This window comes from Candidatus Salinivivens marinus (assembly GCF_965655845.1).
Classification (GTDB): domain Bacteria; phylum Pseudomonadota; class Alphaproteobacteria; order Rhodobacterales; family Rhodobacteraceae; genus Salinivivens; species Salinivivens marinus.
Genome location: NZ_CBFHHX010000002.1, coordinates 57,672 through 173,014, shown reverse-complemented (window position 1 = coordinate 173,014; position 115,343 = coordinate 57,672). Strand labels below are relative to the sequence as shown.

110 protein-coding genes and 1 other RNA gene (2 of these 111 cut by a window edge) are annotated in these 115,343 nt (G+C 40.2%); 44 read left to right on the top strand and 67 right to left on the bottom strand.

Annotated features, from left to right (window positions below):
* Positions 1-350, bottom strand: the start of a protein-coding gene (locus ACTF5Q_RS03080; protein WP_438953232.1) for an electron transfer flavoprotein-ubiquinone oxidoreductase. Its footprint begins 1,300 nt before the window's first position; the window shows 350 of its 1,650 coding nt (coding positions 1-350); its start codon is at positions 348-350; its stop codon lies off the left edge, out of view.
* A gap of 262 nt (positions 351-612) precedes the next feature.
* On the opposite strand from ACTF5Q_RS03080, the gene greA reads away from it, so the two are divergent.
* Positions 613-1,083, top strand: a complete 471-nt coding sequence (gene greA, locus ACTF5Q_RS03075; RefSeq protein WP_438953231.1) for a transcription elongation factor GreA — start codon at positions 613-615, stop codon at positions 1,081-1,083.
* Positions 1,084-1,097: 14 nt separating this feature from the next.
* On the opposite strand, the gene ACTF5Q_RS03070 is transcribed toward greA, so the two are convergent.
* Positions 1,098-2,069, bottom strand: coding sequence for an NAD(P)H-quinone oxidoreductase (locus tag ACTF5Q_RS03070; protein WP_438953230.1), 972 nt, complete (start codon positions 2,067-2,069; stop codon positions 1,098-1,100).
* A gap of 35 nt (positions 2,070-2,104) precedes the next feature.
* Complete coding sequence (locus tag ACTF5Q_RS03065; RefSeq protein WP_438953229.1) at positions 2,105-2,785, bottom strand: COQ9 family protein; 681 nt, start codon at positions 2,783-2,785, stop codon at positions 2,105-2,107.
* A gap of 111 nt (positions 2,786-2,896) precedes the next feature.
* Between ACTF5Q_RS03065 and rpsU the strand changes: the two genes are divergently transcribed.
* On the top strand, positions 2,897-3,103 hold the full coding sequence (gene rpsU / locus ACTF5Q_RS03060) for a 30S ribosomal protein S21 (RefSeq protein WP_008207378.1): 207 nt from the start codon (positions 2,897-2,899) through the stop codon (positions 3,101-3,103).
* 55 nt (positions 3,104-3,158) lie between these two features.
* Here the strand turns inward: rpsU and ppk2 are convergent, their stop codons facing one another.
* Both ppk2 and ACTF5Q_RS03050 read right to left on the bottom strand, forming a co-directional pair.
* Positions 3,159-4,073: a polyphosphate kinase 2 gene (ppk2, locus tag ACTF5Q_RS03055; protein WP_438953228.1), complete on the bottom strand. Its 915-nt coding sequence runs from the start codon at positions 4,071-4,073 to the stop codon at positions 3,159-3,161.
* A gap of 168 nt (positions 4,074-4,241) precedes the next feature.
* Positions 4,242-4,715, bottom strand: a complete 474-nt coding sequence (locus ACTF5Q_RS03050) for an Lrp/AsnC family transcriptional regulator (protein ID WP_438953227.1) — start codon at positions 4,713-4,715, stop codon at positions 4,242-4,244.
* A gap of 123 nt (positions 4,716-4,838) precedes the next feature.
* Between ACTF5Q_RS03050 and ald the strand changes: the two genes are divergently transcribed.
* Positions 4,839-5,966 carry an alanine dehydrogenase gene (gene ald / locus ACTF5Q_RS03045; RefSeq protein ID WP_438953226.1) on the top strand — a complete coding sequence of 376 codons (1,128 nt, stop codon included), beginning with the start codon at positions 4,839-4,841 and terminating at the stop codon, positions 5,964-5,966.
* Between the two features lie 39 nt (positions 5,967-6,005).
* Here ald and ACTF5Q_RS03040 read toward each other — a convergent pair whose 3' ends face one another.
* The 6 genes from ACTF5Q_RS03040 to pyk all read right to left on the bottom strand — a co-directional run bounded on the left by ACTF5Q_RS03040 (position 6,006) and on the right by pyk (position 12,414).
* Positions 6,006-6,452 (bottom strand): YtoQ family protein, encoded by a 447-nt coding sequence (locus ACTF5Q_RS03040; RefSeq protein WP_438953225.1) that lies wholly within the window; start codon positions 6,450-6,452, stop codon positions 6,006-6,008.
* An 80-nt stretch (positions 6,453-6,532) separates the two neighbouring features.
* On the bottom strand, positions 6,533-8,932 hold the full coding sequence (gene pheT / locus ACTF5Q_RS03035) for a phenylalanine--tRNA ligase subunit beta (RefSeq protein ID WP_438953224.1): 2,400 nt from the start codon (positions 8,930-8,932) through the stop codon (positions 6,533-6,535).
* Positions 8,933-9,032: 100 nt separating this feature from the next.
* Positions 9,033-10,106, bottom strand: coding sequence for a phenylalanine--tRNA ligase subunit alpha (gene pheS, locus ACTF5Q_RS03030; RefSeq protein WP_438953223.1), 1,074 nt, complete (start codon positions 10,104-10,106; stop codon positions 9,033-9,035).
* Between the two features lie 124 nt (positions 10,107-10,230).
* Complete coding sequence (rplT, locus tag ACTF5Q_RS03025; RefSeq protein WP_438953222.1) at positions 10,231-10,596, bottom strand: 50S ribosomal protein L20; 366 nt, start codon at positions 10,594-10,596, stop codon at positions 10,231-10,233.
* An 11-nt stretch (positions 10,597-10,607) separates the two neighbouring features.
* Complete coding sequence (rpmI, locus tag ACTF5Q_RS03020) at positions 10,608-10,808, bottom strand: 50S ribosomal protein L35 (RefSeq protein WP_153902924.1); 201 nt, start codon at positions 10,806-10,808, stop codon at positions 10,608-10,610.
* A 160-nt stretch (positions 10,809-10,968) separates the two neighbouring features.
* Positions 10,969-12,414, bottom strand: a complete 1,446-nt coding sequence (pyk, locus tag ACTF5Q_RS03015; protein ID WP_438953221.1) for a pyruvate kinase — start codon at positions 12,412-12,414, stop codon at positions 10,969-10,971.
* A 286-nt stretch (positions 12,415-12,700) separates the two neighbouring features.
* Between pyk and ACTF5Q_RS03010 the strand changes: the two genes are divergently transcribed.
* Positions 12,701-12,967: a DUF1244 domain-containing protein gene (locus ACTF5Q_RS03010; protein ID WP_438953220.1), complete on the top strand. Its 267-nt coding sequence runs from the start codon at positions 12,701-12,703 to the stop codon at positions 12,965-12,967.
* Between the two features lie 56 nt (positions 12,968-13,023).
* On the opposite strand, the gene gltX is transcribed toward ACTF5Q_RS03010, so the two are convergent.
* From gltX to ACTF5Q_RS02965, 9 genes are all read right to left on the bottom strand, one after another.
* A complete protein-coding gene (gene gltX, locus ACTF5Q_RS03005; RefSeq protein ID WP_438953219.1) occupies positions 13,024-14,349 on the bottom strand; it encodes a glutamate--tRNA ligase in 1,326 nt (441 codons plus the stop codon).
* A 109-nt stretch (positions 14,350-14,458) separates the two neighbouring features.
* Entirely contained in the window at positions 14,459-15,718 is a 1,260-nt protein-coding gene (locus tag ACTF5Q_RS03000) for a molybdopterin-binding protein (RefSeq protein ID WP_438953218.1), read from the bottom strand.
* Positions 15,715-16,602, bottom strand: a complete 888-nt coding sequence (locus ACTF5Q_RS02995) for a hypothetical protein (RefSeq protein WP_438953217.1) — start codon at positions 16,600-16,602, stop codon at positions 15,715-15,717. Before ACTF5Q_RS02995 ends, ACTF5Q_RS03000 begins: the two co-directional genes overlap by 4 nt.
* Positions 16,595-17,095 carry a molybdopterin-guanine dinucleotide biosynthesis protein B gene (mobB, locus tag ACTF5Q_RS02990; RefSeq protein WP_438953216.1) on the bottom strand — a complete coding sequence of 167 codons (501 nt, stop codon included), beginning with the start codon at positions 17,093-17,095 and terminating at the stop codon, positions 16,595-16,597. The genes ACTF5Q_RS02995 and mobB overlap by 8 nt, the downstream gene beginning before the upstream one ends.
* Positions 17,092-17,715 (bottom strand): molybdenum cofactor guanylyltransferase MobA, encoded by a 624-nt coding sequence (gene mobA / locus ACTF5Q_RS02985; protein WP_438953215.1) that lies wholly within the window; start codon positions 17,713-17,715, stop codon positions 17,092-17,094. Before mobA ends, mobB begins: the two co-directional genes overlap by 4 nt.
* Positions 17,705-18,556, bottom strand: a complete 852-nt coding sequence (gene fdhD / locus ACTF5Q_RS02980) for a formate dehydrogenase accessory sulfurtransferase FdhD (protein ID WP_438953214.1) — start codon at positions 18,554-18,556, stop codon at positions 17,705-17,707. The genes mobA and fdhD overlap by 11 nt, the downstream gene beginning before the upstream one ends.
* 195 nt (positions 18,557-18,751) lie before the next feature.
* On the bottom strand, positions 18,752-18,889 hold the full coding sequence (locus tag ACTF5Q_RS02975) for an aa3-type cytochrome c oxidase subunit IV (RefSeq protein WP_438953213.1): 138 nt from the start codon (positions 18,887-18,889) through the stop codon (positions 18,752-18,754).
* An 86-nt stretch (positions 18,890-18,975) separates the two neighbouring features.
* The gene (locus ACTF5Q_RS02970) at positions 18,976-20,001 is read right to left on the bottom strand and encodes an MBL fold metallo-hydrolase (RefSeq protein WP_438953212.1); all 1,026 of its coding nucleotides are present in this window, start codon (positions 19,999-20,001) and stop codon (positions 18,976-18,978) included.
* Position 20,002: 1 nt separating this feature from the next.
* Positions 20,003-21,724, bottom strand: coding sequence for an acyl-CoA dehydrogenase (locus ACTF5Q_RS02965; RefSeq protein ID WP_438953211.1), 1,722 nt, complete (start codon positions 21,722-21,724; stop codon positions 20,003-20,005).
* Positions 21,725-21,834: 110 nt separating this feature from the next.
* On the opposite strand from ACTF5Q_RS02965, the gene ACTF5Q_RS02960 reads away from it, so the two are divergent.
* Positions 21,835-22,773, top strand: a complete 939-nt coding sequence (locus ACTF5Q_RS02960) for an L-threonylcarbamoyladenylate synthase (RefSeq protein ID WP_438953210.1) — start codon at positions 21,835-21,837, stop codon at positions 22,771-22,773.
* 81 nt (positions 22,774-22,854) lie between these two features.
* Positions 22,855-23,655, top strand: coding sequence for a protein-disulfide reductase DsbD domain-containing protein (locus tag ACTF5Q_RS02955; RefSeq protein ID WP_438953209.1), 801 nt, complete (start codon positions 22,855-22,857; stop codon positions 23,653-23,655).
* On the opposite strand, the gene ACTF5Q_RS02950 is transcribed toward ACTF5Q_RS02955, so the two are convergent.
* Genes ACTF5Q_RS02950 through ACTF5Q_RS02935 form a run of 4 tightly spaced genes read right to left on the bottom strand, consistent with a single transcriptional unit; the run spans position 23,652 to position 29,889 of the window.
* Positions 23,652-27,047: an efflux RND transporter permease subunit gene (locus ACTF5Q_RS02950; RefSeq protein ID WP_438953208.1), complete on the bottom strand. Its 3,396-nt coding sequence runs from the start codon at positions 27,045-27,047 to the stop codon at positions 23,652-23,654. The two genes, ACTF5Q_RS02955 and ACTF5Q_RS02950, sit on opposite strands and share 4 nt — an antisense overlap.
* Before the next feature lie 9 nt (positions 27,048-27,056).
* Positions 27,057-28,514: an efflux RND transporter periplasmic adaptor subunit gene (locus tag ACTF5Q_RS02945; RefSeq protein ID WP_438953207.1), complete on the bottom strand. Its 1,458-nt coding sequence runs from the start codon at positions 28,512-28,514 to the stop codon at positions 27,057-27,059.
* A 56-nt stretch (positions 28,515-28,570) separates the two neighbouring features.
* On the bottom strand, positions 28,571-29,113 hold the full coding sequence (locus tag ACTF5Q_RS02940) for a molybdenum cofactor synthesis domain-containing protein (RefSeq protein ID WP_438953206.1): 543 nt from the start codon (positions 29,111-29,113) through the stop codon (positions 28,571-28,573).
* Positions 29,113-29,889, bottom strand: a complete 777-nt coding sequence (locus tag ACTF5Q_RS02935) for a uracil-DNA glycosylase (RefSeq protein ID WP_438953205.1) — start codon at positions 29,887-29,889, stop codon at positions 29,113-29,115. The genes ACTF5Q_RS02940 and ACTF5Q_RS02935 overlap by 1 nt, the downstream gene beginning before the upstream one ends.
* A gap of 122 nt (positions 29,890-30,011) precedes the next feature.
* Between ACTF5Q_RS02935 and ACTF5Q_RS02930 the strand changes: the two genes are divergently transcribed.
* From ACTF5Q_RS02930 to ACTF5Q_RS02915, 4 genes are all read left to right on the top strand, one after another.
* Positions 30,012-30,962: an aspartate carbamoyltransferase catalytic subunit gene (locus ACTF5Q_RS02930; RefSeq protein ID WP_438953204.1), complete on the top strand. Its 951-nt coding sequence runs from the start codon at positions 30,012-30,014 to the stop codon at positions 30,960-30,962.
* Positions 30,959-32,218: a dihydroorotase gene (gene pyrC / locus ACTF5Q_RS02925; protein WP_438953203.1), complete on the top strand. Its 1,260-nt coding sequence runs from the start codon at positions 30,959-30,961 to the stop codon at positions 32,216-32,218. The genes ACTF5Q_RS02930 and pyrC overlap by 4 nt, the downstream gene beginning before the upstream one ends.
* Positions 32,215-32,829, top strand: a complete 615-nt coding sequence (gene plsY, locus ACTF5Q_RS02920; RefSeq protein WP_438953202.1) for a glycerol-3-phosphate 1-O-acyltransferase PlsY — start codon at positions 32,215-32,217, stop codon at positions 32,827-32,829. Before pyrC ends, plsY begins: the two co-directional genes overlap by 4 nt.
* A 121-nt stretch (positions 32,830-32,950) precedes the next feature.
* Positions 32,951-33,973 carry a ribose-phosphate pyrophosphokinase gene (locus tag ACTF5Q_RS02915; RefSeq protein WP_438953201.1) on the top strand — a complete coding sequence of 341 codons (1,023 nt, stop codon included), beginning with the start codon at positions 32,951-32,953 and terminating at the stop codon, positions 33,971-33,973.
* A gap of 88 nt (positions 33,974-34,061) precedes the next feature.
* On the opposite strand, the gene ACTF5Q_RS02910 is transcribed toward ACTF5Q_RS02915, so the two are convergent.
* Positions 34,062-35,396 (bottom strand): ammonium transporter, encoded by a 1,335-nt coding sequence (locus ACTF5Q_RS02910; RefSeq protein WP_438953200.1) that lies wholly within the window; start codon positions 35,394-35,396, stop codon positions 34,062-34,064.
* 12 nt (positions 35,397-35,408) lie between these two features.
* The gene (locus ACTF5Q_RS02905) at positions 35,409-35,747 is read right to left on the bottom strand and encodes a P-II family nitrogen regulator (protein WP_153967026.1); all 339 of its coding nucleotides are present in this window, start codon (positions 35,745-35,747) and stop codon (positions 35,409-35,411) included.
* Between the two features lie 401 nt (positions 35,748-36,148).
* Between ACTF5Q_RS02905 and ACTF5Q_RS02900 the strand changes: the two genes are divergently transcribed.
* A complete protein-coding gene (locus ACTF5Q_RS02900; protein ID WP_438953199.1) occupies positions 36,149-38,131 on the top strand; it encodes a transglycosylase domain-containing protein in 1,983 nt (660 codons plus the stop codon).
* A 3-nt stretch (positions 38,132-38,134) separates the two neighbouring features.
* Here ACTF5Q_RS02900 and ACTF5Q_RS02895 read toward each other — a convergent pair whose 3' ends face one another.
* On the bottom strand, positions 38,135-38,728 hold the full coding sequence (locus tag ACTF5Q_RS02895; RefSeq protein ID WP_438953198.1) for an MlaC/ttg2D family ABC transporter substrate-binding protein: 594 nt from the start codon (positions 38,726-38,728) through the stop codon (positions 38,135-38,137).
* Between the two features lie 16 nt (positions 38,729-38,744).
* Positions 38,745-39,449 carry an MlaA family lipoprotein gene (locus tag ACTF5Q_RS02890; RefSeq protein ID WP_438953197.1) on the bottom strand — a complete coding sequence of 235 codons (705 nt, stop codon included), beginning with the start codon at positions 39,447-39,449 and terminating at the stop codon, positions 38,745-38,747.
* 237 nt (positions 39,450-39,686) lie between these two features.
* Here ACTF5Q_RS02890 and ACTF5Q_RS02885 point away from each other — a divergent pair, with 237 nt between their 5' ends.
* The 3 genes from ACTF5Q_RS02885 to ACTF5Q_RS02875 all read left to right on the top strand — a co-directional run bounded on the left by ACTF5Q_RS02885 (position 39,687) and on the right by ACTF5Q_RS02875 (position 41,724).
* Positions 39,687-40,148 (top strand): RidA family protein, encoded by a 462-nt coding sequence (locus ACTF5Q_RS02885; protein WP_438953196.1) that lies wholly within the window; start codon positions 39,687-39,689, stop codon positions 40,146-40,148.
* A 98-nt stretch (positions 40,149-40,246) separates the two neighbouring features.
* Positions 40,247-41,434, top strand: a complete 1,188-nt coding sequence (locus ACTF5Q_RS02880; protein ID WP_438953195.1) for a GNAT family N-acetyltransferase — start codon at positions 40,247-40,249, stop codon at positions 41,432-41,434.
* A complete protein-coding gene (locus ACTF5Q_RS02875; RefSeq protein ID WP_154033290.1) occupies positions 41,431-41,724 on the top strand; it encodes a 4a-hydroxytetrahydrobiopterin dehydratase in 294 nt (97 codons plus the stop codon). The genes ACTF5Q_RS02880 and ACTF5Q_RS02875 overlap by 4 nt, the downstream gene beginning before the upstream one ends.
* On the opposite strand, the gene ACTF5Q_RS02870 is transcribed toward ACTF5Q_RS02875, so the two are convergent.
* Positions 41,721-42,209, bottom strand: coding sequence for a peroxiredoxin (locus ACTF5Q_RS02870; RefSeq protein ID WP_438953194.1), 489 nt, complete (start codon positions 42,207-42,209; stop codon positions 41,721-41,723). The two genes, ACTF5Q_RS02875 and ACTF5Q_RS02870, sit on opposite strands and share 4 nt — an antisense overlap.
* A gap of 77 nt (positions 42,210-42,286) precedes the next feature.
* On the opposite strand from ACTF5Q_RS02870, the gene ACTF5Q_RS02865 reads away from it, so the two are divergent.
* Together ACTF5Q_RS02865 and rsmD are read left to right on the top strand one after the other, a co-directional pair.
* Entirely contained in the window at positions 42,287-43,501 is a 1,215-nt protein-coding gene (locus ACTF5Q_RS02865) for an NAD(P)/FAD-dependent oxidoreductase (RefSeq protein ID WP_438953193.1), read from the top strand.
* A gap of 32 nt (positions 43,502-43,533) precedes the next feature.
* Complete coding sequence (gene rsmD / locus ACTF5Q_RS02860; protein ID WP_438953192.1) at positions 43,534-44,064, top strand: 16S rRNA (guanine(966)-N(2))-methyltransferase RsmD; 531 nt, start codon at positions 43,534-43,536, stop codon at positions 44,062-44,064.
* On the opposite strand, the gene map is transcribed toward rsmD, so the two are convergent.
* The gene (map, locus tag ACTF5Q_RS02855) at positions 44,061-44,873 is read right to left on the bottom strand and encodes a type I methionyl aminopeptidase (RefSeq protein WP_438953191.1); all 813 of its coding nucleotides are present in this window, start codon (positions 44,871-44,873) and stop codon (positions 44,061-44,063) included. The genes rsmD and map overlap by 4 nt on opposite strands.
* A gap of 34 nt (positions 44,874-44,907) precedes the next feature.
* Positions 44,908-45,621, bottom strand: coding sequence for a DNA/RNA nuclease SfsA (sfsA, locus tag ACTF5Q_RS02850; RefSeq protein WP_438953190.1), 714 nt, complete (start codon positions 45,619-45,621; stop codon positions 44,908-44,910).
* A 40-nt stretch (positions 45,622-45,661) separates the two neighbouring features.
* Between sfsA and ACTF5Q_RS02845 the strand changes: the two genes are divergently transcribed.
* Positions 45,662-46,381 (top strand): competence/damage-inducible protein A, encoded by a 720-nt coding sequence (locus tag ACTF5Q_RS02845; RefSeq protein WP_438953189.1) that lies wholly within the window; start codon positions 45,662-45,664, stop codon positions 46,379-46,381.
* Positions 46,378-47,103 carry a GNAT family N-acetyltransferase gene (locus tag ACTF5Q_RS02840; RefSeq protein ID WP_438953188.1) on the top strand — a complete coding sequence of 242 codons (726 nt, stop codon included), beginning with the start codon at positions 46,378-46,380 and terminating at the stop codon, positions 47,101-47,103. The genes ACTF5Q_RS02845 and ACTF5Q_RS02840 overlap by 4 nt, the downstream gene beginning before the upstream one ends.
* A gap of 11 nt (positions 47,104-47,114) precedes the next feature.
* Here ACTF5Q_RS02840 and ACTF5Q_RS02835 read toward each other — a convergent pair whose 3' ends face one another.
* Positions 47,115-49,154 carry an FAD-dependent oxidoreductase gene (locus tag ACTF5Q_RS02835; RefSeq protein WP_438953187.1) on the bottom strand — a complete coding sequence of 680 codons (2,040 nt, stop codon included), beginning with the start codon at positions 49,152-49,154 and terminating at the stop codon, positions 47,115-47,117.
* A gap of 74 nt (positions 49,155-49,228) precedes the next feature.
* On the bottom strand, positions 49,229-49,912 hold the full coding sequence (locus tag ACTF5Q_RS02830; RefSeq protein ID WP_438953186.1) for a hypothetical protein: 684 nt from the start codon (positions 49,910-49,912) through the stop codon (positions 49,229-49,231).
* A 226-nt stretch (positions 49,913-50,138) separates the two neighbouring features.
* On the opposite strand from ACTF5Q_RS02830, the gene accD reads away from it, so the two are divergent.
* Together accD and ACTF5Q_RS02820 are read left to right on the top strand one after the other, a co-directional pair.
* Positions 50,139-51,062, top strand: a complete 924-nt coding sequence (gene accD, locus ACTF5Q_RS02825) for an acetyl-CoA carboxylase, carboxyltransferase subunit beta (RefSeq protein WP_438953185.1) — start codon at positions 50,139-50,141, stop codon at positions 51,060-51,062.
* On the top strand, positions 51,059-52,348 hold the full coding sequence (locus ACTF5Q_RS02820; RefSeq protein WP_438953184.1) for a bifunctional folylpolyglutamate synthase/dihydrofolate synthase: 1,290 nt from the start codon (positions 51,059-51,061) through the stop codon (positions 52,346-52,348). The genes accD and ACTF5Q_RS02820 overlap by 4 nt, the downstream gene beginning before the upstream one ends.
* 175 nt (positions 52,349-52,523) lie before the next feature.
* Here ACTF5Q_RS02820 and zapE read toward each other — a convergent pair whose 3' ends face one another.
* Positions 52,524-53,585 carry a cell division protein ZapE gene (gene zapE / locus ACTF5Q_RS02815; protein ID WP_438953183.1) on the bottom strand — a complete coding sequence of 354 codons (1,062 nt, stop codon included), beginning with the start codon at positions 53,583-53,585 and terminating at the stop codon, positions 52,524-52,526.
* 91 nt (positions 53,586-53,676) lie between these two features.
* Between zapE and ACTF5Q_RS02810 the strand changes: the two genes are divergently transcribed.
* Positions 53,677-54,909: an MFS transporter gene (locus tag ACTF5Q_RS02810; protein WP_438953182.1), complete on the top strand. Its 1,233-nt coding sequence runs from the start codon at positions 53,677-53,679 to the stop codon at positions 54,907-54,909.
* Positions 54,910-54,939: 30 nt separating this feature from the next.
* On the opposite strand, the gene ACTF5Q_RS02805 is transcribed toward ACTF5Q_RS02810, so the two are convergent.
* The 3 genes from ACTF5Q_RS02805 to ACTF5Q_RS02795 form a co-directional block, all read right to left on the bottom strand.
* Positions 54,940-55,869: an ornithine cyclodeaminase family protein gene (locus ACTF5Q_RS02805; RefSeq protein WP_438953181.1), complete on the bottom strand. Its 930-nt coding sequence runs from the start codon at positions 55,867-55,869 to the stop codon at positions 54,940-54,942.
* Positions 55,870-55,893: 24 nt separating this feature from the next.
* The gene (gene fghA, locus ACTF5Q_RS02800) at positions 55,894-56,727 is read right to left on the bottom strand and encodes an S-formylglutathione hydrolase (protein ID WP_438953180.1); all 834 of its coding nucleotides are present in this window, start codon (positions 56,725-56,727) and stop codon (positions 55,894-55,896) included.
* A 72-nt stretch (positions 56,728-56,799) separates the two neighbouring features.
* Positions 56,800-57,723, bottom strand: a complete 924-nt coding sequence (locus ACTF5Q_RS02795) for an AEC family transporter (protein WP_438953179.1) — start codon at positions 57,721-57,723, stop codon at positions 56,800-56,802.
* Positions 57,724-57,887: 164 nt separating this feature from the next.
* On the opposite strand from ACTF5Q_RS02795, the gene ACTF5Q_RS02790 reads away from it, so the two are divergent.
* Positions 57,888-58,502 carry a TetR/AcrR family transcriptional regulator gene (locus ACTF5Q_RS02790; RefSeq protein ID WP_153692514.1) on the top strand — a complete coding sequence of 205 codons (615 nt, stop codon included), beginning with the start codon at positions 57,888-57,890 and terminating at the stop codon, positions 58,500-58,502.
* Between the two features lie 7 nt (positions 58,503-58,509).
* Here the strand turns inward: ACTF5Q_RS02790 and ACTF5Q_RS02785 are convergent, their stop codons facing one another.
* Positions 58,510-59,622 (bottom strand): S-(hydroxymethyl)glutathione dehydrogenase/class III alcohol dehydrogenase, encoded by a 1,113-nt coding sequence (locus ACTF5Q_RS02785; protein ID WP_438953178.1) that lies wholly within the window; start codon positions 59,620-59,622, stop codon positions 58,510-58,512.
* 143 nt (positions 59,623-59,765) lie between these two features.
* Entirely contained in the window at positions 59,766-60,203 is a 438-nt protein-coding gene (locus ACTF5Q_RS02780; protein WP_438953177.1) for a c-type cytochrome, read from the bottom strand.
* A 124-nt stretch (positions 60,204-60,327) separates the two neighbouring features.
* Between ACTF5Q_RS02780 and ACTF5Q_RS02775 the strand changes: the two genes are divergently transcribed.
* Positions 60,328-61,977: a DinB/UmuC family translesion DNA polymerase gene (locus ACTF5Q_RS02775; RefSeq protein ID WP_438953176.1), complete on the top strand. Its 1,650-nt coding sequence runs from the start codon at positions 60,328-60,330 to the stop codon at positions 61,975-61,977.
* Between the two features lie 54 nt (positions 61,978-62,031).
* Here the strand turns inward: ACTF5Q_RS02775 and ACTF5Q_RS02770 are convergent, their stop codons facing one another.
* From ACTF5Q_RS02770 to ACTF5Q_RS02745, 6 genes are all read right to left on the bottom strand, one after another.
* Complete coding sequence (locus ACTF5Q_RS02770) at positions 62,032-62,853, bottom strand: bifunctional allantoicase/(S)-ureidoglycine aminohydrolase (RefSeq protein WP_438953175.1); 822 nt, start codon at positions 62,851-62,853, stop codon at positions 62,032-62,034.
* 141 nt (positions 62,854-62,994) lie between these two features.
* Entirely contained in the window at positions 62,995-63,459 is a 465-nt protein-coding gene (locus ACTF5Q_RS02765; protein ID WP_438953174.1) for a DUF3035 domain-containing protein, read from the bottom strand.
* 89 nt (positions 63,460-63,548) lie between these two features.
* On the bottom strand, positions 63,549-64,022 hold the full coding sequence (gene lspA / locus ACTF5Q_RS02760) for a signal peptidase II (protein WP_438953173.1): 474 nt from the start codon (positions 64,020-64,022) through the stop codon (positions 63,549-63,551).
* Between the two features lie 7 nt (positions 64,023-64,029).
* Positions 64,030-65,619: a bifunctional phosphoribosylaminoimidazolecarboxamide formyltransferase/IMP cyclohydrolase gene (gene purH / locus ACTF5Q_RS02755; RefSeq protein ID WP_438953172.1), complete on the bottom strand. Its 1,590-nt coding sequence runs from the start codon at positions 65,617-65,619 to the stop codon at positions 64,030-64,032.
* Positions 65,620-65,670: 51 nt separating this feature from the next.
* Positions 65,671-67,353 carry a heparinase II/III family protein gene (locus ACTF5Q_RS02750; protein WP_438953171.1) on the bottom strand — a complete coding sequence of 561 codons (1,683 nt, stop codon included), beginning with the start codon at positions 67,351-67,353 and terminating at the stop codon, positions 65,671-65,673.
* Between the two features lie 98 nt (positions 67,354-67,451).
* Entirely contained in the window at positions 67,452-68,729 is a 1,278-nt protein-coding gene (locus ACTF5Q_RS02745; protein WP_438953170.1) for an RsmB/NOP family class I SAM-dependent RNA methyltransferase, read from the bottom strand.
* A 64-nt stretch (positions 68,730-68,793) separates the two neighbouring features.
* Between ACTF5Q_RS02745 and ACTF5Q_RS02740 the strand changes: the two genes are divergently transcribed.
* On the top strand, positions 68,794-68,970 hold the full coding sequence (locus ACTF5Q_RS02740) for a DUF1674 domain-containing protein (RefSeq protein WP_438953169.1): 177 nt from the start codon (positions 68,794-68,796) through the stop codon (positions 68,968-68,970).
* Here ACTF5Q_RS02740 and hemF read toward each other — a convergent pair.
* From hemF to clpS, 4 genes are read right to left on the bottom strand one after another with little or no spacing between them, the layout of a single operon-like run.
* Entirely contained in the window at positions 68,967-69,860 is an 894-nt protein-coding gene (hemF, locus tag ACTF5Q_RS02735) for an oxygen-dependent coproporphyrinogen oxidase (protein ID WP_438953168.1), read from the bottom strand. The two genes, ACTF5Q_RS02740 and hemF, sit on opposite strands and share 4 nt — an antisense overlap.
* 28 nt (positions 69,861-69,888) lie before the next feature.
* Positions 69,889-70,695: an SDR family NAD(P)-dependent oxidoreductase gene (locus ACTF5Q_RS02730; RefSeq protein ID WP_438953167.1), complete on the bottom strand. Its 807-nt coding sequence runs from the start codon at positions 70,693-70,695 to the stop codon at positions 69,889-69,891.
* A 27-nt stretch (positions 70,696-70,722) separates the two neighbouring features.
* Complete coding sequence (locus ACTF5Q_RS02725; RefSeq protein ID WP_438953166.1) at positions 70,723-71,730, bottom strand: class I SAM-dependent methyltransferase; 1,008 nt, start codon at positions 71,728-71,730, stop codon at positions 70,723-70,725.
* 31 nt (positions 71,731-71,761) lie between these two features.
* The gene (clpS, locus tag ACTF5Q_RS02720) at positions 71,762-72,079 is read right to left on the bottom strand and encodes an ATP-dependent Clp protease adapter ClpS (protein ID WP_438953317.1); all 318 of its coding nucleotides are present in this window, start codon (positions 72,077-72,079) and stop codon (positions 71,762-71,764) included.
* A 400-nt stretch (positions 72,080-72,479) separates the two neighbouring features.
* Here clpS and ACTF5Q_RS02715 point away from each other — a divergent pair, with 400 nt between their 5' ends.
* Positions 72,480-73,826 (top strand): D-alanyl-D-alanine carboxypeptidase family protein, encoded by a 1,347-nt coding sequence (locus ACTF5Q_RS02715; protein WP_438953316.1) that lies wholly within the window; start codon positions 72,480-72,482, stop codon positions 73,824-73,826.
* A gap of 46 nt (positions 73,827-73,872) precedes the next feature.
* Here the strand turns inward: ACTF5Q_RS02715 and ACTF5Q_RS02710 are convergent, their stop codons facing one another.
* From ACTF5Q_RS02710 to ACTF5Q_RS02690, 5 genes are all read right to left on the bottom strand, one after another.
* The gene (locus ACTF5Q_RS02710; RefSeq protein ID WP_438953165.1) at positions 73,873-75,453 is read right to left on the bottom strand and encodes an ABC transporter ATP-binding protein; all 1,581 of its coding nucleotides are present in this window, start codon (positions 75,451-75,453) and stop codon (positions 73,873-73,875) included.
* Positions 75,450-76,556: an ABC transporter permease gene (locus tag ACTF5Q_RS02705; protein ID WP_438953164.1), complete on the bottom strand. Its 1,107-nt coding sequence runs from the start codon at positions 76,554-76,556 to the stop codon at positions 75,450-75,452. The genes ACTF5Q_RS02710 and ACTF5Q_RS02705 overlap by 4 nt, the downstream gene beginning before the upstream one ends.
* Before the next feature lie 3 nt (positions 76,557-76,559).
* Positions 76,560-77,642 (bottom strand): microcin C ABC transporter permease YejB, encoded by a 1,083-nt coding sequence (locus tag ACTF5Q_RS02700; protein ID WP_438953163.1) that lies wholly within the window; start codon positions 77,640-77,642, stop codon positions 76,560-76,562.
* Positions 77,643-77,648: 6 nt separating this feature from the next.
* Positions 77,649-79,547: an extracellular solute-binding protein gene (locus ACTF5Q_RS02695; protein ID WP_438953162.1), complete on the bottom strand. Its 1,899-nt coding sequence runs from the start codon at positions 79,545-79,547 to the stop codon at positions 77,649-77,651.
* A 120-nt stretch (positions 79,548-79,667) separates the two neighbouring features.
* Positions 79,668-80,189: a c-type cytochrome gene (locus ACTF5Q_RS02690; RefSeq protein WP_438953161.1), complete on the bottom strand. Its 522-nt coding sequence runs from the start codon at positions 80,187-80,189 to the stop codon at positions 79,668-79,670.
* 112 nt (positions 80,190-80,301) lie between these two features.
* On the opposite strand from ACTF5Q_RS02690, the gene ACTF5Q_RS02685 reads away from it, so the two are divergent.
* A complete protein-coding gene (locus ACTF5Q_RS02685) occupies positions 80,302-81,132 on the top strand; it encodes a prephenate dehydratase (RefSeq protein WP_438953160.1) in 831 nt (276 codons plus the stop codon).
* A 57-nt stretch (positions 81,133-81,189) separates the two neighbouring features.
* On the opposite strand, the gene nudC is transcribed toward ACTF5Q_RS02685, so the two are convergent.
* The gene (nudC, locus tag ACTF5Q_RS02680; protein ID WP_438953159.1) at positions 81,190-82,137 is read right to left on the bottom strand and encodes an NAD(+) diphosphatase; all 948 of its coding nucleotides are present in this window, start codon (positions 82,135-82,137) and stop codon (positions 81,190-81,192) included.
* Between the two features lie 97 nt (positions 82,138-82,234).
* On the opposite strand from nudC, the gene ffs reads away from it, so the two are divergent.
* Positions 82,235-82,331, top strand: an RNA gene (gene ffs / locus ACTF5Q_RS02675) — signal recognition particle sRNA small type.
* Positions 82,332-82,389: 58 nt separating this feature from the next.
* Here the strand turns inward: ffs and ACTF5Q_RS02670 are convergent.
* The gene (locus ACTF5Q_RS02670) at positions 82,390-82,863 is read right to left on the bottom strand and encodes a protein-tyrosine phosphatase family protein (RefSeq protein WP_438953158.1); all 474 of its coding nucleotides are present in this window, start codon (positions 82,861-82,863) and stop codon (positions 82,390-82,392) included.
* A 99-nt stretch (positions 82,864-82,962) separates the two neighbouring features.
* Between ACTF5Q_RS02670 and ACTF5Q_RS02665 the strand changes: the two genes are divergently transcribed.
* From ACTF5Q_RS02665 to recR, 3 genes are read left to right on the top strand one after another with little or no spacing between them, the layout of a single operon-like run.
* Entirely contained in the window at positions 82,963-84,711 is a 1,749-nt protein-coding gene (locus ACTF5Q_RS02665) for a DNA polymerase III subunit gamma/tau (protein ID WP_438953157.1), read from the top strand.
* A gap of 26 nt (positions 84,712-84,737) precedes the next feature.
* Positions 84,738-85,082, top strand: coding sequence for a YbaB/EbfC family nucleoid-associated protein (locus tag ACTF5Q_RS02660; protein ID WP_438953156.1), 345 nt, complete (start codon positions 84,738-84,740; stop codon positions 85,080-85,082).
* 37 nt (positions 85,083-85,119) lie between these two features.
* Positions 85,120-85,719: a recombination mediator RecR gene (recR, locus tag ACTF5Q_RS02655; RefSeq protein WP_438953155.1), complete on the top strand. Its 600-nt coding sequence runs from the start codon at positions 85,120-85,122 to the stop codon at positions 85,717-85,719.
* 22 nt (positions 85,720-85,741) lie between these two features.
* Here the strand turns inward: recR and ACTF5Q_RS02650 are convergent, their stop codons facing one another.
* A complete protein-coding gene (locus ACTF5Q_RS02650; RefSeq protein ID WP_438953154.1) occupies positions 85,742-86,497 on the bottom strand; it encodes a DUF1013 domain-containing protein in 756 nt (251 codons plus the stop codon).
* Positions 86,498-86,652: 155 nt separating this feature from the next.
* The gene (locus ACTF5Q_RS02645; protein ID WP_438953153.1) at positions 86,653-87,423 is read right to left on the bottom strand and encodes a TSUP family transporter; all 771 of its coding nucleotides are present in this window, start codon (positions 87,421-87,423) and stop codon (positions 86,653-86,655) included.
* Positions 87,424-87,566: 143 nt separating this feature from the next.
* On the opposite strand from ACTF5Q_RS02645, the gene ACTF5Q_RS02640 reads away from it, so the two are divergent.
* Positions 87,567-89,261, top strand: coding sequence for an acyl-CoA dehydrogenase family protein (locus ACTF5Q_RS02640; RefSeq protein WP_438953152.1), 1,695 nt, complete (start codon positions 87,567-87,569; stop codon positions 89,259-89,261).
* A gap of 42 nt (positions 89,262-89,303) precedes the next feature.
* On the opposite strand, the gene ACTF5Q_RS02635 is transcribed toward ACTF5Q_RS02640, so the two are convergent.
* Positions 89,304-90,338 (bottom strand): NAD(P)/FAD-dependent oxidoreductase, encoded by a 1,035-nt coding sequence (locus tag ACTF5Q_RS02635; RefSeq protein WP_438953151.1) that lies wholly within the window; start codon positions 90,336-90,338, stop codon positions 89,304-89,306.
* Between the two features lie 64 nt (positions 90,339-90,402).
* Here ACTF5Q_RS02635 and mnmD point away from each other — a divergent pair, with 64 nt between their 5' ends.
* Positions 90,403-91,089, top strand: a complete 687-nt coding sequence (mnmD, locus tag ACTF5Q_RS02630) for a tRNA (5-methylaminomethyl-2-thiouridine)(34)-methyltransferase MnmD (protein WP_438953150.1) — start codon at positions 90,403-90,405, stop codon at positions 91,087-91,089.
* The gene (locus ACTF5Q_RS02625; protein ID WP_438953149.1) at positions 91,082-91,948 is read left to right on the top strand and encodes a DMT family transporter; all 867 of its coding nucleotides are present in this window, start codon (positions 91,082-91,084) and stop codon (positions 91,946-91,948) included. Before mnmD ends, ACTF5Q_RS02625 begins: the two co-directional genes overlap by 8 nt.
* Here the strand turns inward: ACTF5Q_RS02625 and ACTF5Q_RS02620 are convergent.
* Positions 91,913-93,901 (bottom strand): transglycosylase SLT domain-containing protein, encoded by a 1,989-nt coding sequence (locus tag ACTF5Q_RS02620; RefSeq protein WP_438953148.1) that lies wholly within the window; start codon positions 93,899-93,901, stop codon positions 91,913-91,915. The two genes, ACTF5Q_RS02625 and ACTF5Q_RS02620, sit on opposite strands and share 36 nt — an antisense overlap.
* Positions 93,902-94,025: 124 nt before the next feature.
* On the opposite strand from ACTF5Q_RS02620, the gene dapA reads away from it, so the two are divergent.
* On the top strand, positions 94,026-94,898 hold the full coding sequence (gene dapA / locus ACTF5Q_RS02615; protein WP_438953147.1) for a 4-hydroxy-tetrahydrodipicolinate synthase: 873 nt from the start codon (positions 94,026-94,028) through the stop codon (positions 94,896-94,898).
* Positions 94,899-94,946: 48 nt separating this feature from the next.
* Here dapA and ACTF5Q_RS02610 read toward each other — a convergent pair whose 3' ends face one another.
* Together ACTF5Q_RS02610 and uraH are read right to left on the bottom strand one after the other, a co-directional pair.
* On the bottom strand, positions 94,947-96,197 hold the full coding sequence (locus tag ACTF5Q_RS02610) for a urate hydroxylase PuuD (RefSeq protein ID WP_438953146.1): 1,251 nt from the start codon (positions 96,195-96,197) through the stop codon (positions 94,947-94,949).
* Between the two features lie 45 nt (positions 96,198-96,242).
* Positions 96,243-96,596: a hydroxyisourate hydrolase gene (uraH, locus tag ACTF5Q_RS02605; protein WP_438953145.1), complete on the bottom strand. Its 354-nt coding sequence runs from the start codon at positions 96,594-96,596 to the stop codon at positions 96,243-96,245.
* A gap of 135 nt (positions 96,597-96,731) precedes the next feature.
* On the opposite strand from uraH, the gene puuE reads away from it, so the two are divergent.
* The 5 genes from puuE (at position 96,732) to ACTF5Q_RS02580 (ending at position 103,407) form a co-directional block, all read left to right on the top strand.
* On the top strand, positions 96,732-98,144 hold the full coding sequence (gene puuE / locus ACTF5Q_RS02600; RefSeq protein WP_438953144.1) for an allantoinase PuuE: 1,413 nt from the start codon (positions 96,732-96,734) through the stop codon (positions 98,142-98,144).
* The gene (locus tag ACTF5Q_RS02595; protein WP_438953143.1) at positions 98,144-98,635 is read left to right on the top strand and encodes an ureidoglycolate lyase; all 492 of its coding nucleotides are present in this window, start codon (positions 98,144-98,146) and stop codon (positions 98,633-98,635) included. Before puuE ends, ACTF5Q_RS02595 begins: the two co-directional genes overlap by 1 nt.
* Before the next feature lie 59 nt (positions 98,636-98,694).
* A complete protein-coding gene (locus ACTF5Q_RS02590) occupies positions 98,695-100,011 on the top strand; it encodes a uracil-xanthine permease family protein (protein ID WP_438953142.1) in 1,317 nt (438 codons plus the stop codon).
* An 89-nt stretch (positions 100,012-100,100) separates the two neighbouring features.
* Entirely contained in the window at positions 100,101-100,436 is a 336-nt protein-coding gene (locus ACTF5Q_RS02585; protein WP_438953141.1) for a DUF2794 domain-containing protein, read from the top strand.
* Between the two features lie 76 nt (positions 100,437-100,512).
* The gene (locus tag ACTF5Q_RS02580) at positions 100,513-103,407 is read left to right on the top strand and encodes an error-prone DNA polymerase (protein WP_438953140.1); all 2,895 of its coding nucleotides are present in this window, start codon (positions 100,513-100,515) and stop codon (positions 103,405-103,407) included.
* On the opposite strand, the gene ACTF5Q_RS02575 is transcribed toward ACTF5Q_RS02580, so the two are convergent.
* On the bottom strand, positions 103,404-104,039 hold the full coding sequence (locus ACTF5Q_RS02575; RefSeq protein WP_438953139.1) for an RluA family pseudouridine synthase: 636 nt from the start codon (positions 104,037-104,039) through the stop codon (positions 103,404-103,406). The genes ACTF5Q_RS02580 and ACTF5Q_RS02575 overlap by 4 nt on opposite strands.
* Positions 104,040-104,149: 110 nt before the next feature.
* Between ACTF5Q_RS02575 and ACTF5Q_RS02570 the strand changes: the two genes are divergently transcribed.
* The 4 genes from ACTF5Q_RS02570 to ACTF5Q_RS02555 are packed head-to-tail and all read left to right on the top strand — an operon-like array spanning position 104,150 to position 110,564.
* A complete protein-coding gene (locus tag ACTF5Q_RS02570; RefSeq protein ID WP_438953138.1) occupies positions 104,150-104,722 on the top strand; it encodes a cupin domain-containing protein in 573 nt (190 codons plus the stop codon).
* Between the two features lie 41 nt (positions 104,723-104,763).
* The gene (locus ACTF5Q_RS02565) at positions 104,764-107,211 is read left to right on the top strand and encodes a GcvT family protein (protein WP_438953137.1); all 2,448 of its coding nucleotides are present in this window, start codon (positions 104,764-104,766) and stop codon (positions 107,209-107,211) included.
* On the top strand, positions 107,208-108,107 hold the full coding sequence (locus ACTF5Q_RS02560; RefSeq protein ID WP_438953136.1) for a homocysteine S-methyltransferase family protein: 900 nt from the start codon (positions 107,208-107,210) through the stop codon (positions 108,105-108,107). The genes ACTF5Q_RS02565 and ACTF5Q_RS02560 overlap by 4 nt, the downstream gene beginning before the upstream one ends.
* Positions 108,108-108,122: 15 nt before the next feature.
* Positions 108,123-110,564: a GcvT family protein gene (locus ACTF5Q_RS02555; RefSeq protein WP_438953135.1), complete on the top strand. Its 2,442-nt coding sequence runs from the start codon at positions 108,123-108,125 to the stop codon at positions 110,562-110,564.
* A 26-nt stretch (positions 110,565-110,590) separates the two neighbouring features.
* On the opposite strand, the gene ACTF5Q_RS02550 is transcribed toward ACTF5Q_RS02555, so the two are convergent.
* On the bottom strand, positions 110,591-111,391 hold the full coding sequence (locus ACTF5Q_RS02550) for a hypothetical protein (RefSeq protein ID WP_438953134.1): 801 nt from the start codon (positions 111,389-111,391) through the stop codon (positions 110,591-110,593).
* Between the two features lie 29 nt (positions 111,392-111,420).
* The gene (locus tag ACTF5Q_RS02545; RefSeq protein ID WP_438953133.1) at positions 111,421-113,688 is read right to left on the bottom strand and encodes an adenosylcobalamin-dependent ribonucleoside-diphosphate reductase; all 2,268 of its coding nucleotides are present in this window, start codon (positions 113,686-113,688) and stop codon (positions 111,421-111,423) included.
* Between the two features lie 126 nt (positions 113,689-113,814).
* Between ACTF5Q_RS02545 and ACTF5Q_RS02540 the strand changes: the two genes are divergently transcribed.
* Complete coding sequence (locus ACTF5Q_RS02540; RefSeq protein WP_438953132.1) at positions 113,815-114,246, top strand: DUF1489 family protein; 432 nt, start codon at positions 113,815-113,817, stop codon at positions 114,244-114,246.
* Here the strand turns inward: ACTF5Q_RS02540 and hisG are convergent.
* Both hisG and ACTF5Q_RS02530 read right to left on the bottom strand, forming a co-directional pair.
* A complete protein-coding gene (gene hisG, locus ACTF5Q_RS02535) occupies positions 114,243-114,899 on the bottom strand; it encodes an ATP phosphoribosyltransferase (RefSeq protein ID WP_438953131.1) in 657 nt (218 codons plus the stop codon). The genes ACTF5Q_RS02540 and hisG overlap by 4 nt on opposite strands.
* Positions 114,900-114,927: 28 nt before the next feature.
* Positions 114,928-115,343: the final stretch of an ATP phosphoribosyltransferase regulatory subunit gene (locus ACTF5Q_RS02530; protein ID WP_438953130.1), read on the bottom strand. The gene runs 769 nt beyond the window's last position; 416 of the gene's 1,185 nt are visible here — the last part of the coding sequence; its start codon lies beyond the right edge, outside the window; the stop codon is at positions 114,928-114,930.

The following is a 115,343-nucleotide window of genomic DNA, read 5'->3' as shown; positions in this document are numbered from 1 at the left end:
TTACCCATCGAGACAATGTAATTACCATGATTATTCATTAACGGCGGCATCAGGAAATTTGGAAGTCTGATTTGTCCAGCTTCACCCAGGATATAAAAATTATCTTTATTTACTGACACAGTTATTGGAGCATTTCGCTCCCGCCAATCAGGCATAAGTCTGTCTAAACCAGATGGATCAAGGACTGCCCCTGATAATATATGGGCACCTACTTCCGAACCCTTTTCGAGGACAATCACATTTAAATTTTCATCCAGATGCTTTAACCTAATTGCGGCAGAAAGGCCCGCTGGCCCTGCTCCAACGATAACAACATCACATTCCATCATTTCACGTTCTATGGCCGCCATTTTTAGGTCTCCACTTTAGATTAGACTTCCTACCATTATTTATGGTGCTTATTTATTGGGCGTCAATTGTTGTTATATTTAAAAATAGCTTTTGCGGCATTGTATCTCAAAATATAAGGAAATTATTATTAATTTGGATAATAATATGAAATTTCTTGCCCAGTTACACCATTTGAAGAAGAATTCACATATTATACATTGAGCAAACATGGTTTAGTAAAGTAAGATGTATGAAAACTAATGATTATGAAAGAAAATGTGAATGGAAAAAATACCCATTACACCCAAAGGACATTCAGCCCTAGAGGCTGAGCTTAAACTTTTAAAATCCGAGGAACGTCCTGCCATCATTAGAGCCATTGCGGAAGCAAGGGAACACGGTGATTTATCTGAAAATGCAGAATATCATTCAGCAAGAGAAAAACAGAGCTTTATTGAAGGGCGAATTAAAGAACTCGAAGCTATCCTATCTCTTGTGGACGTGATTGACCCACAATCTTTATCAGGATCAATAAAATTTGGAGCAACCGTTACTGTTGTTGATGAAGATACGGATGAAGAAAAAACTTGGCAAATTGTTGGCGAGCATGAAGCAAACATTGAAAAAGGTCTGTTAAATGTAAAATCACCAATAGCGAGGGCATTGATAGGTAAAGATGCGGGCGATAGCGTAGAAGTTAGAACACCAGGTGGTGAGAAAGCCTATGAAGTTTTAAGTGTCAATTACACTTAACCAAAAAGTTTCTATTATCCAACTTTGAGCACTATCTTTCCAATGTGTGCCGAACTCTCCATTCGTCGATGCGCTTCTGTTGCTTCCTTCAGAGAAAACTCACTATCTATCTCCGGCTCAATATTTCCCGTGCGCAGTAATGGCCAAACCTTCTCTTTTAATTCACTTGCAATCTGTGCTTTTTGGAGATTGGACTGCGGTCTGAGAGTGCTTCCAGTAAATGTAAGTCTTCGCATCATTAACTGGGCAAAATTTACTTCTGCTTTAGCCCCTTGGAGAAATGCTATTTGAACTAATCTTCCATCCTCGTTCAGGCACTTCAAATTTTTAGCAATATATTCACCACCTACCATATCTAAGATTACATCCACTCCACCTATTTTTTTAATTTCCTCAACAAAATCTTTTTCATTATAATTTATCCCAATTTCAGCACCTAATCTTAAACAGGCTGCTAGTTTCTTATCACTTCCAGCAGTAGTAAAAACCCTAGAACCCATCTTATTTGCAAGTTGTATTGCGGTAGTCCCAATACCTGACGACCCTCCGTGAACTAAGAAACGCTCTCCTGCTTTCAATTTTCCACGTAGAAATACGTTTGACCAAACCGTAAAAAAAGTCTCAGGAAGACAAGCAGCTTGTTTCAATGAAAAGCCATCTGGAATTGGTAAACAATGAGCTGCTTGTGTTGTGACATATTCAGCATATCCACCGCCGGGAAGTAGGGCACAAACTGGTTCACCAATACTAAGGCCACTAACAGCATTACCTATCTTAACAATTTCGCCAGCCGCCTCAAGCCCAGGTAAATCTGAAGCATCGCTCGGAGGCTTGTAGAGACCCGCCCGCTGTAACGCATCCGGTCTGTTTACACCTGCATAGCAAACCTTAATTAAAACTTGCCCAGTTGAAGGTTCTGGACAGGTTCTTGATGATAATTTTAATACCTCTGGACCACCCGGCTTCGTTATTTCAATTACTTTCATTGATACCCTGACAAATTATCATTTATTGCATAAGCTTAGTGAAAATTACCTGGCTTAGGTGTTTTAGACTCGACAGGAGCCTTGATATTAGAAGCTGTTTTAATAATAAAATCACTAAATGGCTTAAGCGTTGGATTGGCTTTGAGCGTACTCTTTAATTTCTCGAACCTCATTACATCTGCCAAACGTCTATCTAAAAATTCCCAGGTTTTCTCACTTTCAGAAGAATTGTCACCAAGCCAAAATAATACTACTGCGCCATACACAGCGGAGAGTGTAGTTCTTTTGGTGTACCAGTTAATGTCATTAGAGGTATCATCTGCTAGCTTCCATATGATGTCTGCCGTTTCCCAGATTAATTTTAAGCCAGTAATATTATTGGGAGGTAACGCAAACAAAGTGGTGGCACGCCGGACAAGTTCTTTTTCATCAACAAGTTCAAGTCGATTTTTTATTAAACTACCTACTTTATCTCGCAGCCTTGCTTCATCCCACTGTCGCGACCTGTTTTCCTCAAATAGCTTTTGATCACATAACCGGTGGTAATAAATAGCAAGGTCCAGTCCACCACGTGGACAATAAAGACGAGCAATTTGGGGATCCAAACCTGCATCTTCACAACTTGCATTGAAGGTAACATCTCCCCAACCATCAAAGGGAACGTGAAGTTTTGCAGCAGATAAAAGCTTTTCTAATGTTTCTTTCTGTTCTGTCATAACTATCTTTTGTTCTCAATTTTATACTATGGACAAAATTTCAATTTCTTGGTAACCAAACATTTCCTGCGATAAAGCGCAACTCAAAATTGGAAAGGTGGTGACTACCACATGCAGGTAAGTGTAAGAGATAACAACGTAGACCAGGCTCTTCGTGCTTTGAAGAAGAAATTACAGCGAGAAGGTGTATTTCGCGAAATGAAGTTAAAACAACATTTTGAAAAGCCCTCGGAGAAAAAAGCCCGTGAAAAGGCTGAAGCGATAAGACGAGCTCGAAAGCTGGCGCGTAAAAAAGCACAACGTGAAGGAATGCTTTAAATTATTTCACTCAAACCCCCACCACTGATGGGGGTTTTTATTTATCTTAACAACCTCAATATATTTTAGGAACATAGAGTTTGTCGGGCAGCACTCGTCTTTCGTAGTCAGGATTAAAAACCCTATCTGGTAGCTCTATTTTTTCGTGATCAACTTCTGAGTATGGAATTTGACTCAAAATATGCTCAATACAATTTAACCGTTCTCTCTTTTTGTCATTCCCCTCGACTATGTACCAAGGTGCCTCAGGTATATTTGTCCTGGAAAACATTTCTTCTTTGGCTTTTGTGTAATCCTCCCATCTGACCCTACTTTCAAGGTCCATGGGTGAAAGTTTCCACTGTCGCATTGGATCGTGAATTCTCATCATAAAACGTAACTGTTGCTCTTCATCTGAAATTGAAAACCAATATTTAAGGACGATTATTCCAGATCTTACCAACATCCGCTCAAACTCTGGCACATCACGAAAAAACTGTTCCACCTGGTCTTCAGAGGCGAAGCCCATAACACGCTCTACCCCGGCGCGATTATAATATGACCTATCAAACAATACGATCTCACCGCCTGCAGGCAGATGAGGTACATAGCGCTGAAAATACCACTGGGTCATTTCTCGCTCAGTGGGTTTGGGCAAAGCAACAACACGTGCAACGCGTGGATTCAAACGTTGTGTTATCCTTTTTATTACACCGCCCTTCCCCGCGCCATCGCGACCCTCACAAATAATGAGCACTTTTGATCCTGTATTTTCCACCCAATCCTGTAATTTTATTAATTTCATCTGGAGACGTAATAAATTTCCAAAGTAGGTTCTTTTTTCTAATGTGTCTGGACGTTCACCCTTATATATTTTCCAGAACTCATCCGGGAGCATTGGCTCAGAAAACTCAGCCTCAAACATCTCATCGTATGTTTCATTGAGTTCAGCCTCTAACCAATTAAACTTATCCCGCTGATTTTTTTTCATTTTTTAAAACGTCTTATTTTATGTGGTTACTATAACTTAAATTGGCTGCTAAAATCTAAAAGAATGACAGGGAATCAAAATTACAGACTAATGTCACTAAATGCTAGTGGAAATTATTAAGTTTTCCATAATTAATGTCTTTGAAGACTATTTTATCTGAACAGCACGTTACACTGGTAATGCGGTAGTTTTAAATACAGTTCGGAGCGCAAAAGAACTTTGCATTTGTGCAACTCCAGGTAATCTAGTCAATTGTTGCCTGTGGATTCTCGAGTAATCTTCAGTATCTTCTGCAACGACCTTAAGAATATAATCTGCCGAGCCGGCCATCAAATGACACTCTAATACGTCAGGGATTTTAGACACAGCTTTCTCAAACGCGTCAAGAACATCATCAGCTTGTGCGTTAAGCCTTATCTCAACAAAGACGGTGGTTGGAACACCAACTTTTCTAGGATCTAATAATGCTACATAATCTTTGATAAAACCCCTGTCCTCAATCCTTTGGATCCTTCTATGGCATGCTGAAGGAGATAAATTAATTTCGTCTGCAAGTTCTGCATTCGAAATTCTGCCCTTGATTTGAAGCACCTTAAGGATTCGTAAGTCTGTGCTATCCAACTTATGTTTCTCGAATTTCATATCATTAAGTTAACATTTTTTCGAAAATTATTTCAATAAAAACCCATTATAGAGCAATAATTAACACAAAATTTCTTTAAAAGCAACGTATTGTTCTCTTAAGTAAACTAGTGGGATTAGGTGATGAAGGTTGGTTGCCCAAAAGAAATAAAGTCACAAGAATTTAGAGTAGGCCTGACACCAGCTGCGGTAAACGAACTCGTTAGGCGCGGCCATTTTGTAACCATAGAGACGAATGCCGGCCAAGGCGCGGGGTTTGTTGATAGTGATTATGAAAAAGAGGGAGCTGAAATAGTTGGAAGTGCAAAAGAGGTTTTTTATAAAGCAGACATGATCGTTAAGGTTAAAGAACCCCAGGCAATCGAACGTAAAATGCTTAGAAGCGGTCAATTATTATTTACCTATCTTCATCTGGCACCAGACCCTGAACAAACCCATGACCTTATTGACAGTGGATGTACCGCAATCGCCTATGAGACGGTAACGGATTTAAATGGGGGCTTGCCACTCTTGGCGCCAATGTCAGAGGTTGCAGGCCGTCTTGCACCCCAAATGGGAGCTTGGACTTTACAGAAAGCTAATGGTGGTAGAGGTGTTCTTTTGGGAGGAGTTCCTGGAGTAGCGCCTGCAAAAGTTTTAGTTCTTGGTGGCGGTGTGGTGGGCACTAATGCAGCAAGAGTTGCTGCTGGAATGGGTGCCGATGTTACAGTATTAGACAAATCATTATCCCGTCTACGCTATATTGATGACGTCTTCGGTCACCTTTTTAAAAATGGATATGCATCACAAAAGGCAACTGCTGAACTCGCCTCACAAGCAGATTTAATCATTGGTGCCGTTCTGGTTGCAGGTGCAGAGGCTCCAAAATTAATAAGCAAAGAGCAGTTATCTACCCTACAACCTGGCACCGCTTTAGTTGATGTTGCAATTGATCAAGGTGGTTGTTTTGAAACATCTCGCGCCACGACACATGCTGATCCAATTTATGAAATAGATGGCATAATGCATTACTGCGTTGCAAATATGCCGGGAGCAGTTGCACGCACTTCAACTTTAGCTCTCGGGAATGCTACACTTCCTTTTATAATTTCTCTTGCAGATAAAGGCTGGATAAAGGCCTGTTCGGATAACCCACATCTATTTGATGGGCTTAATGTACACGATGGTAAATTAACATACGCTGCAGTCGGTGAAGCCCTCGGAATAGAAACGGTCAAACCTGATCTTAAAGCTTTAAGCATCTTACATTAAGCTGAGTTAACAAATAAACTTAGTGACACTCTTAGCTGGTTAAGCTGGCAAAGTACCTTTTTCTATATACTCTAATATTTCCACAACCTGTTTGGAGGATTGTACAACTGCCAATGCCGCAGCATCTACCTCTTTTAATGCATGCTGATGATCAGGCCCATGCATCACAATAATTGACTTGCCAAGTGCTGCTGCATAACCAGCCTCAAAGGCTGCATTCCACTGCTTATACTTTTCACCAAAACGTACTACAATAACGTCAGCTTCTTCTATAAATCTTCTTGTCCTAATTGCATTGAGCTTCGCTCCTTTATGATCGTGCCAGAATTTCAATTCTTCAGAGCCCATTATTTTGACACCACAATCATCACTAGCTTCATGATCAGTTACGGGAGCCGTAAACATCACATTAAGATTTCGAGCGCCATCTGCTATCTCTTCTCTCCAATTAGTATGAATTTCACCCGCTAAATAAACACCTAGCATTAAATTCTCCTTTTATCTGTTGAAATGAAATTTCAAATTTACCATTCTTTTTAATCAGAAAAATTGTAATCATGTATTAGCTAACGGCGCAAAATACCACCCGTAGAAGATTCTACTCTCTCAATAATACCTTTGCTAATTTCCTCAATCTCAACCTCTGTAAGAGTATTTTCAGTGGGCTGTAGTCTTACAGTTATTGCAACTGACTTCTTTCCATCACCTAAATCACCACCAATAAACTCATCAAAAACTCTAACCTCTTCGATGATATCCTTTTTAGACGCCATTGCTGCAGTTGTTATAACTGACGCTTCTACCTTTGCACCGACAACAAAAGCAAAATCTCGCTCAACTGCCTGCAAGGATCTTGCTCTAAACGGTGGCCGAGTAGTGTTTGAATTTCGAGGTGTAGGAATATTATCAAGCAGAATGGTAAAGCCAACTGTTGGTACTTTTATATCAAAAGAACTTAAAATCTTCGGATGTAGCTCACCAAATATACCTATGGTTTTTTTCGGGCCAAGACAAATACGGCCATGCCGTCCAGGGTGCCAATGGGATTCTGCACCACGTAAAATTTGGAATTTAGATGGAGCTCCAATTAAAGATAAGATATTCTCTATGTGGCACTTAACATCAAAAACGTCTACTTCTCTATCCTGCCCATGCACATCTTTCGAGGCAGTTTGCCCGATCAGTACACCACTAAGGTTATTTTGCTGATTTCCAGGATCACCGCCATTGAATACAGGTCCTAATTCAAATAGCGCCATATTAAAAAAGCCTCGAGCTTGATTTCTTGAAGCAGCTTGTAATAAACCCGGAAATAAATCTGGGCGCATATGGCTCATCTCACTAGAAATTGGATTTTCTAACTGGGTAGAAGCATCACCTCCACCGAATAACTTCGCACTTTTCTCATCGATAAAACTATATGAAACGCACTCATTATATCCCAATCCAGCAGCTGCTCGCCGGGAAGTTTGCTCCCTAAGCTGCGTTGCACTTAATACAGGTTTAGGGACCGCATTAGTAATTCTAGGAAGCGGTATACCCTGTAGCTTTGTAAGAGATACTACCCGCGCTATCTCCTCTACAAGATCAGCTTCACCCTGAATATCTGGCCGCCAACTAGGTACACTTGCAGTATCGCCCTTGATAACGAAGCCTAGGTTTGCCAGAATATTTAGCTGCTTATGTGGTGGAATGGCCATGCCGACTAAAGACTCAATCCTTGCAGTATCTACTTTGTATGCCCTGCCATGATTAGGTATTTCACCTGCCTGGACAACATTGGATGGTTCTCCGCCGCATAATTCAATGATCATTTTTGTGGCCGCCTCAATACCAAAAGCCGTCCACTCTGGATCTATTCCTCTTTCAAAGCGATATCGAGCATCCGAATTTATTTTTAGTTCTCGTCCAGTGTAAGCTGTCCTTATTGGATTAAAATATGCAGCCTCAATGAAAACATTTTCTGTAGTATCAGTACATCCAGAGGCGCTAGCCCCCATTATGCCTGCTAAACTTTCTATTCCTTCGCTATCAGAAATTACTGTCATACCTTTTGACAACACATACTCTTTATCATCCAAAGCGCTAAATTTTTCCCCTCCCAGTGCATCATGCACTCTGATAGAGGTTCCATTCAACTTATCTGCGTCAAAAACGTGTAGCGGTCGATTGGTATCATAAGTAAAAAAATTCGTAATATCTACTAAAGTTGAAATAGGCCGTAACCCAATTGCACGTAATTTATTCTGCAACCATTGTGGTGATTGACCATTTTTTATCCCTCTTATCAATCTACCATAGAAAACCGGCGCATTTACAAGAGTATCAGGTTCAATGGATACAGATATTGGACATTCAAATTTTCCAGGAATGGGTCGTACCTCCATCGGCTTTAAAGTACCCAAACCCCGTGCCGCTAAATCACGGGCAATGCCGCGAACACCCAATGCATCTGGCCTGTTAGGCGTTATTGCTATTTCAACAACGGCGTCTACCTTTTCAGGCTTGTTTTTTAATAGCCAATTACCGTAGGGTTCACCTACATCTCCTGACGCGAGTTCAATAATACCATCGTGCTCGTCTGATAGCTCCATTTCTCTCTCAGAGCACATCATTCCATGACTTTCTATTCCTCGGATTTTACCGACCCCAATCGTTGTATCAATTCCCGGCACGTATACGCCCGGCTTTGCTACGACAACTAGAATACCATCTCTGGCATTCGGTGCACCACAAATTATTTGTGCCTCACCATTATCAGTGTCGACTTTACAAACACGTAATTTATCCGCATCAGGATGTTTCTCGGCTTTGAGAATTTTTCCTATTGTAAAATCGTTTAATTTTTTTATTGGATCACTTACTTCTTCCACCTCTAAGCCAAGGTCAGTCAAAGCATATACAACCTCGTCCAAAGAAGCCGTTGTATCTAGATGCTCTTTCAACCAAGAAAATGTAAATTTCATTATGCCTGTCCGTGATTATTATGGGTAACTATCTCTAAAAGATTATAAAATATTGTTGGATGTTTTATTAACATTACAAGACTTAAATATATTTCCCTACTTAACGACTTAGTCCCGCGTGCAAATTAGGTTGATCCAACGATGCAAAACCATAATGACGCAGCCAACGTAGGTCACTGTCAAAAAATGATCTTAAATCAGGAATCCCATATTTAAGCATTGCGATCCGATCTATTCCCATACCAAATGCAAATCCCTGCCAAATATTGGGGTCAATACCCCCCGCACTCAAGACTTTAGGATGCACCATGCCTGACCCAAGTATTTCCAGCCAGTCATTACCTTCACCTATTTTTAATTGACCGTCATTCCAAGAACATCTGATATCCACCTCAGCTGATGGCTCCGTAAATGGGAAATGAGATGCTCTAAACCTGAGTTCAACATCATCTACTGAGAAAAAGATCTTCACAAATTGCTCAAGCACCCATTTTAGATTTGCCATTGATAGATCTTTATCTATTGCCAAACCCTCAACCTGATGAAACATCGGCGTGTGGGTCTGGTCATAGTCAGCTCGGTATACTCCCCCAGGACATATTACACGAATTGGTGCACCACTTTTTTCCATTGTACGAACCTGCACTGGGCTAGTATGCGTTCTTAAAACGTGAGGCGGCCGCTCATCATCTAACTTCCTTTTCATATAGAAAGTGTCCATTTCGGCTCTTGCCGGATGATGACCAGGGATATTCAGTGCATCAAAATTATACCAATCCGTTTCAATTCTTGGTCCTTCAGCAACCGAAAAGCCCATATCGGCAAAAATTGCAATAACTTCCTCTGTTACCTGGGAAATTGGATGAATAGAGCCATTGTTTTTTGAGCGAGATGGCAAGGTTACATCTAACCACTCGGTTTCAAGGCGTGCGTTTAAAACGGCATCTGCTAAAGCAGTCTTTTTTGCATTAAGTGCTGAGTTAAGTTCATCTTTGAGCGCATTGAGCGTGGGGCCAGCCACTTTCCGCTCTTCAGGTGTCATCTTGCCCAGCTCGCGCATTCGCAAACTGACCTCACCTTTTTTTCCAAGAGCCGCAAGACGAACATCTTCTAGAGAATTTTCATCTTTAGCTTCGGAAATGGCTGTAATATACTTTATACGTAAATCGTCCATTTTTCCTCACTACTCAGGCGACACTGTGCTATCATGTATAGATAGATTGACAAGTTTTTTTGTATCCGATGTAATAAAAAAGCCGCGCTAGCTGCACGGCTTTATCTAAAAATTTTTTCTCAGACTAAGCTACTAAAGCGGCTTTTGCTTGATCTACTATTGTGCTGAACGCTTTTGGCTCATGCACAGCGAGATCCGCGAGCACCTTCCGGTCGACCTCGATACCCGCTTTTGTTAATCCATTTATAAATCTACTATACGAAAGTGCTTCATCATGAGCACGGACAGCAGCATTTATCCTCTGGATCCACAACGCTCTAAAATTTCTCTTTTTGTTATGGCGATCACGGGTCGCGTACTGATTGGCTTTGTCCACCGCTTGCGCAGCTACCTTGAAAGTATTCTTGCGTCGGCCGTAATAGCCTTTAGCCTGCTCAATAATTTTTTTGTGTCGGGCGTGTGTAACTGTACCACCTTTTACTCGAGACATTCTAGCTCTCCTTATCGCGCGTAGGGCATCATGCCCTTAACGATTTTTTCATCAGGGGCACTGAGGGTTGTAGTACCTCGGGCTGTACGAATAAATTTATTTGTCCGCTTAATCATTCCGTGCCGCTTTCCAGCTTGGGCGGTTTTAACCCTGCCGGTGGCAGTCACTTTAAATCGCTTTTTGCAGCTCGATTTAGTCTTCATCTTAGGCATTTGGTTCTCCTTAGGAAAATGTTAACACGAGACTCGGCATGCCATTAGCCGGCCCCGCGTCGCTGACATATCTGCAGTTAGTAGTCTGCGCAAGCCCAATTTTCAATATTTTGGACTTAAATATTAATGAAAGTGCGCATTTAATTGCTTACTGAGGTCGCTATTCTGGATCCATTGAATAGATCATTCTTTCGTTGCATGGAGCGACCCTCAAAATATTTGTAGTGCCTGGTATATTAAATGGGACACCTGCAGTTATTACTATTTGATCGTTTTCCGAAGCATAACCCTCCGATAATGCTCCTCGCACTGCACTGACAACAGCTTCTTTGAAACGTTGCTTCGCTCCAGACATAACAGTATTTGTGCCCCAAGTGAGTGATAATCTTCTTGCTGTTTCTATTTCAGAAGTCATGGCAACAATTGGAACACGCGGCCTTTCCCGAGCGATTAGCAAGGCGGTTGTCCCAGATTGAGTGTAACAACTGATCGCTTTAATATCAGTTGTTTCTGCAATTTCTCGTGCAGCAGACACTATTCCATCTGCAACAGAGTTACGACGTGCATTTCGCGATGCTTCTATAATTTCTCGATACGTTGGGTCACTTTCAACCTCAATCGCAACATTATCCATCGTTTGAACTGCATCTACAGGATAAAGACCAGCTGCAGATTCCGCTGACAACATGATTGCATCAGCACCTTCATATATTGCCGTAGCCACATCTGACACCTCAGCCCGAGTAGGCATTGGACTTTCAATCATACTTTCTAGCATTTGCGTAGCCACTATCACTGGCTTGGCTGCTGCCCGGCACGCACGAACTAATCTTTTTTGAACTGGTGGCACGTTCTGAACCGGCAATTCAACTCCCAGGTCGCCACGTGCAACCATAATACCATCAGAGCTCTTCAGAATATCATCAAATTTCGCAAGTGCGGCTGGTTTTTCGATCTTCGATAAAACAGCTGCCCGTCCTTTTGCTAATTCACGCGCCTCCATAACGTCTTCAGGCCGTTGCACGAAGGACAGAGCCAGCCAATCAATACCTAATCCACAAGCAAACTCTAAATCTGTTCTATCTTTCTCAGATAAAGCAGCTAGAGGAAGAATGACATCTGGAACATTCACTCCTTTTCTATCAGAAATAACACCACCAGCCCTTACAATGCAGTCTGCGGAGTCTTTACTAAATGCCGTAACTTCGAGTTTAATTTTTCCGTCGTTTACCAATAAGATTGATCCAGTCGTAAGAGCAGCAAAAATTTCAGGATGCGGTAGACTAACTCTTTTAGAAGTTCCCAAATCCGTTTTCAGATCAAGACGGAACTCTTGCCCCTCAACAAGGGTTTCGGAGTCATTTTTAAACTCCCCAACCCGTAGTTTTGGCCCCTGCAGATCAACAAGTATCCCTATTGGACTATTTAATTCTTCCTCAATCTCTCTGATAGTATTGTGACGTTGTGCGATATCATCATGAGAACCATGGCTCATATTTAACCGGAAGACGTCAGCTCCAGCAAGATGAAGAGCCTTAATAGTTTCGTAATCGTCCGAAGCTGGACCAAGGGTTGCAACGATTTTTACATTGCGATGACGTCTCATCAGCTTTCCTTTATATCATGAAAACCACTGGTTATATGTTAGCGGTAACATAGCGCCTGTATGAACTATTTTAATATTCAGTGCAACATTGATCTATGTATCGAGAAATTGTAAAAAAATATTAACACTCGCAAAAAATAAGCTCAGAATATTAAAAAACTAAAGTACCGCTCTAATAGGTTATTTATGGTTTCTTCAAATCTTTGTATATAGAGAAATTAACTACAGTAATTATAATTAAGTATAAAAGATAATATTGAAACTATCTAACGAGCCGGAGAGAATAATGGACGACCAAACAAAACTTGAAATAGAAGCTGCTGCATTCCGCTCATTAAAAGATCATCTTATGGAGAAACGTACTGATGTTCAAAACATCGATTTGATGAATTTGGCGGGTTTTTGTAGAAACTGTCTCGCCAGATGGTACCAAGAAGCAGCCAACGAGCGCGGAGTATCTATGGATAAAGAGCAAGCTCGGGAACTTTTCTACGGGATGACGATGGAAGAATGGAAGACTAATTATCAAACCGAGCCAGAACAGAAAATATAAACCTACTGTAAAAATCAAAAGTAGATTTCTACTAGAAGTCATTCGGGCTTAATAAGTTACACCTTTGCCTTTATTATTTGTAAAAAGGGTAAAAACGCCGACATATCCGGTCCATGCTCCATACCCGTGAGTGCTTTTCGTAGAGGCATAAACAAATTTTTACCTTTTCTACCCGTTGCTTCTTTTACTGCTGTAGTCCATTTACCCCATGTCTCTGATGTAAATGGTTGTGCAGGCAACAAAATCAAAGCTTGCATAACGAATTCTTTATCTTCGTCGTCAATTAAAGGTTCAGCACCCTCTGCACAAATTGTCCACCATGCGGCAAGATCCGAACGCACCTTTATATTTTCATGTATAACATTCCAAAAAGATTCTGCTAAATTAGAGGGCACGCCGGCACTCATTAAATCATTTTTTACTTCTTCAAAGGGCAGGTTTTGAATATAGCGTTGTGTTAGAGGTTTAAGATCATTTAGATCGAACTTTGTGGGTGCGGAGCCAAAGTTTGATAAATCGAAACCTGCAGCTACTTCCTCAAAACTAGAATAGAGTTCTACCGGCTGGCTCGACCCCAGCCTAGCAATCAGAGATATTATTGAAAATGGCTCTAATCCAGAGGCACGTAAATCTTTCAGTGCCATGGTACCAAACCTTTTCGACAAAGATTCTCCCTGTGATCCGATAAGCAGAGAGTGGTGCGCAAAGCTTGGAGGCGGCACTCCTAGTGCTTTCATTATTTGGATCTGAGTGGCCGTATTGGTAACATGGTCAGCACCACGCACAATGTCTGTAACTCCCATTTCTATATCGTCTACAACCGAAGCTAAAGTATATAAAAACTGGCCATCACCCCGAATGAGAACTGGGTCAGAGACTGATGCAGCATCTATTGACATATTTCCAAGTATACCATCAGTCCATGTTACTCTTTCGTGATCTAAAAGAAATCGCCAATGACCTGATCCACGCTCAGCTTTGATTGAAAGTTTTTCATCTGCACTCTGATTTAAAGCAGCCCTATCGTAAACAGGTGGTTTCCCCATATTCAGTAGCTTTTTTCTCTTCAAATCTAGTTCAGTAGGGGTTTCAAAACACTCGTAAAATCTGCCCATCTCCCTTAATTCTTCGGCCGTGCTGACATACCTTTCCAATCTTTTTGATTGATATTCAATTCTATCCCAATTTAACCCAAGCCACTCCAAGTCAAACAAAATTGAATCGATGAACTTCTGTTTAGATCTTTCTGCATCAGTATCATCTATTCGTAAAATAAACTCTCCCCGAGACTTTCTGGCTATTAAAAAATTCATTAATGCCGCACGCAAGTTTCCTATGTGCAAATATCCAGTGGGAGATGGTGCAAAACGTGTCGTTGTCATTTGGAGTCTCCTAATGCGCCTCGTTTTTCATATGGAATAAAAATTGTCCAGCTTTCAAATCACATACTCATGAAAATTTTGTGGCCTACAATAAATACTGTTGGAAAAACTAATCCAGATACGATGAAAATGGGATATATTTCACGTTTTCCCCGGGCATCACAGACAATTCATGCTCTGGTAGATCTACAAAACCTTCTGCCCACGAAAGACCACTTATTCGTCCAGATCCTTCCGATTTAAAAATATCTACTTTGCCATTTCGAATTCTTGCTCGAAGGAATTCGCGGCGACCAGCCTTCTTTGATTTTGAAAAGTTAGCCGGCAATTCAAACGATAATGGCTCCAACCAATTACTACCTGAAAAAACATTAAGTGCTGGCTTTGCAAAAACCATGGCACATGTTCCTGCTGCAACTGGATTACCAGGCAACCCAAAAACTGGCTTACCATTGTATACTGCTAATATCAGTGGGCGCCCTGGTTTAACCGCAATACGCCAGACCGCAAGGCTATCATTTTTTGTTAGTATAGCAGACATGTGATCTTCCTGACCAGCTGATGCACCGCCTGAAGTTATTATAACATCTACCTGTCCACTGGCCTTTGCTAATTCAGTCTCAATATGTTTTCTATTATCCCTAAGAATACCAAAGTCGATTACATCAAAGCCCCATTCGTCCAAGAGTGAATATAACAGCGGACGATTAGCATCAAATACTTGCCCGGCAGAGGGGTCAACATCTGAATTGATGACTTCATCACCAGTCGAAAATATTCCAACCTTGAGCCTTGAGTATACAGTTATCGACGAAACACCAGTGGAAGCCATCAATGCAATATCACCTGGTGTAATTCTTCTTCCTTTGGGGAGTATTAATGTATTTTCTTCAACATCTTCACCTAGATCCCGAGTATTTGATCCAGCTTTAATTGGGCCATAAAAACTTACTTTACTGTTTTCGGAAACAGTGTCTTCTTGTAAAATAACCGTATCAGCTCCAATGGGCATTTTGGCACCAGTATATATTGGCAGAGCATCCCCTTCTGTAATTTCTCCAGAATATGGATGCCCAGCGGCAGCTCTACCAGGCAAAATTGTAAGGCTTATTAGGCCACTTTTTTTCAAATCTTTTGAATTAATGGCGTAACCATCCACAGCCGAATTTGCATGAGGAGGACTGCTAAAACCAGCATGAATATTTGCAGCCAAGACCCTCCCTATGGCATCTTTTGCAGACAGTTTCTCGGTTTCAACCAGACACTTTGAAACCGATTTTAAACGCTCTAGGGCATCATCGACGAGGGTCCACTTTGTTCCTTGAGGCAATACAAAGCAATCGTTTTTTAAAGGAGGTGGTTTCTTCATTGGCCAACCCCGATTCCTTGACCAAAAATCCAACCTTCTTCACTTATTTTCTCAGAATATTTACTTAGGTCTAAATATGATTGAAACCAAGGGGCTCCAGCAGAACTTAATAATAAATCCGCCATTAATTGCACTTGGCTGGCGTCCTTTATGTTATATTGTTGATCAGGATACAAATCGATTAATTTTTTTTGCGCATGACTGTCAAAGAACATACTTGGATAAATCTCACAGACAACAATTTTATTATTAGCTAGGAATGCTTTTGCGTCGAATGGCCAGAAAGCTATGTCCTCACCAAACTCTAATGCTAAACGATATAAATATGGCACACCTAGAAAGGTCTGAGAGCCTACGGCACCAGTCGTGTAAAGCTTCCAGACTGGTTGTGCGGCAGTAAATTGCTCACATATACGGAATTGTGGCAAATTATGTTCTTTACACTCCGTTCCTTTAGCTGGCAGATTTGGTAGCTTTAGATTGGCAGGACACCCCCAGAATGGGCCAATGCCGCTAAATAGGGAATTTATTTTGTCTGCTACTAAAAATCTATTGTTCACGTTATTCGCATCGTCTCTAACTTCATCAAGGAACCATTTCCACAGAACCTTTATATTCCGCTCCCCTACCAAACTTGACAAAAAACCTGTCGGAAAACCAAATGAGAAGTCAAAGCCAACTAATTGGCGCTTACCTTTTGCAACATTTTTTTGGAGTTCCCCCGTCAAATATTCGTATGCAGAAAATCGAGTCCTAAAATATTTTGGATGGTGTTTGGTTTCAATCGTATCTTTTTGGGCAATAAAAATAGAATCTGCAGACGGCTTCTTGGGGCTTGGTCGCGATCTTGCTGACCAATCTATAGCAAATACGTGATCAAACATTTAAATCTAAAAAGCCTGATATGAAATCAGCTATTTCAGAAGTATTATTCAAGTCAAATACAGGTATTTTTAAATTGGTCAGGGATGTATCCGCCGCAACTGCAACGATCGACTCGTCCTCTCTGGCTATAGCACTGGTCCCAGTCTCTGCTCTAAATGCCTCTATTTTAGGATGCCGGTCTCTTTTAAAACCCTCGATGATAACCAAATCAACTTTCTCAACTTTTTTTAATATTTCGGACAATTCTGGTTCATCTTCATCTCTCAATTCGTGCATTATTGCCCATCTATTTTTGGAAACGAGAAGCACTTCTTTAGCTCCAGCAGCCCTATGGCGATAACTGTCCCGACCAGGATGATCAACATCAAAAGTGTGATGTGCATGCTTTACAGTTGAAACACTCAGCCCTCGAGATATAAATTCACTAACCAGCCGTTCAACAAGTCCTGTTTTTCCAGAGTTTTTCCAACCCGTTACCCCAAATACTTTCATTTTTTTGTCCCTAAAAGTCGCTCTGCCCTTAATAAATCATCAGGCGAATTTACATTGAAGAATGGATCGAATAAACCTTGATCAAATTCAACACATCTACCACCGTGTTGATCAACCCAAAAGACAATTTTTCGCAATCCATCCACAAGAGCATCCTCTAAATTGTCAGCAAGTGATACCGGCCAAATGCCAAAAGTGGGGTGTCGACGAACTTTTCCTTTTTCATCTCGTGTAAAAGCTAAAGCTAAAGGATATTTCATATCATCAGTAGCATTTATTAACTTTTCAACCAAATCTTCCGGAAAGAACGGCGTATCGGCTGCAACTGAAATTAAACAATCAGCATTTAAATTCTGAGCCCATCGCAACCCAGACAAAATTCCGGCTAATGGTCCCAAAAAGCCTGGTAAAGTATCCGAAACAATAGGCAGCCCGTAACCTAAAAACTGCGAGTTATCGCCATTGACATTGAGCACAATTTTAGAAGTCTGCGGCTGTAATCGTTGGATCACGTGGTCTAGCATCGGCAATCCGTCAAGCTTTAACAATGACTTGTGACCTCCACCCATTCGACGGGCCAGACCTCCCGCTAAAATGACTGACGGCGGCCTATTTGTCATCAGCGTTCTCGCCGTCAACATCCCAAATAAGGCGATCAGATCCGGACAGACATGTAAATCTTTGACCTCTCATGCGACCAATAAGCGTCAAATTAACTTTAACTGCAATTTCTGCACCCCATGCTGTAAAGCCTGACCTTGATACCAAGATTGGTATTCCCATTTGAGCAGTTTTAATAACCATCTCAGATGTCAATCTCCCAGTGGTGTACAGAATCTTATCACTACCACTTACATTATGGGAATCCATCCATCCCGCGATTTTATCAACAGCGTTGTGCCTACCAACATCTTCCATGTAGACCAATGCCTTATTTTCCTTGCACAGAACCGTTCCATGTATTGCGCCAGCTGCCAGGTATAGTGAAGGTGTCCTATTTATTTTGTTGGATAAGTCATAAAGCCAAGAAATCCGCAGCTGGCTTGTGGGAAGCTTTAAGCCCTCCAAACCCTCCATCATATCTCCAAAAACTGTACCTACAGCGCAACCGCTTGTTCTCGTTTTTTTCTTTAGCTTTTCTTCGAAGCTAGTTTCACTTTCAGTTCTTACGACAACCACGGCCAAGTCGTCATCATAATCGACAGATATAACCGGATTCAAGCTATCAAGCATCCCTTGATTCTTAAGGAATCCAACTGCTAAATACTCAGGATAATCACCAATTGTCATTGCTGTTACGATTTCTTGACTATTTAAATAAATCGTAAGAGGCTTTTCCTCAATAACCTGACTTATAAAGGAATTACCCTCATGGTCTAAGCCTTCAACGGTTTTAGTCAATTCCACTCCATCTGGATTTGGAGCTATTATATACTCGTCAAGTAATTCTTTTTTTATCAAACCAAATTATCCAGTTGATCAAAACAATATTTATTAAACTCGTTTACAATATTATTCGATTGTGAACTCTATATCTTAGAACTCATAGTAAAATCGAAACTAGGTATTTTCACTTAGCAAAACGACCTGTTGGCCCAAAGCTATAAACGACACTGCTAATGCATTCACGTCCCAAAACCCAGGAAGGTTAAATATTTATCCATTAACTAAAGCTATAAATATTAGTGCCAAAATGCATACAATAACTGTTTTAGTCGTCCAGTTTATAAAGCCAGCAAATGTTTTTTCCTGAACTTCTGTGTCCATTGACCCATGTTTGTGTTCTGTAGTCATTTTAAATTCCTTCACTCTCGAATTTTGTTTAACTAACTTTAAAATCGTTGTCACCCACGAAGTTAGATAAAAATTGCCGCACTTTATCATAAAGTTTGATATCTAAAGGCACCGTTTTTATCCAAAACTCTAGATACTGTACCGTCTGAGTAAAGGTAATTAACATGTGCAACCGCCTCTACTAAAGCCAAACCATACTCTGACTTTTGGATACTTTTTCCAAACAGAATACTGAAACACTCTTCGGCAGTGTGAGGCTTTTCTAAAAAATTTATCAGACGATTAAGAGCAAGTTCATGATTTTCTACCATTTGCTTCAATCGGAATTTTAAACCAGTAAATGGTAACTTATGACCGGGTAAAGTAAGATGCTTATCTGAGGCAAAAGCAGATAGTTTATGACAAGTATCAATCCATTCTTTTACGGGGTTAGCGTTTGGCTCCGTGGCATATACTCCCAAATTCGGACTGATAGAAGAAATAATTTGGTCCCCAGCAATCACAATATCATCTACATTGGACCAAAGCGTTGCATGTTCAGGCGCATGGCCATTTCCAACCCTTACTTTCCAAATACGATTTCCAATCTCAATTTCTTCATTATTTACAATTCGCCGAAAACCAAGCGGAAGGGCAGATACAGCATCAGCAAAATTGAAGGGCTTTCCACTCTTCCGCTCCTCCATAATATCCGAGCGCATTCCCGCCTGCGTCCAGAACTCTATCGTTTCTGGAGGCGGCACCTTTTGCTCATCTAACCGCAGCATACGGGCTGTAAGCCAAGCCGTGCGGGTCATCCATAAAGAAACCTTATATTCTTTTTGAAACCAACCGGCCAACCCTACATGATCCGGATGGTGATGAGTAACAATTAATCTTTGGATTTTCTTTCCAGCCATCGGCCCAGAAAAAATTTTTTGCCACATTTCTCTCGTTTTGTTAGTCGAAAGGCCTGTGTCGACTACAGTCCATCCATTATTGTCTTCAAGCACATACACATTTACATGATCTAAAGGCTTAGGTAATGGCACACGAAACCAGAAAATTCCGTCAGCGACTTTTAAAGGTTCAGCAAACTCAGGCGGTGCTTCCCAGGGGTGGTTTATCGTCACCTCAGGACCCAACTAATTCATCTACAGAGAAATTATAAATTTCGTTAGGATCGCTTCTTGCAGCAACAAGAAAAGAAATTGCCTCTGGTAATATTCTTCTGATATAAAAATTGGCCAACTTAGTCCTAGGACCATTATCGCCTTCAACTACTGCAGCTTTTAAATGATAAAAACCACCTAAAACCCTAGCAAATCCCATAAGAAATGGCATCGCGCCTCCAAAACGATCCGACACTTCTTTCTTTGAAATTAAATATTCAACAGTTTCACGAAGCGTTTCATTCGCCAACCCCAAAAGTCCGGATAAGTCTTTTTTCACGCCCGATAGATTATCAATATATTCTTTAATTTGGTTAATAATCTCATATGCGGTTTCACCATTATCCATCATTTTCCTGCCAACCAGATCCATAGCCTGAATCCCATTTGTTCCTTCGTAAATGGCGGTAACCCTCACATCACGACTAAATTGCGCAGCACCCGTTTCTTCAATAAAGCCCATACCACCGTGGATCTGAACTCCTAGGTTCGATATGTTGATCCCTATCTCGGTACCAAAAACTTTCGTTATGGGTGTTAAGAACGCAGCTTTGTTAATCCATTCAGGTTCCCCAGTTGCATTTGCCATGTCGATTGCTTTAGCATTTTCTAATTCAATTGATCGAGAAGCAAAAATATCAGCACGCATTGATATTAACATTCGGCGAATGTCAGCATGATCAATTATTGTGCCATGTTTATTTTGAATAGTTGACTTACCTTGCTTGCGGTTCAATGCATACTCGGTGGAGTGCTGAAAAGCTGCTTCAGCAACACCAATACCTTGACCTCCAACACCCAGCCTCGCATTGTTCATCATGGTAAACATAGCCCGCAAACCATCGTTTGGTTCACCGATAATCCAACCAGTGGCGCCCTCGTACTGCATTACCGCAGTGGGACTACCATGTAGCCCCATTTTATGTTCCAAGCTGACCACTTTTAATTTATTAGAAACACCAGCATTTCCCTTGGCATCTGGAAGTTTTTTAGGAACAAGAAATAAAGATATACCCTTAGGCCCAGGCATAGCTTCTGGCAACCTCGCCAATACGAGGTGAATTACATTTTCTGTGAAGTCATTATCCGCCCACGAGATGTAAATCTTTTGTCCAGTTATTGCATAAGAACCATCTCCGTTTGGCTCTGCCTTCGTAGATAACGCTCCCACGTCTGAACCTGCATGAGGTTCTGTTAAATTCATTGTACCACACCATTCGCCCGAAATCAGTTTCGGCAAATATATAGACTTAATTCCCTCGTCGGCATGATTTTCAATTGCCTCAATCTGACCCTGGGTCATCAAGGGGTTTAACTGTAAGGAAAGGCAAGCTGCGGCCATCATTTCATTAACACAAGCCGTTAATGTCTGTGGTAGTCCCATTCCGCCAAACTCCGGGGATGCAGAAGTAGAAATCCAGCCACCTTGAGCTACTGCGTGATATCCATCCCCAAAACCAGGCGAAGTCTTAACAACCCCATTACTTAAAATCGCTGGCTGTAAATCACCTACCCTGTTCAAAGGTGATAAAACATCGTCGCACATACGCCCCGCCTCAATAAGAATTTGAGAAACTAATTCTGCATTAGCGTCTTTGAACCTTGATGTTTGAATAACTTCTTCATAATCGATAATATTATCTAATATAAATTTGAATTCAGAAACAGCGGCGCGCGTTGGCATAAAGATCCTCATCAATTAATTAAACGTAATAAGCGTGGGATGCTACCAAGTTCAGTGAAAGAATTCTAGGATTGGATCAAGGAAGACGCCACGTCATAAGGAAGCATTTCGTGAAAACTGAAAACCTAGGGTATAGTCAGTCAGACATAGAAAAAGCCGTATCAATTCTACAGCTAGGTGGACTTGTGGCAATTCCTACAGAAACGGTCTACGGCCTTGCGGCAGATGCTACCAATGAAGAAGCAGTTTCAAAGATATTTAAAGCCAAAGGACGACCTGCTTTTAATCCGTTAATAATTCATGTAAAAAACATCAAAATGGCAAAACAATATGTTCAATGGAACGAGGCCGCTGAAATCCTTACAAAGAAATTTTGGCCCGGCCCGCTGACAATTGTTTTACCATCAACAAAAAATTCCCAAATTGCTAAAACAGCCCGTGCGAATCTTCCATCTGTTGCGATAAGAATGCCCAGTCATCCAGTTGCGTTAGAAATTTTACGTCAATTTAATAGGCCATTAGCAGCACCATCCGCAAACCTATCGGGCAAGATAAGTTCTACTTCTATCGACCATGTTTTAAAAAACCTAAATCAAAAAATTGATGCGATTGTTGATGGTGGAAACTCCGCAGTGGGTGTTGAAAGCACAATTGTAACACTTACGCGCGTACCTACCATTTTACGAACCGGCTTTATAACTCCTGAAGCCGTTTCGAATGCATTGGGCGCAAAAATAGCAAATTATGATAACGAAGGCCCAATTATCGCACCAGGCCAATTGAAATCCCATTATGCTCCAAAGGCTAAGTTGCGTCTTGATGCAATAGATTGGAGGCAAGGAGAAAAAAAGCTAGGATTTGGTGACGTTGAATGTGATATGAATTTATCCAAAGGGAAAAGCCTAAGTGAAGCTGCTCAAAACCTTTTTAACTTTCTCCACATCTTAGACAGTTTTAATCCAAGAACAATTTCTGTTAGCCCAATTCCAAACGAAGGAATTGGGCTTGCCATTAATGACCGTTTGAAAAGAGCCTCAATACAAGAATAAAAAGTTATAAAAAAGAGCTTCAAAATAATACTATGTTTATTTAAGCTTACCCAAGCAATGCAGGTATCTAAGCTCATCTCTATGAAAATATTTAAGTTTGGAATACTCGTTTTTGGGTTTCTTATTTCAAGCTCACTGATTGTTCATGCCAATGGGCTCGTAAGTGCAAAAATTACTGATGGTTGGATCGAAAAAGATCAGAAGCTCATTTTTGGTTTAAAAATTGATTTAAATAAAAACTGGAAAACCTATTGGCGTTTACCAGGAAATGCTGGTTTGGAGCCTTTATTCACCTTTGACAAATCTGAAAATGTACTTGCGGCAAAAATTATGTGGCCTTCACCCATTATTTTTGGTGACGATAATTTATGGTCTATTGGTTATAAGGACAGCGTATTAATTCCCCTCGAAGTGACACCAATCGATACTTCGAAACCTATCAAGCTGGAAATACAGGCTGACATTGGACTTTGTGAGGATGTTTGCATTCCAGTTACATTAAACGTTTCTTATTTTGCAACACCGGGTCAAAACCAAGAAAATTACGAGATTTTAGGTGCTATATTATCAGAACCAATTAAATCGGATGATATAGGTTTTCAACCTCCCCAGTGTATCATAAAGAACGGTGAACTAATCATAGAATTTAACGAAAAGAACGTTAAAACAGGAATAGAAAATATCGAGCTTTTTGTGATCGAAGTAGGGAGTTCAGTGTTTTATGTAAAATCAAAAAAGGCATACATTTTTGATGATCGCATCACAGTCTCAACAAAAAATAGTGTTGAGACCGAACTGCCTGGAGTAATCTCAAGAGAAACAATAAAAACCACAATTATTGGATCTAACCAATCCCTAGAATTCGTAGGATGCTCCGGTTAGCCTCTTTGTCTAGAAGTTTTTACTGAAGTGATTGCATTTACCGCATAAAATATGAAAAGAATGGCTAGAACGCCTAGTAAATACAGGAGAAAAGCCGAAGCCAGACCTCCAAAATTAAAATTTGAAATGCCCAGCTGTGAAAAATCGACTAATGAGTCCCCTATTAGTATTTGTGAACCGACAGTTGCACTCAGCCAAGCAACTATAAAAAACGCTGTAGTATAGAAGCCAAGGCGAATTCTCAAATTTCGAAATTTTAAACCATGACGCAAAGCCACAAAAAACCTCTTTAGATCCCCTTGCATTGCAACCAATGATGGAACTACCAATAGCACTAATAACATGCCAAAGCCTAAACCATAGACTAAAGTTATTACAGTAGGTCGTAAAAATTGTGCTTGTGAGGAGTTTTCATAAAGCAAAGGAGCCAAGCCCAATACAGTTGTTAAAGTGGTGAGAACTACCGGACGCAGCCTATCCTTAACTGCATCAACAATAGAAGGGACAATCCCTCGATCGCGGGCGTACTCATCAATGCTTGTAATTAAAACAATGGAATCGTTGATAATTATTCCCGTCATGCCAAGCAAACCAACGACAGAAAACATTGAAAGTGGAACATCCCAAACATAATGACCCCAAATTGCTCCCACAAGCCCAAACGGTATTACTGCCATGACTACAATAGGCCGTGTCCAACTCGCAAAAACCCAAGTTAAAACTAAATAAATTCCAATCAGACATGTAATCAAACCAATGCGTGCTTCATTTAAAAATCGATCCTCCTGCTCCGAAAGACCCGCAAGCTGCCATTCAATCTGATATTTTGACGCCAAATCAGGCAAAATTTCATTTTCTAAGGTTTCCACGACCTGCTGAGCGGCTTTTGGATCATCCTCAGACACATCTCCTGTCACGGAAACAATCCTAATACCATTTTCACGCCGAACAGTAGAAAAACCTGCCTGCCTATCCACACTCACTAAATCAGCCAGAGGTGTATATGATCCATCAGGTGCTCTCAGAAGCATTCTATCCAGGAAATCTGACGTCAACTCACCTTCAGGTAGCTTTACGCTTATCGAAGCACTACGAGGTCCGACCGGATAGGTTGCTGCCTCTATACCATTAAGACGACTCCTTAAAATCGCACCAAGACCATCAATTGTAAAGCCAATTGCTTGCCCCTGAGGAGTTAATTGAAGTATTAAATCATCTTTGTCGTAAGCCAAATTATCTTCAAGTGCAGACACTTGAGAATACTTGCTTAGTTCGTTTTTTAAATCTTCAGACGCTTCCTTTAAAACCTTTGATGACGACCCAAATAGTTGAATATCTAGAGCATCTCCGCCAGGACCGGCTCTCCATCCCCTGAAAGATATTTGTTCCAAAAGAGCCGTACGCGGAACGCGATCACGCAATTCGCCAACAAAGGCAAAACTAGAATACGGTCTCAGATCTGCGTCAATCAGCTCAATACCAATGCCCCCTAAAAGATCCTTTGATTTATTCTCAGTACCGGACAATCCACGCCCAGAGTTACCACCAACTTCAGCTAACAGGTATTTAACAGGGTTTTTACCATGTTTTTCTTCATACTCTTTCGCAAGATCTTCTACAGTCTTCTGGAGAGTTTTCATCATAGCCAGAGTATCTTCTCGTTTGGCCGTATCAACCATTGCAAAATTACCAGTTACGGATGATTGCTCTGGGGCATTAAAAAAGCGCCAATTTACTTTGCCTGAGATAACCATTGTAACCTGAGATGCCAAGATAGCAATTGCACCTGCCAATACAACATATCTAGATGAAATTACCAATCGAGTGAAAGGACCAAAAATCTTTTCTCTGAACCATTCAAAGCCAAAGTTTACAATACGCGATGGCCAGTCATACCAATAATTATTTCTAACGTGTTTAAGCGAGTGTGCCATATGATTTGGTAAGATCAGAAAACATTCCACTAGGGAAGCAGCCAATACTGCAACCACAGTGAACGGAATATCCGCGATCAAGTCTCCAAATCTTCCTCCGATTACAACTAATCCAAAAAACGCAATAATAGTGGTTAAAGTAGCCGCAAAAACAGGTAATGCCATTCGCTTTGCCGCACTTTCAGCCGCCTCATAAGGCTCTAATCCCATGCGGGCTCTATGATCGGCGTGTTCTCCAACAACTATGGCATCGTCTACCACAATTCCTAACGTAATTATTAGAGCAAAGAGTGATATCATGTTAATGGTGATCCCCGCGAAGTACATCACGGTAATAGCGGCTAGCATTGCTGTTGGAATACCTGCAGCCACCCAAAATGCTGTTCTAGCATTAAGAAATAAGAATAGTAGTAGAACTACTAATCCTAAACCAGTAAGACCATTTTCTAGCAGCATTTTCAGACGGCCAGTAATATAATCAGCACGCGTCCTAATTAGGTCAACGGTCGTGCCTAGCGGTAAAGTCTGCTCAAACTTTTTAGAAACTGTTTCTACGGTATGCTGTATGTCTATAGCATCACCCTGTTGCGAGCGATCAACACGGATGCCTATAGCTGGGTTGTTTCCAACAAAATATGATCTTTCTCGATCTATTCCACTCATTTTAACTTCAGCAACGTCAGACAAAAGCAAAGACGAGCCATCGGAGTTTAGTCGAAGCACAATATTACCAATGGCGGTCGCGCTGCGTTTTTCAACGCCAGTCCGTACACGTGCATTTGCCCCTGTCACGTCTCCGGCCGGACTTGTGTCTACTTCTTGAGAAATCGCGAGTGCTATTTCTTTCATCGATATGTTATAAAAGATAAGGTTCGCTGATGGCACTTCTACCAGTACTTCGGGCGCAATAGAACCTTGAATTGTAGTTCGAGTTACACCCTCATCAAATAACCGAGACGTAAGCTCATCTGCAAATAACCCTAACTGATCAACAGCAACTGGACCCGTAATTATAACATTAGCAACCCTGTCCCGCCAATTACCTCTAATTATTGTGGGATCTTCAGAATCTGAGGGAAGGACAGTAACTTGATCAATTGCGGTCTCGACATCCGCTTCCGCCCTTGCCATATCCCACCCCGGCTCAAATTCTAAATTTATTCTCGCAGAACCTTCTCTGGATGAACTCGATGCATCAGTAACACCTTCGATCCCAAGAAGTACTGGCTCGAGCAATTGAACGATACCCGCATCTACATCCTCGGCACCTGCTCCATTCCATCGAACTCCAATAGAAATATCATCTACTATAACATCAGGAAAAAACTGTGCTCTCATATTTGGCAGTGTCAGTAGTCCAGAAATCACCAAAACTACTAATAGTAAGTTAGCTACCGTCTTGTGACGTGTAAAATATGACAGGATGCCGCCTGCTCCTATGGGTAAATCACGCACCATATCTTACGTTTAGCCTCCCATTCTACTTTCTATGCGCGCAACGACATCAGCTGGCACTTTGGGTTGCGTGAGCTGCCCAATTATCCTTTCTTTCGCCGACTTAGGAATGTATCCGTTCGTTTCTATGGCAGAAATCAGCTTTGCTCGCCGTTCCTCAGTCAGCTCTAGCATTTCTACTTCCGCTACTTTATTTTCTTCTCCAGAACGTATTGGTTTAACTTTAATTCCGGCTCCCAACACTGGTGAACGCTGAGCAACAATTTCTTTCCCAGTCAAATCTCGGCTACGAACAATAACCTCATTACCTTGCCGTCTCATTAATTTAACCTGAGCTTCTTCCAATCGTTCACCCTCACCCAAAATTAAAACGCTGTTACTTGCATCAAGTGCAGTTGCAGGCAACGCGACTACCCAATTTAAAGTAGGCTCTTCAACTTTAACCGCCACAAAGTCACCAGGTTTAAATCCCACGGATTTAGTCAACTTAGCATATACTTGGCGGCCCGTTTGACCTTTTGCGACTGAAGCACTGTCACGTATAATTACACCATCGGCTGTCAAACCCTGATCTGTGTTGGTCAAAGCAATAGAAACAGGTGCCTTCAAAAGATCTCCATTATCATCTAGCAACCTTGTGTATTGCTGAGTGCTGATCTTAAAGGATACTTCTAGAACTTCCGGATCGATTAGCTGTCCTAAGCGCTCATTTGCGGATACAATACCTCCCTTTACCAAGGATACACCGCTCAGCAGCCCAGAAAATTCAGCATAAAGTACAGTATCTTCCAATTTTCTTTTGGCATCGTTTAGGGCAAGTTCAGCCCTTACTAGGCGCGTTTCAGCTTGAGCTCCTCTATTCTTAGCCTGATCAACAGCCGCTTTTCGGGAAAGTACCGCTTGCGTAGCTGCTGAAGCCGCCAACTCAGCATTTTCCAAAGCTGCCGCGGTTCCAACACCACGTTTTACCAAATCTTGCTGTCTTTTTAGAGCACGAAGTCTTAGCTCCTCTTGCTCCTCCGCGGCGGCCAATTCTTCTTTTGAAAAAGACAGATTACGGCCAGATTCTGACACTTCATTTTCTGCATCAATCAAATTATTTTCTGCTAAATCCACAGCCGACTGGTAATTAGAGTCATCTAAGCGTATTAACAACTCCCCACTAATTACGCTGCCACCTTCAACAAAATTTGTTGATAACTCTTGTATCTGTCCACCTGCCGCCATCCTTAAATCTAATGTCTTTCGACTTTGGATTTCACCAAAAGCATTCAGCGTAGGATTCATACTAGTAATTTCAGCAGGAACAACTTTTACAGTAAAAGTCCTCTCGCGCGCTTTCTGCGCCCTAGGTTCTTTGTTGACACGGTCCTGCACCGCAATTTTTATAGTATTTCCGGCAAGTCCTAACAAACCCAGTGCGAGCGAGAATAAAAGAAGACCTATCAGTCCTCTGCCTAAGAACCTCATAATTAAGTCCTACTCAGTTAATTCTATCTAGCATACGGTCCAAAGCAACCAATGGATCACTTACGCCGCATGTGCTCATCCAATCTCGGCATAATTTCAACAAAGTTACAAGGCCGATGCCTGTAATCGAATTGTTTTTCAATTATGCCGTCCCAAGCATCTTTGCAGGCGCCAGGACTTCCCGGAAGGGCGAAAAGATACTTACCACCTGAAACACCTGCGGTGGCACGCGACTGTATCGCGGACGTACCAATTTTTTCTATGCTGATCATTGTGAATAATGTTCCAAAAGCGTCAATTTCTTTTTCATAAATCTTTTTGTGCGCTTCAACCGTAACATCTCTGCCTGTCAAACCTGTGCCACCCGTCGAAAGAATTACATCTATATCATGGCGCTCCACTAATGTTTTCAACTGTATTATTATCTTTGCCTCGTCATCTGTTGTTATCTCTCTTGCATTTACGAAATGACCGGCACCTTTGATCCTTTCTGACAAAACATCTCCGGACTTATCTTCACTTAAAGATCGCGTATCTGAAACTGTTAGAATGGCAAAATTTACGGGAACAAATTCACGTTTCATATCTAACTTTGACATCAAGTAAAAACCTTTTCTCTGAGAGATAATAAGTCAAACCAAGCTTCGCGTTTTGCTACCGGGTTACGTAATAAGTAGGCAGGATGCAACATGGGCAGAACGGGAAGTCCAAATGCCTCAGCCCAAATACCTCTGATCTTGGTGATCCCTCGACGCCCAATTAGAGACTGACAACTAATGTTGCCCATTGCTACTAATACATCGGGCTTAACTAACTCTATGTGCCTTTTTAGAAATGGTAACATCATGTCTATTTCATCTTGAGTTGGCTCACGATTTTCCGGTGGACGCCAGGGCATTACATTTGTGATATATACAGATTTTTCCGCATCACTCGCTTCTCTGCTTAATCCTATAGAGAACAGCATTTTATCCAAAAGCTGCCCAGCGCGTCCGACAAAAGGCTCACCCTGAAAATCTTCTTCTCGTCCTGGAGCCTCACCAATAATCATTATTTTAGCAGATGGAGAACCGGCTGAAAAAACTGCATTTCTAGCTCCATATTTTAAATCACAGTGTGGAAAATTCTCAATTGCAGCTTTCAGTTCTGATAAATTTTTTGCATTTGCAGATACCATAACTGCTTCATCAGTTGGATTATCTGGTATAATATTTACAGGATTATCTTTCGGCTCAGAAGTCTTTGGACCCGGATTCGCCTCGACCTTGCTTTCGAACCTATTAATTGGTCTCTCAGAAATAGCCTCTGAAATGCCGAGCTCTACGTGCCATTCTAAAAGCGCTTTCGCACTTTTTAAGTCAAAAACCGATTCCATCTTTTGAATTTAATCTTAAATAAACTTGATTAAAAGTAATCTATAAATGTCTATGGTAGTTTATACCTTGTGCTAATCTTTTGATATTACTATTACAGTTTTAAAACTGTTCTGAGAAATAAATGAGCTTTACCCAAAAACACCTACTTGGCATCGAGGGGCTTGCACAGTCGGCTATTTTGGAAATTTTAGATAAAGCGGAGAAGTATGCTGATTTAAACCTGAAGACTCACAAACGCGTAGATGTCTTGGCAGGCCTAACACAAATAAACATGTTTTTTGAGAATTCTACGCGTACCCAGGCATCTTTCGAATTAGCAGGCAAGCGCCTTGGCGCAGATGTAATGAATATGCAATTACAAGGAAGCTCGATCAAAAAAGGTGAAACTTTAGTTGATACGGCATTAACACTCAATGCGATGCGTCCCGATCTTTTGGTAGTGCGCCACCCTCATTCAGGGGCGGTTGATTTACTAGCACAAAAAGTTAATTGCTCTGTCATCAATGCAGGAGATGGACAGCACGAACACCCAACTCAAGCTTTGCTGGATGCGCTCACCATTAGAAGAGCAAAAGGACGTCTACATAGATTGAATATCGCAATTTGCGGAGATATCGCACACAGTAGAGTCGCAAGGTCAAATCTACTCCTGCTCGGGAAGATGGAAAATAGAATTCGGCTTATCGGTCCGCCTACATTAATGCCTTCGCAGATAAGTGAATTTGGCGTAGAAGTATATCACGATATGCTTGCAGGGCTTAAGGATGTCGACGTCGTTATGATGCTTAGACTCCAAAAAGAGCGAATGGATGGAGGCTTCATTCCATCAGAACGGGAATATTTTCAACGATACGGTTTAGATTTTAAAAAGTTGTCCCATGCAAAAGACGATGCGATCGTCATGCATCCAGGCCCTATGAATAGAGGCGTGGAAATAGATGGTGATATTGCAGACGATGTAACCAGAAGTGTAATTCAAGAACAAGTTGAAATGGGTGTCGCCGTCCGGATGGCAATTATGGAATTATTATCAAAAAATTACAGTACTAAGCATAAAAAGTTATTATCATGAGCCTACTGCTAAAAAACGCTCTTTTAGTTGAGCCGGACTTAAAGAAAGTAGTGGAAGGTAATTTAGTAATTAGAAATGGACTGATCGATCGTAAAGATTTTGCAGCGGATAACGAAATAGACTGTACCGGCAAATTTGTTGCCCCAGGGATCGTTGACCTCGGCGTGAAAGTTTGTGAACCTGGAGACAGTCATAAAGAAAGTTATGAGAGTGCAGGTAAAGCCGCTGCAGCTGGAGGCGTCACGACAATCATAACTCGCCCGGACACGAAGGCCGCCATAGACACCCCAGAAACTTTTGATTTTGTGAAAAAAAAGGGAAATGAAGATTGTATTGTAAACGTTTTTCACATCGCAGCTTTAACAAAAGACAGAAAAGGTCGCGAAATATGTGAAATTGGAATGTTATCAGAGGCAGGAGCTATAGCATTTTCCGATTGTGACAATGTTATTCAAGACAACAAAATATTCTCTCGGGCATTGAATTACGCATCGGCAATGAACGTGTTAGTTATAGGACACCCACAAGAAAAATCATTGTCACAGGGAGCTGTATCAACAAGTGGAAAGTTTGCAACGTTAAGGGGCCTTCCATCAGTTTCACCAGTAGCAGAACGCATCGCTTTAGAGAGAGATCTCGCGCTAGTTGAAATGACTAACACGAGATACCACTTCGATCAAATTACTAACATGAATTCGATAGGAGTGCTAAAGCGGGCAAAAAAAAGTGGGTTAGACATTTCCGCTGGAACATCAATACATCATCTGAGCTTCAATGAGTTAGATATCGCCGATTATAAGACTTTTTTTAAGCTCAAACCTCCTTTACGTTCCGAAAAAGATAGATTGGCGACTATCGAAGCAGTGAGGGATGGAACCATTGACATAATCTCTTCAATGCATACTCCTCAAGATGAAGAGAGCAAAAGATTACCGTTCGAAGACGCAGCATCGGGGGCGATTGGGCTTGAAACGATCTTACCAGCAATGCTACGGCTGTACCATTCCAAGCACTTAGAAATGCATCAGATTTTTAATGCTATTTCTCTAAACCCAGCTAAACGACTAGGCCTAGATTCTGGGACCCTAAAACATAAAAAAGCTGCAGACTTAATCGTCTTTGATGCTGACAAACCTTTTATTTTAAATCGTGAACTACTCCAATCAAAAGTCAAAAATACCCCGTTTGACGGTCACAAGCTTCAAGGTCGAGTGCTAAGGACTTTTGTTAAAGGAAAAGAAGTGTTTTCCAGATGAACTTTCTACCTATTCATAACGACGACCCACTAACATTAATACTTTCGATAATAATAGCTTATTTATTGGGTAGCATTCCATTCGGGCTAATTTGGGCCAAAATTTTTAAGTTAGGAAGTTTAAAAGATATAGGTTCAGGAAATATTGGAGCTACAAATGTGTTGCGCACCGGCAATAAAATTGCTGCGTTTTTGACTCTTTTGTGTGATGCAGGAAAAGGCTTCGTTGCAGTTTTATGTGCAGCGCTGCTGACCAAAGAATTTACCATAAATGCGGTATGCTTATTTGTTTTCATTGGTCATTGTTTTCCAATTTGGTTAAAATTTAAAGGTGGGAAAGGCGTAGCAACTTACATAGGTATCGTTACTTCTATAAATTTCACTTTTGGAATTATAACATGCATGATTTGGTTATTATCCGCAGTGATTTTCCGCCTGTCTTCATTATCTGCTTTAATCTCTGCGATATTTGGGCCGTTTCTGGTATATTTTTTCTTGAAATCAAGCTTTTTTGGTATGTCAATATTACTCACCTGTTTGATCTTTTTCACACATAGACAGAACATAAGGCGCATTCTTAATGGAACTGAAACACGTATTAATGTTAAGTAAAAGCAACTGGCAGTACAAAAATTTGACGAGAAAGCACAAAACATTAAATCAGAACTTTTTGATGGCAGAACAAAATGCTATTTGGATAAGAAACAATGACTAAAATTAACTTGGAAAATTCATGCAAACTTTGACTGAACCAAAAATTATAGCTGGAAACTCTAACATGAGCCTTGCATCTGCAATAACACGCAGAATGTCTTTGCATCGGGGAAAGTTGCTCGAAGTTGTTGATGCACGAATAGAACGTTTTAACGACCAAGAAATTTTCATTGAAGTTTATGAAAATGTCCGTGGGGAAGATATGTTTATAGTGCAGTCTACCTCTAATCCAGCAAATGACAATTTAATGGAGCTTTTGATTATGGCAGATGCACTAAAGCGTTCATCAGCCTCCAGGATCACAGCCGTAATTCCCTACTTTGGATATGCAAGGCAAGATAGGCGATCTAAAGCACGAACGCCTATAAGCGCGAAACTTGTTGCTAATATGCTTGTTCAAGCAGGCATTGAGCGAGTTCTAACAATGGACTTACATGCCGCGCAGATACAGGGATTCTTCGATATACCAGTTGACAATTTATACGCCTCACCAGTGTTTGCACTAGATATTAAAAGCCAATTTCAGAATATAGCGAATGAGGTAATGATTGTCTCTCCAGATGTAGGTGGCGTGGCTCGAGCAAGAGAGCTAGCAAAAAGAATAAATGCCCCATTATCGATAGTAGACAAGCGCAGGGAGCGGCCTGGCGAAGTAGCAGATATGACGGTCATTGGGAATGTTTCTAATAAAAAATGTATTATTGTAGATGATATTTGTGACACCGCAGGTACTCTTTGCAAGGCAGCAGAAGTTCTAATAGATAATGGGGCCAGCGAAGTCCATTCCTATATAACACATGGGGTTTTATCAGGTCCTGCAGTAGAGCGTATAACGAACTCGGTTATGAAGTCTCTAGTTATCTCAGACTCAATAGAAGCCACCAAAGCTGTTAAAGAAGCAAAAAATATTCGGATTGTGCCATCCGCGCCCATGTTCGCTCAGGCAATCCTAAACATTTGGTCCGGGACATCAGTTTCATCTTTATTTGAAACAGATACATTGGAGCCCATTTACGATGGGCTATTTAAATTTACAGATTAAATTAACTAAAACCTCAGTCTATATTTTTAAAAAAGAAAGGGCCCAATTAAAATTTTAATTGGGCCCTAAGTATCTTATTTTGTGAAGGTCAGCCTTTTGAAAATTCCGGATAAGCTTCCATTCCCAATTCTGACGTGTCGAGACCATTCATCTCAGCCTCTTCATCAACTCTGATACCAAAGATTGATTTCAACACATACCAAACAATAGCTGATGTGATGACCACAAATATGCCTACAACGATAATGCTGTATAATTGTGTTCCAAATGAAGCATCACTATTTGTTAGTGGAACGATTAAGGTACCCCATATCCCTGCAATTAAATGTACGGGAATCGCACCAACGACATCGTCAATTTTAAACTTGTCAAGAATTGGCACAGACACAACTACAAGAATTCCGCCCACTGCACCAAATATAGTCGCTTGACCCAGCGTGGGTGCCAAAGGCTCAGCTGTAATTGATACGAGACCTGCAAGTGCGCCATTGAGTATCATGGTCAGGTCCGGCTTTTTGTACATAACTTGCGTTAGGATAAGAGCGGCAATTGCTCCACCAGCCGCCGCTGCGTTAGTATTCGAAAAGATACGGGACACATCGGCAACATCTCCGATACTGCCCATTGCCAGCTGCGATCCACCGTTGAACCCAAACCAACCAAGCCAAAGTATAAAAACACCCAAAGTAGCCAAGGCTAGATTTGATCCTGGGATGGGATTGACCTTGCCGTCTTGCGCGTATTTACCAAGTCTTGGTCCTAAGATTATAGCACCTGTCAAGGCCGCCCAGCCGCCCACAGAATGCACTACGGTTGATCCAGCAAAGTCTTGAAAACCCATACCATCTAAGAAACCACCTCCCCATTTCCAACTTGCTTGAATTGGATAAATTACAGCAGTTAACAAAATAGTGAAGATGAGGAAGGGCCATAACTTTATACGCTCTGCTAGCGCTCCCGAAACTATGGAGGCAGTAGCAGCACAAAACATTAATTGAAAGAAGAAGTCTGAGCCAGTTGATGCATAGCCATAGTCATCAGCAGCATCTCGACCTATACCTACCGCTTCAAGAATTGCTACTCCCCAAACACCAGACAAAACACCTTCCATTGACCATGTGCCCAAAGGATACATTAGGTTATATCCGAGCAGGTAGTAAAAGACTGCAGCTAGGGAAAACAGAGCAACGTTTTTTGTAAGCTGCATAGTGACATTTTTTGATCGCACCATACCAGCCTCTAACATTGCAAAACCAGCAGCCATCCAGAAAACTAGAAAACCTCCCACTAGAAACAGCAAAGAGTTAAGTATGAAAACTGTGTCTGTAGCTACAAGTGTTGGAGCATCCTCTGCGGCAGCTAATGTCGGAAGACAGCCCACTATCACAGAGCCGACTATCCATTTAAAGTATTTATTATTCATCAAATTATCCTCTTATATCGCATCGAGCCCAGTCTCGCCTGTGCGTACTCGCACGGCTTGACCCACGTCCAATACGAATATTTTTCCATCACCAATTTTGCCTGTTTTAGCCGTATTAGTAATTGTTTCTACAACTTGGTCAGCCATTCCGTCATCCACGACCAACTCTAGCTTTACTTTCGGAACGAAATTTACAGCGTATTCCGCTCCTCGGTAAATCTCAGTATGTCCCGACTGTGCACCAAATCCTTTTATCTCCGTCACCATCATACCTTTTACACCAAGCTCAGTTAGCGACTCGCGAACTTCTTCAAGCTTGAAAGGCTTAATGGTTGCAATGATTAACTTCATTGTGTTTCCTTTCGTATTCATAGACACAAACGCCCATAGATGAGGTGACCAAAACCCATGGAACGAAGATTTTGAATGCAGACCCAGCATTGTTTTGCCAATAATTCATGATTTGTGCATAAAAAATGCGCAATTAAGTACATAAGCCTAAATTTTGTGCGAAATTAAACCGTGAAATTCTTCCAGTATCAAATAAAAGGTTATTTGGGCAGAGAAGATTCTCAAAATAGAGATTTTGTATGGTAAGAAGAAATAGGATCCAACATTCAAGATTAAAACGAGGACGCTTTAAAAAAATAATAGCAAGCAAAAAAAGTACGGCCCCCCGTAAAAAAGTATATAAAAGCTTGCCTATTCGCACCATTGGTTCTGTTATTCTGCTGATTAAGTTTTTTCTGAAAGTGATACTTAGCTTTATTCTTGGCTGGATCGTTCGAGGAGCCGTGATAATAGCTCTGATCGTTTTAAGTACAGTATTTTATTACAAAATTAATTTGCCAGCACTTAGTGAAATGCTCGATGCACGGGCCAAAGGCTCAGTCATATTGCTTGATAAAAATAAAGAAATCTTTGCTTGGAGAGGAGAACAATTCGGTGAAATTGCTCAAGCCAGTAAAATTTCTATACATTTAAAAAACGCTATACTAGCAGTAGAGGATAAGCGATTTTACAGACATTTCGGAATAAGTCCTAGAGGAATAGCCGGTGCTATAAGGATTAATTTAAATGAAGGAAGAGGAGCCCTAACAGGTCATGGAGGCTCAACGATAACTCAGCAAACAGCCAAACTATTATGCCTCGGCATCCCATATAAAGCCAGCAACTGGGACTCCGAAGCGCAATATGAGGGAAACTGCCGACAAAGTTCTTTGTGGCGCAAAGTTAAAGAAGCTCTTTTCGCAATTGCATTAGAATTAGAATTTACCAAAGATGAAATATTAACTTTATATTTAAATAGGGTTTTCCTTGGCGCTGGTTCAAGAGGATTTCAAGCCGCGTCCCAGCGCTATTTTAATAAGTCGGCTACATCCCTAAATCCAGCCGAAGCAGCGATGCTTGCAGGCCTGTTGGTAGCACCCAGCCGTTATGCACCAACCAATAACTTGGAAAAATCTCAGAATAGAGCTAATTTCATTTTAGGGCTAATGGAGCAGCAAGGTTTTCTTAGTGCAAAGTCAGCACAATACTTTAGAGAAAACCCAGCTAAACTTTCGGCCAAAGCTTCCCAAAAGGCTGGTGGACATTTTGCAGATTGGGTAATGCAATCTGCGCCTCACTTTTTTACAAGTAAGACTACTGAAGATGTCACGATTGAGACAACTTTCGATACAAAAATTCAACAGGCTGCCGAAGACGTTTTAGAAAATATTTTCAGAGAGAAAGTAGATCCTAAATCTAAAGCTCAAGCAGCTATCGTGATCATGTCACCAAACGGTGCAGTAAGAGCAATGGTTGGTGGACGTAAGCTTCATGTTGCGGGGACTTTCAATAGGTCAACACAAGCCCTCCGTCAGCCGGGCTCGGCGTTTAAGCCGCTCGTATATGCTACGGCCCTTGAGCAAGGATACAAACCCAATGACTTAATTAGGGACGAAGCTATTAAGATCGAAATACCGGGTTCAGGCACCTGGACACCCCAAAATTACCAAAAAAAATTTAATGGCCTTGTTTCTTTAACCAACGCTCTCTCACAATCTTTAAACATACCTGCTGTTAAGTTAGCACAGCAAATTGGACTGGATAAAATCGGACAAATTTCGATTGACATGGGAATTTATCAAAAAATTTCAACTAATCCAGCAATTGCACTTGGGGTGTCTGAAACTACTCTGTTGGAACTAACGAGCGCATATGCAACTTTTTTAAACGATGGAATTAAAGTTTTACCATATGGTTTGAAAAAACTTAGTTTAGAAACTGGCGGTACTTTTTCGAATAAAAGTCTATCATCGGACACCGACCGTATTTTAAGGTCAGAAACGGCAAACAACATTGTATATATGCTTGAAAAGGCTGTATTAAATGGTACCGGCAAAAAGGCAGAATTTTCAAATTGGGAAATTGCTGGGAAAACAGGAACAACTCAAGATGCGCGGGACGCATGGTTTATCGGATTTACGTCTGAATACATCGCCGGTGTTTGGATGGGTTATGACAACAATGAACCGCTTATTGGAGTTACCGGTGGAGGTCTGCCAGCAGAAATCTGGTCATTAATTATGAATAAAATTCATGCTGATATTAAACCCCAACCCTTACCAAAGAACAAAAGAAAACTCGCCCTCTTTCCAAATATCATCGACACTGAGTACCAACCACAAATAAGGCAACAAGGAGCAGGCTTCATTGACAAATTATTACTGACTATTTTTGGTGAGGAATAGTAGCTAAAGAGCTTTAAGTTCCCTTATTAGAGCGTCTATCTTTCCTGAATTTCTATCTAAAAGCGCTCCGATTTCCTGGCGCTCTACCAACAGCATATTAACTCCCTCAATAATAAGATTGAAGACAAGCGGCTGACCACTTTGCTCAGATACAAGGAAGTCAACCTCAAAAGGTGCATAAGCAGGCATGTGAGCAATCGTATTCACGGAATAATACTTTTTTACCTTTGCTACTTCTACGATTTCTATTCTACCTCCGATGAATTCTCTGAAACGTCTACCATACTTAGTGGCAAAGTAACCTGAGAAAGCTTTGGTATAATCCTTTAGCTGAGTAGCAGAGGCAGTTCGGGCATCACGACCTAGAGCATATTTTGCAATTGTGGGTACGTCTGCATATTCATTGAAAACTCCTTCGAACGATTTCAACATCTGTTCTTCAGTATTACCTGAGTTAATTATTTGATTAATTTCATGGACCGCTAAGTGAATAATTTGGGTTGCTGCATCCTTTTCGGACGCAACCATGAGTTTGGGCCAAAAAACCGCGCCAAGAGATGACGCTAAAAATAAACGGCGACTGTTGATGACAGTCATATACTTACTCGCATACTTAGTTATATGGATCTATATAGTGCTCAGCTTTGTTGGTTCCAAGTTCGTATCTTCTATTCTGCAGGAAAAACAACCGTGACTGAGCATAACTGTCAGCACTTTCATAAAGAATACTATCAATACTCCCCCTAAATTGCGAACGGGCAGACAAACCAAAAGCCACAGACGTAGCAGTTGCAGCACTTTTGGCCCCTACTCCAATTAGGCTTACTGGATCCAAAACTAAGTCAACTACCTTGCCAATACCATCGCGCTGAGTGGATGGACCTAACACTAATATTTCTAAATAGGGGCCCTCTCTGAAGCCCCATTTAGCCATAGTTTCCCCAAAATCAGTTTTCTCGCTTGTTAGTCCTAACTGAGAGCTAAAGTCATATATGCCTCCAACGCCAAGCGTGGAATTAACTAAAAATTTCATAGATGACTTTGAAGCGTTCTTCAATTCGCCCTGTAGGATGTAGTTCATGCTATAACGTGGCAAAGAAAAATTCATGGACATATTGTTTGCGACGGACTGTAGTTTAATGGGAGTAATATCACCATATACTATTGCCATTGGTCGTATGATATTTTTATCCATCGACTTGTTTATCTCATGAGACTGTCTGTTCGATGCTTCAAAAGGGTCTGATATGCCATCCTCTAGAGGAACTCGGCACCCGCTCAAAACGACAAAAATAACAATTAGCAGAAAATTTCTCAAAACAAATCAATTCCCAGAACAGACATAATTCAACTAAAGGTAATACTTTATAGCATAAGGTACGGACCGCAAACACCAAATAACATTTGATTAGATCTTAAAAAGTCTATTAACCACGTCAATCAGATTGGTGCACTATATACAATAAAAAGCTTTCGTTCTTTTTCTGATAAGCTGCCATTGTTGTCTGTAAGTAAATATCATAACTTAATGTAAATATAAGGAGCACAAATCATTATGCAAAATGTTGAACAAAACCTTAAAAGTCTTGGGATAGAGCTTCCAACTGCTCCAAGCCCAGCAGCCAACTATGTACCATTTGTTAAGGTAGGGCAATTTTTATACGTTTCTGGACAAATTTCACAAAATGAGAATGGATTAATAACAGGAAAATTGGGTGAAAATATGAATGTCGAACAGGGCGCAAATGCCGCAAAACAATGTGCACTATCATTACTTGCACAGGTTAAAGCTGCGTGCGAAGGTGATTTTACTAGATTGGTACGCGTTGTAAAATTGACTGGTTTTGTTAACTCGACTGCTGAGTTCACAGAACAACCTCAAGTCGTAAATGGAGCCTCTAATATCCTCGTAGACATTCTAGGGGATCTGGGCAAACACTCACGTTCTGCTGTTTCAGCGGCATCGTTACCACTAGGTGTAGCAGTTGAGATAGAGGGAATCTTTGAGATAAACTGAACTTGCCTAAGGTAAGTTTGCGATACCTATTGTCAGACTCATTTAATGACATAACTTTTACGAGACAAAAAAATTCGTATCAATAAAACATTAAGTTAATGCCGAAATCTGAAATAACTATCAAGATTGTCGAGACACTTCTTTCAGTTAATGAAAACGACTGGGATGCTTGCGCAGCATCGGAAGAAATAGATGGCATGCGTCCGGTTGATCCTTTTACAACTTACAGGTTTTTAAGGGCTCTAGAAGACAGTGGATCTGTTGGTAATTCAAGTGGTTGGCACCCTTACTACATACTTGCTTTTAGAGAAAATGAATTACTTGGCTGTGCTCCAATGTATATTAAAACACATTCGCAAGGCGAATATATTTTTGATCATGCATGGGCAAACGCTTATGAGCGCGCCGGAGGAAACTATTATCCTAAAATTCAGGTGGCCGTTCCGTTTACTCCAGTACCAGGAAAGCGCTTACTAGCGAAAAAAGAAAATCAAGAAAAGGCCTTTCCCATACTTTTGGAGGGTATAAAAAACTTTGCATCAAAAAATAAACTTTCTTCTGCTCACATAACTTTTTGTAGTTTCGATGAGTTTAAGAAAGGTGAAAGTTTAGGTTTTCTCAAACGTACGAGCAGTCAATTTCACTGGAGTAATGATAATTATAAAAACTTTCAAGATTTCCTAAACGCACTCTCGTCCCGTAAAAGAAAAAACATAAGAAAAGAACGCGAGAAAGCTAGAAACTTTGGAGGAAAGATTGTTCGGTATTCCGGTAAGGAAATTACTGGGAAACACTGGGATGCATTTTGGGATTTTTATCAGGATACAGGTAGGAGAAAATGGGGCCAACCTTATTTAACAAGAAGTTTTTTTGATATTGCTAGCGAAAAAATGTCGAATGAACTGCTGTTGGTCTTAGCCGAAATTGATGGAACCCCGATCGCAGGAGCTTTGAATTTTATTGGGATGGATGCATTGTACGGCAGGTATTGGGGATGCACCGAAAATTATTCTAATTTGCATTTTGAAATTTGCTATTATCAAGCAATTGAGTATGCGATCGAAAACTGCCTATCTCGGGTTGAAGCGGGTGCACAAGGAGACCATAAGTTAGCCAGAGGATATATGCCAAGTCATACATATTCGCTACACTGGATAAACGATAGTGGCTTTTCTAAAGCCGTTGCACAGTACTTGGATGAGGAACGTCGCGCTGTTGGCAGAGAAATGGAAATACTGAGTGATTACGGTCCTTTTAAGGATTTAAATTTGGAGGAAAGAGAATGAATAAACTTACAGCTTCTGATAGAGAAACTAAATTGAAAGAATTTTTTGAAAGTGGATGGAAACTGGACAAAAATAGAGATGCAATTAGCAAAGAGTTCCAGTTTAAAAACTTTATCGAGGCATTCTCTTGGATGACAAAAATTGCCTTTTGGGCTGAAAAAATAAATCACCACCCTGAGTGGTTTAATGTTTATCGGACAGTAAAAGTGGTTTTAACCACACACGACGTTCAAGGTTTAAGTAGCTTAGATCTAGAGCTGGCTGCAAAAATGGATAGCGAGGCTGCCTAGAGCAAGTCTAATAATGCTTTTCCACCGCTTATATCGCATGTAGATCTAGCCGTTTCAGGCAGAAAAATTTTAACAAACCCATCTTCTACAAGCATAGCATAGCGCTTCGAGCGAGCTAAAAAGCCAACACCAGGAGCGTCAAACTCCATGCCCACTGCCTTTGTAAATTCGCTAAGTGGATCACCCAACATAGTAATCCCTGCTGCCGTAGCACCAGTAATATCTCCCCAAGCTGAAACTACATGTGGATCATTAACACTAATGCAAAGTATTTCATCTATGCCCTTTGAAGAAAATCTTTCAGCAGTCTCGATAATAGATGGTAGATGACCTCTCGAACAAGTCGGGGTGAAAGCTCCCGGCATAGCAAAGATCGCAAGTTTCCGGTTAGTAAATAAAGATGAAAATTTTATTGTTTCCGGCCCATTTCCCCCAATTTTATAGAGCGTACTGTCTGGTAGCTTTTGACCTATCTTGATTGACATAATCCATCCTGTTTAGTTTAAAGTTTCTCAAAATATATATAATTCGAATGTTACCCTTTACGATCAAAAGGTGCTCCATGTCAAAAGTTGTTATTGTTGGCGCAGGCCAAGCAGGTTCTGAAGCAGCCACACATCTACGCGGCCAAGGTTTCGATGGAGAAATAACGCTCATAGGAGCAGAGAATGTTCTTCCATATCAACGCCCACCATTATCAAAAAAATATGTTGCCGGTGATATGGGAAAAGAAAGATTATACTTAAAGCCAGAATCTTTTTACCATGAAAATCAGATTAAACTTAGGCTTGGGCTTACAGTACAAAAAATAAATCGGATAAAAAAACGGATAGAAACTGATAGCGTTACTTACGACTATGATCAATTAATTCTGACAACTGGCTCATTACCCAATCAGTTCCCAGGAAACTTTGAGAAAAACTTATCCGGGATATACTACATTCGAAATCTTGATGATGCAGACAAACTCAAAGAGATATTTGAACCAGGTAAGACTGCCTTGATATTGGGAGGTGGTTATATTGGCTTGGAGGGGGCAGCAGTAGCTAGATTGAAGGATTTAAATGTAATAGTAGTTGAGAAAAGTAAAAGAATTTTAAACCGAGTTGCATGCAAGCAAACTTCAAATTTTTTTCGAAAACTTCACCAAGATAATAATGTAAAAATTGTAGAAGGCTACGGTGTAGACCGTTTCACCCATCAGAATGGGAAAATTAATGGTGTATTCATAGAAGACGGCTCTTTTTACGCGGTTGATATAGTTATAGCTGGTATAGGCATTTCACCATGCACCAAATTGGCTGAAGATGCTGGCCTAGAGATTGCAGACGGGATTAAAACTAATAAAAAGGGACAAACTTCAGACCCGTGTATTTGGGCTGCTGGCGACTGTAGTGCTTTTCCATTCGGCGATGAATACATACGCCTAGAAAGTGTGCAAAATGCAATAGACCAATCTCAACTCATTGCTAAAAATATTCTTGGAGCGAATCTGGATTATAAACCAGTGCCTTGGTTTTGGTCTGATCAGTATGATGTGAAATTGCAGATTGCGGGTTTGAACAACGGGTACAATAAAATAGTTTCACGCATCAATAAAGAAGCTGTCTCTATGTCAAATTGGTACTATAAAGATGATACCTTTCTGGCAGTTGATGCTATTAATGATAGTCGGGCTTATATGGTGGGCAAACGTTTACTAGAAGCAGGAAAATCACCCAACAAATTAAAGTTACCAAATCCAGAAATAGATCTGAAAGAATTTTTAACTCAATGAGAGTGATCGGTGGTAGTTTGAAAGGCAGGCGCTTGAGTATAATCAAGACCGATGGAAACATGAGCGCTCTTCGCCCTACGACCGACCGTATTAAAGAGAGCTTATTTAACATACTTTTCGGAGGAAAGTTTGACGTTAAAATAGAGCATACGCGTGTGCTAGATATTTTTGCGGGTACTGGAGCTCTGGGAGTTGAGGCAATTTCACGAGGGGCTAAAACGTGTACTTTTATAGAAAAAAATAAAGCCTGTTTGCAAATATTAAAAGCAAATATTGACCTCTGTAATATTGAAGATAAAACAAAAATCAAGATATGTGATGCAACAAAAATACCACTGAATTCTGATCAACCTTACAACCTAGTTTTTTTAGACCCTCCTTACCGAAAGTCACTTGGAGAGGTAGCTATAAAATCAGCATTAGACTCTAATTGGATTAGTAAGAATGCTCTTATAATTTTAGAGGAGGGCGAACAAAAGAATTCTCTAGAAGGCTTTAGTTTGGAAGATACAAGAAGGTACAGTGATACAATATTACACTTCTTCAAAAGAGTGCCAAATTAGACATAGGTAGGATGAAATTTATTTTCAGGTGATAAAGTAAAAATTTCTGCACCGTCCTTAGTTACACCAATTGCGTGTTCAAATTGAGCTGATAAAGATTTATCGCGTGTTACTGCAGTCCACTCGTCTGAAAGAACTTTAGTTTCAGGGCGCCCCAAATTCACCATGGGCTCGATTGTAAAGAACATGCCTTCTTCGATACGCGGACCAGTGCCCTCTCTGCCATAATGCAACACGTTTGGCGGACTGTGAAAAACTCGGCCTAGACCGTGGCCACAGAAATCCCGCACGACTGACATTCTGCTTTCTTCCACATATGTTTGGATAGCATGACCAATGTCACCAAAAGTTTTGCCTGGTTTGACCGCTTCTATACCTTTGAATAGCGCATCATGTGTGACCTGAATCAATCTTTCTGCTTTTCGAGAGGGCTGGCCCGCAACATACATTCTAGATGTATCACCATACCAACCATCCTTTATGACTGTAACATCAATATTTAAGATGTCTCCTTCTTTTAGTATTTTGTCACTTGGAATGCCGTGGCAAACAACATGGTTTACACTAATACAACTTGCATGTTGGTAGCCCCTATATCCAATTGTACCTGACACGACATTTTTATCACTAATCAATTCTTCAATAATCGCATCAATTTTCCCTGTAGTTTGTCCAGGAAAAACTGAAGTCACAATTTCATCTAGAATTCCGGCGGCAACGCGGCCAGCAGCATGCATTCCGTCAAAATCTTTTCTGGAATATAAATCTATCCCATCCTTTGACTTGAGTTGCCCCTTTGTTAAATTCAAATAATCACCCCTTATTATGCTGTAATTTATTGGTTCAAAAGCTAGAATTATCTATTAACTCCAGTTTATATCCCAGTTCTATCCCATTAGAAAGAAAGTTTACTCTGTACGAAACAAATTCTACTCCACTATTAGAGGAAGATATAGTTTCGTTTAAGTACGTTTGATCCAAGTCACCCGCAATTTTAAAATAATTACAATCTGATCTCTGAACCAAATAAAGAACTATGGCTCTAGTATTAGTGCTAACCGTCTTTGATAGTTCTTTTAAATGTTTAGCGCCTCTTGAAGTAACCGTATCTGGAAATTCAGCAATTTTTTCTTGCCTGCATAGGGTGACGCTTTTTACTTCAAGATAACAAGTTTTCGATCCATTCCTAAGTAGAAAATCTACTCGAGAATTAGCTCCATATATTTGTTCGCGCAATATTATATCATAATCTAAAACTTCTAAAATTTTACCTTGTAAAAGTGCCTCGTTAACAATTTTATTAGCAACATTGGTATCTACACCAGTGAAATGACCATTTTCATGGTCAACCAGCTTCCAACTGTATTTTAGCTTTTTTTTGGGATTTTCATTTGGCTCGAGCCAAACTTTTACTCCATGGTTTGCGAGGCCAAGCATACTACCAGTATTAGGGCAGTGAGCAGTAACAATCCGTCCGTTTGACAATTCTACATCGGCAAAAAAACGTTTGTATCTTTTCACTAATCGGCCAGAAACTAAATTTGATTGAAACTGCATTTTTTTTAACTATACAACTTTTAACTGCAAAGGACCATTGATGTTAAATCCCACTGCCGCGATTCTTATCATAGGAGACGAGATACTCTCAGGAAGGACGCGAGATTCTAACATGCACTACCTTTCTTGTGAATTAACAAAAATTGGTATTGATTTACAAGAAGCACGATTTATTCCGGATAACGCGACAAAAATTATCCATGATGTGAGATGTTTAAGTTCTAAATATGACTATCTTTTTACATCAGGCGGTATAGGACCCACACACGATGATATCACAGCGGATTGTATTGCTGCCGCTTTTGAAACGAAAATTAGTATCCGAGAAGACGCATTTAAGCTGTTAGAAAACTATTATTCAGAGCAGAATATTTATTTTAATAGTGCTAGGCAACGAATGGCCCGTATACCAAATGGTGCTAAACTTATTGACAACCCTATTTCAATTGCCCCCGGTTTTCATTTAAATAACGTTTTTGTCATGGCCGGTGTGCCGAACATATTTCAATCAATGGTGCAGAGTATTCTTCCACTACTATTGAATGGCAAACCAGTTTTGAGCAAATCTATAAAGATAACTCGCGGAGAGGGCGAGATTGCTGTCGAACTTAAAAAAATTGCCTCTGACCATGAAAGTGTTTCCATAGGCTCGTATCCTTACAATAATAACGGAAACTTTGGTACTAATATCGTAGTTAGGGGTATCGACAACGAAGAGTTAGAAAGAGTAGCAGAAAAGTTGAAGTCGAAACTGCTATGAAATTGACTAATAGATCCACTATTTTTGAAGTAATTGACCAAACATGGCCAGCTGAAGAATTCCATGATCTTTCAAATTGGAAATTGCGTAAAAGCCTAAATGGTGGGAAACGCGTTTCGGCCGCCACTTCTATTGAAACGCCTGATATCTCAGATATAGAATTTGCTGAAGATAAAATGACAAGTTGGCGCCAAGAAAAACTATTTATGATAAGGTCAGATCAGAATAATCTCGACGAAGCACTTAAAAAGCGTGGCTATCGTTTTATTGATCCAACAAATATTTGGAGCATTTCATCAAAAACATTGTCATTACAGCAAGTCCCACCAGTGACAGCTTTCTCAATATATCCTCCACTAGCTATTCAAAGGGAACTATGGATGGCTAACGGTATTGACTCCTCAAGAATGGAAATAATGGGTCGAGTTAAAACACCCAAAACAACAATATTTGGTCGTATTAATGCGAAGCCAGCCGCGTCTTCATTCGCAGCAGTTGCACACAAAATTGCAATGGTACATGCTTTGATAGTAGATCGCAAATGCCATCGGCAAGGTATGGGCAAATTTGTAATGCAAAAAGCGGGTGACTGGGCTTACCAAATGGGTGCTAAAAACGTAGTAGCATTATGTACAAAGGAAAATCAGTCAGCTAATTGTTTTTACAAAAGCCTTGGAATGCATTTGATTGGAGGATACCATTATAGACTATTGAAAACTTGAAAAATTTGATTTTAAATTGATAGGGCAAGTCTGGTGCCCTGATCTATCGCACGCTTCGCATCCAATTCGCCAGAATTTTTAGCGCCGCCGATTAAATAACAGTCGAAACCAGAGCTCTTAAGATCATCATAAAGTTCTGAGTTAGATACCTGACCCGCACACAAAACAATCGTGTCAACTTCGAGCAACTCCGGCATTGCTTCCCCATTTTCACGAGAAATATACAGCCCTTTATCACTTATTTTGTGATATGTAAGACCAGAGATCATCTCTACTCCTTTCATTTTCAGAGCTGTCCGGTGTATCCATCCTGTAGTCTTACCAAGATTCTTACCCATTTTTTGTGCTTTTCTTTGCAGTAGATAAACTTTTCTTTGCACGGGTTTTGGGGACCTATCCTTATCTAAAAGACCACCCCTGTATATCTCAGGGTCACCAATGCCCCATTCAGTCATCCATTCTGGCAACGGCTGAAAGTTTCCATCTTTGCGATTTTCACTAGATAAAAACTCTGCCACATCAAATCCAATACCTCCTGCTCCAATAATCGCAACTTTAGAACCTATGTCTGCCCCTCCTTTTAAAATATCTTTGTAATAATAAACGTGGCGGTGATCGAGGCCATCAATACTGGGTTCGCGTGGATGAACACCCGTCGCGATTATGACCTTATCGAAATCTTCTAATTCTTTCTTCGCTACATCATAATTTAGTTTTATTTCTATTTCAGGAAGTGCTTTGATCATATTTTTATACCAGGTCACCAACCCCCAAAATTCCTCTTTTCCAGGAATCTTTTTCGCCAGGTTGAGTTGGCCTCCCAATTCGTCTTCTTTTTCAAAAACTGTAACTTGATGACCGATTTGAGCGGCAGTTATGGCAGCAGACAAGCCTGCTGGGCCTCCGCCAACAATGCCAATATTCTTTGAATCCGACACTATTTTGAGCTCTAATTCTCGTTCAAAACATGCTCTCGGGTTAACCAGGCACGAACTAATTTGTCCTTTGAAGGTGTGATCAAGACATGCTTGGTTACAAGCTATGCAAGGCGCTATCAACTGACTCTTTTCTAGACTTGCTTTGTTTACAAACTCCGGATCAGCTAAAAATGGCCGAGCCATACTTACCATATCAGCACTTTTTGATTTTAATACTTCTTCTACTTTTTCTGGAGTATTAATCCTATTCGATGTAATCAATGGTATATCAATCTTTCCCATTAATTTTTTTGTAACCCAAGTAAATGCTGCTGGGGGTACCGACGTAGCAATAGTTGGAATTCGAGCTTCGTGCCATCCTATGCCAGTGTTTATGATGTTAACACCTGCCATCTCAAGTTTTTTTGCCAAAATCACAACTTCTTCATGAGATGAACCATTTGGAATTAAGTCAATCATTGAAAGGCGAAATATTAATAAAAAGTTTTCTCCAACTTCAGACTTGATTTTATTCACAATTTGTAAGGGTAAACGCATTCTGTTTTCATAAGATCCACCCCATGAGTCATCTCGTTTATTAGTATGTTCAACCAAAAACTGGTTAATGAAATAACCCTCAGACCCCATTATCTCAATGCCATCGTAACCAGCGGATTTAGCTAAACGAGCACATTTCACAAAATCAGCAATTTGTTTCTCTATACCCTCCCCATCCAAAGCATTTGGGACAAAAGGTGAAATGGGAGATTTAATTGCAGACGGGGCTACACAATCTGGACTATAAGCATATCTTCCCGCATGCAAGATTTGCATGGCTATTCTGCCACCATTTTTATGAACAGCATCGGTTACAATTTTGTGATTATCAGCATCTTCCTCATTCAACATGGCAGCTGCACCTTTGAATACTGCGCCCTCCTCATTTGGGGCAATACCTCCAGTAATAATGAGCCCAACACCGCCTTTAGCCCGTTCTGAATAAAAGTCCGCTATCCTACCCCAATCCTTTGTTTCCTCCAAATTGGTATGCATGGAACCCATAATCACTCTATTTTTTAAGGTCAGAAAACCAAAATCAATAGGCCTGAACATGTTTGGGTATTTATCACTCATAGAAACTCCTTCAATTTCAGAAATAAGTTATCGAGACCACCTTGTCATGGGGTACGCTGCGTTAAGAACGGGAATTATGGACGCAACTTTGGGCGTATTTTTGATGTCACAAAATTAGTTATTTTATTTACTGGTCTCATTTTTGGCTTAACGGAGGTATTTGATCTTTGATCGTCGATATTCAAATTTAAATCTGACACGTTAACGTTTGATAGATTATCCGGAGCACTGAAATTAGCTATTGATGCACTTAGAATTTCCATCTGGTGAAGATCAGATACATTTTTCTTTCTGGGTGAGAAATATTGGGCTAAAACCACATAGCCTTTCTCGGCTTTTGCTGTGCGCCAAACAGTATCTTGCACAGATTTTGCTGAAAACCGACTATTTTCAACTTTTACCAGATCAGAGCCATCCAAATAATCAGTTTTAATTATTTGCTGATTATTTGCCAAGTATGAGCGTGTGATTTTTCCGTTCGCGCCAGTTTCCATAGGTGCAAAGCTTATACTGACCATACCGCGACCCTTCGTCATTTCGCAGGACGTGTAAATCACACTCCCGGTATAAGAGTTATTTTTGAAAGGGCCGACGCAATATCCTTCCGGTGCAAGACCAACTGCACCATTTTTAAACTTTACTACATTTTTGCTGTAAGGCACATCAACTGGTTTTGGGAAAAAAGAACCAAGCCCACTGCACGACGTTATAAACAAACAAGCTATAAAAAGTTGGATTCTAGAAGTATTGATAATCATATAAATTTCGCTGGTGTTATAACTTTTGGATATCAACTATTGCTTAGAAAAATGTTTAATTTGTTTAACTTCAAACACCTTATCAATCCTTTTCTAACATTGGAATTGATATCAAAAAAAAGTTTAGTGTCGTTGTTTATTTGCTCTGATAAGAATCGAACCGATTGCATTTTGAGGTCCAACATTTTATTAAGTTATACGAACACTGTGTGATTAGGAATGTGAAATGAATTGGATATCAAATTACGTCCGACCCCGCATAAATTCTATCTTTTCTCGTCGCGAAGTGCCGGAAAATCTTTGGTCAAAATGCGATGAATGCGGAACAATGCTCTTTCACAGAGAATTGCAGGATAACTTAAATGTCTGTATCGAGTGTGGTCATCATATGCCAATTACCCCACGCGAACGTTTCAAAAATCTGTTTGATGGGGGTGTTTTTGTTGAAATAAATGTACCAAAGCCTATTACCGATCCATTACAATTTAAAGACCAAAAAAAATATCCAGATCGGATGAAAGCGGCGCAGAAAAAGAGTGCTGAGCAAGAGGCTATGTTAGTTGCAGAAGGTGAAATTGGCAGAACTCCGATAGTGGCAGCAGCCCAAGATTTTTCGTTTATGGGAGGATCAATGGGCATGTATGTTGGTAATGCAATAATTACTGCGGCAGAAAGAGCCGTTGAATTAAATCGCCCATTGGTTCTTTTCTCCGCAGCAGGGGGTGCTAGAATGCAGGAAGGAATTTTAAGCCTGATGCAGATGCCAAGAACCACTGTTGCGATCCAATTATTGAAAGAGGCTAACTTGCCGTACATTGTAATTCTTACACATCCCACAACGGGAGGAGTAACTGCATCATATGCAATGCTTGGCGACGTTCAGATTTCGGAGCCTAACGCGCTAATTTGTTTTGCGGGGCCGAGGGTAATCGAGCAAACAATTCGGGAAAAACTACCAGAAGGTTTCCAAAGAGCTGAATATCTACTCGATCATGGAATGTTGGACCTTGTTACACCTAGGACTAAAATAAGAAGTGAATTAATTAAAATTATACGAATGCTTCTGGGTCTAAGTCCAGTAGTTGTTGGAGACTTACCGAAGCCTCCGCAAGATAACCCATCGGAAGAAGCCGAAGAAAACTCTAAATGATATCCAAAAGCTCTGACAAGATCCTTAAAAGAATGATGGATCTTCACCCGAAGGTTATTGATTTAACGTTAGATAGAGTTTTCACCTTACTCGAGGCTCTTAATAGCCCTCACAAAAAACTGCCAGCTGTTATTCATATTGCCGGAACAAATGGGAAGGGTAGTACCTTATCAATGATCCGCGCAGGTTTGGAAAGCTCTGGCAGATCTGTACATACGTATACTTCACCACATTTAATACACTTTAACGAGCGGATTAGGTTAGCAGGTAAATTAATAACAGAAACTGAATTATCCCAGCTTTTGGATGAATGCTACGAAGCAAATGCTGGCAAAGAAATTACTTATTTTGAAATTACTACCTGTGCTGCGATGCTAGCCATGAGCCGAAAAAACGCAGATTATACACTTTTGGAGGTAGGACTTGGAGGACGTTTAGATGCAACTAATGTGGTTGAGAAACCTGCTCTAGCAGTCATTACACCAATATCTTTTGACCACGAGCAATTTCTTGGTAATTCTATAGAAAAGATAGCATCCGAAAAGGCTGGGATAATTAAAAGAAATACTCCTGTTGTTATCAGTTTACAAAATGAGCAAGCCTTAAAGATTATCGAAGATAGAGCGTTAGAATTAAACGCTCCTATTTATTCGTATGGAAAAGACTGGCTGGCTTGGGAAGAAAGAGGCAGATTGATCTATCAAGATGGCCAGGGGTTATTAGACCTACCCTATCCAAATTTAGCGGGTGGTCATCAAATAATTAACGCTGGATGTGCGCTTCAAACGTTGAGGCTGCTAGATAATGGACTAATAAAAAACTTTGACAGTGTAACAACCAATGCAAGCTGGCCAGCTAGAATGCAAAAACTTAAGGACGGATTGCTCAACAAGTTGTATCCCTCAGCAGAAATATGGCTTGATGGGGGGCACAATCCCGCAGCTGGAGAAGCGATAGCTGCTCACTTATCAAAATTAAAGCCCCGTCCTACTTATGCAATCTGCGGGATGCTTAATACCAAAGACATAAAAGGCTTTATGAACCCTTTGTCCTCTCAAATTGATAAGTTATTTGGTATTTCAATACCTGAGGAGAATAATACTTTATCCGGTCATGAGACATCACAAGAAGCAGCAAACGTTGGTATGGTATCTAATTCGTGTGACTCATTGGAATCGGCATTTAAATTGATTAAGCAGCATTCAGAAAATCCACGAATAATTATATGTGGATCTCTATACTTAGCAGGTCATGTACTTGCACTTCAAAAATATGAGATCAATTGACCGAATCACATGCTTGACTGATTCGCATACTTCATGTTTAATGATTCGCATGGGTTAATGAAAAATGCCAATGTAGGTTTTACTACCAACAAAATAAAGTGATCAAATCCATAATAGTTAATTACTCTCCCAAGACGTAGGCATCATACAGGCAAATTATTATTGGGAGAGTAATTCAACTTGCATTAAGCCAAGTTTTTGACTGCATCTCTCTCAAGCGACTAGCTGTTCGTCCGAATTCAAAGGAACCTTCGCCTTCCGTATACAACATTTCAGGTTCTGCAGCAGCGGAACATATGAATCTTATTTTTGATTCATAGGCAGCATCAATAAGCGTAACAAAACGCTTCGCTTCATTAAAATTTGAACGACTGAGCTGGGGAATATTATCAATCATGAGAACTCTCACGGCATCAATAATTGCCAAATAATCGCCCGGGCCTAACATCTGCCCACAAATCTCAAAAAAATCAAACCTAGCAACGCCATCTTTATAAAAAGGGAATCTTATTTCCCGACCTTTAAACGTGAGAGTAAACTCGTGGCTAGAATTTCCCGTGAGATTGGACCAAAGTAAGTCCATGTAGTCTCTGCTTTCTAAATTTAGAGGAGAAAAATAAACTTTATCACCAGCAATCAAGGTCTGCCGATAATCTTTAACACCAGAGACTTCGAAAACATCAAAGTTCGCCTCAATAAAGCTGATGAATGGTAAAAATAAATCTCTATTCAATCCATTTTTATATAAATCAATAGGGGGTCTATTAGACGTTATTACTACTGTCATGCCCCCCTTTATGAGAGCTTCAAATAACCTACCGACTATCATGGCATCAGCGATATCTTTGATTTGCAACTCGTCCAGTGCTATAATATTTAATTCATCAGTAATTTTTTTTACTACAGGCACCAATGCATCTTTTACTTTACTTTGTCGCGCTAAGTTCAGCGATGATTGAACTTCTTGCATAAAGGAGTGGAAATGCATCCGCCGAACCGCAACTTTAAGAGAGGCCACAAACATATCCATGATCATGGATTTCCCGCAGCCCACGCCACCCCAAACGTATATTCCTTTTGGTGTGACTGGAGACTTTGAAAACAAAAGTTTTCTTTGTTTTTTTTCAACCGAAATACGTAACGCATCAAACCTGGTTAAGAGCTCTTCCTGCGCCTTCTCTCTTTGGATTTTACCTAAGCTAACATTTCTTTTGTATGTATCAACAAGTGTCTCCATTATTTGGGTTTACTTGAAGTAGTAATTATCGCAAGGGTTAATTTATCAATTAAAACTATTTATACCTAGAAGTGTCGCTGGAAAGTTAAGCATGGTAGCCAAAAATTCAATATTTAACTCAGTATTAATCGTCGGTTGCGTGATAATACTTATAAGCTTCGCAATACGATCCTCTTTTGGCGTATTTCAGATACCGATTGCTGAAGAGTTCAATTGGCTTAGGTCTGAGTTTTCTCTAGCTATAGCCCTACAGAATCTTGCGTGGGGCATAGGTCAGCCGATCTTTAGCGCACTAGCAGAAAAAATTGGTGATCGTCGTGCGATAATTTTAGGAGGATTTACATACGCTTTTGGACTTCTTTTATCATCCGCAGCAGTGACCCCTCAGGCTCATCAGTTTTACGAAATTTTAGTTGGTTTCGGCGTTGCCGGCACCGGTTTTGGAGTAATCCTGGCAGTTGTCGGGCGCGCTAGTTCGGAGAAAAATAGATCTATGTCACTAGCAATTGCGACGGCTTCTGGAAGCGCTGGACAAGTACTTGGTGCACCTATTGGAGAATTGCTTTTACATTACATGCCATGGCAATCAGTTTTTTTGATATTTTCTATTACTATTTTATCAACCCTACTTTTACTGCCTTTCATGCGAGTTTCTGTAGCGGATACCCAAAGACATGTAACACAAAGTATGAGGGAACTGGTCGGAAAAGCAGTAGTGGACCCAAGTTACTCAATGATATTTCTAGGATTTTTTAGTTGTGGTTATCAATTAGGTTTCCTAACTGCACACTTTCCAGCTTTTGTTACCGAAATGTGCAACCCAATACTACCTACAACAGCAATATACAATTTAGGAATTACTTCTACCTCTGCGCTGGGTGCTATATCCATTTCGTTAATTGGACTGGCAAATATTGCGGGCACCCTTGGCGCTGGATACCTCGGCAAAACATATTCTAAAAAGTACCTTTTATCATCCATATACCTTGGTCGTACTATGGTCTGTACGGTATTTATATTAGCGCCGATCACACCGATATCAGTTGTGTTGTTTTCGCTCCTTATGGGTTCTTTGTGGCTTGCTACTGTTCCTCTAACAAGTGGGCTGATTGCTCAAATTTATGGCCTGCGTTACATGGGTACGCTTTATGGTATTGTATTTTTTTCACATCAACTTGGAGGCTTCATGGGAATATGGCTTGGAGGCAGACTATATGATGTTTATGGAAACTATAATCTTGTCTGGTGGATTGGGATAGCTGTTGGCGCATTTAGCGCTCTTGTGCATTTGCCCATAAGAGAACAGCAGAAATCTTGGGTCTAGCAGTACAAATCAGCATAAACTAATATTATTTCAACTTTTTGGATATTTATTTTTTTCCCATGCAGTCAAAATATATTTGGCAACTATCAGGTCCAAATGAGCGCCTCCACCATTTTTAAAAAATGTAATTTCATCATTTGATCTGCGTATAAAATTACCAAGTCCATAAAAATCTGCCAGAATATCTGCCCTGGAAATAACATTATTTTTCAATGGAATTTTTAATTCACCAATATGATCCAGGGTCGTATCATAGCTATCAACAAATTTTGTACTTCGGCATAGCGCTGAATCATCAACTTCTCGCATGTCAGGTCTATAGGCACCAATCAGGTCGAGATGCTGACCAGGTATAAGCCATTCCCCTTTGATAATTGGTTGTTTCGACATGGTAGCGCAAGTTATAATGTCAGCGCTTTTAACACCCGCCTCCAAGTTTTCTACAGCCACCGCATTACTTTTGTTTTTAACCATATACAATGCTCGTTCATGAGTACGGTTCCACACTAGGAAATTAGCCTTAGGAAAGGCCGCAGAGTAGGAATCAAAAAGGCTCTGTCCTACAGTCCCTGCCCCAACTATCAGAATATTTTTACTATCAGGTCGTGCCAAACGGAGCGCTGCTGTAATACTATCACCGGCTGTCTTCCATTTTGTAACAAGGTGAAAATCTAGAATTGCTTCTAGGACTCCAGTTTTGTCAGAAAACAAACTTACTGCACCATTTACTTTTGGTATCGAATGCATTGAGTTTTTTGGAAAGATTGTGGCGGACTTAACAGCTAATCCCAGCCCATCAATCCATGCAGAACGAGATAAAAGCGTATCCTCCTCTCTATAGATAAAAGTATCTTGAACTTGCGCCTTGGGCATTTGATGCCCACTCTCAATTGCGTTCACAAGCTCAAGCCAATCCAATAAAGAATTACCCTCGTCATAATTAATATATTCTACATCCATAGCGCTCACCGATCACGACTAACTTTAGTTTCCAAAGAGTGCCTTTGCATGAAAATTCATATGCTCTTCCATAAATGTCGCTATAAAGTAATAGCTGTGATCGTACCCATTATTCATCCGAAAAATAGCATTCATTTTTCTCTCTTTTAAAACCTTGGAAAGACTGTCTATTAACAATAGATCGATATATTCATCGTCAGATCCTGTATCAACTAAAATAGGGCCAGAAAAATTTGTATGCTGCGCAACGACACTAGCGTCGTAGTTTTCCCATAAGTTTTTATCGCTTCCTAAATAGGCAGAAAATTGCTTGCGACCCCAATCTGACTCCATTGGATTACAAATTGGAGCTAACGCTGATACCGATCTAAATTTAATATTCATTTGAAAAGCGAGTAACAATGCGCCATGCCCGCCCATTGAATGACCCATCACAGACTGCCTCGAAATATCAACATTAAAGTTTTTTTCTATCACACTGGGTAACTCTGAAATAAGATAATCCCACATCTGATAATTTTCTTTCCACGGCGATTGAGTAGCATTAAGATAGAAACCGGCCCCCTGCCCGAGATCATATGAATCATCATCTGGAATATTTTTTCCTCGAGGAGAAGTATCTGGAAAAACTACTGCAATTTTATGAAGTTGCGCAAACTTTTGCATTCCTGCCTTAAGCATCGCATTCTCGTGGGTGCAGGTTAAACCCGATAAAAACCATAAAACCGGTATTTGCGTATTTCTAGGTGCATTAGGCATAAACACTGCAAAATTCATACTGCACTTCAACGCTGTTGATTTATGTTTATATACGCCTTGTACTCCGTCGAACATTTTATTTTCTGAAACAATATCCATAACTTTTATTGTCGATACTCACTTTCGTTAAATATACATTCTAATCTACTTATCAGCTTATCTAAGTCATAACTACAGAACCAGCGCAATTGTAAATGTAACAGTTAGTGCACTAAAAAGTGTAGAAAGCAATATAGCCGCAGATATACGCTCAGGGTCTATTTTATAATGTTGAGCCAACATAAAGGTGTTACCTGCAACTGGCAAAGAGGCCGTTATAACCATTACCGCCGCTGCATATGGCTCAATGTAAAATAGATAGAAAGCCATAATACCAACCAAAAACGGATGGGCAAATAATTTGAGAAAGCTCAACCAGAATGCAGATGTTGGATCATCTACTTTTCGAAAAGATAGTGACGCACCAATTGCAAATAATGCACCCGGAGTGGCTGCCTGTCCTAAAATTACCAAAAAATCACTTAAAAATTTTGGTGTTTGAAAATTTAAATAACCCCAGACGAGTCCCAAAGAAAAAGACACAATCATTGGATTTTGAAATAGTCCTTTAATAATAGGTTTTAATGATCTTATTCCCCATTTTCTGTCCCGGGATACCATTATTAAAACAACTATAAGTGTGCCAAAGATTGCGAAATCTGTTGCTAGGATCATCATAACATAGCCAACTGACTGCGGGCCAACTAAGGTGGCCAATAGAGGGATACCTAAAAACCCAGTATTTCCAATTGTTGCGATTTGAGCATCAAAAACTGACGTTTCGAACTTATTGCCTGAAAAATAACTTGCCGAGATTACAAGAAGATAAAGAAATAACGTTGCAACCACATAACATCCAACAAATTTCAAATCGAAAATTTTATTAATCTCAAGCTGTGCTGAAAATCGAAAAAGCATCGCAGATAAGGCAAAATAAAAAACAAATTTTGTTATTGCATCCGTTCCACGTTTGCCCAAAAACTTATATTTTCCAGAAAAATAACCGATGGCTACTATTAAAAAAAAAGGTGCCGTTTGTAAGAAAATGCTGATCATATAGAAGGGTTAGCAGCTAATTTAGAGTGGTCAACCAAAATTAGAAAATGTTTCAAGTTGATGCATAAATTATTGCTTCAGTCCTCGACTACCTAATCAAAATGTGCGCGAATTACCAGTAATTAGTAAGTTTACAAAAACTTGCAAAATGATAGGCTCCCATAATGAGTAAAGAAAAAATAAATAAGGGACGGAAATATCAACAAGTTATTTCAGGCGCTCGATCTATTTTTTTGAGCGAGGGTTTTGAAGCGGCAAATATGGATGTAATTGCACAAACCGCAAAAGTAAGTAAGGCCACTCTTTATAGTTATTTTCCAGACAAACAGAGCTTATTTATTGAGGTCGCTAAGTCAGAGTGTGAAAGCCAAGCCGACAATGCGCTCAAAATAATTGATCAAACACAAAGTGTTGATAAGGTTTTACATCAAGCAGCAGCTTATACAATTAACTGGCTGGTTTCAGATATAGCACAACAAATTTTTCGAATTTGCGTTTCCGAAATCGAACGATTCCCAATTTTAGGGAAAAGTTTTTATGAAAATGGTCCCTTAATGGGCCAATCTAAACTTATCGAGTATTTCAAATATGCAGAGCAACAAGGTTGTTTGAAAATAAGTGATCTATACCTGGCAGCAGATCAGTTTACGGAATTGTGTAAAGCCGACCTTTACACAAAAGCACTATTTGGAATCCAACAAAAATTTACAGATGCCGAGATTGATCGTGTTGCAGATGGAGTTGTGCAAGTTTTTTTGGCTAAATACGGACAGCACTAGTCTATAATTAGTACACGACTACGGATCTAATGCTTTCTCCAGTATGCATCAAATCGAAACCTTTGTTAATTTCTTCAAGCCCAAAAGTGTGAGTAATCATCGGGTCGATCTCGATTTTTCCTTCCATATACCAGTCCACAATTTTTGGAACATCTGTGCGACCGCGCGCACCTCCAAAGGCTGTTCCCTTCCATACTCGACCTGTAACAAGCTGAAATGGGCGAGTAGAAATTTCCGCTCCCGCAGGGGCTACTCCAATTATTATACTTTCACCCCAACCTTTGTGGGCACTTTCTAACGCTGCTCGCATTACCTCAACATTACCAGTGGCATCAAACGTATAATCTGCACCACCTTTCGTTATATTTACTAAATGTTGAACCAGATCCCCAGAAACTTCGTTTGGATTCACATAATCCGTCATACCGAATTTTCTCGCCATTTTTGATTTCTGCGGGTTTAGGTCAACTCCCACAATTTGATCAGCACCTGCTAACCTAAGTCCTTGTATCACGTTAAGGCCAATGCCTCCCAACCCGAAAACAATAGTCCGACTTCCAATTTCAACTTTGGCTGTATTAATAACAGCACCAATTCCAGTCGTTACACCACAACCAATATAGCAAACTTTATCAAACGGTGCCTTTGAATTAATCTTTGCCAAAGCGATCTCAGGTAAAACGGTGAAATTAGAAAAGGTCGAGCAGCCCATGTAATGTAGAATTGGAGTACCATCCAACATACTAAACCGAGTGGTGCCGTCTGGCATTAAGCCTCGTCCTTGAGTTTCTCTAATGGCTTGACAAAGATTTGTTTTGGGATGGAGACAATATTCACATTGCCTGCATTCGGGAGTATATAACGGGATTACATGGTCTCCAACTTTTAGATCAAAAACATCAGGACCAACTTCTACAACTACACCAGCTCCTTCATGTCCCAGGATAGCCGGAAACAGCCCTTCCGGGTCAGAACCAGATAAAGTAAATTCGTCCGTATGACATATGCCAGTAGCTTTTATCTCCACTAAAACTTCACCAGCCTTGGGCCCTTCAAGGTTGACGTCCATCACTTCCAGTGGTTTTCCAGCTTCTATTGCAACTGCAGCACGAGTTCTCATAATGTCCTCCCATTGTTATTAATATCCTGCACAGCAAAAAATATTTTGCAATCAGTATAACTCAGGGGCCCTGAAAAATATTGCTCTAAGTATCCATTAAAGCTTAAGCAGAGAACCTAATTTAAAATTAAATTATGACCGGTCTATTTTTTTATCCGATAAGCTTTGTGACATGAACCACAAGATTGGCCTATATTCCCAAGCCCAGCTGCCAGGGTATCTGCAGAACTTGTTTCAAGACCCTCAATCATAAATGCAAAATCATCGGCCTTTTCGACAAAATCTTCCCAATTTTCCCAAATAGCTGGAGAACTTTCTGATAGTGGGTCGGTTTCATTTAATTTAAATTTGACTTCAATATCTGCCGCGGCTAGCAATAGTGTTTGCTTAGCATTTTCTGCACTTTCTTCAGTAAATGGGTCCAATCCACGTGCCATTGCACCAATTTTTGCCATCGTATCTTTAATTACTGTCATCAACTGCATGCGCTGCTTCACAGCATCATTTTTTACACCTTCATGTGCGAACACAGGAAGTGCAATAAAAGCTATTGATGCCAGACATATAATTTTTGTTTTCATTTTTATTCTCCAGTATTAAGGATATAGCACACTGAATATGAAAAAAAAGTATCAATCTTGATTATTAAACTGGACAATATATCTATTATATAGATAGAACAAAACAAGAACATTTGAGATTAGAATGTCAAACCCAAGATACATTTCTTTATGGTTCCCATATTTTGGGGCAGAACGGGTACAACGAATTTTCAAATTCGAAAAAAATCATAAGCTTGCGATAATTGAAAATAATGGTAATACACAAACATTATCTTCCGTATCTTTCGGTGCACATAATTCAGGATTAAATATCGGCCAGCCATTGCAAGATGCAAAAGCCATATGCCCAGAATTAATGACCCGTGTTCGATCTGTAAAATGCGAATTAACTTTTCTACACGCCTTATGTCGTTGGTATACTCAATTCACACCTTGGGTAGCAGCCGACAACTATGACGGAGTGATCCTTAACATTAAAGGTTGCGCACACTTATTTGGTGGTGAAGAAGGAATGCTTGATTTAATTGTATCTCGTACAGAAACATTCGGCTTGACCGTAACAAGTGGAGTGGCTGATACTGTAGGAGGTGCTTGGGCATTAGCTCGCTTTACTCCCAAGCCAACAGAAAGCTACCTTAAAAGTAATTCTATTGATCAAGAAGCTCGCGCAACCCGTAGCCGTGCTACAAAAAAAATACAAATAGACGATACAAAACAGCAAGTGACGCAATTACTTAAAAATAATGCAATACGCATTGCACCAGCGGGAAATACTTATAACTCATTAGCTAAACTTCCAATTGCATCACTGCGTATTGAAAATAAAATAGTAACTAAATTAAACCAACTTGGCTTAAAATCTGTAAAAGACCTGTTGAAACAACCAAGGGCACCTCTTACCAGACGCTTTGGCCCTACATTGATTGCCAGATTAGACCAGGCACTAGGACATGTGCCAGAGACAATTTCACCAATGACTGACAAAAAGCATTTTGGTGTGAGAATAAGCTTTCCAGAACCTATTGGGCTTATTGAGGATATCAAGAACGCTATAGAAAAATTGCTTATTCGTTTATGTAACAAATTAAAAACTGCTGTTTTAGGATTTCAGGAATTAAAAATTGATTTGGGTTTTAATAATAATGAAACACAATCACTTTTGGTAAGTCTGGCATGTTTCACTAATGATCCTGAACGTATCTTCTCTGTTTTACTGCTCAAATTAGATGAAATTAAACCAAATTTTGGCATTGATATTATCCGACTTGAAGCAATCAATGTAGGTCCTATCACACAATCTCAATCCATTAATAATTTGGATCTGCATGAAAAGGTAATAAAAAATCAAAATAGCGTACTTAAAAACCTAATAACGCGGCTGGGAACAAAAGTTGGATTAGATGCAATTATCAGACACATACCAGCTCAAAGTCATATACCTGAAAAATCGTGGCAGGTTTTAAATGCAGCATGGTCAAATTATGATATGAAAAGCTGGCCAACTTCAAACCGCAATAGACCTTCATTTTTATGGCCACCGGAAGCATTAGAAGTGCCAAAGCATTCAAGACTAGAAGATCATTTTATTTGGCGGAAAAAATTATACCAAGTAAAAACTAAATTGGGACCAGAACGGATTGCACCAGAATGGTGGATAGAAGATAATAATTGGCGAAGTGGAGTGCGTGATTATTGGCAGGTACGATGTAATGATGGAGAATTTTTATGGCTATTTTATGCTCATGGAGCGCAACTACCAGGAGGCTGGTTTTGCCACGGAAAATTTGGATAAAGTAACCGAATTAATTCTCTACTTAATAGTGCCTAAAAAAAATATCCAATAAACTTATAAAAATGGCATATGCCTATTTACATCCTTATAAAGTAAATATCTGAAAGGTCCTGGTCCTCCTGCATAACATGCCTGAGGGCAAAAAGCTCGAAGCCACAAAAAGTCTCCTGCCTCCACCTCAACCCAGTCTTGATTAAGATGATAAACAGCTTTTCCCTCAAGAATATATATTCCATGTTCCATCACATGTGTTTCCGCAAAAGGAATTACACCACCAGGCTTAAAAGTCACAATATTAACATGCATGTCATGGCGAATATCATCAGGCTCAACAAAGCGCTTAGTAAACCACGTGTTGTTAGAATTAGGCATTTCGATGTCTTCGCATTCATTTTCATTTTTTACGAAAGCTGCAGGACGCTCGACCCCATTGATATCTTTATATAATTTCCGAATCCAATGGAAATTAGTTTCTTCATTAGAATTGCTCCAAATACTCCATTCAGAACCAGCTGGAATATAGGCGTAACTACCACTTTTCAGAATATAGCTTTCACTGTTAATTGTTAATTCAGCTGAACCAGACGTCAAAAAAAGCACTGACTGAACCCCCGAGTTAGCTTCCGGATTATCACTTCCTCCGTTTGGTTCTAGTTGCACCACATACTGACTAAATGTTTCTGCAAAACCTGTCATTGGCCGGGCGACAACCCACATCCTCATATGCTTCCAAAAAGGAAGAAAACTAGTAACTATATCAGTGAAACAACCACGGGGAATTACTGCATAAGCACTTTTAAATACAGCTCTGTCCGTTAGTAATTTTGATTGCGATGGGAGCCCCCCCACTGGAGAAACATATGTATTTTTTTTCATATAATTTTTTCTAATTAAACATTTATATATTCAAAACGTGAAAACTTTAAATTAAAGCAATTGTACCCATAATTTATTGACAGTAACAGAAATAATCTATTCAGAGCTTATATTATCACAAAATATTTTAACATAAAAATATCATTCACTAGACATCGAAGGTGTACGAACGCCTAACGAACGCCAACGCTTCAACTCTTTTGGAGCACTTAATGTCATTTTCCGATATATTTGATTATATCTATCTACTCGAAAAAGCTTAACACTTGTTAACACGCCCATCCTACGCAAAAACTTCCGGTCTTCTTCCGCAAGCTCTTCACGAATATTAGTGTCTACTCCAGCCCTCGATACATACTCCAACAAGTTTTTATCTCTTCTTGATATGCTATCAGTATCATCAATGCTGCCGCCCAGCTTTTCAATCAAATCACGCTTTGGTGTCGGATCTGCTAAATTACCTGCTGATGCATCAGGTACTGGAAGCTTCGTTAAATTGTTTGGTATTGTTAGAGGCCTACTAGGTAATACCGCAAATTCCTCGGGGCCTGTCCCAACATCATAAAGGTCCCGAAGTCTCGCATCATCACTGCTACAAGCACTCAATAAAAATAAACTGACTAAGATTCCTGAAATCCTACAGAACATAAAATACCATTCTAAATTTAATTACAATATTAACGGATGAAACAGCTTCAGTCACTCTCATTCTGTTTGCCTGAAAATATAACCAATCCAAGAGCACCAAAAAATATAAAGATATCTGCTACATTAAACGCAAACGGGTTGGATATTCCACAACAAGATACATTTAGAAAATCAACAACTGCACCATGAAAAAATCGATCGATAGCATTTCCAGCTGCCCCACCAACCAAAAAACCACAAGCGACTAAGCCCAGTGATCCAAATTTTTCTGAAACCGACCATCTAATCACAACAAAACAAATTAAAAAAGCAATTATGATTAGAACCCAGCGCATAATCTCTGTGTTGTTTGCAAACAAACCAAAGTTTACCCCATAATTCCATGCCATAGTGAATTGTAAATAAGGAGGGAAAACATCTATTATTCCCACAGACGGTAAATCTAAAATATACAGCATGGTGAGTTTAGAAAGCTGGTCGCACAGTATCGTAATTATCGCAATTTGTAAAATTTTATACATATTACCTCTAATGTTTAAAATGCCTCATTCCAGTGAAAATCATGGCAAGCCCAGCCTCATTGGCCGCATTAATTACTTCATTATCTCTAATTGAACCACCCGGCTGAATTATGGATGACGCACCTGCTTCAATTGCAGCCTCTAATCCATCTGCAAATGGGAAAAAGGCATCTGACGCTAATGCAGATCCCTGTGTTGGAAGCTCATCTAAACCCTGAGCTTTAGCCATCTCTTCAGCCTTCTTAGCTGCAATCATACAACTATCTACACGGCTCATCTGTCCAGCCCCAATCCCAACTGTACAAAGATCTTTTGCGTATACTATAGCATTTGATTTTACGTGCTTAGCAACTTTCCAGGCAAAAAGCATATCTTGAAACTCGCTATCTGTAGGATTTCTTTTTGTAACAACACGCAAACTATTTTGTGATAAAGGCTTTCTATCTTTATCTTGAACTAAGTAACCACCAGACACATGCCTAATTACTTTTGATTCACACGCCAGATTAGTTGACTTCTCTGCTATCAATAATCTGAGATTACTTTTCGCAGAGAAGACTTTACGCCCACCATCCGTTATGCCTGGGGCAATGACGACTTCAGTAAAGACCTTGGTAATTTCTCTCGCAGATTCCTCATCAATGATCTGATTTACAGCAACGATGCCTCCGAAAGCCGAAGTCGTATCACAGTGTAAAGCCACTTTATAAGCCTCAACTAGATTATTTGCCACACCGACGCCACACGGATTAGCATGCTTAATAATAACAGCTGCTGCTCCATCACTTTCCGTAAACTCATTCACTAATTCGAGAGCGGCGTCAGCATCATTTATATTGTTATATGACAACTCTTTACCTTGAATTTGATACGCAGCACCAATGCCACTATTTATACTTTCATCTACGTAAAAAGATGCGCTCTGGTGTGGATTTTCTCCGTACCTCAAATTTTGTGATAAAGCTGCTGAAAACGAGAGACGCCGAGGTTGTATATGCCCAGCTTGCTCTAACATCCAAGTTGAAACCATAGCATCATAATTGGCAGTTAACGAAAAAGCATTCTGTGATAGTTTTTGCCTGAAGGTATAAGAGGTGCATCCGTTGTTAACATTTAATTCATCAATTAAATCTCCATAATCTTGGCTATCAACCACTGTGGTAACATACTTAAAGTTCTTTGCGGCCGCTCTAATCATTGCTGGGCCGCCAATATCTATGTTTTCAATACAATGAGTATAATCAGCACCGCTCTTAACGGTTTCTGCAAAAGGGTACAGATTCACTATTAATAGATCTATCTCCTTTATTTTATGTGCTTCCATTGCTTCTAAATGTGATTTTTCATCTCTTACAGCAAGCAAACCACCATGCACTCTTGGGTGAAGCGTTTTTAAACGCCCATCCATCATTTCAGGGAAACCTGTTAATTCTGACACTTCTTTAACATTAAAGCCTGCATCACGCAGCATAGATGCGCTCCCTCCAGTTGAAACAATTTCAACATTTCTTTCTTGAAGTTCCTGTGCAAGTTCCAAGATGCCTGCTTTATTTGATACAGAGATTAATGCTCGTTTAATTTTTATAAATTTTTCCAACGGAAATACCTATTTTTGTTCGAAAAAACGCGTGAGAAAACAATTTAAATTTCAAGTTTCGATATCATAGGATTTTTGTAAAGACCACCTGACTTGCTTTAAAAAATCATTAAACTTTGCCGAAAAAATAACCTGCTGGGTGGGAATTGGTGATGCCTGCCCTTCACTAAAATAATAACTAGGATGAAAACTTGGAGCTAAATCAAAAGCTTCTAAAATCCACGTCCCTGAGTACTTTGAATTCATTTGTACTGTATCATCATCTAAAATTTGCGCCGTTACGTCAGGATGCAAGTGAAACCTCACTTCATACTCTATACCATAAACGGAAATCTCTTTTGATTTGCCAAGAGTTGAAAGTAGCTCAATCTGATCTTGACCGATCAAAGTGTCCCCATTATCCGAAAGTTCTAACTTTCTCTCTAGGATAACTCCATATTTATTAGCATAAGCATTATGAGAGACAGTCAGCTCAGTCCCTCCTGCGACCCTTGATTTGTTTACCATAACTTCTGTTGGGCCTTGAGTTAAAAAATCTCCCATTGCCGATCTACTAGATAAGCTCTTTAAAAGTTTTGCAGAAGATTTACCTTTTATACAGAATATAGAATGAGACTGCGTCGCTCTACCCGCTTTGTGCCAGTCCCTGCCAAAATTCACCCCGGAGCCACAATTAACGATAAGCGGCTGTCTGCCGTGCGTTAGTTCAAATCCTAAAACAGAGGCATGTGCTAAATGAGAATACGGAATATTAGGTAACCGACCAGCATCCTGTATGATACTAGTACGCCCGCCCTCCATCCGCGCGTAGCCCATTTTTAAAATTTTTGTCGTTTTCTTTTTGTTTCCAGATAAAAATAAATAACGATCTAGATCTCCTGGGTATTTAACACAACTACCATTAAAACGGCATAAGTTTCCATCGACATGCCGAAGATGGCGTAAAACTGGTGCAATGCTATTTATAGTCTCTATATGAGCTTGACTTGGAGTCCAATCAGCATCATGCAAACCATGAGCAACCCAAACCAGGTACATAAATATTTCGAGTAACTCCTCGGGATTCCTTGACAAAATACCACCATCTTCATCTATTTTATCTCTGCACTCCCTAGAAAGATGCTCCGTCCCAACAGTAATAAAACGCTCAAATCCGTCTATATATAGACCGCAATATATCACGCCAACAATGGCCTCAAAATTCATAGTCAACTTGTCAGTTTTGTAGAACCGCTTGGATATGAAATTTGCATGCTTATAAATTGACTTAAAATAAGCGCTTATATATTTTTCCGATAATCCCTTTAATATTGTATCCTCATGGTGGATAAGTCTTATGAGGCGCTTGCTAGTCAGTTTGGGCGTCCAGCCCGGACCTGAACCTGATCCATATTTTTCGATCCAGCTAAAAACCCACTTCTGGACAATTTCCACAGCCGCTTTATCTCCCCTAGCCGCCAAGTCATCCAACCAGGGGAACCCATGTAATTCCTCATAATTCTCAATACTGGATAACGAATGATCCCATATAACTTTATCTCCAAGTTCAAAAATATTTCCAAAAACAAAGAGTTTTCCATCACAAATTTTGTCTGCGAGCAAGATATTACCAATGGAGCGCGGACCGGGTTTAGAAATAAATTGCTCCGATTTGGCAAAATTTTTCACGGTTCTAGCACAAAATGCGTGCCCAAGTTTAAAGAAATAATTTCTTATAATCAGTATAAAGATCATAAATTATAATCCCGTAAAAATTTAATTCTGAAACTTGACATCTTGCAGTAATCGTCTGGGTCATGACCATATTAATTCAGATAATCTAATCGCGAAGATTAAACTTTTACAAGCTTTACAATATAGAATCCATCAATTCCGCCTGTCTCGGCCAAGTGAATTGGGAGCAACCTTAATCCGCCCTCCTCAGTCCGATATTTTTCCAGGAAATCTAGCTCTTTAGGCAAATATTTATCCACTCTTATTTCGTGCTTATCGTTTAAAAGTTTCCTCACTTGGCACTCACCCTCCTGCGGAAACAATGAACAGGTGCAGTAAACTAATTGAGTAGTCGGCTTCATTAAACTTACTGCATGTTCCAACATGCTATATTGTAAACAAAATAATTTTTTTAGGTCCGCTTGTGATTTAACATAAGGTAAATCTGGGTGACGCCTGACTGTCCCAGTTGCGCTACACGGAGCATCTAAAATGATAATGTCAAAAAACCCCTTAATTTTGAATAAATCAGAAATAACTATATTTGCATTAAGAGACGTTCTAGCTAGGTTTTCCTTTAGTTTTGCGGCTCGAACCTTGGACATATCTACAGCAGTCACATTAGCCCCAGCCGCGGATAACTGCATAGTTTTGCCGCCAGGAGCTGCACACAAATCGAGGGCAGATTTCCCTTTTACATCATTAAAAAGATGTACAGGGATACTGGCTGAGATATCTTGAACCCACCACTGTCCTTCTTTAAAACCTGGAAGCTCAGATATTTGCCCGGCATTTTCTAATCGCAAACTATGCTTAATGATCTGCTTGCCTTTCAATTCAGTTGAAAAACGGTCTATTAGTTCTGGGGTCTTAATGGTTATATCTACAGGCGGACGCTCTAAATGCTGCTTCTCAATTTTATGTGTAATTGAACTACCGTATGCCTGTAAAAGTAGCTGCCGAAACCATTTTGGTAATTTAGGAATATCTAACTTGTTCCAAGAACTCCTATCAACTTTAGATATTTTCCTAAGAACCGCATTCACAAGTCCTTTGTAATTTTCCAGTCGCTTGTTCATTCCAACAATAGAAACGTACTCATTTACAATACCATGTGCATCACCATCATCCATAATTTCAACAGTTGCTAATCTAAGAATGTTTAAAATTTTTAAAGTTGGTCTTTTTTTTAACAAAGGAAGTAGTAAAGCATCTGCACGCTCCAAATGCCGTAGCGTGTTAAGCAGCAGGCGTTGTGAACGCGCACGATCGGCGGCACTCAGATTTTGCATGATTAGATTTAAATTTAAATCTGCTAATAAACGCTTCTCACTTAATATATTATCCATCAAAAAACTCGCCTGAAAGCGAGCAGACAGCACTTTTTTTTCAGGCATTAAGCGAATTCCTTGCAATTTAGAGGGGTTTTATATACCCAAGCTTTATTAGAGGGAAGATATTATGGTAAACTCAAAAAGAATACCCCCAGAAGCAAAGAGGGCGTTAGAGGAAGCTGAAGAACGTCGAAAATCAATAAAAGACACACCCGCTCCTAAAAAAGAGTTCGGCGGAAGGGATGGCCCAGAACCAGTTAGATTTGGAGACTGGGAACGGAAAGGTATTGCCGTAGATTTTTAATACCACTTTGCGAGAGGTGGCAAACTCATTAGAACGGCATTCGCGTCGTGACCAGTTGCCAGCCCAAACTTTGTCCCACGATCATATACAAGATTATATTCAGCATATAAGCCTCTGTGCTCAAGCTGGATTTCTTTATCCCTCTTATCAAACTCATTAACCATTCGTTTTTCAAGCAGTGGGAGATATGCTGGCAAGAAAGCTTTGCCAATATCCTTAGTAAGATTGAAGTCTGCCTCCCAATCGCCAGTGTTGCGATCGTCCATAAATATCCCACCCACCCCTCGGGCTCGCTTACGGTGCGGAATAAAAAAATACTCATCAGCCCATTTTTTCAATTTAGGATAGAGTTCAGGGTCGTGCTTATTCAAGTAAGATCGAAGTGTGGAATGAAAATGAAGAGTATCTTCATCAAATTCAATACAGGGGTTCAAATCTGAACCACCACCGAACCACCATGCATATGGTGTCCAAAACATACGAGTATTCATGTGAACCGCTGGACAATTAGGATTTCTGACGTGAGCAACCAAACTAATACCACTAGCCCAAAATTTTGGGTCCTCTCGCATTTCAGGGATTCCCAAACGCTCAGCCATCGACTGTTGAGCGGCTTTATTAAGATTTCCATATACAGTTGAAACGTTGACGCCTACTTTTTCGAAAATGCGGCCATTTCGCATTACACTCATTAACCCACCGCCAGCATCAACACCTGGCTTATCCTCACGTTTTGTTTCGTTGACTTCAAATTTACCAGCATTGAGCTCCGAAAAAGGTCCTTTAAAATGCGACTTTTCCAACTCTTCGAAAGCAGATACGATATCGTTTCTTAAACTTAAAAACCATTCACTGGCTCTATTTTTTTCAACTTCAGTAATTTGTTTCATATCTGGTCTAATTCTTTTGATGCTTAATTTAATGAAAAGGTGAAGATACGGGATCCAGAAGGCATCGGCCTCCATCAACTGTGATTATTTGACCCGTTACAAAACCAGAAGCAGGCGCAGCCAAATACTGAACAGTTTCAACTATTTCGGAAGCCGATGCAATGCGCCCCATTGGTGTATGCGCCTCAATATCCTGTCTAAGCTCATCCGCATCCTTAAGACTGTTCTGCAAGCTAGCAGACATAATTGAACCAATAGCCAGAGAATTTACTCTGATACGACTAGGAGCAAGTGAAACCGCAAGAGAACGTGTCATCTGATCCATTGCAGCCGTCGCTATTGAGTACCCTAGAAGCCTCGGTTGTGCCAAGGTTGAGGCAATTGATGACAAGTTTACAATTGTGCCAATAATACCGTCAGCTTCCGTGTCGTCTTCCGACTGTTTGATCATTCTTTTAGCCACATGCTGGGATAGTCTAAAACTATTCAAAACGTTTTGTTGCCACATAACAGCAATTGTTTCATCCTCTAAATCAAGTGGATCTGTGAGCAAAACTTGCCTTGAAGCATTAACCAGAATATCAACGCGCTCGAAAGCGTCTATAGTGGCAGAAAGCAAATTAGCTATTGTCAGTCTTTCTCGCAAGTCTCCCGAAAAGTAACGTACATTCCCACTCTCACATTCTTCACCTAATTCCTTCTTAAGACTTTCATCGTCCATATCAGCGAACATGACGTTCGCACCCTCCTCGGCAAAGTGCTTTGCTATTGCCAAGCCAATACCATTAGCGGCCCCAGTTACTATGGTCGTCTTACCTTCTACAGAAAAGGACATTTCTTCTCCCCTATAAGTTTCGTAAGTTTAGGGTTTTTTTCTCGATACTGCGAGAGGTTTTTCAGCCAGAATTATTTTAAACCTATTATCTCCCCCAATTTCTTTCGAATTACCAAAATATCTACACAGTATATTTTCGTAGGGAAGGTGCCTATTTGACACCATGTATAACTTACCATTCCTGAGTAGGTTTTTAGCAGCAGAAATTATAAATCCTTCACCTAACTCAATGTCTAACTTACCATTTGAGTGGAAAGGGGGATTCATTACAACGAAATCTAAAGGTTTCGGCGCTCTCCATTGCTGTACATCGTCCCAAACGAATTCAACTTTAGATGTATCACAATTTTTTACGGCGCATTCTAATGCCCGTTTTGAGGTATCTATTGCAAAAATATTATCAACTAACTCTAAGTTTTCCAAAAATTTTGTCAGAAAACCCCAACCAGCACCAAAATCAGCGCCAGAGCCATTTAAATTTTCGGGTAATTGGTCTCTCAATAACTTAGACCCTGGATCAACATGATCCGAAGAAAAAACACCTGCTAAAGTTACAAACTCGTTGTTAATTTTATTAAATTTATTAGGGTGCCACGTTGACGGTAGATTTCCGCTAGCCGTTTTGTAAACTGCTATTTTGCCATGTGCTTTAGAAAGGTTTACGTCAAAGGAAATTTGTTTTTGGAGTTCTTTGATAATAGAAACAATGCCATCGTTTTTGTCTCCATCTATCACGACATATCCTTTTTTAGCAATTTTGGAGCCCAAAAGTATCAACTCTCTCGCAAGCTCTTTCGACTTTGGCAGAAGAACTATCGAAACATCTGCTAAGAAATTTACGTCTGATTTACAGTTGTAGCCTGCACCCGACAGAGGAGAATAAAGTCTGATGTCATCAGTTAAAACAACGGTATTCTTATTGCTGAAGTAATCTAAATCGGTTAAATCTTGCGGGTTGATAAAACACGTTGTTTTATTTGCAGTAAAAAGATCTGGAAGGATATCTTTTAAAACAGATAAACGCTTAACAAACATAAATAATTCTTGCTAAAATACCTTGCCAAAATCACTCTTTCTCCATCGTGCATTGTAATGGATGTTGATGACGCCTAGAAAAATCCATTACCTGAGCAACTTTTGTTTCTGCAATTTCATGACTAAAAATTCCCACAACAGCCATTCCTTTTTTGTGAACTGTCAACATGATCTCAAATGCTTGAGTATGATTTTTACCAAAAAATCGCTCCAAGACTACAACCACAAATTCCATTGGAGTGTAGTCGTCATTTAATAAAAGGACTTTGTACAACGGTGGACGCTTTGTCTTAGTGCGAGTTTCTAGCGCTACACCTTGTTCGCCATCCTGATCAAACTCACCTGACATTTGGTGGGGAACAACCGGCATTTTCTCTCAACGTGTTATTATTTATCAATTGGTTATATAATGTAGCGGTGTAACTTGAAAAGACCCTTACAAGCCATACCAAAAATAAATTAAAATGATGGGTAAGTCAGTCAATTTATTCTCAAACTTTAATACAAAAATACATATCTAGTATATCGCATATACACTGATACCATATATTGTGCCCAACTGCCTTGATAAAACAAAAAAGTAAGTGAAATTAAGACTTTATTTGACAAAGTTCGCTTAATATTGTTGATTGTTTGGAAATAATCTGACCAGAAAACTGGCAGTGTGAGGCAGGAAATTGGTAGTTAATATTACGAAACGGCTTTTACAGTCCGCTTGGTTGGGCATATTCACTATACTATTCATTTCAATGGTAGTGCTGGCGTCACAGCCAGCCATGGCAGCTACTTATGCTGCAATGGTTATGGATGCGCGAGATGGTAGCGTTTTACATGCTGAAAATGCAGACCAGAGATTACATCCAGCATCATTAACTAAAATGATGACATTATATATCGCATTTGAAGCAGTTGAGAACGGAGAAATAACCCTTGATACGAAGGTTAAAATTTCAAAAAAGGCCGCTTCGGAACCACCCTCTAAACTCGGCCTTAAAGCGGGTCAACGTATCAGCCTGCGATATTTAATTAGAGCCGCTGCAATCAAGTCAGCTAATGATGCTGCTACAGCTATTGGAGAGGCAATAGAGGGCAGTGAAGCGGCTTTTGCACGGCGGATGAACCGAACTGCAAAAGCACTCGGCATGAATCGAACAACCTTTAAGAATGCTCACGGTCTCACTCAGCTAGGACATCTCTCTACTGCCAGGGATATGACAGTACTTGGGAGACATGTTTTTTATGATTACCCAGAATATTATAATTTGTTTTCGCGACGCACAGCTAATGCCGGGATAAAAAAGGTTCGTCATACGAATACCCGCTTTTTAGCAAATTACAGGGGTGCTGATGGTATTAAAACAGGGTTTACAAGTGCAGCTGGTTACACCCTCACCGCGTCTGCTGAGAGGGGACGCGAAAGAATAATTACAACTGTGTTTGGCGGAAGAAGTATTGCTACAAGAAATAGACAAGTGGCGAAGTTAATGGACCTAGGCTTCAAAAAAGCACCAACGAATGTCTCTTTAAGGAAACCACACCTGCCAAACTACTCATCGATTAACTTAGACGCTCGAAAGATTAAGAGATCTTCTGGTGCAGTTCGAAAAAGTTTAGTCCCTAAACCACGACCGGGTTCAAATACTGCAATCGTAGCATCTGTAGATCTTTCAGATGGGATCGAGAAAACCCTTAAAATGCTAATGGTGGCTGCAGAAAAATCAGAAAAGGTTGATACAGCACAAATTCACCTTGCAACCCTGGACATTAAATCTTCTGACACAATATCTTCCACAGTCACAAAAGAAACAAATATGCTGAAGCAAGCAAGGCTTGTGAGCCATAATTCATCAGATGAACACAAAATTTGGGGTGTTAATGTGGGTCGCTTTGGCACCAGATATGCAGCAGAAAAAATGCTAATCAAAACTGCACTTGCAGAAATGCCAACATTGGGTGGTTCGTTGCGTAAAGTTGTGAAAACAAAACTTGGTTTTGAAGCAAACTTTTACGGTGTTTCGAAAATTACGGCTGAACAGGCCTGCCGCAAGTTAGCTAGCCGACACATAACGTGTGACGTTATAAATCCATCTGGATAAATCTAAATGCAGATTAACTTTTAAACTAAAAAGATATTTAAAGTTTTTACTGAACCGATTTTAACAAGTTTTTCGTATAACTGTTTTTAGGATTAGTATAAACTTGCTTTGCATCACCCGTTTCAACAATATTCCCATCTTTCATAACAATAATACGATGTGACATTGACCTTATAACTTTTAGATCGTGGCTTATAAAAATATATGCTATTTTATGTTTTTTTTGCAGAGCTTTAAGCAAATCAACAATTTGAACTTGGACGGTTCTATCTAAGGCTGAGGTGGGTTCATCCAAAACTACTAATTTTGGCTTCAAAGCCATAGCTCTGGCAATTGCTATGCGTTGTCTTTGACCGCCAGAGAATTCATGAGGATAACGATGCCTTGTTTTAGGATCTAAGCCAACTTCTAACATTGCTTCTGCGACCAACTTTTCAGTTTCGTGCAAAGAAGTAGGAAAATGAACTTTCACACCCTCTAATATTATTTGCTCACAAGTCATTCGAGGCGATAATGATCCATACGGATCTTGAAAAACGATCTGGATATCTTTTCTTAATTTTCTAAGGTCTTTAAGAGAGAATTCATTTAAATTCCGACGATTAAAATAAACTGAACCTTCATATTTAATTAGGCGCATCAATGCGAGGGCAAGCGTAGACTTACCAGACCCACTCTCACCAACGACGCCTATAGTCTCTCCCTCTCTAACAGTTAAATTAGCCTCATTAACAGCTTTCACAAAACCTACTGTGCGTTTAAGAAAACCCCTTTGGATGGGAAACCAAACCTTCAGGGCGGAAACCTCAGCAACAACATCAGCTTTTTCATCCACCGGGTCAGGACTGATCGAAGTATTGGCGAAAAGAAGTTTTCTGGTGTATGGATGGCTTGGTTTTTCGAAAACCTCTGATACTAAACCATCTTCAACGATTTTTCCATTTTTCATCACACAAACTCGGTTTGCTAATCTTTTAACTAGCCCGAGATCGTGCGTAATAAAAAGAATGCCCATCTCGGTATCTTTTCTCAATTGAACAAGCAAATCTAATATTTGCGACTCAATAGTGACATCCAGTGCCGTTGTTGGCTCATCCGCAATCAAAATTTTCGGGTTATTTGCGAGTGCCATTGCGATCATTACACGCTGACGTTGACCGCCTGATAGTTGGTGAGGGTAAGCACTTAGCCTTTGTCTCGGACTATCTATGCCGACTCGCATCAACAACTCAACAATATATTCTCTAATGTTACTAAAATACGAAGCACTATGCAGTTCAACCGCTTCACTTAGTTGCTTTTCAATGGTGTGAAGTGGATTCAAAGATGTCATAGGCTCCTGAAAAATAAAACTGACCTCACTACCACGAACACTTTTGAGTTCTTTATGACTAATGCCCAGTAATTCGTTGCCTTGAAGTTTAATCGAGCCAGAAACATCCGCATTATTTGGCAGCAACGAAAGTATTGAGAGGGCCGAAACTGATTTGCCAGATCCACTTTCTCCAACTAAGGCTAAGACCTCTCCCTTGTTAATTTCAAAATCAATTCCATCGACGGCAATAACCTCTGATCCATCACTCTGAAATTTTACCCCAAGATTATTTACAGATAATAGAGAGGTCATTTGAAGGTCTTCCTAGGATCAAAAGCGTCGCGAATACCTTCAAAAATAAAAACAAGCAGTGCCAACATTATTGCAAACGTAAAAAAGGCAGTAAAGCCTAGCCATGGCGCCTGAAGGTTTTGTTTCGCTTGCAAAGTCAACTCTCCCAGAGACGGAGCAGAGGCAGGCAATCCAAAACCCAAAAAATCCAATGAAGCTAGAGTAGCAATTGTTCCAGTAACAATAAAAGGCATCAAAGTTAATGTAGCCACCATTGCATTTGGCAACATATGGCGAAACATAATTATAAAGTTACTTACACCCAAAGCTTTTGCAGCAGTTACGTATTCTAAATTTCTAGCCCTCAAAAATTCAGCTCGTACTACGCCAACCAGACCCATCCAACCGAAAAGAACTGTTAACAAAACAAGCAACCAAAAACTTCTACCTAAAATAGCAAATAATATTATGATTACGTACAAGGAAGGCACCGCACCCCAAATCTCTATAAATCTCTGGAAAAGTAAATCTGTTCGTCCTCCAAAATATCCTTGAACAGCGCCTGCTAGAATACCCAAAAGACTTGAAGCTATTGTTACTAACAAAGTAAACATTATTGATATGCGAAATCCATAAATTACACGAGCCAGAACATCTCTCTTTACATCATCCGTGCCTAATATATTTGATTTACTGGGGGGCAATGGTGCCGCTCCAGGAACATCAACAGATGTGTCAAAAGAGTATGGGATTAGGGGCCAGACAATCCAACCACGATGAATCTCTAAGTGTTCAAACTCACCTAACTTGATAGCTTCTACGATATCTTCAGGTTCCTCAAAACACTCAATAAGACCACCGGAAAGAATTAGACACTCTACTTCTACCTCTTTGTAAGCTGCCTCAGTTTTAAAATCTCCTCCAAACCTAGTCTCAGGATAGAATGTAAAGATAGGCATATGTATTTCACCTCTGTAACTGACGAAAATTGGCTTATCATTAGCAATAAATTCAGCAAAAAGAGACAGAGTAAATAAACCAGAGAAGATAATCAGTGACCAAAATGCCCTATTGTTGGATCTAAAGTTTCGCCATCTTCGTTTTGTAATTGGTGAGCCCAGCAAACGCTAACCCTCTCTGATTTCAAAATCAATGCGAGGATCTATAAACACATACATTAGGTCAGAAATTATGCCAACCACTAGCCCCATTAGACCAAATATAAAAAGTGTTCCAAATATTACTGGATAATCACGTGCAATAGCAGCCTCAAAACCCATCCTACCGAGACCGTCGAGCGAAAAAATAGTTTCAATTATGAGGGAACCTGTAAAAAAAACCCCTATGAAAACAGCTGGAAATCCAGCTATTACAATTAACATAGCGTTACGAAAAACATGTCCGTAAAGTACGCGTTTTTCACTGACACCCTTCGATCTGGCTGTAATCACATAATTCTTCTGAATTTCATCCAAAAAGCTATTCTTTGTCAAAAGGGTCAAGGTTGCAAACGCTGAAATTGATGATGCTAAAACTGGTAAAGAAATGTGCCAGAGATAATCCATAACTTTTGAAAATAGCCCAAGCTCAGAAAAATTTTCAGATGTAAGGCCTCTGAGAGGAAAAATCTGAAAATATGATCCACCAGCAAATAAAACTAACAACAAAATTGCAAACAAGAAGCCTGGAATTGCATATGCAAGAACTATGAGCACGCTGGTCCACGTATCAAACTTAGAACCATCTTGGACGGCTTTTCTAATCCCAAGTGGTATTGAAACCATGTAAGCAATCAATGTTGACCAAAGACCCAGTGAGATGGATACCGGCATCTTCTCAATCACTAAGTCAATTACTGATATAGACCTGAAATAACTTTCGCCAAAATCCAAGCGAAGATAATTCCACATCATAAACAAAAACCGAGTAAGGGGTGGCTTATCAAAACCAAACTCTTTTTCTAATTCTGCTATGAACTCTGGTGGTAGGCCCCTAGCACCAGTATACTTTTCATCCTGTTCAAAGTTCTGAGCAACTTCCTTACCGCCCCCGGCAATACCCTCAAAAACATCACCATTTCCCTCATAGTTTGCGATTATTTGCTCTATTGGGCCCCCTGGTACAAATTGGGTGAGCGCAAAATTTATCACCATAATCCCAAACAAAGTTGGGATTACCAGTAACAAGCGACGCAGGATATATGCAGTCATCTTAGTTTATTGGCGCAGAAAACCAGCATCTTTTAGTGCTTTCGCCTTACTTTCATTATACCACCAATAGTCCAAGTATCCCAAGTCGTAAGGTGCAATTTCTTCCGGATGTTCATACATATCCCAGTAAGCCACGCGATGCTGATCGTTATACCATTGTGGTATCCAAAAATTGTAAGCTCTTAGTGTTCGGTCAAGAGCTTTGACTGCCACTTTTAAATCACTTTTATTTTCTGCTGCAACCACATGCTCAATAAGCGCATCGACAGCTGACGATTTCAAACCCATTGAATTAAAGACAGAATCATCGGCTGTATCAGACCCAAAGTACTGCTTCAGCCCAGAGGAGGGTTCATATGACATAGGGAATTGATCAGTAATAATATCAAAGTCATAGTTACGAGTTCTATCTGTATACTGAGCAGGGTCTATTCTATCATATTCAGCATCGATCCCAGCTGCTTTCATATTTTCAACGAAAGGAAGTACGATCCTATCAAATGCAGCACTGTCCTCAATTATTTCAATTTCCAAAGTTTCGCCGCTAGCATTTCTTCGAAAACCATCTGCACCAACGAGCCAACCAGCATCATCTAATAAAGCATTTGCTTTGCGGAGATTGGCTCGATCCATTGGCTTTGTTCCAGATACCGGAGCCATAACTGCATCCTGCGTGAGTACGCCGCTTGGCAAATCACTTTCCAACGTTGATAAAAGCTTCATTTCCTCACTAGAGGGCAGTCCAGTGGCCGCCAAGTCTGAGTTTTCCCAAAATGAATTTATTCTAGCATATTGTCCGTAGAACAAAGACTCACGGGACCATTCAAAATTAAATAGATAAGATAAAGCCTTTCTCACCCGAATATCAGAAAATTTTTCTCTCCGGAGATTCATGACAAAACTTTGCCCGTTTGCTATACCTCCATCCGGCATTAATTTTTTTACTACATGCCCATCGTTCAATGCTGGAAAATCGTACGCAGTGGCCCAACTTTTTGATGAGTTTTCAACCCGCATCGTGTAAGCCCCCGACTTAAATGCTTCAAATGCCGCATTAGTATCCGCAAAATATTCAACTCTGATCTCATCAAAATTCGATCGACCCCTATTTATTGGTAGACTTGCGCCCCAATATTCAGGATTTCGTCGATATTTTACCCAACGATTTATTTCAAAGCTTTCTAGGATATACGGACCTGATCCGATTGCTGGCTCCATTCGAGACTCGTCAAGCCTAGCCTGGCTTCTTTCAAACCAAGCTTGTGATTTAACCGGTAAACCACCAACGATTGGTATCGCGTCTCTTTTCGATGCTTGCTCTGAAAATGTGTACTTGATGGTATAGGGACCAATAACCTCAACGCCTTGAACTATTTCAGCCAGAACAGCCCTGTAGCTGGGCAAACCCTGTTCAAGGAAGAGGTTATAAGTAAACGCTACATCGTCTGCTGTAACAGGAGTTCCGTCAGAAAACTTTGCCTCTTTGCGAAGTTGAAAAATAACCCATTTTTGATCTGCTGGGTACTCAATACTTTCAGCAAGCAGCCCATATGAAGATCCAATTTCGTCGCCTGTCTCAACAAGGAGTGACTCGAATGGAGCAGATGAAAGAGACGCAGCTCGTCCCTTCCTTGAATAAGGATTCATCGAGTCAAAAGTACCAAAACCCCATATTGATATTTCACCACCTTTTGGCGCATTTGGATTCACGTAGTCTAAATGCTTAAAATCATTTGGGTATTTTAGTTCTCCAAAGAAATTAAACCCATGTGCTTTTATATTGTCTTGATCTGCATTCACAACAGATGCAGTGGATACTAATGACACAATAAAGATCAAATAAACAAATGCGATCAGTCGAGTTCTTATTATAATTAAATAATTAATTTGCAACAATTCCAACATAACAAACCCCTTTTTCATAACATATGTAAGATTGAGGCAGTTTTTGACCATACTCAAGGCGGTTTTATTAACAGTTAAAGCAACTATTTACCATTAATAATCAAGCTGATTTTGTCACCTTCATTCTTCCACACTGTCCAAGTAGGCAATCAAATTTGCTCGGTCATCAGGCTTTTTGAGACCTGCAAAGCCCATTTTAGTACCGGGCGCGTATGTTTTAGGATTTTCCAAAAATCCATTCAAGCTGTCAATATCCCAGACATCTGCAACCTTTACCAAAGCGCCAGAGTAGTTATACCCACTTACAGAACCAACCTCACGATCGACAACAGCATAAAGATGAGGTCCTGTCGCATTAGCACCATCCTCTAGCTTATGACATGCCTTACATTTACCCCAGACCTTTGCGCCTTTAGATACATCCGCGACTTCCATTAGAGCAGCAAAGTCAATTTCTTCTTCGGATTCATCAACAATTTCTTCTTCTTCAACTTCTATAGCATAGCCATAAGCATGCTTTTCCCCGTGCCCATGACCACCCACATGATAGAAGCTTTCGGCAGCCCAATTGCCAAGGAGATAAATTAACAGGGCGCCACAAAAGCCACCAATTATTTTTGTGAAAATCATTGTATCAAGCATAACACACGGTCCATTTAAACTAGTTTGGAGCTTTCTATCCTCATCGATACAGGTTATGCAAGATGTTGATCCGCGACGAAACGCCCTTTAGGGCAAATTTTTGGGGTGAAAGATGAAAACCATAGCTTTTCAAGGCGAACTCGGAGCCTATTCGCATGAAGCGTGTATGTCAGCTCGACCAAATTGCAAGGCGTTGCCATGTAAATCCTTTGAGGATGTTATTTATACTGTAAATAACAATGTTGCAGATTTAGCCATGCTGCCGGTAGAAAATACTACCTACGGCAGGGTCGCGGATATTCACAGATTACTTCCTGGATCCGGCCTTCACATTATTGATGAAGTATTTACTAGGGTAAGAATAAATTTATTAGGCTTACCGGGGAAAAAGCTCGAAGATATCGAAGCAGCTGAAGCGCACCCAGTTTTATTACCACAAGCAGCTTCATTTTTAGACAAAAATAATATCCGCGGGATTAGGGCAGTTGATAGCGCAGGCGCAGCTGCAGCTTTAAAAGGTTCGAAAGCCGCAGGGCGTGGGGTGTTGGCCAGTAAGTTGGCTGCAGAGATCTATGGGCTTGAAGTACTTGCAGAAGACATCGAAGATTCCGATCATAATACTACAAGATTTCTTCTGATGTCCTCCTACCCAGACAATACCAGGCGTGGCGACACAAAAATGATGACAACGTTCATTTTCCAGGTGCGCAATATTCCGGCGGCTTTGTATAAAGCGATGGGTGGCTTTGCTACAAATGGCGTAAACATGACTAAACTAGAGAGCTACATGGTTGGAGGAACCTTCTCCGCAACTCAATTTTATGCCGACATCGAGGGTCATCCAGATGATACAAATGTCAAACTGGCCTTGGATGAGCTGTCTTATTTTACTCAATCAATAAGTATCCTTGGAGTTTACCCAGCTAGTTCCAAACGAGTATAACTTCAAATTTTTTAATATTACAAAAATGCCAGGTTTACGTTGTAGGATCGGTCAGTTTTATTGCAATGTATCAGCTAACCAATTTAATAGCAGAAAATGTGCGATTGAACCAGGTCTTGCCGCTTTAAAACTGTCTTCTATACCTGCCATGACCATATGAAGATCATGTTTATTGACCCATTTAATATCTTCCATCTCAGAGTGATCTATTGTGATTTCTTTGGACGTTGCTTCCCCATAGCAACCAAACATCAAAGACATTGGGAACGCCCACGGTTGCGAGGCAAGATATTGCACAGCGCCAACATTAATTCCAGATTCTTCAAAAGCCTCTCGGCGAACCGCTGCTTCTAAAGTTTCCCCAGGTTCCATAAACCCTGCGAGTAGAGAATACATACCATCGGGCCATCCGATAGATCTACCCAACAAAACAAAGGGTCCATTTGTGATTAGCATGATCACTACTGGGTCAATGCGTGGAAAAGACGAACTGTTACAATTTTCACAATTTATCTGCCAGCCCGACTCAATAATTGAAACTTTCTGTCCGCATTTGGAGCAGAAGCGAGAGGTATTTTGCCAATGGAAAACAGATTTAGCGGTAGAAGCCAATTCAGCAGACCTAGGTGTAAGTAAGTGCATGAAGCTTCTTAGTTCCCAAAACGGTAAATCTTTACCAAGAAATTCATGAAATTGTTGAGTTTTATCATAAAACGAGCCATCTATTTCATCTTGGCCAATAGGCTCCCATTCCGAAATATCAGTAGCAAAATACGAAACGTCTTTATTTCTTCCAAGAAAGATTATTTGTTTATTCGAAATTATCTTATTTGGATATTTAATTAGGGCAAGTTCGCAAGCATTTTTTAAATCAACTGCAAATTTACCGCGCCAATGAATAATGAATAGATCTCCCTCACGAGGCGAAGCTTTTGCAGAGCCGCGAAACTCACTTGCTCGATTTAACCCAGATCCCCCAAAAGTAACTCTTTCAGCATTTCTCAAATATAAAGATCCTTACCGAAGTATTTGCCTTATCCCTAAAAATCAAAATTGACAGAGTCAACTTGCAACTACACTTTAAAGCCCTTAAATAACTACCGAGGGGTTGATGCGGGCGTGTTCCTCGCCAACCCGGTCAGGTCCGGAAGGAAGCAGCCGTAACGAGTTTTATTCGGGTCGTTATCAATCTCTCACATTTTTTTTGCAAAATCACCTTTTTTCGCAAAATCACCTAAAGTTTTCTAATTTGCAGCTTTACTTGAAAGCCCAAAACTTTTGTTGTTCAGTTTCGATTGCGCAAGGTCGAAACTCTCGCAAACGCTCCAAAGCACCTTCAGAACTCCAACCCATTTCTAGAAGTAACCGCATCAAAAACATTCCAGATCTACCGCACCCACCCATACAATTGAAAATTACACCCCCACCACTGAGTACAGTTCTTTTTAAAATTGGCATCATAGAATTCCATTCTTTTTCACGTAGTGCATCTGGTATCTGAAAGTCATCTACCGCTATTTGAAACCATTTAATTCCTAATGTATGTAATTTTTCAGGTAAGCTGGCGGCTGAACAGTTAATCATCTCAGATTTGGTTGCACATGTTACAACGACTGTAGGCAGTGCATTAACCAATTGAAAAAAGTCCTCATCAAATGAAGAGTACTTTCCCGGCATTGGACATAAGCCAACGAAACCATTTTCAAATTCTATTTTGACTACCTCAAACACAGACTTCTATAATGCTATTTCAATTTGCCATTTAGAATAGTAAATAATGCAGTATACTAACACTAGTAAATATTCTGTATGTCTACTGGGTACCTATTGATGACTGAAATAAACGAAATGAACCTATATAAAGTCCTTGCTCGAAAATACCGCCCAGAGACGTTTAAAGATTTGGTTGGCCAAACGGCAATGGTTCAAACTCTTCAAAACGCTTTTGAAGCTGATAGGATTGCACAAGCGTTCATTTTAACTGGCATAAGGGGTACGGGGAAAACGACCACAGCGAGAATAATTGCCAAAGGGTTAAATTGTATCGGTTTAGATCAAAACGGTGGGCCCACAGTAGAGCCTTGTGGGAAATGTTCGAATTGTACTGCAATAATTAAAGGCAACCATGTTGATGTAATGGAACTGGACGCCGCAAGTCGAACTGGTGTTGATGACATAAGAGAAATAATAGAAAGTATTTATTACAAAGCTTCCTCAGGCCGCTTCAAGGTATACATAATCGACGAAGTTCACATGTTGTCTAATAACGCATTTAATGCACTGTTAAAAACACTGGAAGAGCCACCAGAACATGTAAAGTTTATTTTCGCAACAACTGAAATACGGAAAGTGCCTGTAACAGTCCTATCCCGTTGCCAAAGATTTGATCTTAGAAGAATAGAGCCAGAAGAGATGATGGTACTGCTTCAGAAAATTGCAGGATCTGAAGGCGTAAATGTCTCTGAGGATGCTCTGCGAATGATAACTAGAGCTGCGGAAGGTTCTGCAAGAGATGCAACATCTCTTCTAGACCAAGCGATAAGCCACGGTGGTGGCAGTAGCGATGCAAAGCATGTCAGAGCGATGCTTGGAATTGCAGACCGTGGCAGAGTATTGGACCTTTTCGAATTGATAATGCAGGGCGATGCAGCATCTGCCCTAAATGAACTCGGTTCACAATATTCAGATGGAGCAGATCCAATTGTGATTCTTAAAGATTTAGCAGAAATCACACATTGGATATCAGTTGCGAAGATAACGCCAGATATAAATGAAGACCCTACAGTAACGCCTGATGAGCGAATGCGCGGTGTAGAATTTTCAAAACTTTTATCTATGCGTGTGCTCACGAGAATGTGGCAAATGCTTATAAAATCTCTTGATGAAATTGCTGTTGCCCCAAGCCCGATAATGGCCGCAGAAATGATAATTATACGCCTCACACATGCGGCCGACTTACCTCCGACAGAGGATTTAATCAAGAAAATTGAGAGTAAATTGCAGGGGGCTAGCAAAGGAAAAAATTTAGAAACACCATCAAAAAATATGGGTGAGCACGTGAATAGTCACGAGATTTTTCAACCTAAACAGAATAACGCGTCCAACTTAAAAGTCGCTCCGGCTGCTGATGAAGGTATTGGGATACTAAGTTATACTAAATTCGAAGATATTCTAGAATTAGTAAAACAAAATAGAGATGTCAAATTGCTCGTTGATATCGAAAATGGTTTGCGCTTGGTCACCTATCGTCCAGGATATATAGAGTTTACGCCAACGGAATTTGCTCCTGCTAACTTAGCCCAAAGATTAAGCAATAGACTCAAAGAATGGACAGGAAGCCGCTGGGCTGTAAGCGTTGTCCAGAATGGTGAAGCAGAGACAATTTTTGAAAAAAAAGAAAAAGATGCTAAAGAATTAGAAACTGAGGCATACGCTCATCCTTTCGTAAAAGAAGCGCTGGTTCAATTTCCTGCTGCTCGGATTGTTAATGTAATTTCTAAGAAAAAATTAGAGCAAGAGGCAGCCATTCAGGCACTTGAAGAAGTTGACAATGAGTGGGATCCATTTGAAGAAGATTAAAACAGAATTTATTGAAAGGTTTTAAAATGTTTAAAGGACTAGGTGGACTTGGAGACATGGGCAAAATGATGAAAGCAGCCCAAGAAACGCAGGAAAAAATGGCGCGTATGCAAGAAGATTTGGCTCTCATTGAAGTAATAGGAGAGTCTGGAGCTGGTTTAGTTAAAGCGACAGCGACAGCAAAAGGCGAGTTAACTGGCTTAGAAATTGATCCATCAATTTTTAACGGCGATGATAAAGAAATTGTAGAAGACCTCATTTTGGCCGCAATAAAGGATGCACAAGCAAAAGCAGCTGATAGATCAAAAAATGAATTGGAGAAAATAACCGAAGCATTGGGGCTTCCAGCTGGAATGAAATTACCATTTTAGATTCAATCAAATCCCCTATTTTTGTCTGAGGAAACCATTGAGCACTTCAAGAACACGAGAAATTGAGATATTGATAGATCTTGTCGCCAAATTGCCTGGATTAGGCCCTCGCTCTGCCAGGCGCGCTGTTTTGCATCTGATCCGCAAAAAAAGTACTCTATTCACTCCCCTATCGAAACAGATGGCTAAGGTTGCTGAGCAAGCCCGGGAGTGTCTCAATTGTGGTAACATTGGGACCTCAGATATATGTGAGCTTTGTGAAGATCAAAAACGAATTAACGGTCAAATTTGCGTTGTTGAAGATGTTTCGGATCTATGGGCTATGGAGAGAACATCAGTTTTTAAGGGCCAATATCACGTTCTTGGCGGAACTTTATCAGCTTTGGATGGTATCGGGCCGGAAGAATTAAAAATTCCAAAACTAATAAAACGCGTTGATAATGAAGAAGTCCATGAAGTTATTTTAGCTTTGAATGCCACGCTTGAGGGACAAACCACGGCTCACTATATAGCTGAACAGATCGAAAATAGGGTTTCGGTAACCTCACTGGCCCGTGGAGTTCCTATGGGAGGTGAGTTAGACTATTTGGATGAGGGGACTATCTCCGCCGCTTTAAACGCTCGAGCTAAAATATGATCCTTAAAAGGCTAATACTGACTTACTTATCGTTGTCAGCCTCAACTCCTTCCTCTGGTAAATTGAAGAAACTGTCTGCATCCCTGTAGTCCTGGCCCTCGTCAGATTGAACTTCCGCATTAGGACTATTTACGGGAATGTCTCCCTCAGCATTAAATGGATTAGGTGCTTTTTCTTCCACATCCATCTCTAGAGATTTTTCGGTGCTAACCAATTTTCTTCGATCCTCATCATTCATAACATCGCCAGCAGCAACTTTCTTATCCGCTGCTTTTTGAACTGCTGCATCTAGTTCTGATTGTTTACACAAACCCAAGGCAACTGGATCTATTGGTTGAATATTTGAAATATTCCAATGAGTGCGTGTTCGAATGGCTTGAATTGTTGGCTTCGTTGTTCCAATTAACTTGCTGATCTGCACATCGGATAGTTCAGGATGAAACTTGACAAGCCAGTATATTGATGCAGGCCTATCCTGTCGTTTTGAGAGTGGAGTATACCTAGGACCACGGCGCTTTTCCTCTCCAACTGCAGCTGGATTAAATTTTAGTTTTAGTTTGTGTAAAGGATCTCCCTCACCTTTCTTGATTTCATCCAAGTCTAACTGATTGTTTGCAACGGGATCAAAACCTTTAACACCTAATGCTACGTCGCCATCTGCAATTCCCTGGATCTCAAGTTCATGCATACTCACAAAGTCGCCAATTTGCTTAAATGATAGGGTTGTATTGTCAACTAACCATACAGCAGTAGCCCGCGCCATAAGGGGTTTTGCCATTGTGTTTTACTCCTTTAAAAACCCTACGCTGGGTTTGTTTTGTGTTACCATGTTGGGAAACTTCGGTGCTTCTATAACCTAAGATTTAAGAATTTAAAAGAGATAATAAAAGCTAGCTATCGTGTTGAAAACTTAGTTGTAGCTTTTGTGGTATGTCAAAACATGTTGGCGGACCGATATATCAAATAAACGCCACCGATACACAGCAGAATAAGTGTGACCACGCGAAATTTATCTTGATTTAAATAACGTTGGACACCGACTCCAAGTATCATTCCGATCATTGCGGGTAAAACCATAAAAGCCGACAGAATTCCTGAAACTTGATTAAAAACGCCCGTGTACAAGTGTGCAAACAATAAAAAAAGTGAACTAGAAGCAAAGGTCAAGCCTTGCACTAATATCTGTCTTTTCTTTGACGTACCAATAGATGTCAAATATAGAACGGTTGTTGGTCCCCAAATTCCAGTCCCACCTCCAAGCAAGCCGGTAATTGCTCCAGAAATACCCGATAGAGCTCTAGAATTTGTCCTTTTGGGTGCCCGAATATTTACTAGCTGTAAAAGAGATAACAGTAAGACTACAGCGCCGATACCGGCTATCAAAGTATTAAGATTGGCTGCAGCAAACAAGTTTGCACCAACAAATAATCCAACCAAACATGCAAATAAAAAAAATCTAAAGTCCCTAATACTTTTAAGTAGCTCTGCTTTTCCAAACAAACTTACTTGGTAAATATTTGTAACGAGTGTCGGCATAATTAAAACTGCAAGCCCTAATAGAGGCATACCAAGTGCTGCAGAACATCCTAAAATTATCATTGGCATTGCAAAACCAACGATACCTTTAATGAAACCTGCAGCAAAACATACTGTTACAAAAAACAAAACAGTTGACGTTTCAAATTGGTGAATCACATTAAGCATTGTGAAGCAATAGATCTTACATCACGCTGCGGTGCAATATTTCGCCACGTAATTTAAGAACAATTTGCCACACTTCTTTGTATTTATGTTGCGCTGAAACTGCAAAATGTATAAAACACGAGGAAATTGAAAAGGACTGATTCATGGCACATGATGGACAAGATTTAGCATTTCATTTGGACAATTCTTGGATGATTGTTGATTTGCTAACAAAAACTCGGCGGGCAGCAGATGAATTAAGCACCCTTTTTGAAACCGCTAGACAACAAATGAAAGCTCAAATTGTTGTTGATGGCAAAACTTCAGGCAAACTTTTGGAGGAAAACCAGGACGCAGTTCATGGCCTAGCGTGGCTTGCAACATATGCAACCGCGATGCAACAAATGCAAAATTGGGCGGAAAAATTGCACTCTAATGGCGAATTTGGTGAAATTGAACAGCTTCTACATCAGATTGGGACCAGTGAATATCATGCACAAGTTCTCGGCGGAATACCAATGTCGCAGGGAGAATTCGTGCGTCTGAGTGACATAGGCATTTCCGAGGCGACAATAGATAAATATCGATCCGCAGACGTTGTGGAGTTATCGAATAAAGGCAACAGCCAAGACGCTCGCATGAGGTTGGTCCGCTTGATGCAAGATCATTCTGCAGAAATTATCACAGGCAAGTCTGGACTTGAAGACGAATTAGAAATGATACGTGAGCAGTTTCGTAAGTTTTCTATCGATAAAGTGTTGCCAAATGCACATGAGTGGCACCTAAACGATGAGTTAATCCCTATTGAAATTATTGAAGAATTAGCAGAGCTGGGTGTTTTTGGACTCACCATTCCGGAAGAGTATGGCGGATTTGGTCTCTCAAAGGCCTCCATGGCAGTGGTATCTGAAGAGCTGTCTCGTGGTTACATCGGAGTGGGATCCTTGGGAACCCGTTCAGAGATTGCCGCAGAATTGATTGAATGCGGTGGAACAGAAGAGCAGAAACAGCAGTGGCTTCCCAAAATTGCAATGGCAGAAATACTACCAACTGCCGTTTTTACGGAACCTAACACTGGTTCAGATTTAGGTGGCCTCCGAACCAGAGCCACCAAAGATGAAAATGGCGATTACAGTGTGACTGGAAACAAAACCTGGATTACCCATGCCTCTAGAACTCACGTCATGACATTACTTGCAAGAACTGACCCCGACAGCAAAGATCATCGAGGATTATCAATGTTTCTTGCAGAAAAAACACCAGGCGATGATGAAAATCCTTTTCCTACTGATGGTATGTCTGGTGGAGAGATTGAAGTATTAGGTTACCGAGGTATGAAAGAATATGAAATTGCCTTCGATAACTTTCATGTTAACAAATCTAATCTTTTGGGCGGAGAAGAGGGTAACGGCTTTCGTCAATTGATGAAAACGTTTGAAAGTGCAAGAATTCAAACTGCGGCGCGCGCTGTGGGTGTTGCTCAGCAAGCAATAGATCTTTCTTTTCAGTATGCCTTAGACAGGAAACAATTCGGGAAGGCATTAATTGAATTCCCACGTGTAGCCAGTAAGCTCGCCATGATGGCCGTGGAAACTACAATAGCGCGACAACTAACTTACTATTCTGCATTTGAAAAAGATAATGATCGAAGGTGTGACCTAGAGGCAGGAATGGCTAAACTCTTGGGAGCGCGAGTTGCTTGGGCTGCCGCCGACAATGGTCTCCAAATTCATGGTGGTAACGGTTTTGCTTTAGAATATCAAATAAGCCGTGTTCTTTGTGATGCTAGAATACTAAACATTTTCGAAGGTGCTGCGGAAATTCAGGCTCAAGTTATCGCTAGAAGACTTATGGAGTGAATCTGCTCTCAAAGTTCGTTGAAATTTTTCTATGTGATTAAGCTATAGTATGTTTTTTGGTCTAAATGCCTCTGGAATTTTATCAACACCATCACAAATCAGAGAAATAAGTACGCTAGCCAATTCTGGGGCCATACCAAGGCCTATTTTAAAGCCACCATTAACTATATAATCACCGTCGATTAAAGGATGTTTACCGACTATTGGTGCTCGCGACTCACTTCTTGGTCGAACATCTGCCCATCGTTTAATAGGTTGGTGTTTTCGTAATTCGGGAATAATGCTTCTTGAATCTTCAATAAGTCTATCCAAGCCTTCATCCGTTGCATTTGGTGAGCTGAATTCATTTTCAGATGTGGACCCGACAGCCAAAGTACCATTGGAATGTGGTACGAAATGAACAGACTTTGCAAAAACTTGAGGGTAATCCATACATTTAAAACTAAATAATGCCGCCTGACCTTTGACCGCCGTTCTAAATTTTGTTTTAGTTAACTTGGAAATTCTATCTAAATCATGTACCCCGGTCGCCCAAACTGTTTTTGCATTCAAGTTTCTTATTGGCTGCGTTTCAAAAAGCCCCCCGTGCTTTTCAATTGCTCTAGCTAGGCTAAAACATGCATCTCTTGGATTGATGCGAGCAGATAAATTGTCAAAAACCCATTTTTTTGTTTTTGAAGCGATTGCCCATGGGCCACTACTATCAATAATCTGCCATTTTGCCAATCCACGCCAAAGATGTTGAGAGCTTTGACGCCTATTTTGAGCGAGAAGTAAAGCTTTTTCATCTTCAATAGGTTGAAGACGACCTAATCTCGCATACCCTGAATTTACACCAGATACTAAATCCACATCATTCCAAAATTTTTCTGATTTAACTAAACTTTGAAATTGAAACTGCTTTTTTGAATTCCAATTTTCTGGAACATGTGGTGCGAGCGCGCCAACTATTCCCCCACTTGCCATACGCGCAATGCCGTTGGGATCAACTATGCATACTTTTAGGCCACGTTTTGCAGCTTCCCAAGCTACTGTTAATCCTAAAACTCCAGCTCCTCTAACAATTAGATCAACCATTGCTATTTAATTCCGATTAGTTGCAGTATATTTATCGCTCAAATTATCTTTTCACAAGGTGACCATGCCGAAAAAATACGCAACGCTTTCATGGCATGACGAAACAGTGCCAATTTCGGATAAATTTGATGACTCTTACTATTCCTTAGAAAATGGATTGTTAGAAGCAAATTACGTTTTTTTAGACGGAAATAACCTTCCAAAACGGCTGGATCACGGTTTTAAAATAGCAGAATTAGGGTTTGGAACAGGGTTAAATTTTCTAGCAACATGTGCAGCTTGGAATAAATCATCAAAAACAGGGAAATTTGATTTTGTTAGTTTTGAAGGATATCCGATAAGCGGTCCTGATCTACAAAAGGCACATGTTATTTTCCCAGAGTTATCAGAATATGCAGAAACTCTTCAAGACAGATGGGAAGAGATCCTTGAAGGTAATCTAGTGGATTTCGGATTTGCAAGCCTTCGAGTATTTACAGGAGATATTTCAAATACATTGACAGAGTTTAATTCAAAAGTTGATTGCTGGTATCTTGATGGATTTGCACCAAGTAAGAACCCCGAAATGTGGACAGATCATATTCTTAAATTGGTTGCTTTAAGAACAAAACATGGGGGAAGCTTTTCGACATACACAGCCGCTGGCCATGTAAGGCGTTCGTTAGAATTATTAGGTTTTGAGGTAATTCGACAAAAAGGATTCTCAAAAAAAAGACATATGATAAGAGGGACAAAAATCGCTAATGACTAAACAAAACGAGAGTCTTGGAATTTTGTTAATGATAATAACAACGATTGTTTTTGCTAGCCAGGACGGACTGTCAAAATACCTAGCCACTGAATATAACGTTTATATGGTCGTAATGATCCGTTATTGGTTCTTTGCTACCTTTGTAATTTCCATGTCTAGCCAAAAAACTGGTGGAATAAAGCGCGTTGCAAAAACTAAATCGCCGATACTACAAATTTTTAGAAGTCTGATTTTAGTAGCTGAAATGTGTATCACAATCCTTGCATTTACCTTGTTAGGACTAGCAGAAACACATGCAATTTTTGCTTCTTATCCATTAATTATTGCAATGCTGTCAGGACCGATTTTAGGTGAGTATGTAGGTTGGCGTCGATGGTTGGCCATTTGTGTAGGTTTTATTGGTATTCTAATCATTCTCAATCCAGGCAACGGTATTTTTAGCCCTTATGCATTGGTACCGCTAGCGGGTGCTATTCTCTTTGCATTATACGGATTACTAACTCGCTATGTCGGTCAATATGATAATTCAAGCACCTCTTTTTTTTGGACTGGTGTTGTAGGATCTATTGCAATGACCATCATTGGATTGAATTATTGGGACCCGGTATCAAAATCCGACTGGAGTATAATGTTGCTCCTGTCTGCATCTGGAGTAGTCGGTCATTATCTATTAATTAAGTGCTATGAAGTTGCAGAAGCAAGTGCAGTTCAACCTTTTGCATACTTGCAGTTAATTTGGGCATCCATGATTGGTATTATCATTTTTGGAGAGCAAATAACAACAAACGTTTTAATTGGTGCGTGCATCATCGTCGGCGCGGGTTTATTCACTCTGTGGCGTGAACGAAAAGTAAGCTGAACTGCCCAAGAATTCAGAGAATTCATGATCTATTTCTTTACCCACTACTAAGGTTTTATAAAGAGTCAAACTTTCCGTAATACGCATCACGTAATTGCGAGTTTCTCCAAATGGGATCATCTCTACCCAGTCTACTAGGTTTGTTTTTCGGTCTAGCGGGCTTCCCAGATGTTGGATCCACTTATCAGCATTGGAAGGCCCAGCATTATAAGATGCTGCAATTAGAATAGGATTACCGCGATACCTGTATGATAATTCTTGTAGATAAGTCGCTCCAAGTAAAACGTTGTATTTCCAACTCGTTATTAAGGACTCTTCTTCGAATGGTATCTTTAAATTCTTAGCCATTTCTTGAGCTGTACCTGGCATCACTTGCATCAATCCCAATGCACCCGCAGACGACTTCGCATATTGGTCAAACTCACTCTCACGTCTGGCAACAGACAATAGGAGGTCGACAGGAACTGCCCACTGATAATCCGCCATATCATGGAGAGCAAAATAGGAATCGAACACTATAATTCCCATTCTGGCCTGGCGCTTACCAAATCTAATTTGAATATGTGGATCGTCTAACTCAGATAAAAAACTCTCCAGTTTTAGAAGGTTATGCTTTGATAAATTTTCAGAAAGGTGTGTTAAAAATCGTTCCGCTAGCCCATTCTCTTCCACTGCCAACATTAATATTGCAGCTTGGAAGACAGTCGATTGTATAAATTCTGCATTCCTCCACTGAAGCTTGATATTAGGGTCCATAATATCATACGGTAAAGATCGTCCGAGCTTCTCTAACGCCAACTGACCGTAATAAGTTGTATAGTTTTCTGATGCTCTATCATATGCGCGTCTTGCACTTTCAAGATTGTTCAAATCTTCGTGGGCACGACCCAACCAGTAAAAACCACGACCAATAGAGATTGGGCTCTCAACGATCTCTATAAAGTTTTGAAAATGGTCAAGTGCAGAATTAGGATCCTTAAGTTTCCGTAGAGCTATGAAACCTGCCAGCCACTCCAAACGCGCTTTCAATTTAGCATTTTCGACAAAATGACCACTTAATACACCATAGGACGTTTTGTAATCACCATCCCAAAGTAGCTGTCTCGCTAACTTCTCACGTGTTGCACCCCATATTTCTGGACGACCTAAGTATTCCTTTTTTTCACTCAATTCGTACAAAAGTTGGAACGCTCGATCATCATAACCATATTTCAAGCGCCATTTGAACCTAGCAAAGTTTAAAACAGGATGATTGCGCAGGGTCTCCGGCACCCTATTAATTAAAGTATTCACTCCATCCTTTTTATATTTCCTAAGAGCCACAACAGCTTTTACAAGCTTTTTATAATCATCTGATAACAAAGGGATAAGATCGTCTAAGGCTTCAAAAGCATCTCTCCATAATAATTCAATGGATCTCTCATCATGAAGCTGAGATAACGCCACATCATATTTACTCAGGTAAACAGTCTGTAAATCTGAGTCCATGACCTCAGATATCCACTTATCCTGAACAATCAATTCAGCTTTATTATTTTTACCTGCTGCTAAAAGAGCATCCGCATAAATAGTAGCCGCACTTGGTGAAATGGGTGGGTTTTCGTCAAACCAACTCAGAATTTCATTACGACTACTTTCAAAGAAAACTTGCTCCCCTTTTTCTTTCAAATAAGGTAAACCCGGCCAATCCTGGTTACGCTGCAAAAATTCCCTCAATTCTTTGGGACTTCCTCGACCAGATCTAAACTCATGCCACAGAATAATATCTCTGGCCACTTTACCATCTGCCTCTGCAAATTGTTTTGCTTCATACCAGTAGCCAGAGCGCATCGCTTCAAGAGCTTTTTCTAAAGGACGCCTATTAGTATCTTGGGCAGACACCCCAGTATTAAAAACAAGAATAAGGGAAATCAAAAAGTATAGTGTTTGTCCGACCTTACTTAATAGCTGCATTTTCAATTCTGGTAATTATGGTTTTTAATAAGTTTACTTGAGCTTTAATCACGGTTAAACCAACTTGTGAATTGATTAAAAACTTTTTTAAATAATTTTAAAAGTGTTTCAAGAGGAGATGAACATGCTGAAAGGTTCAATGCCAGCATTAGTGACACCGTTTAAAAACGGGGAACTCGATCTCAATACACTTGAAAGTTTGGTGGATTGGCATATTGAACAAGGGAGCCACGGTTTGGTTCCTGTTGGTACAACTGGTGAAAGTCCAACACTGAGCCATGAGGAACATGAAATTGTAGTTTCAACAGTTGTTCAGAAGGTAAACGGGCGTATTCCGGTTATTGCTGGTGCCGGCTCAAACAATACACTCGAAGCGCTAAATTTCATGAAGCATGCAAAAACGGTTGGAGCGGATGCTGCACTTGTCGTTACCCCTTATTACAACAAGCCCACTCAGGCAGGCCTTATAAAGCATTTTACAGAGCTCCACGGTCAATGTGAACTTCCCATAGTCATTTACAATATACCTGGGCGATCATCGATTGATATGAGCCCTGAAACAATGGGTCATTTGGCCAAGTTACCAAGAGTTATTGGTGTTAAAGATGCAACCGGTGATTTAGCAAGAGTATGCGCCCAGCGTATTACATGTGGAACTGACTTTTTACAAATATCTGGTGAAGACGCGACTGCTCATGGATTTAACGCTCAAGGTGGTGTCGGCTGTATTTCTGTCACGGCAAATGTGGCACCAAAATTATCCGCACAATTACAGGCTGCAACATTAGCTGGTGATTACGACAAAGCTCTTGAATTACAAGATAAACTCATGCCCTTGCATCATGCAATTTTTACTGAACCCGGGCTTGTGGGCGTAAAGTACGCAATGAGTCTTTTAGGCTTATGTTCAGACGAAGTAAGGCTTCCACTAATACCACTAAGTAATGAAACAAAAAAACTCATTAAATCCGCGATTGAGACTGCAGGCTTGACTTAGTTTTTAGATTTTCGAGAAACTAGTTACTCATCATTCGAGTTAAAATGATTATTTAAGTGCTTCGGTAAAGCTCATACCGTTTACTGTGCTTTTAAACCACCTCTTTAGAATGGCCCTCTCATGATCCTCCATGTAAGTTATATTGGCCGGAGGCATTGCATAAGAAATAGCAGAGTGAAGGTATATTAATTTAGCATTTTTAGTTATGTCGTTTGGTGTTTCTAAGTAGACATCGCCTGGTGCCCAATTAACTCCCTCCCATACTGGTTCTCTTGCGTGACACATAGAGCACCTACTTACAACAATATCGACTGTTTCAGAAAACTCCTCCGCACTTTCGAAAACGACTTGCTTCTCATTTATACGCGCCGCTTCCTTATCTGAAATTATTGCGGGTGCCATAGATAACCACATTATAAAAATAAAAATTATTATTGTAACTGGCCAAGTCCATATAGGATTTCCGGCTCGGGCATGAATTGTATTGAAATAGTGCCTTATTGTGACGCCCATAAGAAATACAAGGGCCGCGATTACCCAATTCCATTCGGAAGCAAAAGCAAGAGGATAATGGTTTGAAAGCATCAGAAAAATTACTGGTAATGTTAAGTAGTTATTATGTGTTGACCTTAATTTTGCGATTTTACCAAATTCTGGATTAGGAGTGCGCTTCGCAAATAAATCATCCACAACAATTTTTTGGTTGGGAATTATAACCAGAAAGACATTTGCGGTCATAATTGTAGCTGTGAACGCTCCCAAATGCAAAAAAACTGCTCTGCCAGTAAATATTTGATTGTAGGACCATCCCATTACCACAAGAATGAAAAATAGAACTACCATTAATAACGAAGGATTATTTCTAAACCTCGACTTACATAAAAAATCATAAATGAACCAACCTATTACAAGGGAAGCTGCAGATATTATGATACCCTGCCATAATTCAAGATCTGATTTAGCACTATCGATTAGGTAAAGTTCACCACCAACCCAATAAATAACCACCATGAGCGCAAACCCAGATAACCAAGTTGAGTAACTTTCCCACTTAAACCAAGTCAAATGCTCAGGAACTTCATTGGGTGCAACTGAATATTTTTGAATGTGATAAAATCCACCACCATGAACTTGCCATTCTTCTCCCTGAACACCAGGCGGTAACTTATTATTTTTCTGGAGGCCAAGATCTAACGCTATAAAATAAAAAGATGATCCTATCCATGCAATTGCTGTTATTACATGTAACCAACGAAGAGCAAATTCTAGCCAATCCCAAATTACTATTATTTCCGCCAAATTATTAACCTTAATAAAATCATATATTAATCACTTTAAGGACGATTAGCTTCCCCGGTATGTGGAATACCCGAAGGGAGATAATAAGAGTGGAACGTGGTAGTGCTTATTTTCGCTCATTCCAAAACGAATAGGAACCAAATCTAGAAACACAGGCTCGTTATAAACTTGTTTCAATTGCCTGTAATAATCTCCAACATGAAAGATTAGCTCAAATGTTCCTAATCTAAAATCTTTTTCCGCCAAGACAGGCTGGTCTGTTCGTCCATCCGCATTTGTGATTAAAGAACACACTTCTTTGCCGCGGCCGTTATGATATTCAAAAAAATCAATTTTTAAATTAGCCGCCGGCGTTCCTCGGCTAGTATCTAACGCATGAGTTGTTAAAAACCCTACCATTCTATAGCTCCAAAAGGGATTAATTTTTTAAGTAATACATAAAGAATACTATGTTGAGACTAATTCATTAAAAAGTATGTTTCAAAATAAAAATTAGAGTATAAGTCATTAAAATTAATAAAGTCGGAGTCCCAAGTGGATCGTTATGAAAGAGATTTGATTGGCTATGGTCAAAACATACCAAAAGTTAAATGGCCTAATAACGCAAAAATTGCTGTCCAATTTGTCATAAATTATGAAGAAGGTGGAGAAAACTGCATTTTACATGGAGATGATGCATCTGAAGCTTTCCTGTCTGAAATTATTGGAGCCTCCCCTTGGCCAGGTCAAAGACACTGGAATATGGAAAGTATCTACGAATATGGTGCAAGATCTGGTTTCTGGCGTCTTCATAGATTATTCACCAAAATGCAAATACCGGTAACGGTTTACGGAGTTACATCCGCGCTTGCAAGGAGCCCAGAGCAAGTACAAGCTATGCAAGACGCAGACTGGGAAATAGCCAGCCATGGTTTGAAGTGGATTGAGCATAAAGACATGCCCGCAGAAGTCGAAAGAGCGCAGATACAAGAAGCCATAAGATTACACCAGAGAGTTACCGGTCAAAAGCCATATGGCTGGTATACAGGAAGATGTTCAGAGAATACCGTAAGATTGGTATCAAATGAAGGTGGGTTTGATTACATTTCTGACAGTTATGCAGATGATTTACCATATTGGATAGATATTGATGGCCATGACCAATTAATTATCCCTTATACTTTAGATACAAATGATATGAGATTTGCGACTGCACAAGGTTTTTCAACCTCTGGGCAGTTTTTTGATTATTTAAGAGATACTTTTGATACCCTATATTCTGAGGGGGTGGAAGGATCTCCAAAGATGATGTCAATTGGCTTGCATTGCAGGCTAATCGGTAGACCTGGAAGGATTACTGCCATAAAGCGATTTATTGAGCATGCAACCTCATTCAAAGATGTTTGGTTCGCAAAACGAATTGAGATTGCGCAACATTGGCAAAGACACCATCCAGCCAAAAGGTTTGAAAAACCATCAAAAATGTCGCAAAAAAAGTTCGTTGAAACGTTTGGTGGCATTTTCGAAAAATCGCCTTGGATTGCGGAAAAAACTTGGGATACGGAATTGGGACCCGCTCACGATACGGTCCAAGGTTTACACAGCGCATTCTGTCGCATCTTCCGAGCAGAAGAAAAGGAAGTTCGTTTAAAAGTTTTAAAAGCTCATCCAGAATTGGCTGTAAAACTTTCAAAAACTGAGCAGCTGACAAAAGAAAGCCAAAACGAACAGGCAAGTGCAGGTTTAGACAACTTAACATCTGAAGAATACGAACAATTCGCCGAGCTAAATAGATCTTACAGAGAGAAATATGGTTTTCCCTTCATTATTGCGGTAAAAAACTACAGCAAATCAGAAATTTTAGATAATTTTATTTCTCGTATTAAGAATACAGAAGAAATGGAATTCAATGAAGCATGTGCGCAAGTGGAACAGATTGCAGAAATTAGATTGCTGGAGATAATTTAATGGCACAGAAAATTATAACTGAGTCCCTGACAAAAAAAAAATTTCAGGACTTTGGAGAGGTCATTGATACTGGCGGTGATCCAGATATGTTGATCAATCAAGGTCTATGTGAAAGATATCATGACAGAGCTAAAATAGATGTAGGACCCGATGGGAAAGTCGGTTTGAGCTTATTTAACGCAGAAACACGCTCGTTGCCATTAGTCCTTAAGATGATGGAGCGACATCCTGACGGAAGCCAAGCCTTTATTCCTATGTCTACTAATGGATTTTTAGTCATCGTTGCAAATGATAAAAACAATAGGCCTGATACCCCCAAAGCGTTTCTATCATCGCCTGGTCAAGCGATAAACTTTTTTAAAGGGACCTGGCATGGCGTGTTAACTCCCTTAAGTAAACCCGGTCTCTTTGCAGTAATCGATAGAATTGGAGAATCTCAAAATCTAGAAGAATTTTTCTTTGACGTACCATATATAGTTGATAGACTCTAGGGCATCTGCCTTAAAAATAGGCAGAACGCTAAATTTAATAGTCAAATAGGGAGACTAAAATGACTGACAATGCTATGGGTTCTTACAGTGATCCCAACATTACACCCCCAATGGGTCAAGCAGCCCCACTGGGATTACAGCATGTCTTGGCCATGTTCGCATCAAACGTAACTCCATCCATAATTGTTGCGGGAGCAGCAGGGCTGCAATTTGGTGGTACAGAGCAAGTATATTTAATCCAAATGGCAATGCTTTTCGCAGGCATAGCAACATTATTTCAAACCATAGGGTTTGGCCCGGTAGGAGCCAGGTTGCCGATAATGCAAGGTACAAGCTTCGCATTTGTTGGTGTTTTAGCTGGTATTGCTGCAACTCAAGGCCTCGGTGTGGCTTTAACTTCCTGTATTATTGGTGGCTTAATTCATTTTGCGTTGGGTTCAGTTATTGCCAATATTCGGTATTTATTTCCACCACTTGTGACAGGGCTAGTTATCCTCGCAATCGGTCTTTATTTGGTACCAGTCGGTATTAAGTATGCAGCGGGTGGAGCAGCAGATTTCCAAATGGCAGCAGAAAGCTTTGGCTCTCTAATGCATTGGACAGTTGCACTTACAGTCATTGTGGTTGCTCTTGGATTTAAGTTCATGACGAAGGGAATTTTATCAAATGCCGCAATACTGCTGGGCTTAATCGCAGGTTATCTAGTGGCCTTTATGTTCGGTATGGTTAATTTTGCAGCTGTCGGTAAAGCGAGTTGGGTAACGGGACTTCAAACTTTACCATACGGATTTGAGTTTAACCTAGGAGCAGTGATAGGCGTAACGATAGTTTCAATTGTTTCAGCGGTTGAAACCATTGGCGACACTTCAGCGACCGCTAAAGCTGGAGCTGGTCGTGAGGCCACTGACGAAGAAATATCTGGTGCTACATATGCTGATGGCCTCGGAACGGCGGTCGCAGGAGTTTTTGGCGGTCTGCCTAACACTTCTTTCAGTCAGAATGTGGGCATCGTGGGTATGACCGGTATTATGAGCAGGCACGTTGTTACGATCGCAGGTGCAATTATGGTTATATGCGGACTAATACCAAAAATAGGAGCAATCATTGCTTCTATGCCTCTCCCAGTTCTGGGCGGTGGCGTGATTGTAATGTTTGGTATGGTGGCAGCTGCTGGACTTAACGTACTAAGCGAAATAAAAATGTCTCGCAGAAATATGATTATTATCGCATTGTCATTGTCTATTGGACTAGGCTTTAATCTGGTGCCTTCCGCAGTGCAATATCTACCAGGTATTTGGAAAACATTAGCTACCTCAGCTGTAGCACCCACAGCATTTTTGGCTATTATTTTAAACCAAATCCTACCAGAAGAATAAAATTAAATTATTACTTTTTGAAACGCCCTGAATTTTCAGGGCGTTTTTTGTTGTATTGATTTCAGCGTGAATCACTGTAACATAAAAGCATGAATAGTTTCATTCCTATTGCAAACTTCCATAGCAATGTAGTTAGTTTTCAAAAACCTGAGCTCACTATTATTTTATCACTGTATGGTCGTATGGTGGCTTCTGGTGAGTGGCGCGATTATGGAATTTCCTCATTAAAAGAGGTTGCGGTATTCTCAGTTTTTAGAAGAACAGCAGAACATCCAATCTACAGTATTGAAAAAAGACCGAAATTGCGAAATAGGCAAGGTCAATATGCGGTTGTTGGCATGGATGGACAAATTCTAAAACGTGGTCACGACCTCAAATCAGTTTTAGGAATTCTAGAACGTAAGTTAATCAAACTAGTTGATTAGTTGTCATCAGACAAATTTTTCAAATATTTTCTTTTTAAACTAGAAAAGAACAAACAAAGAACATATTTATGTGTCTATGTTTTCTGAACTATCTATTACATCAAACTTTAGCTTCCTACAGGGTGCCTCTCACCCTGAGGAATATATGGAACGCGGAGCTCTTTTAGGCTTAAGTGCAATTGCAATTGCAGATGTTAATTCTGTGGCTGGGATCGTACGCGCACATACACATGGGCAAAAAATTAAGGAAACTGTTTCAGAACGCCAACAGATTGAACCATTTGGACCTCCATGCCCAGAGCACCTAAAAGGATGTAGTTCGCTACATGTTGAAAATATACCTCGTTTAATACCAGCTGCACGCTTAATTTTTCAAGAAGGTGTTAGTACCACTTCAATTATCCAAACACATGAGGGTTGGAAAATACTTTGCAAGTTAATCTCAAAAGGCCGTTTGCGGAGCAAAAAGGGTGAGTGTGAACTAAAAATATCAGATATACCTAAAAATTTATCTGGGATAAAATTATTGCTACATGTTCCACAAACTTTACCTAGAAAAAATACTACTTGGTGGAACAATGTACGACATTTAGCAAGCGAATACAAAGACTGCTTATATTTGGTAATGTCACCATACTATGATGGATTAGACGGACCTCGTTTTGATAGATTATACCAAATAGCTAAAAGCTTTTCACTACCAGTTGTAGCAAGTTCTTTTCCTTTAATGCACCATGGGAAACGGCGCCGATTGGCAGATGTGTTGTGCGCAATCAAGCAAGGTAAAAAAATTGAACAACTAGGAAAAAATGCTCTGGTAAATGCAGAACAACGGTTAAGAAGTCCTCAAGAAATAAATAAGCTGTTCGCCAAATTTCCAATTGCCATAAAAAATGCGAATAAAATTTCTGCAAATTGTTCATTTACACTTGATCAGCTAAAATATGATTATCCCAAAGAAAGTGACAGTCGCAAAGCTCCATCAGAGCGACTGAATGAATTAGCAATGGAAGGAATAAAGTGGCGCTACCCACAAGGAGTACCAAAACGTGTAAATCAAATTTTAAATCATGAATTAAAGCTTATAAAAAAATTAGAATACGAACCATACTTCCTTACGGTAAATGATATAGTTCAGTTCGCCCGTTCACGTAACATTCTTTGTCAGGGAAGAGGGTCTGCCGCAAACTCTGTCTTATGTTATTGTTTAGGTATAACATCGGTAAGCCCTGAAATAGGTACAATGGTTTTCGAACGTTTTGTTTCAGAAGCAAGAAAAGAACCACCTGATATAGATGTTGACTTTGAACATGAGCGTCGCGAGGAAGTAATTCAGCATATATATGAAAAGTACGGGCGCGACCATGCTGGATTATGTGCAACAGTAGTTCACTATCGTGGAAAGCGCGCTGTACGTGAGGTCGGCACAGCTATGGGATTAACCAAAGACACTATTAGTGCACTCTCCTCACAACTTTGGGGGTTTTCTAGTAATGGGAAAATTAGTGAAAAATGGTTAAGAGAAATTGGACTCAATCCAAATGATATCAATCTGCAAAAAACACTATTATTAGTCCACGAAATAATAGGCTTCCCTCGCCATCTTTCTCAGCATGTAGGCGGTTTTATCATCACAGAGGGTCGTTTAGATGAACTTGTTCCGATTGAAAATGCGAGTATGGAAGGGCGAACTGTAATTTGCTGGGACAAGGATGATATCGATTCCTTAGGAATTTTAAAAATTGATATTTTATCCCTTGGCATGCTGACTTGCCTGCGCAAATCATTTGATTTAGTTCACCAACATCTTGGTCATAATTTTGATCTTGCTACTATTCCTGCTGAAGATCCTAAAGTCTACGACATGCTGTGCCGCGCTGATAGTATTGGAGTGTTTCAAGTGGAAAGTCGCGCACAAATGAACTTTCTTCCCAGAATGAGGCCACGCTGTTTCTATGATCTGGTTATAGAAGTGGCAATAGTAAGACCGGGCCCAATTCAAGGTGATATGGTCCACCCTTATATTCGCCGACGCAATGGTGAGGAACAAGTTGAATTCCCGTCAGATGCACTTGGAAGTGTATTAAGTAAGACACTGGGCGTCCCGTTGTTCCAAGAGCAAGCTATGCAAATTGCCATTGTTGGAGCAGGCTTCACTCCAGAGGAAGCAGACAAATTACGTAGAGCTTTAGCAACCTTCAAAAAACATGGCTCAGTGAGTGAGTTAAGAACCCGTTTTTTAAGGGGAATGCGCCAAAACGGCTATGGCAAAGATTTTTCCGAACGATGTTTTTCCCAAATTGAAGGTTTTGGGTCTTATGGTTTTCCTGAAAGTCATGCTGCTAGCTTTGCATTATTAGTATATGCTAGCGCTTGGATAAAATGTCACCATCCAGCAGTTTTTGCGTGTGCTCTATTAAATTCTCAACCTATGGGTTTTTATGCACCGGCCCAAATACTTAGTGATGCACAGGCACATGATGTTACTATTTATCCAATTTGTATCAACAATAGCTACTGGGATAATACTTTAGAAACAGACAAAAATGGGAAATTAGCATTACGATTGGGTTTTAGACAAATAATTGGATTAACCAAGGAAGATGCATCTTGGATTACTGCTGCGCGTGGAAATGGTTATAGTACTATAGAGGATATATGGCGACGTTCTGGCATTAAATCTGCCACACTAAATCGCTTAGCCGAAGCTGATGCGTTTATATCAATTGGAATAAATCAACGCGAAGCAATTTGGCAAGCAAGTGCCATTCTCAGTAATAACAAATTACCCTTGTTTGATCAGGACATTGATGGTGAAATTATAAAAGAAGCGCTCCCCATATTACCCAATATGAGCCTCGGAGAGGCTATTGTGCAAGATTACACTGCTACAAAATTCTCACTCAGGGCTCATCCTCTATCTCTATTACGAGATATTTTAACGCCGCCATATCAAAGTATTAATCACTAAAAAGGTGCTTTTGATCTAAATCTAGAACCAAATCCATTCTCAGGATGTTTCACCCTGAGCTCTTCTGAATGTAACATCATTCTATGGTGTGTACTAACCTCTCCATATATAGGGTCTCCTAGGATAGGATGACCCAACGCCATGCAGTGAACTCTTAGCTGGTGCGAACGTCCGGTTTTGGGGACTAAACGCAATCTACTTTCATTTTGATTAGAACTCAGTTTGTACCATTCCGTTAGTGCCAGCTTTCCAGTCTCATGACAAACCATCTGACGGGGTCTATTTTCCCAATCAACAACCAACGGCAAGTCAATTAGACCACTTTTTTGTGTCACTTCTCCAGAAACACGGGCTACATATGTCTTCTTTACTTGACGCTTTTCAAATTGCATCGACAGCGCTCTTTGGGCATACTCTGTTTGTCCAAAAATCATAACACCAGATGTATCCCTATCAAGACGATGAACTAAAAGCGTATTTGGAAACGCAATTTTTAATCTACTCAGCAAACAATCCGCCAATTCAATACCCTTGCCAGGAACAGAAAGTAGACCTGCTGGTTTATTCACGACCAAAATATGCGCATCTTCGTGAAGAATATCTAATGGTTCAGTCGGTGGGTTATATTCCATATCAATCCTTCGCCTAAACAATAAAATAAAAAAAGTCTATACTCATGAAATTTTACTTGATTTTTTCATGAACTGCTAACACCGTACCTTTAATTAGTTGTAGGTGAGTAATGCATAATTTTGATCCAAATTCATCATCAACCTTGGGTGCTGATCTTCGGTCACTACGAAAATCTCGCAAGATGACAATTAAGGAATTATCTACAGCTACAGAAAAATCATTAGGATGGATTAGCCAAATAGAAAGAGATAAGTCTCAACCATCCATTGATGACTTAAAAGACTTGGCTCGCGTTCTTAACGTGCCCCTATCAATATTATTTGGACAATCACGCTCAGGATCAGAGGAAGAGGGTTATATTGTTAGAAAATCAGCTAGGCGGGTCATAGGTTCAAACTCATCTGGTCTTAAAGAGGAGTTACTTTCTCCTGACCTTACTGATGACTTTGAAGTTGTATATTCAACGTTTGAGCCAAATTCAAAACTAGCAAAAAGACAAAAGAGACAAACACAAGAAGTTGGATATGTAATAAGCGGCAGTCTTATTGTTAATATAAACGATAAAGAATTCACAGTTAGTGCAGGCGATAGTTTTAGAATTAAAGGGGAAGCACATAGGTGGGCAAACCCGTTTTCAAAACCATGCAGTATAATATGGGTGATTGCCCCACCAATTTATTAAACAATTGAATATACCTCAAATAAGTTTCTAAGGAGATAAAAATGTCTGAATTTCCAAAATCTGCAAGAGTGGTAATAATAGGCGGTGGTGCTGTAGGAGCCTCAGCACTTTTTCATCTCGCTAAAGCAGGGTGGACTGACTGTATACTTATTGAAAAAAATGAACTAACAGCTGGTTCTACGTGGCATGCGGCAGGAAACGTACCAACATTTTCCACAAGTTGGTCAATAATGAATATGCAGCGTTATTCAACTGAATTATATAGTGGATTGGCGCAAGAAGTAGACTACCCGATGAATTATCATATGACCGGATCAATAAGGCTTGGTCATTCCAAAGAACGGATGCAAGAATTTGAGCGTGCAAAAGGAATGGGACAATATCAAGGTATGGATCTGAATATCCTTGGTTTAGACGAAATCAAAAATAAATACCCATTTATTGAAACTCATGACCTGAAAGGAGCTCTTTACGATCCTAGTGATGGGGATATTGATCCAGCGCAGTTAACACAGGCGTTAGCGAAGGGCGCGCGAGACTTAGGCTCAGAAATAATCCGCTTTTGTTCAGCAACTGGCGTCAGCAGAAAAAATGATGAATGGATTATTCATACAACAAAAGGAGATATTCGATGCGAGTATGTCGTTAATGCAGCGGGTTACTACGCTCAAAGGATTGGAGAATGGTTCATCCCATACGGAGGAAGAACTGTCCCTATGATGGTTATGAGCCATCAGTACCTATTATTTGAGGAAGTTGAGGCCATAAAAGATTGGTCCACTGAAATGCAACACAAACTTCCACTGCTTCGTGATGTTGATAGTAGCTATTATCTTCGCCAAGAAAAATTTGGTTTCAACCTTGGTCCCTATGAGCGAACTTGTAGAGCCCACTGGGCGCAACCCGACGACCCAATGCCGGAAGATTTTAGTTTTCAGTTGTACCCCGATGATCTAGATCGATTGGAATGGTACATCGAAGATGCATTAGCTAGAGTGCCTCTGTTGGGTGAAGCGGGGGTTAGCAAAGTTATAAATGGACCAATCCCGTATGCACCAGATGGACTTCCTTTGATAGGTCCAATGCCTGGCGTACCGAATGCATTTGAAGCATGTGTATTTACTTTTGGGATCGCTCAAGCCGGTGGGGCAGGAAAAGTTTTATCCGAGTGGCTAATTGAGGGCGAAACAGAATGGGACATGTGGTCATGTGATCCGCGGCGTTACACAAATTATACAGATCATGATTATTGTGTTGCTAAGGGCATGGAAATTTATGGACATGAATATGCTATGCATTTCCCGTGCCATGAATGGCCAGCAGGAAGGAATAAAAAACTTTCACCAGCGCATGACCAAATAGTAAAAAAAGGTGGTCAAATGGGTGCGTACAATGGTTGGGAGCGTGCAAACTGGTTTGCTCATAGCACTGACGATATTTCCGAAAAGACAACGCAAACATGGGAACGTAATGGCCCGTGGGAGCAACGAATTAAAGAGGAATGTTATGCCGTAAGAGATGAAGTAGGTGTTTTGGACCTACCTGGCTTCAGCCGCTTTGATATTGAAGGGAAAGGAACTGCAGCATGGCTTCGAGGAAGAATTGCAGGATCATTGCCAAAAATTGGACGTCTTAATTTAGCATATTTTGCAGATACAAGAGGTCGCATATTAACTGAAATGTCAATCATTCGACACTCTGAGGAAAAATTTACTCTCATAACAGCCGCTTCGGCTCAATGGCATGATTGGGAAATAATTAACAAAGCATCTTCTTTAAATATATCCGTAACAGACACAACTGAGAAACTTAGCACTTTGATAGTTACAGGGCCAAAGTCTCGTAATCTACTTGAAAAAATTGGTACTGACGCAGATCTATACCTTCCTTGGTTAAGCCATCATAAAGCAAAAGTATGCGGGAAGCCTTGTCATTTGATGCGTGTTAGTTTTGCGGGAGAATTAGGTTGGGAAATTCACACTGATGTCGAAAATATTTCAACTCTCTACAAAAAAATTAGTGATGCAGGCGCAAAGCCGTTTGGCATGTGGGCTTTAAATTCTCTTCGCATAGAAAAGGGATATCGAGCTTGGAAAGGAGACTTATCAACAGATTACAGCCTGTTAGAGGCTGGTTTGTCGAGATTTATTAAGTTCGATAAAAAAGAGGGTTTTCCAGGAAAAGCAGCTTTAGAGATAGAAAGACAGCACGGAAGTAAAAAACAGTTTGTATCACTAATAGTAGAGGCGGGAAAATGTGACGCTCCATATATGTCTACTCTATGGAAAAATGATCAAATTGTGGGAGAGACGACATCTGGCGCATGGGGCTATCGCACGAATTCTTCAATTGCTCTTGGAATGATAAGGAGTGATTTGGCTTCGGCAGGAACAGAAATTGAAATAGAGATTTTTGGAGACCGTCATAAAGCTACTGTCCAACCAGAAGGGTCAATCTGGGATCCAATGAACGAAAGATTGCGCGCATGAAAGAAGCGATAACACTTCTTGATGGATCAGTCGGACAAGAATTAGTTAAAAAATTTGGTAAAAAACCAACACCGTTATGGTCGACAGAAATTATGTTAAAAAATCCAGAAATGGTATCGAATATCCATAGTGCTTACTTTGAAGCTGGGGCAACTATTGCCACAACAAACAGCTACACAGTACTCCGAGACCGTTTAAAGCACTTCAACCTGGAGCATGAAGTACATAATTTATGGAACTCTTCAGTAGAAGCCGCCTGCAATGCCCGTAATAATTTTGGAAGTGGTCGAGTTGCAGGTTCAATTGGCCCTTTAATAGCGTCATACCGACCTGACCTCTGCCCTGCAATAGATGAAGCATCAAAAATATATGATGAGAAGATTGCAAATATTGCCCCTAAGGTAGATATATTATTAGTTGAAACGGTCTCTTCTTTAAAACAAGCCAAAGGGGTTTTGGCATCGACAGATAAAGAGAACAAGCCGGTTTGGATATCTTTTAGTGTAGACGATCAAGATGGCACAAAACTACGATCAGGCGAAAACCTAAAAGATATAGAGCCTATTATCAACGATCATTCAGTTGAAGCAGTTCTCATCAACTGCTCCCCGCCAGAAGCAGTAGATAATGCATTACCTATCATTTCCAAAATGAATAAACCCTTTGGAGCGTATGCGAATGGATTTTCCAAAATATCAAAAGGGTTTCTAACAGAGAGACCAACAGTTGATGCGTTGGCAGCTCGTAAAGACTTGGGACCGGAGGAGTATAGTAATTTTGTTATTGATTGGGTCAGGAATGGCGCCACTATCGTTGGCGGATGCTGCGAAATTGGCCCCACTCATATCTCGAAGATCGCAAAGAAGATCCATGAATTAGGATTTCAAATTATATAAGGGCATTAGAGGACGATGATACAGGATAAAGCCAAAGTTATTATCATAGGCGGCGGCGTCATTGGATGTTCAGTAGCCTACCATTTGAGTAAATTAGGCTGGAGTGATATAGTTTTGTTGGAGCGCAAACAACTCACTTCTGGAACAACGTGGCATGCTGCAGGGTTGATAGGCCAATTAAGAGCCAGTGCTAATATGACAAAATTAGCAAAGTACACACAAGAATTATACTTTGATCTTGAAAAAGAAACCGGTGTGTCAACGGGTTTTAAAAGAGTGGGTTCAATTAGTGTTGCTCTTACAAACGAGAGAATGGAAGAATTGAAACGCTCTGCAGCTATGGCTAGGGCTTTTGGGGTTGATGTGGAAGAAATTTCTCCGCGCGAAATCAAAAATAGGTATCCTCACATTAATCTAGAAAGGGTAGTGGGTGGGGTCTTTCTAGGGAAAGACGGACAAGGAGATCCCGCAAATATTGCTTTGGCTCTTGCCAAAGGTGCACGGCAGGAAGGTGCTAAAATTTACGAAGGAGTTACTGCAACGAAAATATTTAAAAATCAGAATAAAGTAACTGGTGTTGAATGGACTAACCGGCATGGTGAGAGTGGCCGGATCTCCTGTGAAGAAATAGTAAATTGTGCTGGAATGTGGGGTCACAGCGTCGGCAAAATGTTAGGTACAAATATTCCACTTCATGCATGTGAGCATTTTTATATAGTTACTGAACCAATAGCAGAATTAACTCAACTTCCGGTGCTTAGAGTCCCGGATGAATGCGCTTATTACAAAGAAGATGCCGGCAAAATGCTGCTTGGGGCATTTGAACCTAATGCGAAGCCTTGGGGTATGTCTGGAATACCCAAAGATTTTGAGTTTGACCAACTTCCTGAAGATTTCGAACATTTTGAACCAATTTTGGAAATGGCTGTAAATAGAGTTCCTATGCTTGAGAAAGCTGGAATTCATACGTTTTTTAATGGGCCAGAGAGTTTCACACCGGACGATGCTTACCACCTTGGTCGCTCACCTGAAATGGAAAATGTTTGGGTAGCAGCAGGATTTAATTCAATAGGTATACAATCCGCCGGAGGTGCGGGAATGGCACTCGCACAATGGATGCAAGATAAAGAAAAACCATTCGACTTGGGCGATGTTGATATAAGTCGTATGCAACCTTTTCAAGGAAATAAAAAATATTTATTTGAACGGTCAAAAGAAACACTTGGTCTGCTGTATGCTGATCACTTCCCTTTTAGACAAAAGGAAAGTGCCCGAGGTGTCAGACGAACGCCTTTTCATGAGCATCTGAAGTCCAAAGGCGCTGTCTTCGGAGAAGTAGCTGGTTGGGAACGTGCAAATTGGTTCTCTAACACTGGGCAAAGTGATGAATATCGTTATAGTTGGAAACGCCAGAATTGGTTTGAAAATTCAGCTAGAGAGCACATGGCTGTGAGGGAGAATGTTGGTCTATATGATATGTCTACCTTCGGAAAAATACAAGTAGAGGGTAAAGATGCCGAAAGTTTTCTAAATTATTTATGCGGTGCAAACTTATCTGTCGACATAGGTAAAATAGTATATACCCAATTTTTGAATTCAAAAGGCGGTATAGAAGCAGATGTTACTGTGACTAGACTAAGTGAGACCACGTATTTGATCGTAACACCTGCTGCTACTCGACTTGCTGATGAAACTTGGCTGCGTAGGAATCAAAAGGACTATAGCGTAGTTATTACAGACGTTACTGCCGCAGAAGGAGTTCTTGCATTAATGGGACCAGCGTCAAGAGCTTTACTAAATAGTGTTTCTCCAAATAATTTTGAGAATGAAACGAACCCTTTTGGCACTGCACAATTGATTGAAATAGGAATGGGACAAGCCCGTGCCCATAGGGTTTCTTATGTGGGCGAACTTGGATGGGAGCTATACATTAGTAGTGATCAATGCGGTCATATTTTTGAGACGATATTTGATGCTGGATCAGAACATAATTTAAAGTTATGTGGAATGCACATGATGGACAGCTGTAGGATAGAAAAAGCTTATCGACATTTTGGGCATGATATTACATGTGAAGACCATGTCCTTGAAGCCGGGTTGGGTTTTGCAGTGGATACTGCCAAACCGGATTTTATAGGCAAAAAAGCTGTGTTTGATAAGAAAGAATGCGGCTTAGAAAAGAGACTGGTTCAATTCCAACTTACAGACCCTGAGCCTCTATTATATCACAACGAACCAATAATGAGAGATGGCGAAATTGTAGGTTATATCAGTTCAGGTAATTATGGGCATAAACTAGGTGGAGCAATCGGTATGGGATACGTACCTTGTAAAAATGAAAGTCCAGAAGAACTTCTATCATCAAAATTTGAAATAGATGTCTCAGGTACTATTTGCGCGGCGAAAGCGTCGCTTAAACCTTTATACGACCCACTCAGTAAACGTACAAAAGCCTAGTTTTAGTTGCCTACTCCCTAAAAAAGTCACTTGAGCCGTGGTGGTTTTAGATTTTCTTTTAAGTCTATAGCTGGCTCAAATGAAGCACTTTCTTCTTCTAAATCTTTTTCAAAATTTAACGAGATACCAATCTTTCTGATTTTTTTTAAATTTGGGCTGTCAACGTTCAGGAAAATAACATCAATTGGTTTCTCATCGTACAATGTAAAGTTAACTACTTCATTTACTACTTTAGCTATTACAGCATGCATCTTTTGATTTATATCAACAAATACAATAAGTTGCGACTTATAACCACTTTGATAGATTACTTCAACAATCCATGCCTCGGGAACAAATTTAGATAAGTCACTTAATTTATTATTTAATGAATTCCTTACTACGAATGGTATACTTGGTTTGCTAAACTTAGTTATCTTATCGCTTAATCTTTTTGGGGATTGCTCGACAATATTTTGCAACCAATCAATATCGTTACTGCTGAGCAGTATCTCTGAAGAAACAGCCAAATTTAAGTTTAATCCCAAGCCAAGCTTTTGCTCTTTCAACATTGGTAAAACCATTCGCCCCGTTAGTGCAAGATAGGGGGAGCTATTTCCAGTAAAGTCAACTAACCTAGAAATGGTATCAAAAACTAATGCATATTTATCTTCAGGCGTTTCAATTAAATTTGGACAAGCTATGCCGCCTTCAATCTCTTTCTCCAGTAATAAATATAATTCAGTATCAAGTAGAGCCTCATAAAATAAAAATCTTGATTTGTCATCGTTGTCCGTACGATCGGCTAACTCTTTTAGCTCATCAAGCTTGGTAATATTCTCAGTCATTCTGAATTCTTTTAACTACCCTGTTGGTATTACCCACACTTTGAGTAACCACAGCTCCGACAAGTCATACACCCTTCGATCATCTGAAGATCGAACTGACCACATGACGTACAGGATTTTTGTCGGCTTAATTTGAGATTTTCCACCTTAGTTACTTCACTACTTTTATGAAAAAGACTTGTATCAGAGTCTTTGATAAACCCAATCTTCATCATATGTTCTTCCAGAATTCCGCCAATGGCTGCCAAAATTGAAGGAATGTATTTTCCACCTACCCATGCACCACCTCTGGGATCAAATACTGCCTTTAACTCATCGACAACAAAGGAAACATCACCTCCCCTTCGAAACACTGCAGAGATCATTCGCGTTAAACCAACTGTCCAAGCAAAATGCTCCATATTTTTAGAGTTTATAAAAACTTCAAATGGACGCCTCTTATCGTTAACAATTATATCATTGATGGTAACGTAAATTGCATGTTGACTATCTGGCCACTTTAACTTGTATGTATTTCCATCCAAAGTGCTGGGCCGATCAAGAGGCTCAGACATATAGATGATATCTCCATTTGCCTCTTGATCAGACGCCAATTTTTCTTCCGACGCAGCTGATAGAACTGATCCTGTTACCTCGTTAGGCCTATAGGTCGTACAACCTTTGCAACCGGTATCATAAGCTTGAATATACACCTCTTTAAAGTCATCAAAACTTATATCTTCTGGGCAATTTATAGTTTTAGATATTGAGCTATCAACCCACTTTTGGGCAGCAGCCTGCATTTTAACATGATCTGCGGGGGTCAAATTTTGAGCGCTGACGAAAAAGTCTGGCAATGGTGCATTACCAAATTTATCCCTCCACAATTGAACTGCATAATCTACAACTTCTTCCTCAACATGAGAGCCATCGTTTTGCAAAACTTTTCGCGTATAACTGTATGCAAAAACAGGTTCTATACCAGAGCTGACATTCCCAGCATATAACGAGATGGTACCAGTTGGTGCAATTGATGTTAGAAGGGCATTTCTGATCCCAAATTTATTGACCGCTTTTTTAACATCTTCATCCATCTGGATCATGTTGCCTGAAACTATGAACTGCTCGGGATCAAAAAGTGGAAACGCTCCCTTTTCTTCAGCTAAGTTTATTGAAGCATTGTAGGCTGAACGGGCTATCGTTTTCATCCACTTTTCTGTTTTTTTGACTGCTTCATCAGAGCCATAACGCAAACCGACCATCAACAAAGCATCAGCAAGGCCAGTCACACCCAACCCAATACGACGTTTGTTTTTAGCCTCCAACTTTTGTGCTTCAAGCGGAAATTGAGATACTTCAATAACATTATCCATCATGCGAACGGCCGTAGAAACTAAATCTTCTAGCTGATAAACATCCAAATACGCATTTTTATCAAATGGATGCTCAACTAGTTTGGCCAAGTTAATTGAACCCAGTAAACATGCCCCGTAAGGAGGTAGAGGCTGCTCCCCACAGGGGTTTGTTGCCGTTATCGTTTCACAATAACTTAAATTGTTTGTCTCATTTATTCGATCAATAAAAATGACGCCCGGCTCCGCAAAATCGTACGTCGCCCGCATAATTTGATCCCAAAGATCAGCTGCTTTTATAACACTATAAACTTTATTATTATAGATTAGCTCCCAGTCTTCGCCCTTTTTCACTGCCTCCATAAATGCATCAGTTACTAATACAGATAAGTTAAACATTCTTAGTTTTTGTGAATCTGACTTTGCAGCGATAAATTCTTCAATATCAGGATGATTACACCTCATTGTCGCCATCATGGCACCACGCCGCGAACCTGCTGACATAATAGTCCTGCACATAGAATCCCAAACATCCATGAATGAAACGGGCCCAGATGCATCAGCGGCAATACCTTTTACGAGCGAACCTTTTGGCCTGATAGTACTGAAATCATATCCTATTCCCCCACCCTGTTGCATAGTCAAAGCGGCTTCTTTCAGCATATCAAAAATGCCACTCATGCTATCAGGTATCACTCCCATTACGAAGCAATTGAATAGTGTCACATTGCGTTTTGTTCCCGATCCAGCTGTTATTCTACCCGCAGGCAAGAATTTAAAATCGGTCAAAGCATTGTAAAAAATAGTTTCCCATTTTTTGGGTTCGGTTTCTACTTTTGATAAAGCTTTGGCTATGCGACGCCAGGTGTCTTGAACTGTTTGCTCAAGAAACATTCCATTTTGGTCCTTCAATCTATATTTCATATCCCAAATTTGCTGAGAGATTGCCATCGGAAAATCTGACATTTAAAATCCTTTATGCAGCACTAGGTTGTTAGATACAAAAAATAAGGTACAACAATCTAGCTGTTAACTAGATTTGCGTCAACACACCAGAATTGAAGATATTTATAAGACAATTAAGGCACTAGCATGACCGCAACTATACACCTAGTGAAATTGAGTGTAGGAACATCCAGTATCGGCGATTTGCAAAAGTGGCAATCGACAAGGGCAGCTCAAGGCAAAGATGGACTTCCTCGGCATGTCACTAGAATGTGGCCCAAGCGCGAACAAGAATTACTTGCAGGCGGATCAATTTACTGGGTTATAAAAGGAGTTATTCAATGTCGCCAGAAAATTATCCGTTTTGATGAAGTAGTTAGAAAAGATGGTATTAGAAAATGTGCAATAGTACTTGAACCTAAATACACCAGAACAAGCCCAGTAGTAAAAAAACCGTTCCAAGGATGGAGATACCTTAAAATAGACAAGACACCTCCTGATTTAGGGATGCACCGTGACTCGGACGATGAACTTCCACCTGAATTAGCTGGTGAGTTGGCAAAAATTGGTGTTATTTAGTCACTTAAAATAAGTGTCAAAAAAGTACTTGCGGCAGCTCTTTGTTTCTCACTAAAAAATGCGGACTTAGACTTGAACAAAGTGGCTTCAGAGCTATGAATCAGCCCATCATCTAAAATTTTCAAGTGGTTTGCTTTTAATGTTTCTCCAGTAGAAGTTATGTCAGCTATAGCTTCAGCCGTCTCATTTTTCACAGTACCCTCGGTGGCTCCCTGGCTATCAACAAGTTGATAATCAGCTACACCCGCTGACTTTAAAAACTCTCGAGCAAGGTAATGGTACTTAGTAGCGATACGCAAACGAAACCCATGTTTCTCTCGAAAAGCTTCGGCTGCAGAATCAAGATCATCTAGAGTATCTACATCTATCCAGAATTTCGGCACAGACAGTACAAGATCTGCAAAGCCAAAGCCCAGATACTTTATGGCTTCTAAATTTTGACCCCAATTGGGTACTTTTTCACATACTAAATCTGATCCAGTGACACCAAAGTGAATTCGACCCTCATTTAACTCTGTGGGAATTTCACTCGCTGACAGAAGTAAAAGTTCTATGCCCTGTATACCTTTAACGTATCCTGCATATTCCCTTTTAGACTCCGTACGCTCTAGATGCACCCCACGCGAGTCAAACCAGGAAAAAGTCTCCTCCATCAATCTTCCTTTCGAAGGCACACCTAGCTTAACCATTGGTTTCAAAACCCTTCGATTTCACTATTAAATCCGGTCGGACTACACCTCCAACGGCAGGAATCTCTCGACCCTTACCAATATGCTTGGTTAGAGCATCGTATCTTCCACCTGTAGCTATTGGAGGAAGATCAGCGTAGCTATCCGAGTAAAAGCCAAAAACAAATCCATCGTAATATTCCATAGAAGTCCTACCGTAGCTTGCCTCAAAATCAATTGAAGATAGATTAACATTAGCATGATCCAGGGCTGTCAGTCGTTTTTCAAATTTTTCGATAGCACTCTGAAGAGCAGGCATATCAGGTAATAGATTTTTAAGCTCAGTTAATGCTTGAGGACATTTGTCGCCAATATTAAGCAATGAATTTATTAACCCCAACTCTGTCTTAGAAATTGGAGATACTTTAC

Coding starts and splice junctions, on each gene's coding strand:
- ACTF5Q_RS02935 (WP_438953205.1), bottom strand. CDS start 29,889: ATGGAATCGGTTTTTGACTTAAAAAGTGCGAAAGCGCTTTTAGAATGG.
- accD (WP_438953185.1), top strand. CDS start 50,139: ATGAATTGGATATCAAATTACGTCCGACCCCGCATAAATTCTATCTTT.
- rpsU (WP_008207378.1), top strand. CDS start 2,897: ATGCAGGTAAGTGTAAGAGATAACAACGTAGACCAGGCTCTTCGTGCT.
- ACTF5Q_RS02885 (WP_438953196.1), top strand. CDS start 39,687: ATGCAAAATGTTGAACAAAACCTTAAAAGTCTTGGGATAGAGCTTCCA.
- ACTF5Q_RS02820 (WP_438953184.1), top strand. CDS start 51,059: ATGATATCCAAAAGCTCTGACAAGATCCTTAAAAGAATGATGGATCTT.
- ACTF5Q_RS02975 (WP_438953213.1), bottom strand. CDS start 18,889: ATGACTACAGAACACAAACATGGGTCAATGGACACAGAAGTTCAGGAA.
- ACTF5Q_RS02555 (WP_438953135.1), top strand. CDS start 108,123: ATGATACAGGATAAAGCCAAAGTTATTATCATAGGCGGCGGCGTCATT.
- ACTF5Q_RS02965 (WP_438953211.1), bottom strand. CDS start 21,724: ATGCCAACGCGCGCCGCTGTTTCTGAATTCAAATTTATATTAGATAAT.
- ACTF5Q_RS02585 (WP_438953141.1), top strand. CDS start 100,101: ATGAATAGTTTCATTCCTATTGCAAACTTCCATAGCAATGTAGTTAGT.
- ACTF5Q_RS02940 (WP_438953206.1), bottom strand. CDS start 29,113: ATGTCAAAGTTAGATATGAAACGTGAATTTGTTCCCGTAAATTTTGCC.
- ACTF5Q_RS02865 (WP_438953193.1), top strand. CDS start 42,287: ATGTCAAAAGTTGTTATTGTTGGCGCAGGCCAAGCAGGTTCTGAAGCA.
- ACTF5Q_RS02780 (WP_438953177.1), bottom strand. CDS start 60,203: ATGAAAACAAAAATTATATGTCTGGCATCAATAGCTTTTATTGCACTT.
- hisG (WP_438953131.1), bottom strand. CDS start 114,899: ATGGAGGAGACTTTTTCCTGGTTTGACTCGCGTGGGGTGCATCTAGAG.
- ACTF5Q_RS02635 (WP_438953151.1), bottom strand. CDS start 90,338: ATGGTTGATCTAATTGTTAGAGGAGCTGGAGTTTTAGGATTAACAGTA.
- ACTF5Q_RS02725 (WP_438953166.1), bottom strand. CDS start 71,730: ATGTTTGTTAAGCGTTTATCTGTTTTAAAAGATATCCTTCCAGATCTT.
- ACTF5Q_RS02690 (WP_438953161.1), bottom strand. CDS start 80,189: ATGCTTGATACAATGATTTTCACAAAAATAATTGGTGGCTTTTGTGGC.
- ACTF5Q_RS03070 (WP_438953230.1), bottom strand. CDS start 2,069: ATGAAAGTAATTGAAATAACGAAGCCGGGTGGTCCAGAGGTATTAAAA.
- ACTF5Q_RS02810 (WP_438953182.1), top strand. CDS start 53,677: ATGGTAGCCAAAAATTCAATATTTAACTCAGTATTAATCGTCGGTTGC.
- ACTF5Q_RS02905 (WP_153967026.1), bottom strand. CDS start 35,747: ATGAAGTTAATCATTGCAACCATTAAGCCTTTCAAGCTTGAAGAAGTT.
- ACTF5Q_RS02995 (WP_438953217.1), bottom strand. CDS start 16,602: ATGTTTGATCACGTATTTGCTATAGATTGGTCAGCAAGATCGCGACCA.
- ACTF5Q_RS03050 (WP_438953227.1), bottom strand. CDS start 4,715: ATGAAATTCGAGAAACATAAGTTGGATAGCACAGACTTACGAATCCTT.
- mobB (WP_438953216.1), bottom strand. CDS start 17,095: ATGAAAGTATTTGGGGTAACGGGTTGGAAAAACTCTGGAAAAACAGGA.
- ACTF5Q_RS02685 (WP_438953160.1), top strand. CDS start 80,302: ATGAAAACCATAGCTTTTCAAGGCGAACTCGGAGCCTATTCGCATGAA.
- ACTF5Q_RS02930 (WP_438953204.1), top strand. CDS start 30,012: ATGAGCTTTACCCAAAAACACCTACTTGGCATCGAGGGGCTTGCACAG.
- ACTF5Q_RS02660 (WP_438953156.1), top strand. CDS start 84,738: ATGTTTAAAGGACTAGGTGGACTTGGAGACATGGGCAAAATGATGAAA.
- ACTF5Q_RS02840 (WP_438953188.1), top strand. CDS start 46,378: ATGAAATTGACTAATAGATCCACTATTTTTGAAGTAATTGACCAAACA.
- ACTF5Q_RS02540 (WP_438953132.1), top strand. CDS start 113,815: ATGACCGCAACTATACACCTAGTGAAATTGAGTGTAGGAACATCCAGT.
- ACTF5Q_RS02775 (WP_438953176.1), top strand. CDS start 60,328: ATGTCAAACCCAAGATACATTTCTTTATGGTTCCCATATTTTGGGGCA.
- ppk2 (WP_438953228.1), bottom strand. CDS start 4,073: ATGAAAAAAAATCAGCGGGATAAGTTTAATTGGTTAGAGGCTGAACTC.
- ACTF5Q_RS02880 (WP_438953195.1), top strand. CDS start 40,247: ATGCCGAAATCTGAAATAACTATCAAGATTGTCGAGACACTTCTTTCA.
- ACTF5Q_RS02590 (WP_438953142.1), top strand. CDS start 98,695: ATGACTGACAATGCTATGGGTTCTTACAGTGATCCCAACATTACACCC.
- ACTF5Q_RS02750 (WP_438953171.1), bottom strand. CDS start 67,353: ATGATCTTTATACTGATTATAAGAAATTATTTCTTTAAACTTGGGCAC.
- ACTF5Q_RS02955 (WP_438953209.1), top strand. CDS start 22,855: ATGAAAATATTTAAGTTTGGAATACTCGTTTTTGGGTTTCTTATTTCA.
- ACTF5Q_RS02740 (WP_438953169.1), top strand. CDS start 68,794: ATGGTAAACTCAAAAAGAATACCCCCAGAAGCAAAGAGGGCGTTAGAG.
- pheS (WP_438953223.1), bottom strand. CDS start 10,106: ATGGACGATTTACGTATAAAGTATATTACAGCCATTTCCGAAGCTAAA.
- ACTF5Q_RS02625 (WP_438953149.1), top strand. CDS start 91,082: ATGACTAAACAAAACGAGAGTCTTGGAATTTTGTTAATGATAATAACA.
- ACTF5Q_RS02710 (WP_438953165.1), bottom strand. CDS start 75,453: ATGACCTCTCTATTATCTGTAAATAATCTTGGGGTAAAATTTCAGAGT.
- ACTF5Q_RS02910 (WP_438953200.1), bottom strand. CDS start 35,396: ATGAATAATAAATACTTTAAATGGATAGTCGGCTCTGTGATAGTGGGC.
- lspA (WP_438953173.1), bottom strand. CDS start 64,022: ATGTATAAAATTTTACAAATTGCGATAATTACGATACTGTGCGACCAG.
- ACTF5Q_RS02595 (WP_438953143.1), top strand. CDS start 98,144: ATGGCACAGAAAATTATAACTGAGTCCCTGACAAAAAAAAAATTTCAG.
- uraH (WP_438953145.1), bottom strand. CDS start 96,596: ATGGTAGGGTTTTTAACAACTCATGCGTTAGATACTAGCCGAGGAACG.
- ACTF5Q_RS02575 (WP_438953139.1), bottom strand. CDS start 104,039: ATGGAATATAACCCACCGACTGAACCATTAGATATTCTTCACGAAGAT.
- pyk (WP_438953221.1), bottom strand. CDS start 12,414: ATGAGACGTCATCGCAATGTAAAAATCGTTGCAACCCTTGGTCCAGCT.
- ACTF5Q_RS02845 (WP_438953189.1), top strand. CDS start 45,662: ATGTTAAATCCCACTGCCGCGATTCTTATCATAGGAGACGAGATACTC.
- ACTF5Q_RS02950 (WP_438953208.1), bottom strand. CDS start 27,047: ATGGTGCGTGATTTACCCATAGGAGCAGGCGGCATCCTGTCATATTTT.
- pyrC (WP_438953203.1), top strand. CDS start 30,959: ATGAGCCTACTGCTAAAAAACGCTCTTTTAGTTGAGCCGGACTTAAAG.
- ACTF5Q_RS02565 (WP_438953137.1), top strand. CDS start 104,764: ATGTCTGAATTTCCAAAATCTGCAAGAGTGGTAATAATAGGCGGTGGT.
- dapA (WP_438953147.1), top strand. CDS start 94,026: ATGCTGAAAGGTTCAATGCCAGCATTAGTGACACCGTTTAAAAACGGG.
- fghA (WP_438953180.1), bottom strand. CDS start 56,727: ATGGATATTGTTTCAGAAAATAAAATGTTCGACGGAGTACAAGGCGTA.
- ACTF5Q_RS02560 (WP_438953136.1), top strand. CDS start 107,208: ATGAAAGAAGCGATAACACTTCTTGATGGATCAGTCGGACAAGAATTA.
- ACTF5Q_RS02640 (WP_438953152.1), top strand. CDS start 87,567: ATGGCACATGATGGACAAGATTTAGCATTTCATTTGGACAATTCTTGG.
- ACTF5Q_RS02915 (WP_438953201.1), top strand. CDS start 32,951: ATGCAAACTTTGACTGAACCAAAAATTATAGCTGGAAACTCTAACATG.
- ACTF5Q_RS02795 (WP_438953179.1), bottom strand. CDS start 57,723: ATGATCAGCATTTTCTTACAAACGGCACCTTTTTTTTTAATAGTAGCC.
- ACTF5Q_RS02550 (WP_438953134.1), bottom strand. CDS start 111,391: ATGACTGAGAATATTACCAAGCTTGATGAGCTAAAAGAGTTAGCCGAT.
- ald (WP_438953226.1), top strand. CDS start 4,839: ATGAAGGTTGGTTGCCCAAAAGAAATAAAGTCACAAGAATTTAGAGTA.
- pheT (WP_438953224.1), bottom strand. CDS start 8,932: ATGAAATTTACATTTTCTTGGTTGAAAGAGCATCTAGATACAACGGCT.
- ACTF5Q_RS02835 (WP_438953187.1), bottom strand. CDS start 49,154: ATGAGTGATAAATACCCAAACATGTTCAGGCCTATTGATTTTGGTTTT.
- ACTF5Q_RS02830 (WP_438953186.1), bottom strand. CDS start 49,912: ATGATTATCAATACTTCTAGAATCCAACTTTTTATAGCTTGTTTGTTT.
- sfsA (WP_438953190.1), bottom strand. CDS start 45,621: ATGCAGTTTCAATCAAATTTAGTTTCTGGCCGATTAGTGAAAAGATAC.
- ACTF5Q_RS02695 (WP_438953162.1), bottom strand. CDS start 79,547: ATGTTGGAATTGTTGCAAATTAATTATTTAATTATAATAAGAACTCGA.
- clpS (WP_438953317.1), bottom strand. CDS start 72,079: ATGTCAGGTGAGTTTGATCAGGATGGCGAACAAGGTGTAGCGCTAGAA.
- ACTF5Q_RS02545 (WP_438953133.1), bottom strand. CDS start 113,688: ATGTCAGATTTTCCGATGGCAATCTCTCAGCAAATTTGGGATATGAAA.
- ACTF5Q_RS02745 (WP_438953170.1), bottom strand. CDS start 68,729: ATGCCTGAAAAAAAAGTGCTGTCTGCTCGCTTTCAGGCGAGTTTTTTG.
- ACTF5Q_RS02790 (WP_153692514.1), top strand. CDS start 57,888: ATGAGTAAAGAAAAAATAAATAAGGGACGGAAATATCAACAAGTTATT.
- ACTF5Q_RS02665 (WP_438953157.1), top strand. CDS start 82,963: ATGACTGAAATAAACGAAATGAACCTATATAAAGTCCTTGCTCGAAAA.
- ACTF5Q_RS02650 (WP_438953154.1), bottom strand. CDS start 86,497: ATGGCAAAACCCCTTATGGCGCGGGCTACTGCTGTATGGTTAGTTGAC.
- hemF (WP_438953168.1), bottom strand. CDS start 69,860: ATGAAACAAATTACTGAAGTTGAAAAAAATAGAGCCAGTGAATGGTTT.
- ACTF5Q_RS03000 (WP_438953218.1), bottom strand. CDS start 15,718: ATGAAGAAACCACCTCCTTTAAAAAACGATTGCTTTGTATTGCCTCAA.
- rplT (WP_438953222.1), bottom strand. CDS start 10,596: ATGTCTCGAGTAAAAGGTGGTACAGTTACACACGCCCGACACAAAAAA.
- ACTF5Q_RS02700 (WP_438953163.1), bottom strand. CDS start 77,642: ATGACTGCATATATCCTGCGTCGCTTGTTACTGGTAATCCCAACTTTG.
- ACTF5Q_RS02620 (WP_438953148.1), bottom strand. CDS start 93,901: ATGCAGCTATTAAGTAAGGTCGGACAAACACTATACTTTTTGATTTCC.
- mobA (WP_438953215.1), bottom strand. CDS start 17,715: ATGACAAATAGGCCGCCGTCAGTCATTTTAGCGGGAGGTCTGGCCCGT.
- ACTF5Q_RS03040 (WP_438953225.1), bottom strand. CDS start 6,452: ATGCTAGGTGTTTATTTAGCGGGTGAAATTCATACTAATTGGAGAGAA.
- ACTF5Q_RS03065 (WP_438953229.1), bottom strand. CDS start 2,785: ATGACAGAACAGAAAGAAACATTAGAAAAGCTTTTATCTGCTGCAAAA.
- mnmD (WP_438953150.1), top strand. CDS start 90,403: ATGCCGAAAAAATACGCAACGCTTTCATGGCATGACGAAACAGTGCCA.
- ACTF5Q_RS02895 (WP_438953198.1), bottom strand. CDS start 38,728: ATGACTGTCATCAACAGTCGCCGTTTATTTTTAGCGTCATCTCTTGGC.
- ACTF5Q_RS02785 (WP_438953178.1), bottom strand. CDS start 59,622: ATGAGAACTCGTGCTGCAGTTGCAATAGAAGCTGGAAAACCACTGGAA.
- ACTF5Q_RS02945 (WP_438953207.1), bottom strand. CDS start 28,514: ATGAGGTTCTTAGGCAGAGGACTGATAGGTCTTCTTTTATTCTCGCTC.
- zapE (WP_438953183.1), bottom strand. CDS start 53,585: ATGGAGACACTTGTTGATACATACAAAAGAAATGTTAGCTTAGGTAAA.
- rpmI (WP_153902924.1), bottom strand. CDS start 10,808: ATGCCTAAGATGAAGACTAAATCGAGCTGCAAAAAGCGATTTAAAGTG.
- ACTF5Q_RS02770 (WP_438953175.1), bottom strand. CDS start 62,853: ATGAAAAAAAATACATATGTTTCTCCAGTGGGGGGGCTCCCATCGCAA.
- ACTF5Q_RS03010 (WP_438953220.1), top strand. CDS start 12,701: ATGGACGACCAAACAAAACTTGAAATAGAAGCTGCTGCATTCCGCTCA.
- ACTF5Q_RS02645 (WP_438953153.1), bottom strand. CDS start 87,423: ATGCTTAATGTGATTCACCAATTTGAAACGTCAACTGTTTTGTTTTTT.
- ACTF5Q_RS02715 (WP_438953316.1), top strand. CDS start 72,480: ATGGTAGTGCTGGCGTCACAGCCAGCCATGGCAGCTACTTATGCTGCA.
- ACTF5Q_RS02730 (WP_438953167.1), bottom strand. CDS start 70,695: ATGTCCTTTTCTGTAGAAGGTAAGACGACCATAGTAACTGGGGCCGCT.
- ACTF5Q_RS02580 (WP_438953140.1), top strand. CDS start 100,513: ATGTTTTCTGAACTATCTATTACATCAAACTTTAGCTTCCTACAGGGT.
- gltX (WP_438953219.1), bottom strand. CDS start 14,349: ATGACAACGACACGTTTTGCACCATCTCCCACTGGATATTTGCACATA.
- ACTF5Q_RS02805 (WP_438953181.1), bottom strand. CDS start 55,869: ATGGATGTAGAATATATTAATTATGACGAGGGTAATTCTTTATTGGAT.
- greA (WP_438953231.1), top strand. CDS start 613: ATGGAAAAAATACCCATTACACCCAAAGGACATTCAGCCCTAGAGGCT.
- plsY (WP_438953202.1), top strand. CDS start 32,215: ATGAACTTTCTACCTATTCATAACGACGACCCACTAACATTAATACTT.
- ACTF5Q_RS02875 (WP_154033290.1), top strand. CDS start 41,431: ATGAATAAACTTACAGCTTCTGATAGAGAAACTAAATTGAAAGAATTT.
- ACTF5Q_RS02870 (WP_438953194.1), bottom strand. CDS start 42,209: ATGTCAATCAAGATAGGTCAAAAGCTACCAGACAGTACGCTCTATAAA.
- ACTF5Q_RS02570 (WP_438953138.1), top strand. CDS start 104,150: ATGCATAATTTTGATCCAAATTCATCATCAACCTTGGGTGCTGATCTT.